We start from the raw sequence: 115,343 nt of genomic DNA on the forward strand, positions 1-115,343 counted from the left end.
GCGGCGAGCGCCAGCGGGTCCAACTCGCCCGCGTCATGGCGCAGATTTGGCCGGACACAGATAACGACCGGCCACGCTTCCTGCTACTCGACGAGCCGACCAACAATCTTGATCTCACGCATCAGCACCGCTTGCTCGCCTTCGCGCGCCGCTTGGCGGAACGGGGGCTAGGTGTTTTCGCCGTCCTGCACGACCCCAATCTGGCAGCGCTCTACGCGGACAGACTGGTGCTGTTGTCCGAAGGGCGGGTCCAATCCGCCGGCACGGTGGACAGCGTGCTGACGGAGCCCCAAATCGAGAGAGCGTTCAAACTTAAAGTCGCGATCCAACGTCACCCGACGCGCGGCTGCCCACAGCTGATTCCACTTTGACCAGAGCTATCGTCGACAACCGGAAAAGGACGAATTGAATGTTCATCGCCATGAATCGCTTCCGTGTCGTTAAGGGTCGCGAGGAAGACTTCGAAACCGTCTGGCGCGGCCGTGACAGTCGCCTCAAGGGTCTGCCCGGCTTCGTCGAGTTTCACCTGCTCAAGGGACCGGACGGCGAGGATCATACGCTTTACGCGAGCCACACGATCTGGCGGACGCGCGCCGACTTCGAGGCCTGGACCCAGTCCGACGCCTTCCGGCAAGCGCACAAGGGCGCCGGCGAGACCAAGGGCATGTACCTGGGCGGCCCGCAATTCGAGGGCTTCGACGTTGTCCTCGAGCTCACCGAAGCGGCCGAGTGAGGCACAAGGCGAAGCCTACTCGGGCGGCACATACAGTTCGGCGTCGCGCAGGTAGCCGGCCCAGGCGAACCAGTAGGCGACGTGGCCGGCTTCGCGTTGAAGACTGCGGCCGTCGTCGGCCAGCAGCGCCTCTTCGGTCACGGTCCAGGTCGTGCCGCCGCCCGTCAGACGGTCGAGACGGTCGTCCTGAGCCGCGAGCACGATGCCGTCGCGCCGATAGGCACGAACCGTGCGGGTCGCCTCGTCGCCCACCAACACCACGTCGACCAGTCCGGCGCGGTCGTTGATGACCGCACCACCGGCAAAAGCGCTGAGGGGCCAGGCCTTCGCGCCGCCCGGCAGACGCAAACCGAAGACGAAATCCTTGGCGGCCAGCGCATCGTCATGCAGTACCGCGGGAAACATCAGCTCCGGGCTTGCGAAGTACTCCGTATAGGCTGCGCCGGAGCCGTAGTCGCGGCGGAACCCGGTGTCGAGCGACAGCACCCGAGTGTCGGGGTTCCTGTCCCGCCAGTTCGCCCAAGACGTGATGGCAACAGGACGAATCGGCAGCTCGATCCCCGATCCGACCAGCGGCCCGACCACCGGACGGCCGGTGAACTGGTTCCAGAGGCTACGGGTGGCGGTGTCGTACATCAGCTTGTTCGAGCGGTAGAGAAAGCCAGAGGAGCCGAACACGAAAGCTGCGTCCTGGCCTTCGACCATCGTGTCGAACAGGATACCGGCACCGCAGAGGGTGCAATAGGCGAGCGATACCGGCACTCCGCCAACGACGTCGTTGAACATCTCATGCCAATTAAGAATGCGCAGCGGATAGGCACGGGCATCGCCGTTGATCTCGACCCCGAAGACCAGATCGTCATCGCGCAGATAGTCCGCGTCCGCCGCGGCAAGGAAGTCTGGATTGGTGAGCGCCGGGATCCCGTCCACCCGGACACCGCCCCAGGCGATCTCCTCCAGCCGGATTTCGTGCTTCACACCAGTCGGCAGAAACTCCAGGAAACGGGGATCGATACGGGAGAGCAACTGGCGCTGAAACTCGGCGAAGCTGGGGTGCGGAGCCAGGTCGGGCGTCTCTTCACGCCAGAGCATCCATTCGAACCAACCCTCGGGAACGTCGTCGTTATCCAGTTGCTCGGCAGCCAGCCTCTCGCTCGCCATAGCCGCCAAAGCCTCCTGCGTCGCCTCCTGCGGTAGCGGCGCGTAGCGCATGGCGGTGATGACCGTGAAGGCCAAGCGCGGATCCTCCTCTGCCGCCAGTATCTCAAGCGACTGTAAAGCCTCCGAGCGGTCACCGAAGACGAGATCGAGGCTGTGCGAGAGGATTTCGTCATCGCTGAGTTGCGCCACAGCCGGGCCCGATAATCCGACGGCCAGACTCACGGCCGCCGCCTGGACGATACGTCTTACCGACCTTGCGGCTACGGGCTGGTAGCGCGGAAACCGGACCATGAGCACTCCCCGAACTCGTGAAGACTGCTCGAGAAGATGTGACCAAGCGAGACGAAGCACCAGCAGCGTTCACGCATTCGTTGCGAAACGTGAGCGGACGCTATCTCCCAGAGCCCGGCGGTGTCTCGGACTCCTCCTCGGCCCGCAACTCGCGTTCGAAGGTCGAGATGAGCTTGTGCTTGAGGATCTTACCCGTTGCGGCCGCCGGTAGCTTTTCCGCAACCACGATCCGTTCGGGCCGCTTGTAGCCGGACAGGAGCTTTGCCACATGCGCCTTCAGACCGGCCTCGTCGACACGACCTGGAGCGCTGATCTGCACGAAAGCCAGAACTTCTTCGTCACCGCCCTCCAGATTGCGGCCGATCACGGCGGCTTGCACGACCGCGGGATGATCGTTCAATGCGGCTTCCACCTCTTGCGGGTAGACGTTGAACCCGCCGCGGATGATCAATTCCTTGGCCCGACCGACGATATGGAGGCGATCCTCGCCATCGAGGCGACCCAGGTCGCCGGTGTGGAGCCAACCGTCGGCATCCAGTATCCTGGCCGTCTCCTCCGGGTTTCGATAGTAACCCTTCATCACATGCGGCCCGCGAGTCAGCACTTCGCCGACGCCCTTTCCACCACCTGCGGCGGTCTCGTCGATCCGGATCTCGATCCCCGGCAGCGGCCTGCCGACGGAGATATCCGGGTCGCCGATCGCATTCACCGTAGCGCAGACGCCTGCGGTGCTTTCCGTCATGCCGTAGCCGTTCTGCAAGGGAATGCCGTAGAAGGCTTCCGCCTTTCGTTTCCACACCGGATCGAGCGGAGCGGCGCCGGAAGAGACATAGCGTAGCGCACCGTTCTCAAGCGTCTCATGGCCCTGGGCATGGGTGTACTGCATCAAAAGGGCATGCATCTGCGGGACGGCGGGCAGGATCGTCACACCCTCCGTCAGGGCCCGATGCAATGCCTCGGGGCTGAAGCGCGACTCCAGCTTGATCGAGGCGCCGGCGTGGGTGGCGGCCATGATCATGGAGGCCAATCCGAAGACATGGGTCATCGGCAGCACGCCATAGACGATATCGCCTGGCTGCATGCCCCTCAGCTCCGCCGAGGCACGACCCGCGAAACGCAGGTTGTCGTGGGTTAACATCACACCCTTCGGCTGCCCCGTCGTCCCGGTGGTCAAAAGCATGACCGCCACATCCTCCTCAGGCTCCGGGGCACTTGGATAGGGTGTCGCAAGCGCAATGGAACCGAAGGCACCATCCCGTGGTTGCGCCTTCAGCCGTTCGGCATGAGAAGCCGCATCCGGAGAGACTCCGACCGTCAAGACGGCCGCACGCGGGGTTGCGTAGGCGAGAATGCGGTCGACCTCGGGCGCCGCCAATCGCGCATTGACCGGCAGCGACCAGACGCCCAGGCGGGACGCCGCGAAAATGAAAGCCACCGCGGCGGCGCAGTTCTCCGCCAGGACGAGAAGTCGGTCGCCCGGCATGACGCCTTTGGACTGCAACAGGCGGGCGGCGTCCTCCGACGCGGTCTTGAGCGAGTGGTAGCTGAAACGCGTGCCGTCGGCGTCGATGATGGCCACCGCCTCGCCCTGCGCCTCCGCTTGCCGATCGAGAACTTCGTGGATTCGCGTCATGCCTTCTGCTCCGCCGGAACGCGCTTGAACACACCGGTCGCCGTCGCAAGCAGACGCTCGCCCTCGTCCTCCAGGATGCCCTCGACGTACAGCAAACTGCGGCCGCCGCCGATGAGACGCCCCGTAGCGGTCACTCGCCCTGCGCGCGCCGCCGCCACGAACTGCGTGGTCAGGGAGATCGTCAGGAAAGGAACGCGCCCCGTCGCGTCCACGGTCAGACTGGCGGTCGCACCGCACACGCTGTCGAGCAGCGTCGTCGCGATCCCACCGTGCAGCACACCATGACGATTGAGATGGCGAGGATCCAGATCGAGCCAACCGCGTGCGCGCCTATCAGCCTGACCGACATCCAGCAGATAGCCGATGAGACGTTGCGGGCCGGTCTCGTCGCGAATCAGGTTCGGAGTACCGGACGCAATATCCGACGAATCCTCAGACATGGCTGAAGGCAATAAAACGTTCCATGTGATGATCGGTATCGCCGAGCCGGTGGTCGAGCATGACGATGCGTTTGGCGATATGGGCCAACTCGTACTCTTGCGACATGGCAATGCCGCCGTGCATCTGAATGCTTTCCTCCGCCACCAGCCGGCCCACACGACCGATCAGGTTCTTTGCGGCGCTCACATGACGTTCCCGGCTGCAGCGCTCGTCGGCCATATGCCCGGCCGCCAGGATCACAGCGGATCGGGCCTGCTCCAGCTCGATCATCAAATCGGCCATCCGGTGCTGAAGGGCCTGGAACGTGCCGATCGGCCGGCCGAACTGTTTGCGCGTCCCGAGGTAGGCGACCGTCAGCGCCTTCGCGGTCTCCATGGCGCCAAGCGCCTCGGCAGACAGGGCGACGTTCGCCATGGCGACCCGCCGCTCGATGGCCGAATAGACGTCTCCTGCTGGACCCAAACGGGCGGCTTCGGGAACATGAACCGTCTCCAGTGTCACCTCGGCGGCGCGCGCGCCGCCCATCAGCGGGTAGCCGCGCAGACTGAGACCCGGCGTCCCGCCGGGAACCAGAAAGAGGGACAGGCCTTCCGGATCGTCGGGCTCTCCGCTTTCCCGTGCCGTAACGACGAGCGCTTCGGCGGCCTCGGCGTTCACGACCACCGACTTGCGGCCATTCAACTCGATTCCGCCGTCAAGGGATCGTGCCGTCGTCTCCACATGGCTTAGGTCGTAGCGGCTGGTCGGTTCACCATGCGCCCAAGCCAGCTGCGCCTCACCGCCGACAACCCGCTCTAGCACCGCTCGCTGGGCCTCGCTGCCGAGATCGGCCACCAATCCCCCCGCCAGAACGGCGGTGTCCAGAAAGGGCTCCACGACGCCGGCGCGCCCAAGCTCCTCGAAAACCGTGACGATGTCGAACCCCAGGCCACCGAATCCGCCCTGGTCCTCGGTAAAGAGCGCCGCGACGATTCCCAAGTCCGCCAGTTCACGCCAGATCTCGGCGCTCATACCCGCATCGCTCTCGATGATACGGTTACGCACCTCCGTCGTGTAGCGATCACCGAGGTAGCGCCGCAGCGTGTCCTGCAGCATCTGCCGCTCGCTGGTCAGTTCGAAATTCATCGTTCAGAGCTCTAACAGGGTTTTGGCAATGATCTGACGCTGCACCTCGTTGGAGCCGCCGTAGATCGAGAGCTTTCGATTGTTGAAGTACTGAGCGGCCACGGGTCCGGCGTAGTCTGGACCGACAGGAGGCTCGTTCGCACCCTCCAAGGCCTCACTGACGAAGGGCATGGCATAGGGTCCGACCGCACGCCGGGTCAGATCGTTGATCTCCTGCCGGATGACCGTCCCCTTGACCTTCAACATGGAGCTTTCGACACCAGGCGCCTGACCCTCGGCGGCCCTGGAGATCACACGAAGGTTGGTCGTCGCCATGGCCATCAGATCAATCTCCACCTTCGCCAGGCGCGCGGCGAAGTGGGGATTCTCGATCAGGGGGCGTCCACCCGAGCGTTCGATCCGCGCGATATGCTTCAGGCGTTCGAGGCCGGCGATCGAGAAGCCGACCCCCGCAATGTTCGTGCGTTCATGAGTCAGCAGATACTTCGCGTAGGTCCAGCCCTTATTCTCTTCGCCCACCAGGTTTTCGACGGGAACTCTCACATCGGTAAACCAAACCTCGTTCACCTCCGCCGTACCGTCGAGCAGGAGAATAGGCCGCACCTCGACCCCCGGTGCCGTCATGTCGATCAGCAGGAAGCTGATGCCTTCCTGCGCCTTCGCAGCCGGATCGGTCCGGACGAGGCAGAAGATCATGTTGGCGTGCTGGCCCAGGGTGGTCCAGGTCTTCTGCCCGTTGACGAGGTAGTGATCGCCGTCCCGCACGGCACGGGTCTTGAGGGAGGCCAGATCGCTACCCGCCCCAGGTTCCGAATAGCCCTGACACCACCAGTCCGCGCCACTCAGGATACGGGGCAGCCAATAGTCCTTCTGCGCCGGCGAACCAAAAGCCTGCAACACCGGTCCCAGCATCGCGAGACCGAAGGGCAGGATGCGCGGTGCGTAGGCAAGGGCGCATTCTTCTTCAAAAATGTGGCGTTCGACCGCATTCCAGCCGGCGCCGCCGTATTCCTTGGGCCAGCTTCCCGCCAACCAGCCTTTCGTATTCAGCATCGCATGCCAGGCCTCGTGATCTTCCTTACTCAGGCTTTTCCCGGCGCGCACACGATCGGACAGGCGTGCGGGCAGATGCGCTGACAGAAAGGCCCGCACTTCTTCGCGAAAGGCCAGCTCTTCGGGAGTGTCGCTCAAGTCCACGGTCCCTCTCCTTCAGTAGATTTCGAACAGACCCGCGGCGCCCATGCCACCGCCGACGCACATCGTCACGACCCCGAGCTTGGCGCCACGCCGCCGGCCCTCGCGCAGCAAATGTCCCACCATCCTCGCACCGGTCGTCCCGAAGGGATGACCGATGGCAATAGAGCCGCCGTTGACGTTGCAGAGCTCGTCGTCGATCCCCAGCCGGTCCCGGCAATAGAGCGCCTGAGAGGCAAAGGCCTCATTCAATTCCCAGAGGTCGATATCGGCGATGGAGCGGCCCGCGCGCTCCAGCAGACGGGGCACGGCATAAACCGGGCCGATCCCCATCTCGTCGGGTTCGCAACCAGCCACCGTAAAACCAAGAAACGCGCCTAGCGGTTCGATTCCGGCCTTCGCAGCCTCCTGCGCTTCCATTAGAACCAGAGCCGCGGCACCATCGGAAAGTTGACTCGCGTTGCCGGCCGTGACGAAGCAACCCTCACCGCGTACTGGGTTAAGCGCCGCCAGGCCTTCTCCGGTCGTGTCGGGCCGGTTGCACTCGTCACCGATCAGCGTCACCGTCTCTTCGCTGATCTCTCCGCTCTGGCGGTCTTTCTTCGTCATGACCGTCTCGAAGGGAACGATCTCCTCGTCGAACAGCCCGGCAGCCTGTGCGGCAGCGATTCTCTGCTGGCTGCGAAGCCCGTAATCGTCTTGAGCCTCGCGGCTCACACCATAGCGCTCGGCAACGATATCCGCGGTTTCGATCATCGGCAGATAAAGCTGAGGCTTATGCTCCTGGATCCAATCTTCCGGCACGTTAACCGGCGGCGGCTGAGTCAAGGAAATGCTCTCCACCCCGCCTGCAACCATCGCCCGCGCGCCTTCGCCGGTAATGGCATGAGCCGCCAGAGCGATAGCCTGCAAACCCGAGGCGCAAAAACGGTTCACGGTCATTCCGGCCGTACCGACCGGCAAACCCGCACGGATGGCACTTTGCCGTGCGACGTTGCGGCCCGTGGCACCCTCCGGGTAACCGCACCCCAGCACACAGTCCTCGACTGTCTCCGGGACCACCCCCGCACGCTCGACGGCCGCACGGATCACATGACCGGCCATGGTCGCGCCGTGCGTCCGGTTCAGGGATCCGCGATGCGCCTTGGCGAGACCGGTGCGCGCCGTCGAGACGATGACAGCCTGTCTCATACTTTCGCCTGCTTATTCAGTTCGTCGAAGGTTCGGCCGTCGTCGGCAAGGCGCCGCAACAGAGGCGCGGCCTGCCAGAAGAAGGCGTCGTCCTTGGCGAAGGCCTCGATGTCCCGCAGAAGATCGTTCAGGCCAACCATATCCGCCCACTTCATCGGCCCGCCCCGCCAACGGGGGAAGCCGTAGCCGTAGAGCAGGGTCACGTCGACATCCAGCGGACGGCGCGCAATGCCTTCCTCCACGACCCGCGCGCCTTCGTTGACCATCGCGGTCATGTAGCGGCGTTGAATCTCCTCGTCCGTAAAATCGCGCGGGGTGATACCCAAAGCGTCTCGCTCCGCAGCAATGATTGCCTCGACCTCCGGATCCTCGATCCCCGCACGCCGCCCCTCGCTATAGAGATAGTAGCCGCGACCGGTTTTCTGGCCGTAACGACCCATCTCGTAGAGACGGTCGGCATAGCTCGGCACGCGCTCGCGCGGGTCTCGCGTCGCCGCCTTGCGCTTGCGCGTCGCATAACCGATGTCGAGCCCCGCGAGATCGGAGACCGCAAAGGGGCCCATCGCGAATCCGAAGGCCACAAGAGCCCGGTCGATCTGATAGGGGCTGGCGCCATCCAGCACCATATGGTCCGCCGCAGCGCGATAGGTCGAAAGGATGCGGTTGCCGATGAAACCGTCGCAAACGCCGGCACGCACCGCGACCTTGCCAAGCCGTTTCGCCAGCGTAAAGCCAGTCGCCACGACCTCCGGTGCGGTCGCGTCGGCGACCACGATTTCCAGAAGTTTCATGACATGGGCCGGTGAAAAAAAGTGCAGTCCGATCACGTCGGCAGGCCGCGCTGTCACCGCCGCGATCTCGTTGACATCGAGATAGGAGGTGTTGGTCGCCAGGATCGCACCGGGCTTCGCCACCGGATCGAGCTGGCGGAAAACCTCCCGCTTCACCTCCATATCCTCGAACACGGCCTCGATCACCAGATCGGCGTTGGCCAGGGCGGCAAAGTCCGTCACGACCGTGAAGCGCTGCGCCTTGATCTCGGCGAAGGCCGGCTCGCCCAGCTTTCCGCGCTTGACCGCAGTGCCCAGCAGTGTCTCCACCGTGCCGCGCGCCTTCTCGACCGCGGCGTCATCTCGCTCGACCAGCGCGACGGTCAGGCCCGAGAGGAGTGCGGAGGCGGCAATACCCGCTCCCATGGTACCGCCGCCGATTACGCCGACAGTCCCGACAGGACGCGCCGCAACCTCCTTCAATTCCGGTAGTTTCGCGACCGCCCGTTCGGCGAAGAAGGCGTGAATCAAACCTTCGCGCTGGGGCGACGCCATCAAGCCGGAAAACAGCTCCCGCTCGCGGGCTAGTCCCTCCGCGAAGGGCAGTTCGCCGGCCGCCTGCACCGCGCGAACGGCCGTGGCGGGGGCAATCTGGCCCTTGCCCGCTTTCAAAGCCTTGTCATGCCAAGCGTCGAAATCCACCGGCGCCGGACTAGCCATCTTGGAAACCGGTCGCGGACCATGCCCCTGCTCGATCAATTGCCGCGCGTAGGTAAGACCGATCGCCTCCGGCTCGCCGTCGGCGATCTCATCGATAATCCCAAGCGTCCGGGCTTCCGCCGCCGGCACATGCCGGCCGGAGGTGATCATCTCCAGGGCTGCTTCCGCCCCCGTCAGACGGGGAAGGCGCTGCGTGCCACCCGCGCCCGGCAGAATACCAAGATTGACTTCCGGCAGCCCGACTTTCGCCGCCGGCACCGCGATTCGATAATGGGCAGCCAGTGCGACCTCGAGGCCACCGCCAAGGGCCGTGCCGTGGAGGCTGGCCACAACAGGAATCGGACTCGCCTCGATTCGGTTGCAGACCTCGGGCAACCAAGGGTCCCGGGGCGGCTTTCCGAACTCGCTGATATCCGCACCGGCGATGAACGTACGACCGCTACCAACGATCAAAACGGCCCGGGCCTTCTGCTCCGCCCAGACGATTCCATCCATCAAGCCTTGTCGGACAGCTTGGCTCAGGGCGTTCACCGGCGGATTCTGAATACGCAAAACCGCCACGTCGCCCTGCAAATCACAAACCACAACGTCGTTCATTTCATCCCCTTCTCAGCCGCGCCTTACCAGCGCCGGTCCTCGGCTCACCATCCGTTCCAACTCACGTACGGCCGCGCTCAGTGCGGGGCCGACCTCCTGCTGCATCCGCGTCTCGGTCAAGACATCGGGCAGCGCACCGCAGCTAAAAGCCACGGGCTCGCCGTACTCCTGCGCATAGAAGGGCACGCTGACGGCGTTGATCGTCGTCGCAAAACGAATCTCGGCAGAGGCAATCGTGAAGCCCCACGCGATCAGCTGCGCATAGCCTTGTTGCCGAAAGGCGCGCATCTCGTCGCTCGGTTTGCCCGCCTCGAAACGTGCGTCGTCCAAGGTGGCGGCAATCGCCTGGCCAGAGGACGACCCGTAAACCGGAATCCGGTGGCCCGGTTCCAGCCAGATCGAGGCCTTGCCGACGGGCCGCCAAGTCTTCGCCAGCATGAGCTTACGGTCGTCGCGAACCGCCAGGACCACCAGTGTACCTGTCTTATCCGCCAGCTCCTGCATGATACCCGAGGCCGTATCGACGAAGGAGATCGAGGCGGTCGCAATGTTTCCCAACGCCAAGGCCGCGGGACCGAGCCGATAGCGGTCGTTGCGATAGGAATGGCTGAGGTAGCCCGTCTCGCAGAGCGTGAAGGCGAGGCGGGACAAGGTGCTTTTCGGCAAGCCGGTGCGCGCTGCCAGTTCCATGTGGCTCAAGCCGTCGTCGCTGGCACGGAACGCGCGTAGCACGCTCAGCCCCCGCGCCAGCGTGTTCAAGAATCGTTTGTCCGGGTTGCTCTGGCCGCTCATCGCATTCCCATGGGCAAGAGCAGGGACATCACCGGGAAGGCGATGATAAGGATCAGCACGATGATGTCGACGCTTAAAAAACGTGCAATGCCGGCGAAGATCTTGTCGATTGGCGCCTCGCGCCCCACCACGTTGGCGATGACGAAGACGTTCAGACCGACAGGCGGTGTAATCAAGCCGATTTCAAGCAGCTTGATGACGACGACGCCGAACCATATCAGGTCCCAACCGTAGCTCTCCACCAGGGGCACCATGAGCGGCAGCGTCAGAACCATGATTCCGATGGGATCGAGGAACATTCCGAGCAAGAGATAGATCGCTGCGATACAGATCAGCAGCACGACGACCGAGATTTCCGCCTGCGTTACGGTCTCCACGATCGCGGGAGCGATGCCGGTCAAGGCGATGAAGGCGACGAAGATCTTGGCGCCCGCCGCGATGAAGAAGATGGCGGCGGTCTGGACGCAGGTCTCCTTCACGCTTTCCCATAGGTCGGCCAGCGTCAGCTTGCCTTGCGCGAAGCCGATCAATGTCGCGGCACAGACGCAGACCGCCGCTGCCTCGGTCGCCGTGAAGATGCCACCGTAGATGCCGCCGATGATGACGAAGAACAACAAGAGTGCGGGCCAAGCCGCAAACATCGCCCGAAAACGCTCACGCCGGCCTATGATCTCTCCGCCCGCCGGAGCAATTTCCGGATTGCGGTTGACCCAGACGGCGATGACCAGAACGAAACCGGCCAGTGTCAAGAGTCCCGGCAAGACGCCCGCAAGGAAAAGTTGGCTGATCGAGGTTTCGGTGAAGATGCCGTAGATGATGAAGAGAACGGAGGGCGGGATAAGCGAGCCCAGCGTTCCGCCCGCCGCGACGCTTGCGGTTGCCAAGCGCGGATCGTAGCCCATGCGCAGCATTTCCGGCGTACAGATTCGCCCCATGGTCGAGGCGCAGGCGATGGACGACCCGGTGATCGCGGAGAAGCCGCCGCAGCCGACGACGGAGGCCATGGCGACACCGCCCGGCAGACGCGTCAGCCAGACCTTGGCGGCGTGATAGATTTTCGTGGTGATGTCCGCGCGGTAGGCAATATGACCGAGCGCCACGAACAAGGGGATCATGCTCAAATCGTAGGAGTGAATGAGGTCGAAGGAGTTGGAGTAGACCATCGACGTGGTGGCGCGGACGGCCCGTTCGAAGAGGAAGTCGCCGGTTCGGAAGGCAAAGATGATGAAGGACGCAACCGTCGCGACGCCGGCAAGCGCGAAGGCAATGGGAACCCGCAGCGCCAGCAGCACCAAGACTGCGGCGAAGGCCACAACTCCGATCGTTGTCGGGTCGATCATTCCGCCTCGGTTATCTTATGCTTGGGGTCCACCGCTTCGCCCCTGGCGATGCTTCGCAGATCGCGGATCGCGAGCTCCGCCAGCCGCAGCCAACAGGCTCCGATTCCCACGACGAAGAGCAGACGGCCGGGCCATCTGGGCAGATTCAGGTCACCGTAAAAGAAAGCACCCGAGGTCCAGTCTCGAACCAGTTCCTGCCAGCCTGCGTAAATCAACGGCGAGAGGGCCAGCATCCCGGCCACCGAACCCAGCACGATCAGCCAGGAGCGCACACGCGGCCCCATGCGGTCGCTGACGAACTCGACGGAGACATGGGCACGTGCCGCGGTGGCGGCGGCCAGCGGCAAGAGGATGGCCGCCACCATCAGCTCCCGAACCAGGGTCACGTTGTCGGGCAGCGCGGTGTCGAAGACCGCCCGCGCCACAACGTTGGCGGTGATCAGCACACCAAGTGCGATCACCGCGACAACGCCGAGGCCCAGCAGAAGGCTTTCCAGACGTCTCAGCATTGCCGCGCCGGTTCGCTAGTTTCGCTGCCAGGGGTAGCCCTGAGTATCGCGCTCCTCGGTATAGTCGGCGATCAGACTGCGGTAATCGGTCAGAAGGTCATCGCCCGGCAGGCCAACACGGCTGGCGGTATCGACCCACTCATCGATAAAGGGTTCGCCGGCCGCAACCAGCTTCGCGCGCTCTTCCTCCGACAGCTTGATGACCTCCACGCCCTGACCCCGCATCGCCTCGACGGCGGCATCGTTCGCTGCCGTGATCAACCGCCCGAACTCGTCGGCCATGTCGGAACCGACTTCGGCAAGAAGAGCCTGCTCTTCTGCACTCAGGCTTTCATGGACATCGAGGTTCATGAAGATACCGACACCCCCGACCTGTCCCCAATCGAGCAAGGTGTAACTGTCCATCACCTCCGCCTGCTTCAGCGCGGTGACGGCATAGCTGTAGCCCTGCGAGCAGTCGAGCAACCCCGTGTCGAGCCCCTGATAGGCGTCGTAGATCGACATGTTGACCATATTCGCACCGAACTCACCGAAGACCTTGCCATAGGCGCCGGTGCCACGGACCTTCAGACCATCGATGTCGTCCGTCGTATTGATGGCCGTATCGGCACAGCCGATGTGCACGGCCGAGGTCGTGAAAGTTCCGATGTAGACCAAGTTCTTGTCGGCGAGGTTCTGTGCAATGGCATCCGACTTTCGCATCAGAGCGTCCGTCGCCCGCATGCCGACCCAGGCGTCCGGATTGTCCAGGGGCAGATCAGAAATGCCGTAACCCGCCATCTCCTGAGGATAGTAGACGGCAATCACCGTACCCGTGTCGGCAACACCATTGCCGACTGACTGCATGGCGGCATTGGCTTTGAACAACGCACCGCCCCATTGGATGTCGATCCGCATCTCGCCGTCCGAGCGTTCGGCGATCTGATCGGCGAACCACTGAAGCGCTTCGGCGCGGGCGCCTCGGTTCGGTCCCGCCTCGCCATGGATCAGAACGGTCTCTGCCGCAGCCGTGGCCGCGACGCCGCTCAACGCCAGCGCGATCGCAAGCGTTTTGATGTGACTGGTCATGCCGTCTTCCCTTAAGTATAAATTCTACTATGTGGAACTCAGTTCCATTTTTTGTCAGGCTAAGTGTAAAGCGCCTCAAGATCAATGGTCCAACGGAGGCTTTCGCGGGTGCGGCGCAAGCTTCTATGATCTCTAGAAAGTCCTTCCCCTAGCGGGATGATCGGAGGTTGCGACGGGCGAGCTTCGCAAGCCCGGTTTCGCGCCATTTTCATCGACGCAAGGACCGCAGTCGGCGCATCGGCATTGTCCAACCCCCCATTTTCTGGTCCGCTCCCGCAAGGCTTAGGCGACTCGCGTAGGGCCTCGAACTTTCAACGCCATTTCGGACCCTCCATATGAGCGATTCTTCGCCCCCACTTCTGGTCACCGGCGCCACCGGTTTCATCGGACAGCATGTCATGGCGAACGCCGGCGCTCGGGCGGTCGCTCTTTCGCTGCGTGCCGGAGATCCGGTCAGTGACCGGCTGGACAGAGCGCTGGCCGGCCGGCCTGGAGCCGCCGTGATCCACCTGGCGGGGCGCGCTCACGCTAGCGATCCCGTGGCGCCGGAGACCTATCGACACGATAACCGCGATCTCCCTCTGGCCTTGGCGAAGGCGGCGCTGGCGCGTGGCGTCAACCGGTTCGTCTTCGTCTCGACGATCGCCGTCCATGGAGCGTCGAGCGGTGCCGGAGCCTTCCACGCAGGAGACCGACCGAATCCGCAGTCCGCCTACGCCCGGGCCAAGCTGGAGGCGGAAGAGGCCCTGACCGGACTGGTGGACCAAGGCTTAGAACTGGTCATCGTGCGCCCCCCCCTGGTCTACGGCGCCGGCGCCAAAGCCAACCTGGCCCGCTTGGCCGACGCGGTCGCGCGCGGACTGCCGCTCCCACTGGGCGCGGTGCGCAACAGACGCTCCCTGGTCAACGCGAAGGACCTGGCCGACCTGCTGCTGCTTGCGGCATCGCATCCTCAAGCGCCGGGAGGCATCTTCCTGCCGGCCGACCGTACCCCGGTATCGACGGCTGAGCTCATCCGCGCTCTCGGCGAAGCGCTCGGCAAGCCGGCACGCCTGCTGCCGATTCCGGTCGCCCTCCTGCGGCTGGCCGGACGATTGACCCGTCAGACGCGAACCATCGGGCAATTGGTCGACTCCCTGGAGGTCGCGCCCAGCCCGGCGATCGAGCGGCTGGCCTGGGTACCGCGCAGAGGTCTCGCGGAAGGGTTGGCCGCCTTCGCCGCAGCACGGCGAGGGACGGTTCGGACCGAGTAAGACAGAGCGAAGCCGCCGCCCGGTCACGGGGTCACGTGGCTGAAGACCATCGGCTTTGAACGTTGTCTGACTCTAAGCTCCTCGTGTATGCGATCGCCTGCCGATGCCAAAAGGCGAGCGTTCACTTCACTGCCGCACTGCCCGCGAGGACGAAGGAGTTTCGATGAACGAGAAAATTGCGGTGATCGGACTCGGCTATGTGGGCTTGCCCGTCGCGCTCGCCTTCGCCGGCCGTATGCCCGGCACGGTCGGCTTCGACATCGACCCGCAACGGATTGCCGATCTGCGGGCCGGCCGCGACGCGACCGGTGAAGTCGACGCTCAAAACCTGCGCGACACCGCCCTCCAGGTGAGCGACCGTCCCGAGGACCTGGCCGGCGTGACCTTCTTCGTTGTGACCGTTCCAACACCGGTTACCGACAACAAACAGCCGGATTTGCGGCCGCTCGAGAGCGCCTGTCGGACGATCGCGCCATATCTTACGCCTGGCTGCATCGTGGTGTTCGAGTCCACGGTTTATCCCGGTGTGACCGAGGAGGTCTGTGGCCCCCTGCTGGCCGAGGTTTCGGGCCTGACTTTGGGCCGAGACTTCACACTCGGCTATTCGCCGGAGCGCATCAATCCCGGCGACCGGGTCCACACCTTCGAAGCGATCGTCAAGGTGGTCTCCGGCCAGGACGAAGCCACGCTGGAGCGCGTCGCCAAGGCCTACGAAACGGTTGTCGCGGCTGGCGTGTACCGTGCCGCCAGCATCAAGGTCGCCGAAGCCGCCAAGGTCATCGAGAACACCCAGCGCGACATCAACATCGCGCTGATGAACGAGCTGTCGATCATCTTCGATCGCCTGGGTATCCGCGCGGCCGACGTCCTGGCCGCAGCCCGCACCAAATGGAACTTCTTGCCCTTCTCCCCAGGTCTGGTCGGCGGCCACTGTATCGGGGTCGACCCCTACTACCTGACGGCCAAGGCTCAAGCGGTGGGCTACAACCCGGAAGTCATCCTGTCGGGACGCCGGATCAACGATCAGATGGGCCGCTTCATCGCCGAGCGGACGATCAAGCAGATTGCCGCCGCCGGCATGGAGATTCGTGGCGCGCGGGTCGGCGTTCTGGGATTGACCTTCAAGGAGGACGTGCCCGACCTACGCAACAGCCGCGTGCCCGACATCATCGAAGAGCTGACGGCTTACGGCGCGATACCGTTGGCGCACGATCCCTTGGCCGATCCGGAACAGGCGCGCCACGAGTACGGCTGCGACCTCGTCGGTTTCGAGGCGCTCAACGACCTCTCGGGTATCGTGGTGGCCGTGGCGCATCGACAGTTCAAGTCGGCGCCGCAAGCCGACCTGTTGGCCGGTCTGCGCCCCGGCGGGGCCGTTGTCGACGTGAAGTCGATGCTCGACCCGGCGGCGCTGCCGGCAGGCGCACACTACTGGAGCCTCTAGACCGGATGGCGACCGAAGCTGCCTCTCCCAGCCACCGGATCCAGGCCGGACTTGGCACATGATGCGCTGACGAGGCATCACCGTCCAACTCAGGGCTAGACACCGCCAGCTTCGAGGCGGCATACGACTTGTGAATTTGGAAAGCGGTCAGCAGGCCTGCCGGAGGCCTTCCTCCGCTCTGCCGTCCGAGGCCGAGCCCGCTTCCCGACCATCCGCCTCGCAAGCAGGTCGGTGCGGCCTGACTCGTCGAAGGAGACCCGTATGACCGTCCTCGTCACTGGAGCAGCCGGTTTCATTGGCATGCAGGTTTCGCATGCGCTGATGGATCGCGGCGAGACGGTGGTCGGTTTGGACAACCTCAACGACTACTACGACCCGGCTCTGAAGCAGGCGCGCCTTGAGACACTGCAGCGGCGCGAGGCTTTCAGCTTCCACAAGGTCGAGCTAGCCGAACGCGAGGAGGTCTTCGCCGCGTTCGAGGCGCATCCGAAGATCGACCGGGTGATCCATCTAGCGGCTCAAGCCGGTGTTCGGCACTCACTTACAGATCCCTATGTCTATGTGCGCTCGAACGTCATGGGACATCTGGTGATGATGGAGGCTTGCCGCGCGCGCGCCGGACTGAAGCACTTCGTTTACGCCAGCTCTTCGTCCGTCTACGGCGGCAATACGGAGCTGCCTTTCTCCGTCGAGGATCGCGTCGACGCTCCGGTGTCGCTCTATGCCGCGACCAAGCGTGCCGACGAGCTGATGAGCTCCTGTTACGCCCACCTCTACGATATTCCAGCCACCGGTCTGCGCTTCTTCACGGTCTACGGGCCATGGGGACGTCCCGATATGTCGCTCTGGCTGTTCACCAAGGCGATCCTGACGGGTCAGCCGGTTCATGTATTCAACCATGGGGAGATGCGCCGGGACTTCACCTACGTCGACGACATCGTGAAAGGCGTCATCTCCGCGTTGGACCGGCCGCCCAGCGGCGCCGAGGGGCGCCCTCACAAGGTCTACAACCTCGGCAACCACCGCTGCGAGGAACTCCTGCATTTCATCGAGGTGATTGAGCAGGCTTGCGGGCGCAAGGCTGAGAAACGTCTCGAAGAGATGCAGCCAGGCGACGTGACGGCGACCTGGGCGGACATCGAAGCGTCGCAACGCGATCTGGGTTTCGAGCCGACGACCAGCATCGAGAGGGGAATCCCGCGGTTCGTCGAGTGGTTTCGCGGTTACACCGGACTCTAGGCTGAGAGGCTTTCTACCCTCGACTAGTTGCTCTTCGGCGGGTCGAAGGCGATACGCGACCGGCAGAACTCGAGTAGCTCGGCAACACCGTCTTCGATCGAGAGCGCGTTGGTATCGACCACGAAATCCGGGTTGCTTGGAGGATCGTAAGGAGCGCTGACGCCAGTGAAGTCGGCGATCTCGCCGGCACGGGCTTTCTTATAGAGGCCCTTGGGATCGCGCTGCTCGCAGGTCGCCAGGTCGGCGGCCACGTGAATCTCGTGGAACCCGCCAGGCACAAGGCGTTCGGTCGCGGCACGGGCGCGGTCGCGGTCGCTCTGGTAAGGCGAGATGAAGGCGGTGATACAGACCGCTCCGGAATCGGCGAAAAGAGCAGCCGCCTCACCGACGCGGCGAATGTTTTCCGCCCGGTCCTTTGGCGAGAAGCCGAGGTTGGCATTGAGGCCGCGCCGCACGTTGTCGCCATCCAGCACGTAGACCTGATACCCGCGTTCGAACAGCAGGCGCTCCAGCGCCATCGCCAAGGTCGACTTGCCGGCGCCGGACAAGCCGGTCAGCCAAATCACCCCGCCCTTATGGCCGCTGCGCGCCCAGCGTTCCTCGCGCGACACGCCATGTTCGACCGAGAATACGTTGGAGGCACGAACCTGCATGACACTGCGCTGGTCCGGGTAGCCCTCCATCGAAATCAGGCCCCCACCGACCAGATCCAAGCCATCCAGCAGCACGAAACGTCCGCTATGCGGCAAGGTCTGTGCCTCATCGACCACCATGAGCGCGCGACTGCGCAGCACCGCCTCGCCGATACCGTTACGCTGCAGGGCTTCGCCGCTGCGCCGCTCGAGGCTATCGGTATCGATGGTTTGCTCGATCGCCACGACCTCGACCGCGTAGCGTGCGGTCCCGAGCTTCGCCGTCAGCTTCTGGCCGGGCTCCAACGCGCCATGGCCGAGCCAGAACAGCGTCGTCTTGAAGACGTTGGTAAGTTGCGGAGGGCGCTCCTCATGGCTCATCACCTCGCCACGCTCGAGGAAGAGTTGTTCCTCCAAGGTCAGACCGACCGAATGGCCGGCATGAGCCTCGAGCGGAGGTTCGGCGTTCCAGGCCTCGAGGCTGCGCACCCGGGCCGTCTTGTTCGACGGGCTGAACAGCACCGTGTCGCCGGCGCGCAGCACGCCGCTCTCGACCCGGCCGACCAGAATGCGCCGCTCGTCGAAATGATAGACATCCTGGATCGGCAGGCGCAGGGGCTGCAGGCTGGGCCGCGTGACGCTCTGAAAACGATCCAGCATGTCGAGCAAACTGGGGCCATTGAACCAGGCGAGCTCCGGGCTGGATGCCGCGACATTGGCGCCCTCGCGCGCAGCGATGGGCAGAATGGCAGCCGGCTCGACCCCGATCCCTGCGAGATAGTCCGTAACCTCTTGCGCCACTTCGGCAAATCGGGACTGGTCGTGGTCGACCAGATCCATCTTGTTGACCACGACGGCCACCTGCCGAACACCGAGCAGATGCAGAAGGTAGCCGTGTCGCCGCGATTGCTCACGCACGCCCTCGGCCGCGTCGATCACCAGAATCGCAGCATCGGCCTCGGCGGCGCCGCTGACCATGTTCTTCAGGAATTCGCGGTGCCCAGGCGCGTCGATGATCACGTAGTCGCGCCTGTCGGTCTTGAAGCGGATCTGGGTGGTGTCGATGGTCACCGCCTGATCACGCTCGGCCTGAAAGGAGTCCAACACGAAGGACCACTCCAGCGCCATGCCGCGCTTCGCCGATACGGCTTGCAGTTCCTCGAGTTTACCCTCGGGCAGGGCGTCGGTGTCGTAGAGCAGCCGGCCGACCAGAGTAGACTTGCCATGGTCGACGTGGCCGACGACGACGAGCTTGAGCAGTTCCCGCGGCGCGGGATTAAGGGAAGTATGAGTCATTTCCTGGGGAACTCGATCACATATAGCCGCTGGCGCGCAGACGTTCGAAGGCGTCTTCGCTGTCATGGTCCATGGTACGGCCGGCCCGCTCGGGCTGCCGGGTCGTCTCCAGCTCGGCGATGATTTCCTCGATGGTGCCGGCCTGCGATCGGATCGGCCGGGTGATATCCTTTTCGCCGAGCGAGCGATAGCGCCAGCCGTCGCGCGCGAAATAGAGCGGTACCACGGGAATGCGCTCACGCTGGATGTAGCGCCAAATGTCGACCTCGGTCCAGGCGAGGAGAGGATGGATGCGCAGATGCGCGCCCGGCCGGATCTCCGTCTTGTACTGATCCCAGAACTCCGCCGGCTGGTCCTTGTAGTCCCAGGTGCCGGACTCGTCACGCGGACTGAAGACCCGTTCCTTGCCGCGCACCGCCTGTTCGTCGCGGCGAATGCCAAGAAAGATCCCGCGAAACCCCTGATCGGCGATGATTCGCTTCAACCCCAACGTTTTGCGCGCCGCGTGGCGTGAATTGAGCGGCAGCGTCGGATCGGTCTCTTCCAGCGCCGGACAATCGGCATTGATGTAGCTGAGGCCCCACGTCTCCACGTATTCGTCACGGAAGGCATAGACCTCATCCAGCTCATTGCCGGTGTCGAGCAGCACGACGGGAAAGGGGACGCGCCCGAAGAAAGCCTTCCGTGCCAACCAGACCATGACGTTGGAGTCCTTGCCCAGCGACCAGAGCATCGAGAGAGGCTCCAGGCGAGCGTAGGCCTCGCGCAGAATGAAAAGCGATTGCGATTCCAGTTGATCCAAGCGGTCCATCACGGCCCTTATCGAGGGTTTAAAGTCAGACTTTCGGTTGCAGCCCCTTTAGCGACTGTCCGTATCGCCTGTCATAGAAAGATGACTTATCGTTTCGCAAGTGGCGATTTCGTGGCCCTCTGACTTGCATTCGAGCAGCAAGCGTGGCCTAACGGCTGGATGAAGTCCCTCGACCGCTACGTTTTGCTGCAATTGCTGGGGACGACCTTTGCCACCAGCCTAGCCTTGACCTTCACGGTTTGGCTCACCCAGTCGCTGCGGCTATTCGACTACATCATCAATCGTGGCTTGCCGGCGGAGAAATTTGTGATCTTCGCCGCTCTGCTGATGCCGAGCTTTCTAACGATCGTGATGCCGATCGCGACTTTCGTATCGGTCGTCTTCGTCTACAACAAACTGGCCACAGACAACGAATTGATCGTCATGCGGGCCTGCGGGCTGAGCCAGGTACAGGTGGCCAGACCGGCCCTCTTGCTGGGGGTCGTGGTGACCTTGCTGATGTTCCTGATCACTCTTTATGTGCTGCCGTTGTCCTTCAGGAGTTTCAAGGACCTGCAGCACGACATTCGAACCAACTACTCTGCGGTTCTGCTGCAAGAGGGGATCTTCACGGAAATCGACGAAAACGTCGTGATCTATGTCGGCCAACGCACAGCGGAGGGCCAGTTGCTGGACGTCCTGGTCCACGACACTCGCGAACCGGCAAATCCCATCACAATCATGTCCGAGGTCAGCGAGATCACGAGCGGAGAGTTGGGGCCCGTCCTCATTCTCTACCGCGGCCAGAGGCAGCAGTTCGACCGAAGCACCCAAGAGCTTTCAAATCTCAGCTTCGATCGCTATGCGCTGGAATTGGCGGACGAAGGCGGAGAGGAGCAGCGCAGTTGGCGGGAACCGCCGGAGCGCTACCTCCACGAGATTTTCCGTCCGCCACAGAACTTCCTCGACGAACGCCACCGCGGAGAACTTCTCGCGAACGGTCATCAGCGCCTCGCTTTACCCCTCTACACGCCGGCTCTCGTCCTGTTGGGCGTGGCGCCCTTCCTGGCAGGAGAGTTCAGCCGGCGCGGCTACTGGAAACGAATCCTGCTCGCCGTAGTGATCGTTGCCTTGATTCAGGTTCAGGTTCTCGCGGTGGAGGATATGGTTGCCAACGATCTCAGTCTGTTACCCTTGATCTATGCGAGTATGATTCTGCCGAATCTCCTGATGGTTTGGATGATTTTTTGGGCCAAACCGGAACGCTGGATCGGCCGCCGCTCAGCGGTGGCGGCGCAAATCTCGACCTCGAAGTGATGGTCGCAGGGCCGTATTGCGCGACTGATTTCTATTCTGGTGTTAAAAAAGTTTCGTCACCGCAACTTCACTTCAATCCGTAGAAATCCATGAGAAAATTCTTGGCCTCAATCTACTTCCGCCGTGCGAGTCTGGCGCTTTTGCACGACGTTCTGATGGCCGTCACCGCGTTCGTGTTGGCTCTCCTGCTGCGGCTCGGTTTCCAAAGAGCCGAAGACTTGACCCAGTGGGATCTCTGGATTTCCGCGGTGATCTTCGGCGTCGTCTCCGGCGCCGTTTTCCTGACGACGGGCCTTTACAGGGGCATCTGGCGCTACGCATCGCTGAACGACATGCTCGGTATTGTGAGAGCGGCAACGCTCGCCGTGTTGGTGTTCCTGCCGATCACGTTCATGGTCACCCGTCTCGACACCCTGCCCCGCAGCTCTCTGATCGTCACCTGGCTGCTGCTGATAGCGTTGCTCAGCGGCCCACGCCTGCTCTACCGGTTGCTGAAGGACGGTGGTCTGAACCACGTTCTGGAGCGCGATACACATCTAAGGGTTCCGGTACTGCTGATCGGTGCTGGCGACTCCGCCGAACTCTTCATCTCGTCGCTGAAACGCGACGCGAACTACGAGGTTCTGGCAGTCGTGGACGAGAAGGGCCGCCGCGTTGGCCGACGGATCCGCGGCATACCCGTGGTCGGCGATCTCGGAAAACTTCCGGAGATCCTTGCCCAGATGACGTCCCAGAGCGGGCGCAGACCTCAGCGCATCATTCTGACGAAGGAACTGCGGCGCGAGCAGATGAACATGCTGCTCGCTCTCGCCGAAGACCACGGCGTCACGCTCGACCGATTGCCGCAGTTGACCGACTTCAAGCGTTCGCAAGGCAGCGAGCCCTTGTTACCGCAACCGGTCGCGATCGAAGATCTGCTGCGCCGCCCGCAGATCGTGTTGGATCCCGAACCGGTCCGGCAGATGGTGATCGGCCGCCGAGTTCTAGTGACAGGCGCCGGTGGCTCGATCGGCAGCGAATTGGTCCGTCAGCTCGCCGCACAGGACCCATCGGAAATCAGTCTCGTGGAGTCCAGCGAGTTCAATCTCTATCGCATGGATCGCGAATTGAGTCGGGATTGGGTATCGCTGCCACGCATCGCGCACCTCTGTGACGTGCGCGATGCGGCGGCCCTCGAGCGGGTTTTCGCGGACGTGCGCCCCGAACTGGTATTTCACGCGGCCGCGCTGAAGCATGTTCCGATCGTCGAGGCCCAGCCGGTCGAGGGCGTACTGACGAACGTCTCCGGGACCCGCAACGTCGCCGACGCCTGCAACAGGCATGGCGTCGCCATCATGGTCCTGATTTCGACAGACAAGGCAGTCAACCCCAGCAATGTCATGGGCGCAAGCAAACGTCTGTCCGAAAGTTACTGCCAGGCCCTGGACCTTGAAGCCCGGCGCAGAGGAAGCGGGCCACGCTACGTGACAGTGCGCTTCGGCAATGTGCTGGGCTCGACCGGCTCGGTCGTCCCGCTGTTTCAGGATCAACTGATGCGCGGCGGACCCTTGACCGTGACCCATCCGGACATGACCCGCTATTTCATGACGGTCGGCGAAGCCGTGCGCCTGGTGCTCCAGTCGGCTGCGGTCGGGGCCCACCGCCAGTCCGAAGAAGCCGGCAAGATCTACGTCTTGGACATGGGGCGGCCGGTCAAGATCGTGGAACTGGCGGAGCAGATCATCCGCCTGTCGGGCAAGCGACCCTACCGCGACGTTGATATCGTCTTCAGCGGCTTGCGGGCCGGTGAAAAGCTTTACGAGGAGTTGTTTCACGACCAGGAAACGCTCGTCGCGACGGACCAACCAGGCCTGCTGCTCGCCGCTCCGCGAACACTCGATCTAGCGGCGCTCATCAGCGGACTCGACGATCTGCTCGCAGCGGCGCGAGCTCAAGACGACGCCCAGGTGCAACGGCTCCTGGCGAAACTCGTCCCCGAATGGCATCACAGCGCGGAGATCGTCGAACTACCGCGAAAGGTGCGCTGAAGCCGGCACCAAACAGGATAGCGAGCGAATCTTCTCGCTAGCTGAGATGGTGGACCGGCCCCATGCCCCAGACAGCGATCGGGAGGGCCGCTTGACGCGCCTTAAGCTGTAGCGCCAGAAACTGCGAGTAGTGCCGCGACTGGTGCAGGTTGCCGCCATGGAACCATAACCCCTCTTGCTGAGTCGGTTTCCACATGTTGCGCTCCTCTCCCTCCCAGGGGCCGGGGTCCTTCGTAGTGCCGGAACCCAGGCCCCAGCATTTGCCGACCCTGTCCGCAACCTCCTGGCTGATCAGGTCGGCCGCCCAGCCGTTCATGGAGCCGTAGCCGGTGGCGTAGACCACGAGATCGGCCGGCAGTTCCGTACCGTCCTGCAGGACCACAGAGTCCTCGGTCAGACAAGCGACGTCAGAGCCCGCCTTCAGATGGATCTTGCCGTCGATGATCAGCTGACTGGCACCCACGTCGATGTAGTAACCGGAGCCGCGGCGGAGGTACTTCATGAAAAGTCCGCTGCCGTCATCGCCCCAATCCAGCATGAAGCCTACCTTCTCGAGACCGGCATAGAAGTCCGCGTCGAGCTCGCGAATGGTGTCGTAGATCGGTTTCTGGAAATCGGGCAGCAGCCGGTAGGGGATGGAGGCGAAGATCAGATCGGCCTTCTCCGTGGTGATTCCGTTGGCCAAGGCCTGCTCGGAGTAGAGCGCCCCGAGTCCGTGCTCCATCAGCGGCTCCGAACGGACGATGTGAGTGGAGGAACGCTGGACCATGGTGACGTCGGCACCCGCCTCCCACAGGGCGGCACAGATGTCGTGCGCCGAATTGTTGGATCCGATCACCACCACCTTCTTGTCCTTGTAGGCATCCGGTCCCGGATGCTGCGAGGAGTGCTGCTGTTCGCCCTTGAAGACGTCCTGACCCGGGAAGGCCGGGAGGTTCGGCTTGCCGGACATGCCGGTGGCCAGAACAAGCTGTTTTGGGCGTAGAAGGATATCTTCGCCATTGCGGCGAACCCGGACCTCCCACTCCTTGCTCGCCTCATTCCAGCTGGCCTGCTCGGCGACGGTGCCGCCCCAGTAGTTTAGTTCCATCACCCGTGTGTACATCTCCAGCCAGTCGCCGATCTTGTCCTTGGGCGAGAAAACCGGCCAGTTCTCCGGGAAGGGAATGTAGGGGAGGTGGTCGTACCAGACCGGATCGTGCAGACAGAGCGACTTGTAGCGTTTCCGCCAGCTGTCCCCCGGACGCTCGTTCTTCTCGATGATGATCGTCGGCACGTTGAGCTGGCGCAGCCGGGCGCCCAGCGCGATGCCGCCCTGGCCCCCGCCGACGATCACCACATAGGGCTGGGTCTCGCGGCCGAGCTTTGCGTCCTCCTCGGCGCGCTGCTCCGCCCAGCTCTTGCGCGCCCTGTCGGCGCCGTGCGCGACGCCCTTGGGGCGCGAAGGGCCGCGCCGTTCCTCGTAACCCTTAAGCTCCTTAAGGGTGGTCAGCAGCGTCCAGATCTTACCGTCGCGGATCCGAATATGACCGTGGCCGCGTCCCGTTCCCGTCTCGAAGTCGATCCAGGCCTGTAGGAATCCACCCCCGTCCTCGGCATCCTCGCCCGGCGTCATGCTCCAGCCGCGTGGTACGATGTCGGCCAGTTGCGCGCGCAGCATCTCTGCGATTTCCTCACGTCCCTGAAGGGTTCGAACGTTCCAGGTGAAGGCCACCAGGTCGCGCCAGTAGCCTTGGGGTTCGAACAGCGCCGCGGCAGCCTCGACATCGCCCTCAGTCAGCGCCGCATCGAGATCGCCAAGCACTTTGTTCACGGCCAGATTCGGCGTTGTATCCAGCATTCGTTCCTCCCGTTTATTCGGTCCGAGGGCGCTTATGCCGCGCCTACTCCCGTAATTGAGGCAAGCCCGCCGTCCCTTGTCCAGCAACCTCTCGGGAACCGCCTTCGTATGGAGCAAGTCCGAACCCCAGCCCCTCCCCGCCCTCGACGGTCAGGAGCGCAAGCAGATCGGAAGGCTCCACGAGGTCGTGCGCGACCCCGGTTCCGTCGTGCGCCAGCCCGATCTTTGGCAAAGACCAGAACTCATAGCAGCGGCCACCCTTTCCCTCCGCTCTACTGCCGGGAGGCCAAGAGATGTCTCAGCCGCCTTTCGCCTGCCGTATGGCGCGCCATACCACCTCAGGCGTCGCCGGCATGTCGATACTCTCGAGGCCCAGCGAGCTAAGAGCATCGATGACGGCGTTGATCACCGCCGCCGGAGCGCCGGTCGCGCCGGCCTCGCCGGCCCCCTTCACACCGATCGGGTTATGCGGACAGGGAACTTCGTTGAGCGCCGTGTCGAAGTTTGGAAGATCATCGGCACGCGGCAGGCAATAGTCCATATAGGAGGCTGTCAACAGCTGGCCGTCGTCGTCGAAGGCGACGCGCTCCAGCAGAGTCTGACCGACTGCCTGGGCGACGCCGCCGTGCAACTGCCCGTCGACGATCATCGGATTGATGCAACGGCCGACATCATGCACGCCGACCAGCCGATCGACCCTGGTCTTCCCGGTATCCGGATCGATCTCGACCTCGCAGACGAAGACACCATTGGGAAAGGTGAAATTCGGCGGATCGTAGAAGGTCGTCTCCTCGATGCAGGGCTCCATGGCGTCGAGCGGATAGTTGGCCGGAATGTGAGCGGCCAGCGCCATTTCGACCCAGCCCAGTTCCCTGTCGGTGCCAGCAACCTTGAAGCTGGCATCCTCGAAGAGGATGTCCTCCTCCGCCGCCTCCAGAAGGTGCGAGGCGATCCGCTTGCCCTTCTCGATCACCTTGTCGGCGGTTAGCGACAGCGCACCACCGCCCACTGCCATGGAGCGAGACCCGTAGGTGCCCATTCCGAAGGGCACCTGCGCCGTATCCCCGTGCACGACGTCCACCTGGTCGACCGAAAGTCCGAACTTCTCCGCCACCACCTGAGCGAAGGTGGTCTCGTGCCCTTGGCCGTGGCTGTGCGCACCGGTGAAGACGGTGACGCCCCCCGTGGGATGGACGCGAACCTTTGCCGCTTCGAATAAACCGGCCCGGCAGCCGAGGGCCGTGACCGCCGCCGAAGGCGCCGCCCCGGAGGACTCGATCCAACAGGCCAGACCGCGTCCGCGCAACCTCCCAGTCGCTTCGCTGGACTTGCGGCGCGCTTCGAAGCCGCTCCAGTCAGCCAGTTTCAGGGTCATGTCCAGGCCCCGTTCGAAGGCGCCGCTGTCGTAGACCACCCCGACCGGGGAATGGAACGGAAAGCCGTCCTCGGGAATGAAGTTGCGCCGCCGGATTTCGGCCGGGTCCAGGCGCATGACGCGGGCCGCCTGGTCGACCACGCGCTCGAGCGCGTACATGCATTCGGATCGGCCAGCACCGCGATAGGCATCGACCACGGTCGTGTGGGTGAAGACTCCCTGCACGCGCGCGTGAATCGCAGGGGTCCTGTACTGACCCGAGAACATCAGTGCATAGAAGTAGGTGGGAATCGAGGGGGCGAAGGTCGAGAGATAGGCGCCGAGATTGGCAACGGTATCGACCCGCAGCGCCAGAAAGGTACCGGCTTCGTCGAGAGCCAGTTCCGCCGTGGTGACATGGTCACGACCATGCGCATCGGTCAGAAAGGCCTCCGTACGCTCCGACGTCCATTTCACCGGTCGGCGGAGTTGCCTAGACGCCCAAGTGACGAGTGCCTCTTCGGCATAGTGATAGATTTTCGAGCCGAAACCGCCGCCCACGTCCGGCGCCACGATCCGCAACTTGTGCTCCGGGATCTGCAGTACGAAAGCGCCCATCAGAAGCCGGATCACGTGGGGATTCTGGCTGGTCATGTAGAGCGTATAGGAGTCGCTGTTGCCGTCGTAGACCGCGTTGGCCGCGCGCGGCTCCATTGGATTGGGGACGACGCGGTTGTTGATCAGTTCGACCTTGGCGGTCTTGTGAGCTTGAGCAAAGGCCGCTTGGACCGCCTGCGCATCGCCGATCTCCCAGTCGTAGCAGAGGTTGGACTCGAACTCCTCGTGGACCTTCACTGCGCCCTCGGCGAGGGCAGCAATCGGAGCGCTGACTGCCGGCAGAGGTTCGTAGTCGACCTCGATCGCATCGAGCGCCGCTCGCACCTCCGCCAAGCTTCCGCCCACGACCATGGCCACACTGTCGCCGACATGACGCACCTTGTCCTTGACCAGTAGAGGGTGAAGAGGCTCGCGCATCGGCTGGCCGTGCCGGTCGGTGACGCCCCAGCCGCATGGCAGCCCACCCACGCCAGCCGCGGCGATATCCTCCCCCGTGAAAACCGCCAGGATGCCCGGCATGGCCCGGGCGACCTCCGCATCCAGCGAGACGATCCGCGCATGCGCAATCGGTGAGCGCAGAATCATGGCATAGCTCTGGCGCGGTAGGACGATATCGTCCGTGTAGCGTCCTTCGCCACGCAGGAAGCGCTCGTCCTCTTTCCGCTTGACCGATACTCCGATGGCTCCTTCCGGCATTGCCTTCGCCTCCCGAGGTCACAAAGAAAAAGGGCGGAACCGCATGGTCCCGCCCCTCAAGGATTCATCAGGTTCCGGCATCCCGCCGTAACCGTGTCCAGACAAAGGGCAGCAGGGCCGTCACCAAGGCGATCTTCAGCACCTCCCCCGCCAGGAAAGGCAAGAGGCCGACAGAGATTGCCTGTTCGACACCGATCAAAGCCGCCAGATAGCCGACACCGCAGAGAAAGAGCAGGCTGTTGCCGAGCAGCATGGCGGCGAAGCTGCCGAGCAGGCTGCGGTCCCAGCCGCGCTCCGCGAGCCGGCCGACGACCAGCGCGGCGACGAGAAAGCCCAAGAGATAGCCGCCGGTCGGTCCCGTCATGTAAGCGAAGCCGGCTCCGCCAGCGAACACCGGCAGTCCCACGGCCCCTTGGAGCAGGTAAGTCAGCACGCCGGCACCCGCCAACCGCCAACCCAGCGCGGCGCCTAGAGCCAAAACGACCCCAGTCTGAAGCGTCATGGGAACCGGCCAGAACGGCACCTGGATCTTGGCGCTGATGGTCAACAGCAGCGACCCGGCAAGCACGAGTAAGATGCTCCGCAAGAACCGATTGCCGCCCGTCACCGGCCAGACGGTACCGACGACCGTAGAAGGGTTTCGTATTATGGAATCACGCAAAAGCGTCATGACGTCATGTCTCCAGTCGCTCTATCCGTCACGGGGTCACGCCAGTTCAGCGCGCAGTCGCTCGACCAGCCGTTGCCGATCGTGACGGGCCGTCAGCGCGGCGTCCATGTCCACCTTCAGGAAGCGCGTCGGCATGTTCGGCTGCATCTGCCCGATCAGGTCCATGTCGGCCGAGATCACCGTCCCGAGCATGAAGTAGCCACCGCCCGAGACGGCATCGCGATGCAGGATGATCGGCTCGGTTCCACCAGGCACCTGGATCGACCCATAGGGATAACAGGCATCGGTGATGTTGGAGGGATCGGACCCGGCACCGAAAGGCTGATCGCGTTCGACGAAGTCCAGCGCAGTGCCTCCGCGGAAGCGATAGCCCATGCGGTCGCACTCCGGCGCCACCGTCCAGGTGTCGTCGAAGAAGGACTTTTGGCTCGTCTCCTGAATACGGTGCCAATAGAGTCCCGGAATGACCCGCAACTCCACCGGGCTGCCGGGACCGCGGCGCAGCGCCTTCGGAACGCTTAAGCCTTCTTTTCCGCCGCCTTCGCCGACCGGCAGGTCATCGCCCGGCTGAATCGCACGCCCCTCGATGCCGCCCAGAGCACCGATCGCATAGGTCGAGCGGCTGCCCAGCATCGGCGGCGTATCGATACCACCTGCCACCGCGATGTAAGCGCGCGCACCGGACCGGAGATAGTCGAAGGCAAGCGTCTGACCAGCCTTCACCGGGAAGGAGGTCCAGGTCGGTCGCGGATCGCCATCGAGCTTGGGGGGTAGCTCCGCACCGGTCACGGCGACGATGGCATCGCGTGTAAACTGCAATTGCGGGCCGAGAAAAACAGCCTCCAAACAGGCAGCGCCCTCCTCATTTCCAACAAGCAGGTTGGCGCTCATCAGAGACAGACGGTCCATGGCGCCGGACATGGGAATTCCAAGATGGTAGTAACCCGGCCGGCCAAGATCCTGGATCGTCGTCGCGAGGCCCGGGTGGATCACTTTGATCGTCACTGCAGGGCCCCCTCGAGCTTGGCGTTGTAGGCGTCGATGTCCGCGTTGAACTCGTTCAGATCGAAGGTTACCTCCGCCATCCGCGGCGCGAAGCGGCCCGCTTCGACGTCAGCGACGGCCGCATCATAGGTCTCGCGATCGATCGGCTTCCACTTGACGATATCCCCCGGGCGGAAGAACACCATGAAGTCCTGCAGATAGCCGATCTCCTGTTTCGGGTCGAAAATCGGCATCGGCGTGATGCCGAACATCTGGTAGCCGCCGGCGCCACGGACCGAATAGACACAGGAAAAGCAGCCACCATAGCCGACCGTCAGCTTGGGCGTGTCGGTGCGCGGCCGCAGATACTTGGGCACCTGAATCTGGCGCGCACGCTCGACCATCTGATAGAGAAAGGGCAATCCTGAGACGAAGCCGACCATCGAGACGAACCAGGGCGCCCCCGAGTGGGCCGCAATGAAGGCCTCGACCGAGTCGTAACCATTGATGCTGGCCGCGTACTCGATATCGGTCGCGTTGGGGTCCTGGTGACGGTCGCGAAACCGCATCAGCGTCTCGTGCGTCCAGGGATCCTGATAGTACACCGGGATCTCGACGATACGGGTCTGCAACCGCGCTTCGGCAGTGTCGGCGGCGGACTCGAGCTGCTTCAGCTCAGTGACCAGGTCGTCCGGCGCGATCTGGTCCGGATCGAACTTGATCTGGAACGAGGCGTTAGCCGGACAGATTTCGGTCACGCCCTTGATGTCGGCCGCGCGCACGGCGGTCGTGATCGAGAGACTCTTGAAGAAAGCCTCCAGCGACATGGCCTCGTCGACCTCGACGAAGACATGTTCATCTCCGCCGAAGCTGTATCTCATCGTCATGACCTCTCCCCTCCTTGGTCAGGCGAGTTTAGCCGCGTTGGTCTCGAGCCAATGTTCCAGCCATCGCGTATGCACGTTGCCCTCTCGGACGCTCTCCTCATCCACGAGCGCGCGAAACAAGGGTGCGGTCGTCGCGATCCCGGCAATCTCCAGTTCGGCGAGCGCCGACTTCATACGGTCGATGGCGTGGAGGCGGTCCTCCCCCCACACGATCAACTTGCCGAGCAAGGAGTCGTAGAAGGGCGGGATGCTACAGCCGGAGTAGAGCAGCGAGTCGAAGCGGACGCCGGGGCCGCCGGGGAGCCTCAGATCGCTGATCGTTCCGGGGCCCGGCAGGAAATTCCTGGCGGGGTCCTCGGCATTGAGACGAACCTGGATGGCATGGCCGCGCAGAGTGATCTCGTCCTGCCGAAAACGCAGCGGCGCGCCGCCTGCGATCCGCAACATCTCCCCGACCAGATCAATGCCGGTGATCCACTCTGTAACCGGATGTTCGACCTGGATACGGGTATTCATCTCGATGAAATAGAAGGCGCCGGTCGCATCGTCGTAGAGGTACTCGAGGGTGCCCGCACCGGAGTAGCGGACCGAGGCCGACAGCTTCACCGCGGACTCGCAGAGCGCAAGGCGAACATCCTGGGACAGCGCCGCGGAAGGCGCCTCCTCCCACACCTTCTGCCGGCGTCGCTGCAGGGAGCACTCACGCTCGAAGCAGTGGATCACCCGCTCGCCGTCGCCCAGCACCTGCACTTCGACATGGCGGGCACGCTCGATCACCTTTTCGATGTAGAGCGCGCCGTCGCCGAAGGCGGCCTGAGCCTCGGCACTCGCCTGCGGGAACAAGCGCTCGAACTCGGCCATGTCCTGCGCGATCCGAATTCCGCGCCCCCCACCCCCTGCGGCGGCTTTGATCATGGCCGGAAAACCGATGTCCGCCACGGCGGCCTTAGCAGCCTCGAGATCGGCGACGAGGCCGTCACTCCCCGGCACGGTCGGCACGCCGGCCTCCATCGCCACCTTGCGTGCAGCCACCTTGTCGCCCATCAGACGGATGGTGTCGCCGGAGGGGCCGACGAAGATCATCCCCGCAGCCGCAACGCGATCGGCAAAAGCGGCGTTCTCGGCCAGGAAACCGTAGCCGGGGTGCAGGGCATCGGCCCCGCTCCGCTGCGCCGCCGCCAGGATCGCGTCGACATTGAGGTAGGACTTCGCAGCCGGAGCCGGCCCAATCTCGACGGCGTCATCAGCCAGCTGCACCGCGAGCGAGTCCGCATCGGCGGCACTGTGAACCTGAACGGTGGCGATGCCCTGCTCGCGCGCCGCACGGATGATCCGCACGGCGATCTCACCTCTGTTGGCGATTAATAATTTTTGGATCGACATGGTTTGGAGTCTACCGCTTGCGCCACTCTTACTCGGACAGTTCGGCGAGCGGCTGCCCGGCCATCACAGGGTCCTCGTTCTCGACGAGAAACTTCACCAGCTTGCCGGCGCTGTCCGCTTGGACTTCGTGGAAGGTCTTCATCACCTCGATCAAGCCGATCGTGTCGCCGACCGCCACGGGATCACCATCCGACTTGTACGGCGGCTGATCGGGCGACGGTTGGCGATAGAACACGCCCGGGAGGTGTGACAGAATCTGCTTGGTCGCCATGGCTGTGCGTTTCCCCTGTTACTTCGTCGGCGAGCAGTAGTGGTGCATCTCAGGCCACATCGAGCCAAGGCCCCACCGCTTCCTTCACGGCGCGCGCAACCTCGACCGCGTTGGGTGTATCGGAATGCACGCAGATCGAGTCGGCCCGGACCTTTACGTCCTTGCCGTTGATCGACCGCGTCAGACCCTCCTTGACCGCGCGGACACAGCGCTTCGCCGCAACAGCGGGATCGGTCGTTCCGTGCTCGCGCGTGATGATCAAGAAACCATCGTCGCCATAGTCCAGATCCGCGTAGTACTCGGCGACCATCGCGTGGCCGCGCACGGGATAGACGCGCTCGTGCAGGGTGTCGATCATACCCAGCAGCGGCACCTTGAAGACGTCCGCCGCGTCGCAGACAGCCTGCGCCGCCTCTTCGTTACGAGCCGCCATACCGTAGAGGGCGCCATGTGGCTTGATGTGATTGAGCGGCATTCCCTCGGCTTCGAGGAACCCCTTTAGAGCACCGATCTGGTAGATGATGCAGTTCGCCAGCTCTTCCCGCCCGATCTTCATCTCCCGACGGCCGAACCCCTGAAGATCGGGCAGCGACGGGTGAGCGCCGACGCTCACGCCATAGGCCTTGGCAAGACGAACCGTGCGACGCATGTGGTTGAAGTCCGAGGCATGGAAACCGCAAGCGACGTTGGCAACGGAGACGTGGGGCATCAAACCCTCGTCGTCACCCATGGTGTAGAGGCCGAAACTCTCGCCCATATCGCAGTTGATTGCCGTCATGCCGTTCCTCCACAGCTTGCCTTGCGCAGTTGCGCGCTGTCTCAGGATCTCGCGCCATCCCGTTGGCTCAACCCTGTATCGCGCTCTTCCACTTGTTCATCTGCCGGGCGTAGCGGCAGCCTCGCGGGGCGCCTACGCCAAACCGGAGTGTTGCGTATCCAAGGCGATATGCGAAATAGAAAATATTGCGCATAGGTATCTGATTTTCTAATACTGCATCGATCACGCATGAGGCTGGCTCCCTCGCGCGGACGCGCTATCCGACAGTTTTAAGGGCACCGAGGGATGAGCGTTTCCTTCCGACATATCCGCTACTTCCTGGCCGCCGCCGAAGCAGGGCAGATCTCGCGCGCCGCCATAGATCTCGGTGTTTCCCAATCGGCTGTGACGGCTGCGGTGAAGGACCTTGAGCAACGGGTGGGTACGAAGCTGTTCGAGCGCCACGCCCAAGGTGTGTCGCTGACCCTCGAAGGCAGCCGTTTCGTCGGCCACGCGCGCAACATCGTCACCTCGGTCAACGAAGCGCTCCGGCTCGAGAAAGACTCAGCACGTGAGGTCACGGGCAAGGTTCGTGTCGGAGTCACCTATACGGTTGCCGGCTACTTCCTGCCGCAACAGCTCGCGCGCTTCTCGCGCAGCTTCCCGGGCGTGACCGTCGAACTCCGCGAAGCACCGCGCGCGTCCATCGAGGAAGACCTCGTCGCAGGTCGGCTGGATACGGCCGTACTTCTCACGTCGAACATCGAAACTCGGGATCGCCTGGATAAGGAAACCTTGATCCGGTCGCGCCGACGCCTTTGGCTTCCTCTCGACCATCCGCTGCAGCAGGCGGAGCAAATCGACCTCGCGGACCTGGTCGAGGAGCCCTACGTGATGCTGACGGTCGACGAAGCCGCACAGACGGCCGGGCGCTACTGGGAGCGCGCGAATCTCACACCCCGCGTGATCTTCGAGACCTCCTCTGTCGAGGCGGTGCGCAGCCTCGTCGCCAACGGCATGGGCATCACTATCCTGTCGGACATGGTGTACCGGCCCTGGTCCCTCGAGGGGCAACGTATCGAAACACGCCAGGTGACGGAGCCGATACCCAGCATGGACGTGGGTCTCGCCTGGGCGCGCGGCGCCGACCTGTCCCCGGCCACGCGCGCTTTCCGCGACCACCTGAGCCTGACCTTCAACGGGGCCGGCCATTCTCTGGCCACCTGAGCGAAACCGGCCACCTTGAATCCAAGGTCAATCGGCGGTCCAACCTCCGTCGACCATCAAGGCCGTTCCGGTGACCAGCGCGGCCGCATCGGAAGCCAGGTAGACCACGCCACCCATGACGTCGGACACCTCGCCGACCCGGCCGAGCTTGATCTTATCTTCGATCCAGCGAACCCGGTTGGGATCGTCGAAGGTCGGTTGGGTCAAAGGCGTGCGAACGAAGGTCGGGCAGAGCGTATTCACCCGGATGCCGTGGCCGCCCCATTCGATCGCCATGGCCTTGGTAAAACCCTCGACGGCGAACTTCGAGGCACAGTAGACCGCGCGATCGACACCGCCCACATGCCCCATCTGGCTTGAGAGAGTGATCAGAGAGCCCGGCTTTCCGGCGGCGATCAATCCCCGAGCGACAGCCTGCGTGAGGAAGTAGGCCCCCCGCAGGTTCAGATCGACGACAGCGTCGAAGTCAGCCGTCTCCGTCTCCGCGGCCGGCCCGTGTCGCGCGAGACCAGCGCTGTTGACCAGCACGTCGAAGGGTCCCCTTTCGGAGACGGCGCGGGCCGTGGCGGCGACATCGGCGACATCGAGCGCCAAGGCATCGGCCAACCAGCCTCGCTCTCTAAAGGCAGTGGTCAATGCCTCGAGTCTGGGCAGGTTTCTTGCCGCCAGCACCACACGGGCGCCGGCATCGGCCAAGGCGACAGCGCAACCCAGTCCTATGCCGGACGAGGCACCCGCGACCAGCGCCGTCCTGCCGTCCAGACGGAAGCTCGGGGGGCTCGGAAGCTCTATCGTCGAGGGATCGGTCATAGGAGTCTTTTCCTCCCGCTCCAGAAGTAGATCGTCAGGCGGGCTCGGCCGACCGCAACCGGCACGACGGGCACCGAACCGGCAAGGACCGCCAAGGCTTACTCCGCCGCCGCACCGTAGGGAACGTTCTTACCCCCGTAGCGCCGGACCCGCACATTGGCCTGTTCGGCATGAGCGACAAAGCCCTCCAGCATGCTCAAACGCGAGCAGTAGGAGCCGATGAGAGCGGCCGCCTCGTCGGTCGTGACTCTCTGATAGCTATGCGTCTTGAGATACTTGCCGACCCAGAGACCGCCGGTGTAGCGCCCTGCCTTCTTGGTCGGCAGGGTATGGTTGGTTCCGATCACCTTGTCGCCGTTGGCCACGTTGGTGCGTGCGCCGAGAAAAAGAGCGCCGTAGCAGGTCATATGCTCGAGGAACCAGTCGTCACGGTCGGTCATGACCTGCACGTGCTCGGACGCGATCTCCTCGCTGGCCCGGAGCATCTCCTCGTAGGTTTCGCAGAGAATCACCTCGCCGTAGTCGCGCCAGGAGACCGACGCGGTGTCGGCCGTCGGCAGGATCTCCAGCAGCCGCTCGATTTCAAGCATCGTCTGTTCGGCCAGGCGGCGCGAGTTCGTGACCAGAACGGCAGGCGAGTTGTAGCCATGCTCGGCTTGGCCCAGCAGGTCGGTTGCGCAGATCTCGGCGTCGACCGTCTCGTCGGCGATGACCATGGTCTCCGTCGGTCCGGCGAAGAGGTCGATACCGACGCGTCCGAAGAGCTGCCGCTTCGCCTCGGCCACATAGGCGTTGCCCGGCCCGACCAGCATGTGGACCGGATCGATCGTTTCTGTCCCCAGCGCCATGGCACCGACGGCCTGAATTCCACCGAGCACATAGATCTCATGAGCGCCACCGAGATGCATGGCCGCGATCACGGCCGGGTTCGGTTCGCCCTTGAACGGCGGCGTCGCGGCCACGATCCGTGGCACGCCGGCGACCGCGGCCGTCAGCACGGACATGTGGGCGGAGGCCACCATCGGAAACTTCCCGGCGGGGACATAACAGCCCACCGACTGGACCGGGATGTTCTTATGACCGAGCACGACACCAGGCATGGTCTCGATCTCGACATCCTGCATCGAAGCGCGCTGCGCTTCGGCAAAGGTGCGCACCTGAGTCTGAGCGAAAGCGATATCTTCCATGTCACGCGCCGAGACCCGGTTAAGCAGCGCTTCGATTTCAGAGGCCGACAGACGGAAGGCTGCCGGACTGTAACCGTCGAACTTCTCGCTCAACTCCCGCACCGCGCTGTCGCCCCGCGTTTCGATGAGCTGCAGCGTCTGCTCGACCACTTGACGCACCTTGGCGTCATCAGCGGCGCGCGCCTCTTCCTGCTTCCCTCGTTTCAGATACTCGATCATGACATCCTCGTCTGTTGCGAAATCGGTTTCTCCACCGGCCCGGGCGCGGCATGGCAATCTGGCAGGGCTGCATATCGCTGGCTCACGGGCCCGCACCGAACGCAGGACGGCGCTCCAGCGCGCGCGTCCCGAATTCCAGGGTCGCATAGGCGGCCAGAGCCGCGAGTGTCGCCGACCATTCGGGCATAAGCGCCAGACCGGCCGGCAGCAGCCACGCCACGGCCGAGTAACCGCCTTGACCCAGCACCGCCCGGCCGGCGAGCAGGCTGGCAGCCGACAGGCAGAAGATGACACCGGTCGCGGCGGCCATGGCGATCTCTTCCAATCCGCCTTGGGCCAGCATTCCCGGATAGATCAGGAACAGCATCGGCAGGACGTAGACCGTGGCGGCAAGGCGCACTGCCTGTCCCGCGACCCTTGCCCAGGGCGACTGTGCGATGGCCGCGGCGACGAACACCCCGACGCAGACCGGCGGCGTGATCACCGAGAGTGTCGCATAGTAGAGGACGAAGAAGTGCACCACCAAGGGATCGAGCCCTTGCTGGATCAGCGCAGGTGCGAAAACCGCAGCGACCAGCACGTAGGCGGCCGAGGTCGGAAGTCCCATACCGGCGATCAGGCAGACCACAGCCATGATCGCTGCCACGGCAAAGGTCTGCCCGCCGGCCCCTTGCAGAATCATGCTGGTCGCGGCAACGCCGAACCCGGTCAGATTCAGAACACCCACGAAGACCTGCGCGGCGACCAGCAAGACACCGACCGTCACCACGCCGCGGCCGCCATCGACCAGCGAACGCCAGAGCGTTCCGACCGCTCCGCGCCAGCCCTCACCCCCAAGAACTTGGAGCGTGATGCTGGTGCCCATCATGCCGATCATGCCGTAGCAGGCGGTCAAAGCGATCGAGCGGCCCTGGGCAATGCCGACCCCGAGCCCGATCACCGCGGCGATAATGGGGGCCATCCGGCGCCAGTTCAGCGCCGTGCGCCAATCCGGCAAATCCTCGGTATCCACCCGTCCAAGGTTCTTGCGCTTGGCGACGTAGTGCACCGTCGTCAGGACACTGAGGTAGAAGAGAAATGCTGGCAGAACGGCAGCCAGAGCGATTTCCCAGTAGTTGATGTTGACCAACTCGGCCATCACGAAGGCGGCCGTGCCCATGATCGGTGGCGCCAACTGACCGCCGGTCGAAGCCACGGCCTCGACCGCGCCGGCGAAGCTCTTCGGGTAGCCCAAGCGTTTCATCAGCGGAATGGTGAAGTTGCCGGTAGTAGCCACGTTGGCGACGGTCGAGCCATTGATCGAACCGAACAGGCCGGAGGCGATGGTCGCGATCTTGGCAGCCCCGCCGGTGGCTTTGCCGCCGGCGCGCGCCGAAAGATCGAAGAAAGTCTGGCCGGCGCCGGTGTGCAGCAACATCGCCCCGAACAAGACGAAAGCCGCCAGCGTCGTCGAGGCGACATTGACCAGAAGCCCCCAGAGCCCCCGGTCCGACAGGTAAACCACCTCGGTCAGATAGGCCACATCGAAACCGCGATGACCGAAGTCGCCGGGAATCAAATGCCCGAAAAGAGCGTAAGCGAGCGACAACAGCACGATTGCCGGAAACAGCAGGCTGCCGGTGACCCGTCGGGATAGCTCGAGCACGACGAGCACCGCACTCGCTGCCAAGGCCATCTCGTGCGGCTGAGCCCAGGGAAGCTCCGTCATGATGCGCTCGAAATTCATCACGACGTAGACGCTGGAGACAACCAGGGCGCCCGCCAGCACGATATCGAACGTCAATCCCCAACGGCGCCACGTCTTGCCAGCGCCAAGAGGAAACATCACGAACCCCAGAACGCCGATCACGGAAACGAAGACCGCGCGCTGAATCAGAGATTCGAAGGCGCCGAAGAAGGAGGTGTAGAGGACGAAGAGGCCGAGGGCGCCAGCCAACGCCAAAGTCAGCTTGTCCCTGACCGTCCCCAACTCCCTTTTACTTTCGCTCATGATAAGCTGCGACCTCCGTACGCCCAGCGCTCATGTGACCGATGGCGGGAGAGCGGATCAGTAGGGCGGCGGTCCGAAGACCGCCGCCTCTGTCGTCGAGAGAAACCGCGAGGACGCCTAGCGAAGGTGGTCCGGCACGTTGTAGCCGGCCTCTTCGTAGTAGCGAATGGCTCCGGCGTGGAGCGGTGTGGTGGCGTAGTCCAAGGTGAGTTGGATCAGGTCGCTGTCCCCGATCGCCGGAAAACCGGCGCGCTGGGCCTCCACGTCTTCCATGACCGCCTTGACGATGTCGTAAGCCGTCTGTTCGTCCATGTCCGGCTGTGCCGAAACGGCGATCATGAAACCCCAGGTCTGGTAGGGTCCGGTGTTCTCCATCTCGCCGCCGGGCATGTCGACCAGCGACAGTTCCGGCAGCTCTTCGGCGATCTTTGCGCGCTGTTCGTCGCTGATGCCCAAGACCTGAACCGGCGTGAAGGTGGCAATGTCGGTGGTCAAGGCATCGAACTTCGTTCCAACGGCGGACTTGATGAAACCGATCGCCCGCCGATCCTTGATCGCATCGGCGAGTTCACCATTGGTGCCGCGCACCCAGTCGGGTTCGACGCCCAGCAGTTCCATCACTTGAAGCGACGTGGCTTCGGTCGAGGATCCCCGCTGGCCGGGACCGAAGTTCTGCCCGGCGAGATCCGCAATGTCGGTCACACCCGAATCCTGCCGAACGATCACATTCTGAGGCGCCAGGGAATAGGCCCAGAGCAGTTTCGATTCCACCGGCTCACCGTCGAAGCCCTTCACCCCGTAGTAGGCGTGGTAGAGCGTGGAGGTCGTGACGAGACCGATGTCCAGCTGGCCGCGCGACATCCGCTTCAGATTGTCGACCGTCGCGCCCGTCTCGACCACCGATGCCTGATAGCCGTCCTGGCCGGAAACGATGTTCGCCAAGGCCGCGAAGTAAGCGTAGTGCGCCGATTGAGCGTTGGTTGCGCCGAAAGCGAGACGGGTCTGCGCTTCCGCGACACCGCCAAAGGCAGGTAACGCCACGGCCGCAACAGCGGCAAGCCGCAAGCAAGATTTCAACATGATCCGCATAACCTCCCATGGTTTGTTTTCTTGATTGGCGATAAATCGCCTTTCTCCTGCTTATCGCTGCCGAAACAAAATTGCAAACGCTTTCAAATTCAACTCTAAACCCGTGATCGAGAAGTGAGAAAGTGACGCTCGCATCGCGCGTTTCAAAGCACCAACCGAAGATCGCGAAAGTCATCCGATCTAAAAATATCCAGTATTTTCATAGAGATAAGCATTTCACCACAAACTGCGACCAGCTGCGACCTCGATCGACTGTTCTCTTGCAAAACATGACATTCGTTTGCATCCCCAGATGCCAAAGGGCAAGGTAGAAGCCTCGGGCCACACGATTCGACCTCCGTCGTGCCACCGCATCGCAGCCTCCGGTCCAGACTTTGCGTAGGATCCTGCCGTCGACCGAGTCCGGAGCCGGAATGCCCAGCGAACCGAAACACCGATCCTCTCTCAAATCCAACGTGGCCCGCACAACGGCGGCCGACGTTGCGCGGGCCGCTGGGGTTTCGATCAGTGCCGTGTCACGGGCCTTCACGGCCAACGCGAGCATCGCCAAAGGCACCAAGACACGGGTGCTGAAAGCGGCCGACGCCCTAGGATATCAACCCAATCCCTTGGCACGCGGGCTGATTACCCGACGCTCCGGCATGATCGCGCTTCTCATGACCGAGGTGACCAACCCCTTCTACCCCACCGTGCTGGAAACTTTCGCCCGGGCGCTGTCGAAGCGTGGAAAACACGTCATGCTTTTTACCCCAGCCGAAGACGAACCTCTGGAAGCGCTGCTACCGCGGGCCTTCGGCTACGGAGTGGAGGGCGTGGTCATCACGTCGGCCAAACCGACATCGGAGATGATGGCCGCCTGCGAAAGTGCCCCGGTGCCTGTCGTTCTGTTCAATCGGACGGTGGAGAGTTCCGCGATCAGCGCCGTCTGCTGCGACAACGAAGCCGGAGGGCGCACCATCGCCCGTTTCCTGGCTGAAGGGGGGCGCCGCCGCGCCGCCTTCGTCGCCGGCCTGGCCGGTGCCTCGACCAGCCTCTATCGCGAGCGGGGCTTCGCGGCGGGCCTGATCGAAGCCGGACTTTCCGCGCCGTTGCGGGCCGAAGGCCACTTCACCTTCGACGGCGGCCTGAAGGCTGCGGAGCACCTGTTGGCCTTAGAGGCACGGCCTGACGCCATCTTCGCGGCGAATGACATCATGGCGCTCGGCGTTCTCGACGGGCTCCGTCGCGTCGGCGGCCTGCGGGTTCCGGAAGACATATGGGTAGTCGGCTTCGACGATATCGCGACGGCTGCTTGGCCCAGTTTCGGGCTGACAACCTTCCGCCAGCCGATCAACCGCATGGTTGCGGAAACCTTGCGTATTCTGGACTTGGCCGAGACAGGTGCACCCGGATCGCCGAGCACCGTGCTCGTACCGGGTCGCCTGATCGAGCGTGGGTCGACCGGAGCCCTTCAGCCGCGCTCGTGAGTTTCGCTACGCCTCGGACGCGTCGCTCAAGGACTTGATGCCCGCCGCCGTTTCCTTGGCTCCCTTTAGCATCCAGGCATGCTCGGAGGCGACGAAGAATAGCGAAAATCCGAAGCGACGCCATTCCTGTGCCTTTGCCACGTTCGGAACGAAAGTCGCGAAGGCCTTGCCGGCGGCCTTTGCGGAGGCGGCCACCTGTTCGATCTGAGCCATCAGCTCCGGCGACGCCTGGTCGGTCTTACCTAAGGCAACCGAAAGATCCGCCGGTCCGACAAACAAACCGTCGATGCCCGCGGTGGCCGCAATCTCGGCACTCGCGGCAACGCCCTCCGGCTCCTCGATCTGCGCAAGAACGACCGTTTCCTCCCGACTACGCGCCAGAACCTCGCCCATCGACTGAGTCGCATAGCCCGCCCAGCGGGTCGAACCCGCGAAGCCTCGCCCGCCATGGCCGAAATGGGCGGCTTTGGCGATCGCCGCTGCCTTCTCGGCGCTGTCGACATGCGGTACGACCACACCAGTCGCACCGGCATCGAGCGCCTGCAGGACAGCAACCGGAGTGGCTTCGGGCACACGGACCAGACAGGGCAGTCCGAGCGCCCCCCCCATAGCGAGGCAAGCGTCGATCCGGCCACGGTCGAAAGGCGCATGCTCGCCATCCAGGCACAAGAAGTCGAGACCCGACAGAGCCAGAACTTCGACCATCTCGATAGCGGGCGTCTTTACAAAAGTGCCGGCAAGCATCTCCCCAGCCGCCATCCGCGCCTTGAACTGTCCCACGTTTTCTCCTTTCGATACTCTCCGATCGCTAGCGGTTCACCGCAGGCGACAGCTGATTGGCTGCAAGATGACGGGGTTGAAAGGCCGTCATTTCAGGCAGAAGCGCGCCGGACAGAAAGTCCACCGCGTTCTGCGCAGAGCGTTCCGACATGCGTCGCGCTGCTTCTTTGGTCATGGCCGCGGAATGCGGTGTGAGGATGACGTCGGGTCGGTTGAGCAGCGGATCGTCTGACGCCGGCGGCTCCGAAGCCAGAACGTCCGTTGCATAGATCGCCGGTCGTTTGTCGTTGAGGGCTGTCAGCAGCGCAGCTTCATCGACAATGCCGCCACGCGCCGTGTTGACGAGAATCGAGCCGAGCCGCATCTGCGCCAGCCGCCCCGCATCCAGGAGATTCACGGACTCGCTGGTATTGGGCAGATGGAGGCTGACGATATCCGCCTGGTCGAGGCCCTCTTCCAAAGTATCGACACGCGACATTCCGGAGGTGAGGACGCTGTCCGGACTCAAGAAGGGGTCGTAAACCAAGCAGGCGGCCCCAAACGCTTCGACTCGCGACGCGAAGGCACGCCCGATGCGCCCGAACCCGACGATGAGCACCTTCGAGCCCTGAAGCTCCCGCGCCCCCAGGTGATCACGCAGAGACCAGTTCGCACTGCGGACCGCTTCATCGGCAACGGGCAAACGCTTGAGGCTGGCCAACACAAGCGTCATGGCATGTTCCGCAACCGAGACATAGTTGCTGTCCGCCGCCACCGCGACCGTGACGCCCATCTGCTGCATCAGGTCGAAATCGATATTGTCGCATCCGACCCCATGGCGTGAGACGAGCCGCAGACGCCCAGCTCGTTCGAAAACCTGTCGAGGAAGCTTGCGGCTACGAAGCACCAGAACCTCGGCGTTCGCCAGATGAGCGGCGATCTCAGGCTCGGTCGGATCGGGAAGATGCACGCACTCGATTTCTGGGACTTCATGTAGAATCTTCAGACCGGCTTCGTGAATAGGGTCGAGCACCAGGACCTTCGCCATCGTTACACACTCCTCGCTTGCGGCCGGCTGGACTTCGTCACGCGATCTTCTCGCCACTCGAGATCGAGTTCCGCGGCAACCTTTAGGATTGCTGTCAGGACAGGGCGCGGAACCGGGAGTCCCTGTTTGAGACGCTCGGCTCGGGTTCGTCTCTCCTTGTCGCCCGGAATCAAAACAGACTCAATTCCTTGCGCCGGTGCACGGCCTCGAACGAAATCGATGTAATGCGCCACTTCACCGCCGAACATGCCGAGATCATCGAAACGCGCCGGATCCAGAAAAACCGCGAGCATGCCGTTTCCGAACTCGCAGTCGCTCCGACCGTTCGTGCCGTTTCCGGTCAGTGCGCCTCCAAGGAGTTCACAGGCCAGCATGAGACCCGACCCCTTGTGATCCCCAAAGGCCCTGAGCGCTCCGGGACCGGCTTGCGGGTTTGGCGTACGCTCTCTCAAGCTTTCACCGTAGAGCGCTTCGGGGTCGTCGGTCGGCAGCCCGTCGGCCGCCATCAAGGCATCGTGGGGAAGCCGGGTACCTCCGCGCGCGGCCACGAGAGCCTTACCTTCTGCAACCTTCGAGGTCGCGAAGTCCAGAATGAAGTCGTCGCCCTCCCGGTTGGGAATACCGATCGTGACCGGCGCCGTCGATCCTGCCCGCTGTGCGGTTCCGAAGGGGGCTACCAAACGAGAGCCCCCGACATTGACGAAGAAGAGACTGATGTAACCGGCCTCGGCCGCTTGTTCGGCATAGGCGCCGACCCTGCCAACGTGACCGGCCCGCCGCAGCACGATCACGCCTATGCCCTGCTCGCTGGCCAGGGCGATCCCCTCCGCCGTCGCCTCGCGTGCCAACCACTGCCCCATGCCCGATCCGCCGTCGAACTGGCGAGCCGCTCCGAACGTGGCGATCGTGGATAAAGATTGCCTTGCCCTGATCCGCCCCGTGCCCAACCAACTATGATACCGGGGGAGGCGAATCACACCATGGCTATCGTGCCCGCACAGACTGGCATCGACCAGATGAGCGGCCACACAGGTCGCCTCGTCGGAACTGCAGCCGTCCGCCAGCAGCACGTCGCCGATGAGCGACGTCAGCTGGTCAGGATCCGTGAGAACATCGTCCGTCATCTTGGCTTCTGTCGAAACACGACAGACAGGTACATCGAGCTCTCCATCAGCAGGTCGCGCCTGAAGCTAGGGCGGGAGTCGGTCCGGCCGTCGGGCGGAGGATTCACAATCCCCCGCCCAGGGCCGACTCAGTTCGCCGCAACTTCCTTGAAGAAACGAGCAGATCCGGGATGCTGAGGAATACCGACGTCCTGCGCCAGCATGTCCGGGGTGGTCGAACGGAGAGCCGCGACGGCGATTCCGAGATCTTCCAGACGCTCGTGAATCGCACGCGTGACGCTGTAGATGGTCTCCTCGTCGACGTCGCAGTCGGCGATCACATGGGTCCCGAAACTGACCGACTGCACGGGGCCGTCCATGTTGGAGTAAGCATCGGCAGGGATCGTGATCTGCGAGAAACCCGCATTCACTTCGAGCATCTGCTCGAACATGGCGTCGGTAATCGGCAGGAGCTTGAGGTCACGGGATGCACCCACGTCCATGATCACGCCAGCCGGGATGCCGGTCGCTTGAAAGAAGCCGTCCACTTGGCCGTCCTTCATCATGTTGACCTGGTCCGACATCGACGCAAAGTTCACCTGCTCGAGATCGTCATAGCTCAGCCCGACGGTCGAAAGCGTGAGACGTGCCAGTTGCTCGGCGGTGTTGCCGCGCGGCGTCACCGCAAGACGATGTCCGGCAAGTTCCTCGAACGACGTGATCTCTGGATTGACGACGGCTGCCTGAATTACCTGCGGATAGAGGTAAGCGACATTGCAGATATCGGTGGTCGGCTCCGTGAAGGGTTCGCGGCCGAGCGTCGCATCGACGGCCGAGATGTTGTTCGACATTCCAAGTTGAGCCAGACCCTGGGACACGGCCTGGATATTCGCAAGGCCACCACCCGGCCTCACCTGGATTGAAATATCGTCGAACAGCTCCTCGACCGCAGCCTTGATCGCGCCCCCGGTCGGATACCAGGAACCGCCAGGCGATCCGGTTACGAAAATCAGATTCTCATCCGCCATCGCAGGTCCCGCAGCCAGCACGGCAACCAGACTTACAGTCAGTTTCAGTCTCTTGAGCATTGTTATCCTCCCATAGTTTCAGATGCAGGTTTTTGTCGCTAGTCGATGCTGGCCGAAACCTTCTCTACGGCAAGGTTTCGGCGTTGCAGAAGGAACGCTAGGCACGCCAAGGCCAAGCCGACTGCGTCGGTGAGGAGGCCTTGGTAAATGAGAAGGAACGCGGCGGCGACGAGCAGGAGGCGTTCCGGCATCTTCAGATGGCGCGTCAGATAGGCGTGCAGCCCGGCCGACAGAAATGTCACGCCGAGAATGGCGGAGAGCGAAGCGAAGAGGATTTCGCCAAAGCTGCCCTGCATGATGAGCGCCGGCGAGTAGACGAACATGAAGGGGACGATGTAGCCGGTCAGTCCCAGCTTCGCCGCCGCAATACTGGATTCCCAGAGTTTGGCGCCGGAGATCGAGTTGGCCGCGAAGAGACCGATCGCTACGGGCGGCGTTATCGTGGACATGATCGCGTAGTAGAGTGCGAAGAGGTGGGCGGCCTCCAGCGGCGTTCCAAGACGAACAAGAGCCGGAATGAGCAACGCGGTCTGAAGGATGTAGGCAGGTGTCGTCGGCAAGCCCATGCCGATAACGATCCCGGCGAGGGCGGTCAGAATCAGCGCCACAAGCATAGAGTCCTGAGAGATGCCGCGAATGAAGCTGGAGAATTCCAGGCCGAGTCCGGAATGAACAATCACGCCAACCACGATACCTGCACAGGCACAGGCCATGGCGACCTGCACCGCATTGCGGACGCCATTCTCCAGCCCCTCCAACAGCAGAGCGAAGCTGAACTCGGCGCGCGTCTGCTTGCGCAGTAAAGTCGTGGGAAGGATCGAGAGAATTCCATAGAGCGCCGCGAATGCCGGCGAGAAACCGGCAAAGAGCGTGCCCATGATCACGATCAGGGGAATGATCTGGTGCCCACGCTCGCGCAGGACCTTCCAGATTTCGGGAATCTGGTCTTCCGGCAGACCGGAAAGCCCCTGGCGCTTTGCTTCGAAATGGATCGCGACAAAAACCGACACGAAGAAAAGCGTCGCCGGGATAAGCGCGATCAACATGATGTTCAGGTAGCTGACCCCCATGATCTCGGCCATCACGAAGGCGGCGGCGCCCATCACCGGAGGCATGATCTGCCCGCCCGTCGATGCCACGGCTTCGACGCTGCCCGCGAAGGCGCGATTGTAGCCGAGCCGCTTCATCAGCGGGATGGTGTAGCTGCCGGTGGTCATGATGTTCGCCACCGCGCTGCCCGAGATCGATCCGAAGAACGCGGAGGACAGGCTCGCCACCTTTGCCGGCCCACCGGTGGTGCGGCCCGCGATTGCGGTGGAGAACTCGATAAAGAAGCGCCCTGTCCCCAAGCGCTCGGCCAATGCCCCGAAGAGTACGAAGAGAAACAGGAAGGTCGCCGAGACATTGAGCGGAATGCCAAAGATACCTTCGGTGGTCAGGTAGTTGACATCGACGATATAGCCAGCGGTGAGCTGCCCCGTGACGAGCGCGTAGCCGACGAACGCCAAGGCGGTGATCGGCAACGCCGGACCCAAGGTGCGTCGGCAGCCTTCCAGCACGAGAAAGATCAGCCCCCATCCGAGCCAGAACTGCTCGCTTGCCGGCGGCGTGACGAACTGGAAGCGCATGTAGAGCGCTTCCTGATTCACGATGAGATAGCCGACCGTTGCCAAAGAGCCCGCTATGAAGGCGATATCGAGCCCGACGGCGAGCGGCGTGGTGCGCCGGGCCTGTGGAAAGAGAAGGAACACCAGCACCAAGGCCAAGGCCAGGTGCGTGCCGCGGAAGGTGAAAGGTTGGGGCGCGCCGAAGAGAACGACGTCGAAATGGAACAGGATCATGCCCGCCATGAGCGCGAGCGTAAGAGAGCGGAGCCAGAACCGCTGCTTGATCACAGGGCGGGCCTTACGGGCCGGCCGATATCCCGGGTCATTTCAACTCTCCCGCCAACCCCGTTACAGATGCGGGATTGGACCACTATCGCCGACAGCCCTGCCAGGAGAGTGCAAGCGTTTCCTCGACCTACTCACTGTTTCTTCTGTTCTTGCCGCCTAAGGTCATTTCTGTCGACGAAATTGTCAACAATTTCATCTACGATCTTAGCGGCGCAGCGTTCTTTTCACATCTGGCGGGTAAAGAGGCGTTGGCCGGAACGCGTGTAGGTTCTGTTGAACCGCGCTTACTCAGTTTTGAACAGCCACGACATCCAGCAAGCGAAGCCGCGGGAAGGGTCACCCTGCGTTCGACGCCAGACGATGGCGGTGCCGGTAAAGGGCATCGTAGCGATCGACCTGGTTTAGATTGAAATGACCGACCACCAGAGAGACCAGGACTTGCCGGTCGCGCCCCTCCATAGCCGCGATAAGTTCGTAGTGCTGTGCCTCGGTCCGCGCCATGATCGCATCATCGAAGTACTTCATCGCCGCAATGAGATGCGTGCGCGCGGCGTATTCCTCGATCGCGGACGTCAGCGTCCTATTCTCGCAAGCGGAGTAGAGCGTACGGTGAAACTCGTTGTTCAAATGAAGGACCGTCCGAAAGTCCTTCACTTTCAAAGCCGCGGAGTAAGCGGCCTGGACCTCACGCATGGCCCGCGTGACGGCTTTGGGCGCAGGCAAGGGAATGCAGGCGGCCGCGTGAGATTCGATCAGGACGCGAAAGTCGTAGAGCTCCCGAATTTCACGCGGGCTCGGCTCATGCACGAGAACGCCGCGATTCGGCACGCGAACGACGAACATCATCTCTTCGAGCTGGGCGAAAGCTTCGCGCAGAACATGCCGCTTGACGTCATAGCGCTGCACCAGCGGCTCCTCCACGAGGCGAGAGCCAAGCGGAAAGACTCCCAGCACAATGTCCTCGTAGAGGGCCTTGACCACACGCGAAACGGCCTCGGACACTTTGCTATCTCTTCCTCGTTGCACCAGACGCAAGGATAAAAAACCCGATCGGGCGGGCTAAAGTACTATTCCTTCGCCTCCGGACCCGACCGTTCCATCGGGCCGAACGCCCGGCACCGGCCCTGCTGCCGCAGCCGCCATCTCTGGCTCCGGATTGCCGATTCGGCAAAGACCACAGCCTTGCCAGCATTGAAGATCTGCCGGTCGGGGTCAACGCTGCCCAGGTCGAGGCAGAGGTTCACGGGCCCGAAGAGCTTTGCGGATGAAACGATCGGGGGCTGGCGACCGAAGCGCGGAGCGGGCTATCTGAAGACCGCTCTATCCATCCAACCTCAAAACGACACGACCGCGGATTTCTCGCCGTTCCAGGCTTCTCAGTGCCTCGGTGCAGTTAGACCAGGGCCGTTCTTCAATCGGGATCGGCGGAACACGTCCGGAGGCCACCAGCTGCATCAACTCGCCGAAGAGGGCGCGATTGCCGATGTAGGAACCTTCGATACGCAACACACGAATGGGCAAACTGGGCAGTGGCAAGTGCAAAGCGCCCCCGAACAGCCCGACCAAGACGTAGGCGCCACCCTTGCGCAGCAGGTCGAGAGCCAACCCCGAGGTGGCTTCGTTCCCGACAAAGTCCACGATGGTAGCCGGCGCGCCGCCGGCCGCCCGTTTGACGGAGTCAATCGGATCATCGCTCGCCATCGAATTGACCGTCGCAGGTGCGCCGAGCGCCCTCGCCGCAGCCAGCGCCGCATCGTCAATATCGACAACCGTGAAGCTCTTCAGACCTTGTGCGACCAGCAGAGCGATGGCGGTCAAACCGACCCCACCTGCACCGATCAGCACCAGCGGTGTATCCGTTCCGAAAGGCTCCGCCTTGCGCAAAGCGGCAAAGGCGGTCAATCCGGAACAGGCGTAGGTAGCCGCGAGCGCAGGCTCCACACCGGGGGCCGGGACCAGATAGCGAGAATCGGGCAGCAGGACGTGATCGCCGTAGCCTCCAGGCGTGAACACCCCTAGATAGCGAGGCGCAACGCAGAGGTGTTCGTCCTCGGCCGCACAGGCTGGGCAGGCCCCGCAGCCGGTCCAGGGAAAGACCACTCCCTGCCGACCGATCGCACCTTGATCGCCTTCCGGTCCGACGGCAACGACCTCCCCGAAGATCTCGTGGCCGAGGGTCGCCGGCAAAGTCACGCCACGCGATGCCAGCTCCAGCTTCTTGCCTCCGCCGATATCGTAGTACCCCTGCCAGAGATGCAGGTCCGTATGGCATACGCCACAATGACTGACCCGAACGAGGACTTGTGTCGCCGCCGGTTGCGGTGTTTCTCGTTCAAGTCGCTCGAGAGGCGCCCCAAACTCCGTAACGCTCCAAGCTTTCATGGCGTCTCTCCTAGACCGTCATATCGGTTGCGAAAGCGAGGCGGATAGAGCGGCGATTTACCTGCGGCCGTTTCTCTCATCGCCAAGACGCAGATCGGGCCGCTACTCGAGTTCGGCGATCAGGTCGCGTGCTCGCGCAAGCAGTGCCTCGCCATCGACGCCTTCTCCCTCCACATCGGCGATCCAGTCGTCGACGACACTGGCCGTCCGCGCCTCCATGATCTCCCGGACCGAGGGATCGAGGTCGATAACGGTGTAACCGTCCATCTCCGCGAAGCGCTGCTTGTCCTTCAGTTCCTGTCGGTCGAGACCGGCGCCGATTCCGCTTGAGAAGGCAAGACCGGCGTGGTCGTCGATGACCGCCTTGAGGTCGTCCGGCAGAGCCTCGTAGCGCGCCTTGTTCATGATCACCATGAAGCGAGGCGCGGCGATCCGTGCATCGGTCAGGGCCGTCAGTTCATCTTGTAGGCCGAAGAGGTCGATCGCTTCCCAGGGAAAAACGGAGCTGTCGATGGTCCCCAGGCGCAAGGCCTCCGCCATCTCGGTCACCTGCATACCGACCGGCGTACCACCGAGAATCGTGAGAGCTTGGCCGACGATCGCAGAGGGCGTACGGACCTTGAGACCCTCCAGGTCTTCAGCCTGCCGAACCTCGGGGCCAGTCGTGAAGAGTCCGTAAGGCCGATGCGTATAGAGCGCAAGCGGCTTGACCGTTGCGTAGTCGCGGTCGAAATGCCCCTCTTCGTACATCGTCCAGAGCAGGGTCGAACCGGTCTCCGCCTTGTCGAACAAAAAGGGCAACTCGACCACTCCGGACTGCGGGAAGCGGCCGCTGGTGTACCCCTGAACCGTCCAGGCCATGTCGACGATGCCAGCTTCGACCAGTTCGTAGAGCTTGTTGGGTGCCCCGAACACACCGACCGGCTGCAGGTCGATTTCGATCCGGCCACCGCTGTCGTCCTCGACGGCTTCCACGAAGGGACGTAGATGCTTCTCGTGAATGTAGCCGCCTTCCGGAGTCAGGCTGGCGAAACGAAAACTATGCTCCTGGGCGGACGCTGTACCGATAAACATGACATTTATCGCTGCAACCGCGATCAGTGCGAACAAGCCGAGTCTCATTTGCGTTTCCTCCCATCGAGTTTCTATTGGCAAGCACGTTCTTCTGGCGTCCTTCGCGCCATCCGCTAAAGCATGAAAGGGATGTAGAGGCACAAAGCCGGAAACAGGATCAGTAAGGTCAGGCGTAGGATGTCGGCAATCCAGAAAGGCACGACACCCCGGTAGATCGTGCCGAGACTGACATCACGGACGGCGCCTTTGATGATGAAGACGTTGAGACCGAAGGGCGGCGTCAGCAGTCCGATCTCGATCACGATGATTGCAAAGATACCGAACCAGACGGCGGCTTCCGCGGTGGTCATCCCGAGATCCGGCGCCAAGCCTTGGATCAGCGGCAACAGAACCGGCACGGTCAGGATCATCATGCCGATGGAGTCCATGAAACAGCCGAGAACCAGATAAAGCAGCATGATCGCAAAGGCGATCATCAAGGGCGAGAATCCGAGATCAAGGATCGAAGCGGCGAAGACGCGCGGCAAGCCGGAAAACGACATGAACATCGAGAAAAGACCGGCTCCGATGACGATCAAGAAGATCATGGCGGTAGTGCCGGCCGTCTCGAGTAGAGCACCCTTCAGATTGGCCCAGTCGAAGCCGCGGCGGAGAAGGAAGTAAACCAGTGTTCCGCTCGCGCCGACCGCTGCCGCCTCGGTGGGTGTGAAGACACCGCCGTAGATGCCGCCGATCACGGCAACGAAGAGCAGGGCCACTCCACCCGCGTCGCGCAGACCATGCAGCCTCGCGGTCCAGTTGGCGCGTTCGGCACGGGGCCCCGCGTCCGGATCGAGGCCCGTGACCACGGCAATTGCCACCATGTAGAACAGCACCGCCATTGCGCCCGGCACGAGCGCAGCCATGAAAAGATCGCCGAGCGGCGTCTCCGTGATGATCGAGTAGAGCACCAGCATGATCGACGGCGGGATCAGAATTCCGAGCGTGCCACCCGCCGCGATACTGCCGGTCGCCAGTGCATCCTTGTACCCATGGCGTCGCATCTCCGGCAGAGCGACCTTGGACATGGTCGCGGCAGTCGCCAAGGATGAACCGCAGATGGCGCCAAAGCCGGCCGAAGCGGCGATATTGGCCATGGTCAAGCCGCCACGAATGTGTCCGACGAAGGCATTTGCGGCGCGAAACAGCTCGCCGGAAAGGCCAGCCTGGCCCGCGAAGAGGCCCATCAGCACGAAGAGAGGTACGACGGAGAGATTCGCGTTGACCAGATCGCCCGGCCCGATGATACCGAGCGCGTTAAGCGCGCCCGAGGGACCTATGAGCAGCCACAGGCCGCCGAAGCCGACGATGCCCATTGCAAGGCCGATCGGAATGCTGACACCGACCAGAGCGAGCAGAACCGCGAAGCCGTAGAGCCCGATCCAGGCCTGATCGGTCATGGCTCAGCCTCCCGCTTGCGGCTTGGAGACGTCTTCTCCGGCGCTCTGCGAGACCGCCGGCCCCGGTCCGAGGGCCGCATCGGCCGCGGCAAGAAGAGTCATGACAGCCAAGGAAAGAACGGCCAGAGAGAAAAAGGACGCCATGGCGTACCAGATCGGCCAGACCTCGATCTGAAGAATCCACATGCGGTCGCCGACGGTCCGGCGCTCCAGGGCATAAACCCAGATGCGCTGAGTCAGCACAGCCATACAAGCTGTCGACACGAGGCAGACGAAGGCCTCTACCGCCAAGCGCCCACGCCCCCGGGCAAGGCCGGGAAGCAGATCGACCGAAACGTGATCTCTGTTGACGAAACCGTAGGGCATGACCGCCGCAACGGCAAAACCGAGGCCGTAGGCGACCACGTCGACGGCGCCTGGCAGCGGTGCGTTGAACAGATACCGTAGAGCGACGTCAGAGACCGAGTAGAGCATGATGCCGAGAATCGCCACCATGCCGCAGAGGGCGGCGATCTCTGCAGAGCGGCGCATCCAAATCTGCAGACGACAGCGCAACGGGGCGCCGCCGGCCGCTCGATCGAGCCCGTCTGACCGGGTCGCCTTCATCGGCGCCCTCCCATCGCTCCACCGCGCAGTCCTTCGCCGCCCGGCTGCTTTCTTGGCGCTCTACAACGCTAAAAATATGAAACACTGTTTCGCCTGGCGAATGCAAGTCTTGCAGACTCACCGGAGCAGGCGTCAGGCTCCGGCAGGGACCGGGGTCTCCAGCCGATCCAGAGACTGCCGCAGGGCCGTCACCAAATGCTCCGACTCGATCCCGGCGAACTCGACATCCTGACGGGCCAGGAAGGCGCGAACCTTGACCTCCAATGCCCCGACTTCCGCGGCACAGCCGACCAAATCACGCTCGAGCCATTCGATGCTTTCCGTCGGGCGGGGGTGCCAGTCGCCATTGACGATCGCAGCTTCGACGGCCTGGTCGCGGACTTTCAGCGCCGTCCAGATCAAACCGCCCGGTGCCTTGACCCGGCCTCGCCCGATGCGGGCACCGGCAAGCTCACCAAATCGAACGGCCTCGGTCTTGCCGTAGAGCCAGTCGTCGCTGGACAGCCTTTCCCGCAGCTCGGCCGCGTAAGTGCGTTCGATCTCCGACAGCTCCTGTCGGTCCAAATCGCTGACGCCAAAGGCATCTTCGGCGACTTCCCGCGTCAACTGCTCGAGTTCGGCCTCGGAAAAACTGCGCCCACTTTCGCGTTGCAGGTCAGTATAGCGGCTGGCCATATCCTTATGAACCTTGTCCTTGACCTTCTCGGGCGGCAAGGGGATGGCCTTCGCGGCGACATCGATGTTGATCGGCGCGGTGTTGATCAGGATACGCATGGTCATGACGCCGTCCTCGATCTTGAGAGACGTCGGCATCAGCTTGCGGCCCTCGACCTCGACGTCGTTCAGCGGTCGATAGGCGGCCGGTACGTCGTAGCGGCGACGCAGCGTTTCGGCGACTGCACCCAACACTTGCGGGAAAGCTTCGCGTGAAGTCTGCGGTACGCCAGGCAGATCGGTCGGCAGGTAGAAACAGATGAAGATCGAACCGGCGCCGGCATAGATCGCACCGCCACCGTTGACGCGCCGCCTCACCTCGACGCCCGCGCTGCGGCAGAATTCAAGATCGAGAACCTGAGTCGGATCTTCGTTGACACCGATGGTGATGCTGTCGCGGTCGAAAATATCCAGAAAGACGGTCGGCGGCGCCTCACCGCTTGCCACCGCACGCTCAACGGCTGGCGACACCGAGATCGAGAAGTCCGTATAGGCGTTGCGATCGACGACAAGACGCCAAGGTCTGCCTTCAGCCGATGTACTCTTACTCATGGATTCTTCCTCCTCGGATATCTCCGCAGATAGTTCTCAAGTCCGCTCATCGAGCATGACCGGCCCCTCGGGCAGACTCTCGACGGTCTCCAGTGAGTCGAGAGACAGCAGGGTCTGGCTCTTGAAAGACCGGCGAACCGTCTCGCGCGCCACCTCGTCGAGCAGACCTTCGACGATCAGGGTCAAGCGGTCGCCGCCATTCAGGCTGTCGATCAGCAATCGATGCGAACCGCTGGTACCGGGCAGGCCCAGTAACACGGTGCGCAGTTCGGACGGATAGAGCTTGACCCCCTTGACCTTCACCATGTCGTCGGTACGGCCGAACACCACGCGCGGCAGATTCACCCTACGGCCGTGCAGCGGCGCCGTGTGCTGCAGTAGGGTCAGGTCACCGGTACGATAGCGCACAAGCGGCTGCGCCTCTTTTCCAAGGTGCGTGAGGACGAGCTCGCCCCGCTCGCCCTCCGCGACGGGAGCCTCGGTTTCGGGATCCATCACTTCCGCATAGAGCAGTTCGTCGAAGACGTGCACCCCTTCGCCACCCGGGAAAGTGCGTGCGACCGGCAAGACTTCCGACAGCGAGAAGGAGTCGATCAGTTGCGTCTCCGGCATGGCCTGCCGTACCGCGTCGTACAGCGTTCGATTGCCGGTGAAGGGTTCGCCGCCGGCAAAGAAAACCCGTGGGGCCGGCATACCGGCCTCGAGCAGGCGCAGGGCGAAGCTGGGATTGCCCGCCAGTACCGTCACGCCCGCATCGCGGCAGAGCGCCGCCGTCCGATCCGCCTCGCCGGGCCCGGCCGGAACACAGGTCACGCCATGCGCCTCCATTTGCGACTGGTAGAACAGTCCGGCGACGAAGAGATGATAGCCAAAGGTCACGGCGCAGACGTCGTCGGGCCCTATGCCGCAGGCCGAGAGTTGGCTGCCCGCAGCCGCATTGATGCGCGCCAAGTCGGCCTTCGTATGTAGGATCGGCACCAGGCCGCCCCCCATCGGAGAGAAGTTCATGCGCACCGCCTGTGGACAGGCGAAGGCACCGAAGCCCGGCTTGCGCATCTCGCCGACCAGATCGTTACGGCGCATCGGAGGGACTCGCGCCGCAAACTCATCGGCGCAGGTAACCTGACGAGGCAGACGGCCGGCATAGAACGGGTGCCGGCTCAGACGGTCGAGGGTCGCGTTGATCGCGTCGAGCGGAAAAGTCATGTCCGTCGAATCTTTCCTAAACGGTCAGAGGGCATGGGGTTTGCGAGCCAGCAGCAGGCGTTCGCCGTAGACCAGCGTCAAGGCCACAAGGCCGATGAGATCGCTGCGATGCTCCGGCACCATCAAGGCAAAACCGCCGATCAGCATGACGAGGGCGTGCCAGAGTCGCAGCGGTCCGACAAAGTAGAGGTAGCGTTCGAACGCGGAGGAGAGCATCCACACGGCCGCGAGCGCCGTTGTGACGGCTAGAGCCACGTCGATCAGGGAACCCTTCAGGATCAGCGCCGGGTTGTAGACGAACATGAAGGGCAGGAGGAAGAGCACCAGCCCGAGCCGCATCGCCATCATCCCGGTGACCATGGCGGGCGCCTTGGCGATTCCGGCGGCTGCCACCGCCGCCAGCGCGACCGGCGGCGTGATGTAGGAGAGCATGCCCCAATAGAGGATGAAAAGGTGACTGGCCATCGTGTCCAGCCCCGACTGTACCAAGGCCGGCGCCAGCACGATCGCCAGAAATATGTAGCAGGCGCTGACTGTCATCCCCATGCCGAGGATGAAGCTGGTTGCCGCGCCGAGTACCAGCAGAAGAACGACGCTGTCGCCCGCGTACTGCACGAGTTCGCGGGAGAAGGCGTTGCCCACGCCGGTGATCGAGAGCGCCCCCACGATCAGGCCGATACCCGCCAGAATTCCGATCAGATGCGCAATGTTGATGCCGGTCTGGACCAGGAAATCGAGGAGGACCTGCAGCCGTCCGGCCCCGCGCCGCAGGAACACCGCCGTCACGATCAAGACTGCGGCGGCGTAGAAGGGGGCCATGCTCTCGATATTCTCGACCAGCAGCAGATAGACCAGCAAAGCCAGGCTGAAGAGATAGACCCAGCCGTCGCGCAAGGTCCCCAACAGGGATGGCAACTCGCCGCGCGGCAAACCCCGCAAACCGACGCGCGCCGCGTAACCGTCCGCCTGCAGTAAAAGAACGGCATAGAAGAGCAACGCCGGCACGGCTGCAGCCGTCATAACCTCGACGTAGGGAACGTTGAGAAAACTCGCCATGATGAAGGCGACGGCCCCCATGACCGGCGGCATGAGCGCACCGCCGGTCGAGGCGCAGGCCTCGACCGCCCCGGCATAGGCCGGCGGATACCCGCAACGCTTCATGGTCGGAATGGTCATGGAACCGGTCGAGAGAACGTTGGAGATCACACTGCCAGACAGACTCCCGAAGAAACCGCTAGAGAGGATCGCCACCTTGGCCGGTCCGCCGCGCGACCCGCCCAGCAGGGCGGTTGCCAGCTTCATAAAGAAATCGCCGCCGCCGGAGACGGTCAGGGCGACGCCAAAGACGAGAAATCCGATCAGCAGGTCGGAGACGACCCGCATGGGAATGCCGATGATGCTCTCGACACCCATGGCATGGGCCCGCGCCGTCTCCGGCAGAGTATACTGGCTACCCCAGAGGAAGCCGGGCATCGATCCGGCGAACAGCGGATAGACCGCAAAGACGGCGCAGATAGCGAGTAGCGCAGCGCCGCCGCAGCGGCGCACACCCTCCAGCGCGAGCAGCACCAGCAAACCCGAGATCGCCGTGGGCATCGGCGGTGCCAGAAGGTCCCAGCCCATGCTGAGAATGTTGCGGGCATTGGCGGAGAGGTAGAGGCCAGCCGCCATTACGGCGGCGGCCAACAGCCAGTCGTACCAGCCCACCCGCACCGCGTCGCTGGCTCGCGCGGGAAAGGCCAGAAAGACGATCGGCAGGAAGAATGCAATCAGCAGGTAGTAGTAGCCCGTGCTGATCGGCGCAAAGCCGAGGATCTGGAGGTTGAAGATCTGATTCACGGCCGAGGTGAGTCCGACCGCCGACAAGACGAGACAGGCAAACCACGCCGGTCCGGAGACGCGGCCTGACCGTTGCCACCCCCAGTCAGCCGGAACAGGCGTGTCGCGTTCGCTCATGAAAGCTCGATTCCGCTGGCTGGTCGGCATCCCTTGGGTGCTGGACGCGATGAAGAAGACAGGCGGGCCGTTCCGGTCGAACGGCCCGCCTGCAAGGGAGCCGCGTTCCGCTACTGTAGGTTCTGGTTGCGATAGTCCGACCAGAACGCCGGCCAGTCCTTACCGGCAATCTGCTGGTCCAGCGCGAGCTCTTGGGCCGCATCCCAAGCTGCCTGCACGGCGGTCATGCGTTGCAGACGGTTCTGGTTCCAAGCCTCGTGCTCATCGCTCCAGACGCCCAGTTCCTTCAAGGCACGTACGGCCCCGGGATGGAACGGCGCGTCGGCCGGCGGCTGGCCCGCAGTCTCAAAGTTCCAACGCGGCATGACCGCGTTGACGTCCTTGTACATATCGAAGGTTTCGACCATCGCCATGACCAGACTGTAGGCCTGCTCCTCGGATGTCTCGGCGTAGGTCGTGATCATCGGGTACCTGTAGGCGATCAGGTAACCGGGATTGGAATCCGACAGGCCTGCGCCCACGGTCTCGACGGCCGGCGAGAAGAAAGGTGCCACACCGCGCAACCGGGTCCAGCCTTCGTCGTTGTCGGCCGGAAGCGGCGGCCAAGAGATTCCGCGACTGGAGGCTTCCAGTTCGCGGAAGATCCCGGCGGTCGGCACGCCGCCGGCACAATCGTTGGCGCCTTCGACAACACCTCGCAGGGCTGCGCCGTAGGAGGGAACGTCGACAACCTCGACATCATCCCAACTCAGGCCGGCAAAGGCCAAGATCGCCTCGACCTTGATGTTCACCGAGGGATTGGCCTGAATGCGCGAGACTCGCAGGCCTTTGATGTCGGCAATCGATTCGATCTCGGCATCGGCGGCGCAGCCGAGGCCGAAACCGGCCGGCCGGCCAAGCAGGACACGAAGGTCCTGAGGCCCCCATTCGCGCGCCGCGAAATCGTAGATCGCCTCCGTGGCGAAATAGACCTCATTCGCCAACCAGCCGTACTGCACGCGGCCGGTCTTCAGGGGGAGCAGTCGGCCGATCGACGTGCCCGACGGCATGATACGGATTCGGGTGCCGTACTCCTTGATCATGGCGTCGGCCACGGCCGATGCTTCCGTGTAGCCGCTGGAGCCGACGTCGTAGGCGCTCCACATCATAGTGTCGGGCAGCATGATGTCCTCCGCCGCGGCCGGACCGCCCGCCAGCAGGGCGGCGCCGAACGCACCAAAGGCCCACCTCCGGCTATACCCACTCATCATTGGTCACATCCTCCCTCTCGTTGATTTCGCTGCCTGTCTGAGCAGCTTGTTCACGTCCGCCTATCTTCTGCGCATTTATCCAATTCAGATCCCGACCAGAGGAGGCCGTATAGCAGACTCGCGAGGATTACTTTTTGTTGTTTTTCAATGCCTCACGCGGTCCAATTTCGATCTTTGGAACAGCGTTTTACATTTGCTAGCGTGACTCTCCCGGCATTTGGATGCAAGAGTTCAGTGCCTGCCGCGGGTCTATCGCCAGCAGCAGAGAGACTGTCGAAGCCCGGCCAAGGGCCATCGGTCATCCTGCGTTCCGACAGATCGTCCGGGGCGCCGACGGTGGGAGGAACCGTCATGTACGAGACTCAACACCGCCTACCGGGCGGCGCGGCGCAAGTCGTCGGTCTTGATCACCTGATTTCGGAGATCGAAGACGGCTGCCGGCTGGCGTTACCTCCGGACTACGGAGGGGTGGCCGTGGCGGCGACCTTGCGGATCATCGAGCGGGCTCCACGAAGCCTGCACCTGATCTGCCTGCCAAGCAGCGGCCTGCAGGCGGACATGCTGATCGCAAGCGGCTGCGTCGGCACAGTGGAGACCGCCGCCATCACGCTCGGCGAAGCCGGCCTGGCGCCGGCCTTCACGCAAGCCGTCAAAGCCGGGCGGCTGCGCATGCTGGATGCGACCTGTCCAGCGCTACACGCCGGCTTTCAGGCGGCCGAGAAGGGTGTTCCCTTCATGCCGCTGCGCGGCATCATCGGCTCCGACATCTTGCACCGTCGCCTCGACTGGCAGGTGATCGACAATCCCTTCCCCGAGACGGACGCGGATCTGCGCATCGTCACCGTACCGGCGATCCGGCCCGACGTTGCCCTCTTTCATGCGCCACGCGCCGATCGCTCGGGCAACGTCTGGATCGGTCGACGCCGAGAACTGGCCAGCCTGGCCCATGCGGCGCGGAGAACCCTGGTAACGGTTGAAGAGATCGTCGATGACGATCTGCTGGCCGAGGAGGCAAGCGCAGCCGGTGTGCTGCCGTCTCTCTACGTTTCGTCTTTGGCCGTGGCGCCGGGCGGCGCCCGTCCGCTGGGTTTGCAGGATCTCTACGAGCCGGAACCGGAGACCGTGGCCAACTGGACCCAGGCCGGCGGTCAAGGAGATTGGGCCGGCGCCTTCGCGGCCCTGCGCCGAGCCCTCGCTGGCGAGACGGCGGCATGAGCCAGGGCATCCACGTCCGCGAAGTCGTGATCCAAGCTATCGCTGATCTGCTGTCCGGCTGTCGCAACGTAGCGGTCGGTGCCCTGTCGCCGATCCCGGGCAGCGCCACCCTGCTGGCCCGCGCGCTGTCGGGAGACGAAATGCGGGTCACTCTGTTGGGCAGTCGCCGCCACAACTACTTCACCGACGGCGGGCGCGAACTCTTCGACGCGGCAGGGCAAGGCAGGATCGACGCTTTCTTTCTGAGCGGCGCCCAAATCGACGGGGCCGCCAACATCAACTTGACCTGCATCGGTGATCCGGACCGCCCCAAGGCCCGTTTCGCCGGTGCCTTCGGCTCCGCATATCTCTACTTCGTCGTCCCCCGAGTCATCTTGTTCCGCGAACAGCACGATCGGAAGGTCTTCGTCCGCAAAGTGGACTACATCTCCGCGCCGGGCATCTCCGAGCCGGGCGTCTACCGCAGAGGCGGACCCTACGCACTGGTCACCGGGCTCTGCGTCATGCGTTTCGACAGCACGCGCGGCCGCTTCCGTCTTGCCTCCGTTCATCCAGGACACAGTGTCGAAGAGGTGTGCGACAAAACCGGCTTCGACTTCGATATACCGGAGTCGATACCCATCACGCCGCTTCCATCGCAACACCAGCTTGCAACGCTTCGAACCCGGGTCGCGGCGGAGGTCGCGGAGACCTATCCGCGTTTCGCAACAGACCTCTTCACTGCCTCTGTCGCCGGCTTGCCGCCGGTCAAGGCCAAACTGGAGTCCGCCGACCGATGACCGACCCTGTCTCTGCCTCAGGCGCTCTAGCCGGAACAACGGTGATCGATCTCACCAGAGTGCTGGGGGGTCCCTACTGCACCCAGATCCTGGCCGACCAGGGCGCCGAGGTCATCAAGATCGAGCCACCGACCGGCGACGAGACCCGCGGTTGGGGCCCGCCCTTCCGCGACGGCCTGTCCGCCTACTTCTCGGGCGCCAACCGGAACAAGGCGTTCTTGTCGCTGGACCTCTCCAAGGCCGAGGGGCGAGAGGTGCTGTTCCGCCTGCTCGAGACCGCGGACGTGCTGATTCACAACTTCAAGACCGGCACACTGGAGAAGTGGGGGATCAGTTGGGAAGATGTCCTGCAGCAGCGCTTTCCACGTCTCGTCTACTGCCATATCACCGGTTTCGGCGACGACGGTCCGATGGGCGGCCTACCAGGTTATGACGCTGTAATTCAGGCACTTTCCGGAACGATGAGCGTCAACGGCACACCGGACACAGGCCCGCTGCGCATGGGGACGCCGATCGTGGATCTCGGCACCGGGATGACGGCGGCCATCGGAATCCTTGCAGCCTTGCTGGAGCGCGAGCGCAGCGGCAAAGGCCAGAAGCTGGACGTACCGCTCTACGACAGCGCCGTCGCTTTGCTGCATCCTCAGGCTGCCAATGCGCTGATGACCGGCAGACCAGCGCAACGGATCGGCAATGCCCACCCTAACATCTCGCCCTACGACCTGTTTCCGACCAAAACCAAGCCGGTCTTTCTCGCCATCGGCAACAACCGCCAATTCGCGATGCTCTGCAGGTTCCTGGGAAAGCCGGAACTCGCCGAGGACCTGCGCTTTCTCGACAACGCGGCGCGCGTCGAGCAACGCGATGCGCTGCGCGCCGAACTCGCGGCACTGCTCGCCGATCACGAGGCAGAGAGCCTGACGGAAGCACTGCTCAAGACCGGCGTGCCGGCAGGTGCCGTGCGCGAGATCACCGAGGTCCTCGACCACCCTCACACGCGGCATCGCAAAATGGTGGTCGAGTTGGACGGCTACCGCGGTACCGGTATCCCGATGAAGATGTCCCGCACGCCGGGCAAGGTCCACAGCAAGCCCGGCAGGCTCGGTCAGGACAGCCGGGCCGTTCTGCGCGCGCGCGGCTGGTCGGAGCGGCAAATCGCGGACCTCGAGGAGGCCGGTGTCCTGATCGCGGACGAGGCTTCGGAAGAGGCCGGACTGGAAGCCGCAGGATGAGCCAGGTTGGACGAGCGGGAATCGTCACGGGGCACGAGAACTCGGCAAACCGGAGCTTGACCGAAACCCCGTCGCAACCCGATACGGAAGGGCTCGATCTCTGGGAGAAGGACCGCTCGCTTCAGCAGCTTCTCGATCTCTACCTGCCGGCCGATCTCTACGCTCATCTGCGGCCGCATCTGGCCCGCTTGGGTGCGATGGTTACGACGCGGCTCGACGCGCTGTCACATACAGCGGACAGACATCCGCCGGTCCTACACGCCCGCGACCGTCAGGGCCGCGACGCGGCCCGGATCGAGAAGCATCCGGCCTACCGGGAGCTGGAAGAGATCGCCTTCGGGCAATACGGTCTGGCGGCGATGTCACACCGGGGCGGCGTGCTGGGCTGGCCGGACCCGATCCCGCCGGCAGCCAAGTACGCGCTGACCTATCTGTTCGTGCAGTCGGAGTTCGGCCTTTGCTGCCCGATCAGCATGACCGACGCCCTGACCCGCACGCTAAGACGCTTCGGCGATCCGGCCTTGGTCGAACGCGCCCTATCGGAACTGACCACGACCGATGTCGACGCGCTTGCTCAAGGGGCGATGTTCATCACCGAGCAAGGCGCGGGCTCGGACGTGGGAGCCGGCACGGTGACGGCGCAGACCGACGAAGCTGGCCAATGGAGACTTCATGGCGACAAGTGGTTCTGTTCCAATCCCGACGCCGCCTGGGCCATGGTGCTTGCACGGCCCGAAGGGGCACCCTCGGGCACGCGCGGGCTCGGCCTTTTTCTGATGCCGCGAACGCTAAGCGACGGAAGCGGCGGTGAGCAGCCGAATGCCTATCGGATCGTGCGACTGAAAGACAAGCTGGGAACCCGTTCCCTGGCATCGGGTGAAATCCGGCTGGAGGGGGCTCTAGCTTATCCTGTCGGCCGGCTCGACCAGGGCTTCAAACAGATGGCGGAGATGATCAACGTCTCACGCTTGTCGAACGGCGTTCGCGCGGCAGGCCTGATGCGGCGGGCGCTCCACGAAGCACGGCATGTAGCGGAGAATCGCGCAGCCTTCGGACATCGCCTGACCGACATGCCCCTGATGCGGCGCCAGCTCCTGAAGCTCCTCGTCCCGACCGAGCAAGCGCTGTCGATGACACTGTTCACTGCAGACGTCATGGCTAGGTCCGACGATGGGGACAGCGAAGCCTCGATTTGGCTGCGTCTGCTGACACCGCTGATCAAGTTCCGGGCCTGCCGCGACGCGCGCAAGGTGACCGGCGACTCCATGGAGGTGCGCGGCGGCTCGGGTTATATCGAAGAATGGATCAGCCCGCGTCTGGTGCGCGATGCCCATCTCGGGTCGATCTGGGAAGGCACGAGCAATATCGTCGCCCTCGACGTTCTGCGCGCCATACGCAAGCAAGAGGCTCACAGGCCTGTCGTGGACGGGTTGTCCCAACGGCTCGCGGCGAGCGACACGATCTCTCCCGACTTCCGAGCCACTCTGACCCAGCGGCTCGCGATGGCTGCGCAGCTCGCCGAGAGGACTGGCGAGCAAGCCAGCGCCGGCGAGCACTCGGCGCGCCATGTGGCGAGTGCGCTCTACAATGCAACGACAGCCGCAATCCTGGCGCTCGAGGGTGCGGCTCTGGCGAAACGCCAGGGGGATGCCAAGCGTATCGTATTGGCGAAATTGGTGGTCGACCACAGACTGAGCTCCCGCGATCCGCTGGCGCCGGAACCTATGGAATGCGACCAAGCGGCCTGGCGATTGCTGATTGAGCAATCCGTTTGTACGGCGGTCGAGGCAACCGACTTCTGTGCGGCAGCGCGAAGCGCCTAGCCGACGAAATGCCCGACGGCCAGGAGCAACGAGCAGAGCAGCAGTGCGAGCAAGCTGTGAAGTCCGTTCCAATCCCGCCCGATGGCGCGCGCGGAGCAACCGGAGAGCCTGCCGATCATCATGGTTGCCGCCGCCGCCGGGGAGGAACCGACGGTCAGTCCCCATCCCATTACCAGGCCGAGGCCGAAGACGGTCGGCTCGACGCCGAAGCGCGCAGGATCACCGATCACGGCTGCCAGGACGGTCACGCTGATCAGCGGATTGGCGCCCAACTGACCAAAGACGACCACGAGCCAGGGCATGACCACGGCGATCAGCAGCGGCGGCAGCTGCGCCTGATCGAGTGCGGCTTCAGCACCGCTTTCGGACAGCAGGGCGGCGATGAGGGTTCCCAGAAAGGCGGCGTTGCCGAGCACGGCGATCTCCGCTCGCTGAGTCGGTACGGTTTCGCCGAGGTAGCTGCCCATCCGGCCGGTGCTGTGCCGCACCCCCTTGCCGAGGGCGAGCCACGACAGAGCGATGAGAGGCACGACCAAAATCACACCGTGGATCAGGGCGCCATCCGTCGTTTCATCGACCAGCAGCGACAAACCGAAAACCAGGCCGAGCAACCCGAACAGCGGCGCAAGCGCCTGCCAACGGAAAGGTTCGGCGGCAGCCGGGACGCGCGGTCTCGGCATGGTCAGGCGATCGATCGCCCAACCGAGTGTGAGGACGGAGATCGCTGCCAAGCCGCCGAACAGCATCAAACTGGGCCAGGCGGTCCCGGCCACGGTCGTGGTCACGATGGCGAAGGCGACCGTCAGGGGGCTCCAGAACATCAGGACGGAGAATCCGCGCAGGACGGCCAGGAGCATACGCCGCTCGCGGATGGCCTGGATGCGGCGGTCACCACCGGCAGACTGCAGCGTGTTGGCGTCCCGCACCATCCCGCCCAGCAATGCGACGGCGCCGAAGTTCAGGATGGTTCCGAAGAGAGTTCCACCCAAGGTCATGGCTGCGTAGCGACGACCGGGCGGTTGCCGCGCCAGCAGACGCCCAGCCGTCAGTACGGTATCGGAGCCGCGCGCGGCTTCGCGCAGTGCACCGAGCGCGGCGAAGAGCGCGGCGAGAAAGGCAGCGCGCCCCAGAGCCGCCATCACCGCTTCGCCTGGGTGTTCGAGCCACCAGAGGGAAAAGAGCGTGACGGCCGCACCGACCGTAAGATGCACCCAAGCTGTCCGCGGAAGCTGAGGCGCCTGCAGCAACAGATAGAGAGCCAGGGCCCCCAAAGTCGCCGGCGCAACGAACGCCAGTCCGGTGAGAGCCTGGATCAGAACGCCGACCCAGAGCACCAGAACCGCCGCGCCGGACAGCGGGTTCAACAGCCTGCGAACAGGCTGCTTCGGGCCCTCGTCTGGGCCGGTCTCTACGTTCGGCACGCAGGCATCCCCTCACCTTTAGAAATCCAACCAGCAAAGAAGAGACCGGAATCATGAGCGACCTTCCCCCCCAGGAGACGGAGCATCGCAAGACGGCTCTGGTGACCGGAGGTTCCGCGGGAATCGGACGCGCCATCGTCGAGGGCCTCGCGGCCGAAGGCTATCGCGTTTTGAACCTCGACCGAGATGCCTGGCCGAACGCACTCCCGAGCGTCACGACGCACAGGGTAGATTTCGCCGAGCCGGAAGCCGTCGAAGCGGCTCTGCGAAAGCTGACGACAGACCGGAGCTTCGGTGTCGTGGTCGCGAACGTCGGTCAGTGCATCAATGCCAGCTTGGCGGAAACGCGATGGCAGGACATGCGACACCTGGCCGATGTCAATCTGAACTCGGCAATCCTGGTCGCGCGCGCGGCACTGCCCGCGATGCGGCGGCACGGCTATGGGCGGATTGTCGGCCTCGCCAGCCGCGCCGCGCTGGGCAAACCCAATCGCACGGCCTACGCAGCAACCAAGGCCGGCATGATCGGTCTGATCCGCACCTGGGCGCAGGAACTTGCGCCCGATGGCATCACCTGTAACGCGGTCGCTCCGGGTCCGATCGAGACCGAACTGTTTCGCGCCAACAACCCGGCCGAGGCACCGCAGACGCGCAAGATCGTGGACTCCATTCCACTCGGTCGGCTCGGCAGCCCCGAGGACGTCGCCCGCGCGGCGGTCTTCTTCGCCGCGCCGGAGGCGGGTTTCGTTACGGGCCAGACGCTCTTCGTCTGCGGCGGTGCGTCCCTCGGCTCGCTTTTCTAACGGGAGATCGGCATGCGCTACATCGATATCGAGACCCCAGGAGGACCCGAGGGTCTCGTCCTTCGCCACGGCTCGCCACCCCAGGCCGGAACGGGCGAAGTGCTGATCGCGGTCGCCGCCTCGGGCGTCAACCGGCCCGATATACGTCAGCGCCAAGGCAGCTATCCGCCACCGCCTGGTGCCTCCCCGATCCCGGGTCTCGAAGTTTCCGGGACGGTCACCTCGGTCGGAAACGGCGTCACTTGGCCGGCCGTCGGCGACCAGGTTTGCGCCTTGACTCCAGGTGGCGGCTACGCCGAGATCTGCAAGGCACCCGCCGCGCACTGCCTGCCAAGACCGGAGGGGCTCGACCTGGAAACGGCGGCGGCGGTGCCGGAGACCTTCTTCACCGTCTGGTACAATCTCTTCATGCGCGCTGGTCTCAAGGCTGGGGAAACGGTCTTGATCCACGGCGGCACGTCGGGCATCGGGACGACGGCATTGCAACTCGCAGCCGCGCTCGGCGCGGTGCCCTATGCGACGGCGAGCGGCGAAAAGAAGTGCCAGGTCTGTCGAGATCTCGGCGCAGTCGCGACGATCGACCGAAGCTCTCAGGACTTCGAGCCTCTGCTGAAAGAGTTGACGGGCGAGCGTGGCATCGATGTCATTCTCGACATCGTCGGCGGCGACTACGTGGCCAAGAACCTGAGACTGCTGGCGTCTCACGGGCGCTTGGCGCAAGTCTCCTTCATCAAGGAAAGCAAAGTCACTATCGACGCCAGGCTGCTGATGAGCAAATGCCTCACTTGGACAGGCTCGACACTCAGGCCTCGCAGCGATGAGGAAAAGGCTGAGATTGCCCGGCAACTGCGCCGTGAGGTCTGGCCGCTGCTGTCGACCGGCCGGGTCAAGCCGCTGGTGCATGCACGCTTTCCTCTCGATCAGGCCGCAGCGGCCCACAGCCTGATGGAAAGCGGCGATCTGATCGGAAAGATCGTTCTGATTCCACCGACTTGAGAAGGAGAAGCGGGATCGCCGTCAGTCCGGCACCGGTACGAACTTGGTGCCGTAGCGAACGACGCCTTCCTGGTCGTAGAGCCGTCTGACCTCCGCGCGCACGGGCATCCCGATCGTCAGTGACTCCGGCTCGCTGTCGGCGATCTGCGCCATGATCCGCGGCCCTTCGCGCAACTCCACGACCCCCACCACAATCGATCCAGTCATGGTCTGCTGATCGTCGAATTCGGCCGGTGCGCCGCCACGCGCGATCACCGTGTAGGTATAGAGCTCACCCTCACCCGAAAGCGCTTCGATGTCGAATTCGCTAGCGCCACAGCCAGGACACTGCGGTCGTTGCGGATAGATCGGCGTTGCACAGGATCGGCAGCGCGCCGCCTCGAGCCGCAAGCGTTCTCCGATATTAGCGCCGAACATGGGCAGCGAGATGTAGGAGCTCATGCCGTGCCTCCAAAGCGACTGGACAGCATACGCTTGTGCCGCAGGTAGTCGAGATAGCCGACCTCCCGTCCGCCGGCTGCGGACTCCGTCAGCGTAAGTCCGGCGGCCGCGCCCTCGGCCGCCTTCAGGCTGAGGACTGTCGCTCCGCCGCCGAGGGCAACGGCCAGAATGGCCTCTCCCGCCTTGGCACGATCGAGCGCGTCGCACAGGGCCAAGCCAGCCAAGGCCGCGCCGCCGTCGCCGAGCTCCGACCAGGGTGCGCAGAGGGCAGCATCGCCGACCCCCAGCGCCTGTGGCGCGCGCCGGGCGGCTGCGGCGTCCCCACCGAGCGCAAGAAAGTCGACAGCCGTCGGAGCGCCAAACGACGCCCGCAGATCTCGCAACACAGGTCCGACGTCATCCGTGCGGAGTTCCAGATCTTGCAGGGTCGCAGCGCCCTGCCGGCGCATGCGACGGCCGAAAGTCTCCCGGCTAACAGCGCCGGACCGCTCGAAGGTTGCGACTGCGCCATCCGCACCGACGAGAAAAGCCGCAGCACCGGCACCCAAGGCGTGTTCGTAGGGCGCGTCAACCGGTGCCGCCGGTGCATCCGCGGCAATCGCCAAGGCCCGGCGCCCCGGTGCGGCGGCGCAAAACTCCCAGGCCGCGATCAAGGCCTGCAGACCGGCTTGCGTCGACCCCCCAATCTCCACGACCCGAAGATCGCGCCGTTCGGTCAAGGCGCTCAAGATCGTGGCGCCGCTCGGTTTCTCCTCGTAGGGCAGGCTAGTGGCGCCGAGAAAGATCGCGTCGAAGCGGTCAGAGTCCGGAACCCGATCGAGAACAGCACGAGCGGCGGCGATCGCCAGTGTCACCGCGTCTTCGTCGTAGGCGCAGAAGGCCTTGCGCTTCAAGCCGCGCGCCTGGCAACCACCCCAAGCCTCCCTATAGGCCGTCGCTGACAGCCGCAGCCTGGGGAGCGCGGGGGCGTAAGCCATGAGTCCGATGCTCGTCTGCGCCATGCGTACCTCCTAAGCCGCTGCTTTGAGAATGTGCACGGCGACGCTGCCGCCCGAACCGCCAACATTGTGGGCGAGGCCGTAGCGCGCATCGACGATCTGGCGGTCCGGCGCCTCGGCTGTTCCACGCAACTGGTTGACCAGCTCGTAGATCTGACCAGTGCCGGTCGCACCGATGGGATGGCCTTTACCGATCAAGCCGCCGGAACCGTTGACAGGGAGACGGCCATTGCGGGCGGTGACCCCCTCCTCCAGCCAACGGCCGGCCTCGGCCTCACTGCAGAAGCCGAGATCGGTGTAGGCCAGGATCTCGCCAATCGTGAAACAGTCATGCACCTCGGCAAGGTCGATCTCTTCCGGTTCGATGCCGGCTTGCGCATAGGCCTGGCGCGCCGCTTTTCGCGTCGCAGGCAACTGCGTGACGCTGGGGCGGTCGTGGATCGCCACGTAGTCGCTGCCGGCTCCGCTCCCGGCCACCTCGACGGCGCGGTCGGTCAAGTCGCCGGCAAGATCCCAGTCGCAGAGAATCACCATCGAAGCTCCGTCGGTGATACCGCAAGCGTCGGCGAGACAGAAGGGATCGGCGAGGTTGGGCGTCGCCAGCGCCTGTTCCAGCGTGATGGCCTTGCGGACCTGTGCCTTGGGGTTGGAGACGGCGTTCGACCGATTCTTCACGGCCACGCCCGTGATTTGAGCCTTGGTCGTACCGAACTCATGCATGTGGCGGCGTGCCATCATGGCGTAGATGCCGGGGAAATTCGTGCCCGCGAGCCGCTCCCACTCGACATCGCCGGAGACGCCCAGCCAAGATCGATTCCGCTCACGCGGCAGATCGCTCATCTTCTCGATCCCGCCTGCAACGGCGATCCGCACGGCGCCCGAGGCGACGGCATGAAAGGCATCGCGGAATGCGAAGCCGGAGGATGCACAGGCATTCTCGACATGCCGGCCGGCCACTCCGACCATCCCAGCGCTTTCCAGCATCAAGGGCGCGAAGTTTCCGAGCTGCGAACCGCCCGTGGAGAGGCTGCCGATAAAAGCCTCCTCAACCTCGCGCGGATCGAGTCCCTTGGGCACATCAGCAAAAGCCGCGGAGGCCGCCTCGGCGAACAGCGACTTCAAGCTGCGCTCGGGCTCCAGGCCATAGGTCGTCTGACCGACACCGACGACGGCGACACGTTTCATGCGAAATCCTGTTTTACCATGCAAAACTAGGGTGCACGAAAGTGATGATGCCTTTCAAGCCTCACTGGGACGGAAGCTGTCATGCCGTGTGGGCAAGAGCCGTCAGCGCAGCCCTTGGCGCAGATAGTCGGCCTCGATCGCCCGACGCATGCCGACCAGACGCGGTCCCAGGTCTTGGCGCAGACGCTCTTCGCTGAGAACGAAGGCCGGACCGCCGAGATTGAAGGCATAGACAGTCTGACCGTCCGGCGCGAGAAAGGCCGTGCCGGCGCCGTTGATATCCGGGACCCAGCAGCCGATGCCCAAGCAAAATCCAGTGTCGGCGATCTCGCGCTCCGCTCTGGCGATATGCTTCTTCACCGACGTCCAGTCCTTGCCTTCCTGTTGCTTGAGGGCATCCATCACCTGACGGCGCACGGCCTCTGGCGCACTCTCCAGCCAAGCCCACCCCATGGCACTGCGCGCCAGGGGCAAGCGACTGCCGATATCCTGATGCAGAATCACGTGGCTGACGCTGCGCTGTAACTCGATGTAGACCATGCTGAGACGATCGCGGTCGCCCAACGCGACCGTGCCACGCGACGCGGTCGCCAGTTCCAGCATGTGCGGGCGCGCGAGATCGCGGATCGCCAGGCTCGCGAGGTAGGCTTGGTTGATGGCCAGCACGCCGGACCCCAGGCGGTAGCGCTCGAGCTTGGGAACGTACTTCAGATAGCCAAGCTTCGTGAGAGTATAGGTAATCCGCGACACGGTCGGCTTCGGCAGGCCGGTGCGAGAGGCGATCTCCTGGTTCCCGAGTAGCGGATCGGCGGCATCGAAGGCGCGCAGCACGTCGAACCCTCGGGATAGCGCGGTAATGAACTGCCGATCTTTCGATCCATCGGCCTCCACCCCTCCGGACTCGTCAAGATCCGACTCTAGCTGCCAATTCCGCCGTGTGCTCATGGCACGAAACTCCTCTAGCGCTGCGACTGGCGAGTCTAGCTCTTTGTTTCGCTCAGCGAAACTGCTCGAATTTTGCTCTGCAAAAATACGTTTTGCATTGGTTGATCCCAACGAGCCCCTTCCCTAGCATGGCGGACGAACCGGATTCCGGAGAAGATGACATGCCACTGGACGAAGGCCTGACGCTCGAGCTCGCGGAGACCGTGCGCCGCGTCGTCGAGGAACGCCTGATCCCCGCCGAGGAAAAGACCGTCGCCGAGGATCGGGTTCCGGACGAGATACGGGCGCTGCTGCGTGACCTCGGCTTGTTCGGCATCTCCGTACCGGACTCCTACGGCGGGCTTGGCCTGCCGCTTGAGGCCGAGGTCCGGCTCATGTTCGAACTTTGCCGCGCATCGGTCGCGTTCCGCTCAATGCTCGGGACCAATAACGGGATCGGCTCGCAGGGCATCGTCACAGATGGCACGGAAGCGCAGAAGCAGAAGTACCTCCCACGCATCGCCAGCGGGGACCTGATCGCGTCCTTCTGCCTGACCGAGCCAGACAGCGGGTCGGATGCCGCCTCCCTGCGTACGACCGCGCGGCCGGATGGAGAGGACTTTCTGCTCTCCGGCACCAAGCGCTACATCACCAACGCACCGGAGGCAGGGCTCTTCACGGTGATGGCGCGCAGCGAGCCGGACCAGCCGGGTGCGAGCGGACTTTCGGCCTTTCTCGTTGAAGCCGATACGCCAGGCATCACGGTCGGTCCTTGGGACCGCAAAATGGGGCAGCGTGGCGCGCATACGGCCGACGTCGTCTTCGACAACGTGAGAATTCCGGCTACTGCGATCATCGGTGGACCGGACAGACGCGGACAGGGCTTCAAGACGGCGATGAAGGTACTGGATCGAGGCCGCATCCATCTGGCCGCTGTCTGCGTCGGTGCGGCGCAACGGCTGCTCGACGAGAGCCTGAGCTACGCGGTGGAACGCCAGCAGTTCGGCCAGGCCATCGCACAGTTCCAATTGATCCAGGCAATGCTGGCCGACAGCCAGGCGGAGATCTATGCTGCCCGCTGTATGACCCTGGATGCCGCACGACGCGTCGATGCCGGCGAGAAGGTCCCGATGCTGGCATCCTGTTGCAAGATGTTCGCCAGCGAAATGGTTGGCCGGGTCGCCGACCGTGCGGTGCAGATTCACGGCGGCGCCGGGTACATGGCCGACTATCCCGTCGAGCGTCTCTACCGCGACGCCCGGCTGTTCCGCATCTACGAAGGCACAACCCAGATTCAGCAACTGGTCATCGCGCGCGCCCTTATCAGCGAAGCTTCCCAGGCACTGGGTCGCTGAGCCGCCCGAGGGCCGGCAGCGGAGAGGACGAAATCATGCCCGACACCACCATGCAGCTCCCCCCCGTGCTGTCCGAGCGTCGCGGCGCGATCGCCTTGCTGACACTGCACGATCCAACCCGGCGCAACGCGCTCTCGCTGCCGATGCGCGAAGCTCTGCATGACCTGCTGGAGCAGGCCATGACCGACGAAGCCGTGCGCGCAATCGTGATCACGGGGGCGGAGGGACGTTTCTGCGCCGGTGGGGATCTGCGTTCCATGGAGAACATCGCACCAACGGCGGCTCGTCTGCGCTTGCGCCGCGCCCACCGGCTGGTGCGGCTGATCGTGCGCGGAGAAAAGCCGGTGATCGCGGCCATCGAGGGCGACGCCGCCGGCGCGGGCCTTTCGCTGGCTGCCGCGTGCGATCTGGTGCTGACATCCGAAGATGCGCGTTTTATCGCCGCCTTCGACAGGGTGGGATTGATGCCCGACCTCGGGGCACTCTGGACCGTGCCGGCGCGGACCGGCAACAGTGCGGCACGGCGCCTCCTGCTGCTCGGCGAAGTCTTCGACGGACGCGAAGCGGCGCGCTGTGGTCTGGCTGACAAGGCCGTCGCCCCGGGACAGGCTCTGTCGGAAGCCCTTGCGGTCGCCGAACGACTCGCAGCTGGAGCGCCTCTCGCGATCGCCGCCGTCAAAGCCATGTTGGCCCGGGCACCTCAAGCTCTAGATGCCGTTCTCGACAGCGAAGCTGACAATCAGGCCGTTCTGTTCTCCAGTCGGGACTTCGCCGAAGGACGCCGAGCGTTCTTCGAAAAACAGAAACCCCAGTTCACAGGGTGCTGATCACAGGTCGCTAACGGCACGCGGACGGCGGATCGCCGCAGGCTCCGCCCGCAGACTCGCTTCGAAAGGATCGGCGGCATTGGCCGCGCCGGCCGCCAGATACTCTTCGGCCAAGCGCTCGACGAGATCGGCAACCGAAGGGATATCGTCAATCGAGCCAACGCCCTGACCGGCACCCCAGATGTCTTTCCAACGTTTCGGGCGCTTCTCGTGATTGCCGACGGCGACCTCACCCAACGGCGGCAAACTATCGGGATCGAGACCGTTACGCTCGATAGACTGCCTCAAATAGTTGCCGTGGATACCGGTGAAAGCAGGACTGTAGACAATGTCGGCCGCCGCAGACTCAACGATCATCTGCTTATAGCCGGAGACCGCATTGGCCTCCTGCGTGGCGATGAAGCGCGTTCCCAGATAGGCGAGATCGGCACCCATAACGCGTGCAGCCCGCACCGCTGCGCCGGAGCTGAGAGCGCCAGCCAGCACGATCAGACCATCGAACTCGGCGCGGACCTCCGGCAGCAGCGCGAAGGGATTGATCGTTCCCGCATGCCCGCCTGCCCCGGCTGAAACCAGGATCAGTCCATCGACGCCACTTTTGATGGCGCGCCGCGCATGGCGCAAATTGACGACGTCGTGGAAGACCAGACCGCCGTAATCATGCACGGCTTCGACGACGGCGTCGGGCGCACCGACGGACGTCACGACGAAGGGCACACGATGGGCGACCACCGTGGCAAGATCCTGTTCGAGGCGTGGGTTCGACCGGTGCACGATGAGATTGACACCGTAGGGGGCAGGCGCAAGCGCAGCGGGCCCGCGTCGAACTTCTTCCTCTCGCAGCGTCGTAGAAATTTGCTCCAGCCAGCTCTCAAGCGCTTCGGCCGGACGTGCGTTGAGCGCCGGAAAGGAGCCCGCGACCCCCGCGCAGCACTGCGCGATCACCAGATCGGGGGTCGAAACAAGGAACAGCGGCGCGCCGATCACGGGAAGGCGCAGCCGGCGGCCAAAGCTCTCTGCAAGAGACATGCATACCTCGAAACTGCTTAGCGAAGATCAGAAGATCATAGGCAACAGCGTTTCGCAATGCGGATTGCAATTTCACTTGTATGCAGTTCGATCAGCCCCGAGGTCGCGGCCGACCGCAGGCAACAGCTAGGCAGCCGTTGCCTCGCGCGGCAGCACGGCTGTCGCCTCAATCTCCACTTTCGCGCGATCCTCGATCAAACCGGCTACCTGGACCATTGCCATGGCGGGAAAGTTGCGGCCCATTACGGTGCGGTAAACCTCACCGACCTCCTGCAGCCGGTTCAAATAGTCGCGCTTGTCCGTGATGTACCAGGTCAGGCGAACAAGGTGCTCGGGACCGCCGCCGGCCTCCGCAAGCACCGCAACAACGTTCTCAAGCGCCTGACGCACCTGAGCGACGAAGTCGTCGGTCTCGAACTGCTGCTGACCGTTCCAACCGATGTGGCCACCCAGAAAGACCATAGGTCCCTCGGCAAGTACTCCGTTGGCATAGCCCTTTGCCGGTTTCCAGCCTGACGGGTGAAGAAAGTGATGCGGTGTTGCCGACATGCTTAGACCTCTAGTTGTTCTTGCAATTTGGCGCGCAGACCGTCCGGCCATTGGCGCGCCTTGCGGGTCTCCATGTTGATCGCCACGAGGACGATCTCCGCGCTTAGCCTCGTTTCAGCCAAGCACCGCCCTTCGACGGTGAAAGTGGCGCTGCTGCGACCGAGGCGGGTCAGGCGGAGATCGAAGTCGACCACGTCCTCGAGCCGGCTCATCGCGCGGAACTCCGTGTCGATGCGCACCGTCGGAACGGCGAGACGCTCTTGCACATGGAGTTGGCTGAAGCTGGCCCCCAAGCGCTCCTCGAAGAAACACTCGACGGTCAGGTTGAGCATCTCGAAGTAGCGCGGGTAGAAGACGATGCCGGCCGGGTCGCAATGCTGGAAGCGAATGGTTTGCGGCAAGGTGAACATTCAGGAGTCCCGCAGGCGAAAACGTTGCACCTTGCCGGTTGGCGTCTTCGGCAGCTCTTGAATGAACCGGACGGACCTCGGGTATTTGTAAGGTGCGATCGTCGCCTTCACGTGGTCCTGGAGACGCTTCACCGTCACCGCGTCCTGCGGCACTCCCTCATCCAGCACCACATGAGCCTGAACGATCTGGCCGCGCTCGGTATCGGCGGCCCCAATGACGCCGCATTCCACCACATCCGGATGCGAAAGCAAGGCCGCTTCGACTTCCGGTCCAGCGATATTGTAGCCGGACGATACGATCATATCGTCGTTGCGGGCGGCAAAACGGAAGTAGCCATCCTCGTCTTCTATGAAGGTATCGCCAGTGATGTTCCAGCCATCGCGGACATAGTCACGCTGGCGGTCGTCGGCGAGGTAACGGCAGCCGGTCGGGCCGCGCACAGCAAGCCGCCCCGGCGTACCGCGCGGCAGCTCGTTCATCGCCTCGTCGACCACCTTCGCCTGGTAACCGGTTACTGGGCGACCGGTATAGCCAGCCCGCGCATCCTCGAAACGGCTGGAGATGAAGATATGCAGCAACTCCGTCGCTCCGATGCCGTCGAGCATCGGCTTCCCGGTTTTCGCTCTCCATTCCTCGAAGACAGGTGCCGGCAGCGTTTCGCCAGCACTGACCGCGCAGCGGAGTGTCGAGAGATCGGCTCCCTCGTCCATCGCGCGCAGCATGGCGCGGTAGGCCGTCGGCGCCGTAAAGCAGATCGTCGCCTTGTAGGTCTCGATGATCTCGATCATGTTTGGCGGCGAGGCCGTCTCCAAAAGAGTCGCCGTAGCCCCGAAGCGCAGAGGAAAGATCGAGAGCCCGCCGAGCCCAAAAGTGAAAGCAAGAGGCGGAGAGCCGACGAAGACATCGCCCGGCACGACCTTCAGGACTTCCTTGGCATAGCCGTCGGCGATCATCAGAAGATCGCGATGGAAGTGCATCGTCGCTTTCGGTTCGCCGGTCGTCCCCGAGGTAAAGGCAAGCAAGGCGACGTCGTCTCTACCGGTGCGCACCGAGTCGAACTGAACCGGCTTCGAAAGCGCCGCTCGGTCCAGCTCCGCGTCGTGGTTGGCCGTCCCATCGAAGCCAATAACGGTTTCGAGGAACCGGCTGTCTTTGGCGCAGGCCACAAGCTCATCCATCAAACGGGTATCGCAGAGAGCGTGGCTGATCTCCGCCTTGTCGACGATCTTGGCCAGCTCACCAGCCCGCAGCATGGACATGGTGTTAACCACGACAGCTCCGGCCTTTGTCGCGGCCAGCCAGCAGGCGACCATGGCGGGATTGTTCGCCGAGCGTATCAGCACTCGGTTTCCGGGTCTCACGCCGTAGTCGTCGGCCAGCGCATGGGCGAGCCGATTGGTCCAGTCCGATAGTTCCTTGTAAGTCCGCTGGCGCCCATTTCCGATGAGCGCGATGTGATCGCCGAACCCCTGTTCGACCATCGCGTCGGTCAAGGCGACGGCAACGTTTAGATAATCGGGGTAAGGAAAATCCTCGGTCAGAAAACAGGGGCAGTCGTCCACCGCCGGCAAACGGTCTCGGGTAAAACTATCCTCGTGCGCCGTCGGTCCGAGCATCATCCCAGAACCTGCCGCGCAATCACCACCTTCTGAACATCCGACGCACCTTCGTAGATCCGAAGCGCCCGGATCTCTCGATAGAGACTCTCGACCACGGCGCCCTTCCGCACGCCTTCGCCGCCATGAAGCTGCACAGCCATATCGATGACCTTCTGCGCCTGTTCGCTGGCGAAGAGTTTGGCCATCGAAGCCTCGCGCGTGACACGCTCGGCGCCCTGATCCTTCGCCCAAGCCGCCCGATAAATCAGCAATGCAGCGGCGTCGATGTCGAGCGCCATCTCCGCGATGTGACCCTGAACCATCTGAAGCTCGGCCATGGGTGCGCCGAAGAGCTCGCGCTCGCGCACGCGCTTCGCCGACTCCGCAAGTGCCCTGCGTGCAAACCCGAGCGCAGCGGCTCCGACGGTGGCCCGGAAGACGTCGAGAACCGACATCGCGATCCTGAAACCCTGCCCTTCCGCACCAATCAGTGCATCACCTGGCAGACGGACTTCGTTGAACCTGAGATGTGCCAGAGGATGAGGGGCGATGACCTCCTGCCGCTCGACAATCTCGAGACCCTCCGCATCGCCTGGGAGGAGGAAGCAGGAGATGCCCTTGGGACCCGGCCCCCCGGTTCGCGCGAAGAGGCAGTAGAGATCGGCAATCCCACCGTTCGAGATCCAGGTCTTTTCACCCGACACGATCCAGTCGCTGCCGTCGCGCCGCGCGACCGTTTCCATGTTGGCAACGTCCGAGCCCGAACGCGGTTCGGTCAGCGCGAAAGCGGAAATTGCCAAGCCCTGAATCGTCCGCGGCAGCCACTGCTTTTGCGCCTCGGTTCCGAACAAGGTAATCGCGCCGGTACCCAAGCCCTGCATAGCAAAGGCAAAGTCGGCCAAACCGTCATAGCGCGCCAGAGTCTCGCGTATCAGGCAAAGTGTGCGTACATCCAGCGAACCGGCCGAGTGGATCAACCAGCCGTCCGCGGCAAGCCGCGAAACCAGGTCGCGGCAGGCCGCATCGACGTCACCGTGGTCGACGGTCAGCTTCGCACACCAGCTCTCGAGCCGCGCCGCCAACTCTCTATGACGGTCCTCGAAAAAAGGCCAGTCCAGGAAAGTCCGGTCCACATCGCGCATCTGCGCGATTGCATCCGCACGCGTCCCGGTGCCCGTCTCTGCGAAGGGCGGCGCACCTGGAGCCGCTGTCGCGTTCGCCATCGTCAATCTCCTGCAAAGACCGGCCGCCGTTTCGCGACGAAAGCCTGATAGGCACGTTCGAAGTCCCGGGTCTGCATGCAGATTGCCTGTGCTTGCGCCTCTGCTTCGATCGCTTGTTCGAGCCCCATGGACCATTCCTGATTGAGCTGCGTCTTGGTGATGCCATGAGCGAAGACTGGCCCTTCCGCGATCCGCTGCGCAAGCGCGAGCGCCTCGCTCTCGACGTCGTCGACCACACGATTGAAGAACCCCCAGGCCGCTCCCTCTTCGGCACTCATGGAGCGGCCGGTGTAGAGCAGCTCGGCTGCGCGACCCTGCCCGATCATGCGGGGCAAAAGGGCGCAAGCCCCCATGTCGCAACCGGCAAGCCCGACCCGCGTGAAGAGGAAGGCCGTCTTGGCGTTCGGTGCCGCGAGACGCAGGTCGGAAGCCAAGGCGATCATGGCGCCAGCACCGACGCAAACACCCTCGACGGCCGCGATCACCGGACGCCCGCATCCGATCATCGCCTTCACGAGATCGCCTGTCATGCGCGTGAAGGCGAGCAAGTCCTTCATGTCCATCTCGACGAGCGGCGCGATGATCTCGTGCACGTCTCCACCTGAGCAGAAGTTCCCTCCGTTGGAGGCGAAAACCACCGCATCGACATCCTCGGCGTAAGCGAGCTTGCGGAAGGTATCGCGCAATTCCGCATAGCTCTCGAAGGTCAGCGGGTTCTTGCGCTCGGGCCGCAACAGACGAACCACGGCGACGCGTCCATCCATCCGCCATTCGAAATGCTGCGGCTTGAGGTCTGCCAGATTCATGCTTCTACCTTCCGAATCTTTTCCAGCACGGCCGTGGTGTCGGCGATTTCCCGCTCGTCGAGCCTATCGGTGAACTGCTGGATCCAGCGAGCATGCTCCACCGCCATGGCCTCGAATGCGTGGCGCCCCTTGCTCGTCAAGCGGACCCGGGTGGCGCGACGGTCGCCTTCGACATCGACCCGAACCACCAACCCGTCTTCGACGAGGCGATCGACGATGCCCGTGACGTTGCCGTTGGACACCATCAGCCTGCGCGACAGTTCGGACATCTTCAGGCCGTCCGGCCGACGTTCGAGCGCCGCCATCACGTCGAAGCGCGGCAGAGTCGTGCCATGCTCCAACCGCAGCTTCTCGCGCAGTTCGGCTTCGATATGACGCGTGGCCTTCAGCATCTCTAACCAGAGCCGGAGCCGGAGCCTCTGAGCTTGAGGCAGTTCGAGGCTCATACCTCGCCCCCCGAAAGCGCGATCGCCTGTCCGTTGACCGCATCCGAACCGGGCCCGCACAGCCATAGCGCGGCCGCCGCGATCTCGGACGGTAGAATCAGCCGCCCCTGCGGATTGAAGCGCGCCAGACCCGCGCGGGCCTCCTCGGCGGTGCGGCCGGTGGTCCTGGCGATCTCGAGCACATTTCGCTCCGTCATCTCGCTGTCGACGAATCCGGGACAGATGGCATTGACGGTGATCCCCTTCCGAGCCGTCTCGAGCGCCAGAGAGCGCGTCAAGCCGACGACCCCATGCTTCGCCGCAGCGTAGGGAGCCGCGTAGGCATAACCCTTGAGACCGGCGGTCGAAGCGATGGAAATCAACCGCCCCCAATCGCCCATCTGGCGCAAGCCTTCCCGAAGCGTCAGGAAGACGCCGGTCAGGTTGACGGCCAGCATCCGCTCCCAGGCCTCCGACGTCGTTTTGGCGAAGGGCGTGCTCTCGGACGCACCGGCATTCGCCACCACGATCTCCTGCGGACCCGCCTCGGCGAAGAGCTCCATGACCGACGTCTCGCTGGTCACGTCGGCCTGTATCGCCGTCATTCGTTGCGCGGCGACCGCCCGCAGCGGCTCCAACCGTCGCCCGGTCACCGTCACCAGAGCGCCGGCATCCGCGAAAACTCCGGCAATCGCAGCACCGACACCCGACCCGCCACCGGTCACCAGCACCGACCGCCCTGCCACGGTCATGCCCGGCTGACCAGGCGGCGCATCTGGTCCCGTCCAGCCAGATAAGGATCCGGCCAAGCCTCCTCCTCGTCGCCCAGCGCGACGGCGGCGTGCAGGGCCCAGTAGGGATTGGAAAGATGCGGGCGAGCCAGACAAACCAGATCCGCGCGTCCCGCCATCAGAATCGAGTTCACGTGGTCCGGCTCGAAGATATTGCCGACCGCCATGGTCGGCATCCCGATCTCGTTGCGGATGCGGTCGGAAAAGGGAGTCTGAAACATCCGCCCGTAGACGGGCTGGGCTTCCGTAGAGGTCTGGCCCGCGGAAACATCACAGATGTCGGCCCCGGCTTCGCGAAACAGAGCCGCGATCTCGACCGCCTCGGCCGCGTCGACGCCGCCGTCGGACCAGTCGGTCGCCGATATCCGTATCGACATCGGCCTGTCGGCCGGCCAAACGGCACGCACCGCGCGAAAAACCTCAAGCGGATAGCGCATGCGATTTTCGAGTCTGCCGCCGTACTCATCCTCGCGGGTATTGGACAAGGGCGAGATGAAAGACGACAGCAAGTAACCATGCGCGGCATGAAGCTCGAGCATGTCGAAGCCGGCGCGTTCGGCCATGCCGGCTGCCGCCACGAACTGGTCGCGCACCAGATCCATGTCGGCCCGGTTCATCTCCTTCGGCACCTGATTGCGCTCCGACCAGGGCAGGGCCGACGCCGACATGATCGGCCAATTACCGTCCGGCAGCGGCGCGTCCATCTCCTCCCAGCCGAGCTGCGTCGAGCCCTTCCGGCCGGAATGCCCAATCTGGCAACAGATCTTCGCGTCGGTCTCCGCATGCACGAAGTCGACGATCCGCCTCCAGGCAGCCTCCTGCTCGGCGGTATAGAGGCCAGGACAGCCCAAGGTTATTCGTCCCTCCGCGGAGACGCAGGTCATCTCCGTAAAGACGAGGGCCGCACCGCCCTTCGCACGCTCGCCATAGTGCACCATGTGCCAGTCTGTCGGGCAGCCCTCCACCGCCTTGTACTGTGCCATGGGCGATACCACGATCCGGTTCTTGAGCTTCATCTCCCGGAGTTGATAGGGCGCGAACATCGGCGCCCGATCTCTGTTCGACGCAGCTTGCTTCTGGAACCAGGCCTCGGCGGACGCCAGCCACTTGGGGTCGCGCAAACGCAGATTCTCGTGGCTGATCCGCTGCGAGCGGGTGAGAAGGCTATAGTTGAACTGGACCGGATCCAGATCCAGGTAGCGCTCGACGTTCTCAAACCATTCGGTGGAATTTCGCGCCGCCGACTGCAACTTCAGGACCTCGACTCGCCGATCTTCCTCGTAGCGTCTGAAGGCCGCTGTCATGTCTCCTTCGTGGAGATAGCTGGCCAGGGCGATCGCGGATTCCAGGGCCAGCTTGGTCCCCGAACCCACGGAAAAATGGGCGGTCGCCGCCGCATCCCCCAAGAGGACGAGGTTCTCGTGGGACCAGCTCTCGCAGAGGACACGCGGAAAGTTGAGCCAAGCGGACCCCCTAAGGTGGTTGGCGTTCGAGACCAGGCTCTCTCCGTCCAGATGATCGGCGAAGATACGCTCGCAGGTGGCGACGCTCTCGTCCCTCGTCATCCCGTCGAAGCCAAAGGCGTCCCAGGTCGCTTGCGAGCACTCCACGATGAAGGTCGCGGTGTCTTCGTCGAATTGGTAGGCGTGAGCCCAGACCCACCCTTGCTCCGTCTTCTCGAAAATGAAGGTGAAGGCGTCATCGAACTTCTGGCGAGTTCCGAGCCATACGAACTTGCAGCGGCGCAGGTCGATGTCGGGCTTGAAAACCTCCGCAAACTCGGAGCGTGCCTTGGAGTTCAGGCCATCGGAAGCGACCACGAGGTCATACTGCTCCATGTAGGGCGCCGCGCTCTCAACCTCCGTTTCGAACTTGAGCTGCACACCGAGCTCTCTCGCTCTCTGCTGCAACAGCAGCAGGAGCTTCTTGCGCCCGATCCCGCAGAACCCGTGCCCACTCGATACCGTGCGGGTGCCCTTGTGGACGACGGCGATATCGTCCCAATAGGCAAAATGCGCGCGGATGGCCTCGGCGCTGACAGAGTCGTTGGCAGCCAGATTTCCAAGAGTCTCGTCTGACAGGACGACACCCCAGCCGAAGGTGTCGTCAGGACGATTGCGTTCGATCACGACGATCTCGTGATCAGGATCCCGCAGCTTCATCGAAATTGCGAAGTAGAGCGCCCCAGGACCGCCGCCCAAACAAGCTATGCGCATCGTCACGCCTCCTATCCGACGATCCAGCCTGCGCCGGCAAGAGATTTATTTCAATCTTAAAATTTCATATATGAATATTTCTTATGCTAAATAGATCCTTCGCGGCGGCGCCCCTCCCAAACCGGCGACCTAGTCCGTTGGCAGGGTGTCGCGGCCCTCCCCCAGCAGCCCGTTGTGAACCGGCCCCATAAGTCATTCCAAGCCTCCGCATCCGATGCAGGACACCGAACCCATGCCAAGACGCCAATACCCCTATATTCCAAATGGTATTTGGTATACATTTATATATTGCGCAAGAATACCTTGCATGCGAACGTGATAGCGCTCGATTGTGACGCCAAATCTGTCTCGGCACTTTGTTGCGGACTCGGCCCGGCAGAGGCGTGGGCTTTCGACATAGCTCGTCCCGAAAAACGGACGAAGCGACGGGGCAACTCGCCCCCGGCTCGTCCCGCAGATGCCCGCCAAAGAAGGCATCGACAGTTCGGATTCCATCGATAGGGAGGACAGAAGATGTCACGATCCAAAATCAAATCGACAGTTCTATCCGGTGCCTTGGCCCTGACGGCCGCTGCCGGCCTGGCGGCACCGACAGCCGCTGCAGACTACGAATGGGTCTTCCAAAGTTCGGCCCAGGCTGGAGACAATTTTTTCCCAATTCAGCAAGCCTGGGCCGAGCGTGTCGGCGTCATAACCGGCGGTCGTATCTCCATAGAACTGGTCCCGACGGGCACGGTTGTCTCGTATAATGAGACACTGGACGCCGTGGCCGCCGGCATCCTTCAAGGCCATGTCACGGACCCATCCTATTTCTCGGGCAAAGATCCAGCCTACGGAATGCTCAGCAATCTCGTCGGCGCCTGGTCTCATCCGCAACAGATGTTCAACTACATGAACTACGGCGGCGGCATCGAGCTGTTCAACGAGCTGGAAAACCCCTACGGCCTGCAGTTCCTGGGTGCGGCGGCGACAGGTGTGGAGGCCTTCCTGTCCACCACGCCGATCCGCACGGTGGAGGACCTCCAAGGCATCAAGATGCGCGCGCCCGAAGGTATGGTTCAGGAAGTATTTGCCGCAGCCGGCGCCTCACCCGTGAACCTGCCTGGCTCCGAGGTATACACCTCCCTCGAGAAGGGGGTGATCGACGCTGCGGACTACACGGTCTTTTCGACCAACCATGCCCAGGGCATGCACGACTTTGCGACCTATCCGATCTATCCGGGCTTTCATTCGATGCCAGTGATCGGCGTGTCCATGAACAAGGAGATCTACGACACGCTGCCGGAAGATCTCAAGGCGATCCTCGCAATGTCGGTCCGCGACTTCGCTCAGGACATCGTCAATCGTCTTGAGGTCGAGGACATGCGCGCAGTTGCGGAGGCTCAAGCCGACCCGAACATCGAGGTGATCGACTGGCCGGAGGAAGAACGCGCCAAGTTCCGGGCGATCGCCCAAGGCCAATGGGAGAACTGGTCCGGCCGCTCGGAATTGGCCGGCAAGGTCTATGAGAGCGTAACCGCGTATCTGAAGGAAACGGGCCTGTTGCGTTAAGCCCGCGCGAGGGGCGGCCAATTTGGCCGCCCCTCTTCGCAGAGGCCAGCCCACTATCGCGCGAGCCGCGACCTTCGGAGGCGAAATCCGTGCCGAAAGACAGCACGACCCCAGATAGCACGACTCCTGACGGCACCGCTCAAGCGGTATCGGCTATCAAGACGCTGACCCAGACAACCGGGACCGACGGGCAGACATGGCTCGATCGAGTCATCATCAGAGTCGGCGCGCCCGTCAGTCTGCTCTTCGCCTTCGCCACCGCGATTTCGATCTACGAGATCGTTCTGCGTCACTTTTTCAACGCCCCCACTATCTGGGCGCATGAGACCGTCATCGCTCTCGTCGCCTTTTGTTATCTTTACGGCGGTATGCTGTGTCTGGCCCGCGACCGGCACATCCGCATCGGCTTGATCTACTTCAGCACCGACGGCGGAACCCGGCGCCTGCTCGACGCTGTGAATGCCCTCCTCGCGCTGCTGTTCGCCGTCGCGATCGCCTATGCCGCCTGGACCATGACCGAGCGCGCCTGGTTCGCTCCCGGCGGGGATATCCGACTGGAACGAACCGGATCGGCTTGGAATCCTCCGATCCCGGCCTTCGTGAAGCTGGCGCTCTTCGTCACGGCCATCGTCCTAGCTGCGCAGTCCATCGGCCACTTCCTGGCAGCCCTGCGCGGTCGCGGGCCGGGTCACGCAACGGGAAGCCGCCCCAACCCTGTCGCCCTACTCGGTATCGCGGCCGTGCTGGGCCTCCTGATCGTCGGCGCCGTCATTCTTTTTACGAACGGCCGCAGTCTGGGAATCGAGACCGGCTCCATCATGCTGGTCCTCGGCATCATGGTGATGATTCTGACCGGCATTCCACTGGCCTTCGTCACGGGCCTGATCGGCGTGCTCTTCACCATAGCCTGGTTCGGAACCATGGGCGTCCCGCTGGTCTCCAGCCGGATCTACAGCTTCATCAACGAGTACGTCCTGGTCGCCATCCCGATGTTCGTGCTGATGGCGTCTCTGCTCGATCGCTCGGGAATGGCCCGGGATCTCTATGACGCCATGCGGCTGATCACGCGGCGGCTCAGAGGCGGTGTGGCGATCCAGACCTTGATCGCGGCGGTTTTCCTCGCGGCGCTGTCGGGCATCATCGGCGGCGAGATCGTACTGCTCGGCCTGCTGGCCTTGCCGCAGATGCTGCGGCTCGGCTATAGCCGGGCGCTTGCTATCGGCACCGTCTGTGCCGGCGGGTCGCTCGGCACGATGATCCCTCCATCGATCGTTTTGATCGTCTACGGGCTCATCGCCAGCGTTTCCATCAGCGATCTCTTCCTGGCCACGGTGGTGCCCGGGCTGATGCTGGCGTCCTTTTACATCGTCTACATCTACACCGTCTGCACCCTGCGCCCGGAAATGGCACCCGCCGTCTCGGCCGATGAGCAGGCGATGTCGTGGATGGAGATCTTCACCAAGATGAAGGGCGTGATCCCGCCGCTGCTGGTGGCCTTCACCGTTCTGGGCTCGATCTACGGCGGGATTGCATCGGTCACGGAGGCGGCCTCGATGGGGGCCGTCGGCGTGCTGGTCTCCGCGATCATCCGACGCGAGGCGACCTGGGAGTTGATCAGCGGCGCCTTGAAGCAGACCCTCGAGACCTGCGGCATGATCATCTGGATCGGCCTTGGCGCTTCGGCGCTTGTCGGCGTCTACAACTTGATGGGCGGCAATCGTTTCATCGAAGGTCTGGTCCTGGACAGCGGTGCGTCCACCCTGGTGATCCTGCTCATCATCATGGCGATCCTGCTGGTTCTGGGTCTCTTCATGGATTGGATCGGCATCGCGCTACTGACCATGCCCATCTTCGTGCCGATCATCATCCAACTCGGCCTGGACCCGATTTGGTTTGGCATCCTCTTCGCGATGAACATGCAGGTGTCCTACCTGTCGCCCCCCTTCGGACCGGCGGCCTTCTATCTGAAATCGGTCGCGCCGCCCGACATGACGCTGGCGGAAATCTTCCGCGCGCTCATCCCCTTCATCTGCATTCAGTTGGTCGCCTTGACGATCGTTCTCTTCTTCCCCGAGGTCGCACTGTGGCTTCCCAATCTGGTCGACGGCCGTTGACTCTTTAAGGAACAGGCATGTCAAACACACGCGCCAACCGCCGCTTTCGATCCCAGGAGTGGTTCGACAATCCCAACAATCCGGGGATGACCGCCCTCTATATCGAGCGCTATCAGAACCAGGCCTTCACCCAGGAAGAACTGCAGTCAGAGCGTCCCGTGATCGGCATCGCCAACAGTGGAAGCGATCTGGCGCCCTGCAACAAGATCCACGTGTTTCTGATGGATCGAATCAAAGCCGGCATCCGCGACGGCGGAGGCATCCCCCTGGAGTTTCCGGTTCACCCGATTCAGGAGACCGGCAAGCGGCCCACCGCGGCGCTGGATCGCAATCTGGCCTATCTCGGTCTCGTCGAAATTCTTCATGGTTATCCCATCGACGGCGTCCTACTGACCACGGGTTGCGACAAGACAACGCCTGCCATGCTGATGGGCGCGGCGACGGTGGATCTGCCGGCCATCGCCCTTAACGGCGGACCGATGCTAGACGGCTGGTGGCGCGGCACACGCGCCGGCTCCGGCACGATTGTCTGGGAGAGCCGGCGCCTCCTGGCGGAAGGCAAGATCGACTACCCGGAGTTCATGGCGCGCGCCTGCGCCTCCGCACCGTCGCTCGGCCATTGCAACACCATGGGAACGGCCTCGACCATGAACGCCATGGCCGAAGCGTTGGGGATGACGCTGCCGGGCAGCGCCGCCATTCCCGCACCCTTCCGCGAGCGCATGGCGATGGCCTACCTGACCGGCAAGCGGATCGTCGAGATGGTCTATGAGGACCTCCGCCCCTCTCAGGTGCTCACGCGGGAGGCCTTCGAGAACGCGATCGTCGTCAACACGGCCATCGGCGGCTCCACCAATGCACCGCCGCATCTGCAAGCGATCGCGCGCCACGCCGGAGTCGATCTGACCGTCAAGGACTGGCAAGCGATCGGTCTCGACGTCCCGTTGATCGTCAACATGCAACCGGCCGGCCAGTATCTCGGCGAGAGCTTCTTTCGCGCCGGCGGCGTCCCGGCCGTGATCGGGGAACTGATGGTGGCCGGCCTTCTGCACCGCGAGCCACTGACCGTCAGTGGAAAGCCGCTCGTCGAAGCTGTCGGCGACGCGCGCAGCCTCGATCAGGAGGTCATCACCACCGTCGAGGCGCCGCTGCGGCAAAAGGCCGGTTTCATCGTACTGTCCGGCAACCTCTTCGACTCGGCTTTGATGAAGACCTCGGTGATTTCGGACGACTTCCGCCAGCGGTTTCTATCGACACCCGGTCGGGAGGGCGTGTTCGAAGCGAAGGCCGTCGTGTTCGAAGGTCCGGAAGACTACCACGCGCGGATCAACGATCCCGATCTCAACATCGACGCGGACACAATGCTGTTCATTCGAAACGTGGGCTGCGTCGGCTATCCCGGCTCGGCGGAGGTCGTGAACATGCAGCCACCGGACGCGCTTTTGAAAGCCGGTGTCTCCCATCTGCCGACGGCGGGCGACGGGCGACAGTCCGGCACGTCGGAGAGCCCCTCCATCCTCAACGCTTCGCCGGAGGCGGTGGTGGGAGGTGGCCTTGCGTTCCTGCAGACCGGCGATCGCGTCAGGTTGGATCTGAAGGCTGGCCGTCTGGATGCGCTGGTCACCGATGACGAATGGCAAGAGCGAAGAGCCAGCTGGTCTATGCCTGAACTCAAACATCAAACCCCCTGGCAAGAACTCTATCGCCAGCATGTCGGTCAACTGGCCGACGGCGGCTGTCTGGAGCTTGCAACCGCTTATCAGAGGATCTCCAAGGACTTGCCACGAGACAATCACTAGAGCGCGACCGTCATAGCGATTTCATCTAAAGCGATCCGACGCAGGGGCAGTGAGCGGCAAAGAACGATCCTTAGTTCAATTGCATTCTTGCGCAAAAGCAGATGGTATGTGGTATACCAAACTTGCGAACCTCGCGTGCTCGGGCCATGGGATACCTTTCCGGCCTTCCGAATTTGGCGCGGTACGCGGAACCGGCACGGCCGTCTCTCGGCCGAAACAGCGGCCGCTCGAGGTTTCAGGATGACGGTGATGACATGTCTTTGCTGATGGAAAACCACTCCGAAGACGACGAGTTGGCGATCTCCCGCCAGGCTCTGGCATCCCAAGTCGCTGATCGTCTGCGGGATTGGATCCTGGTCGAGAAGCTCGAGCCAGGCCAAGTCCTTGGAGAACGGGAACTGGCCGACCGGGTCGGCGTCTCGCGGACGCCGATGCGCGAGGCCTTGCGGATCCTGGCCGCCGAAGGGTTGGTGGACATGGTCCCCAATCGCCGCCCCCGGGTCGCCGATCCGACCTTGGAGCAGCTCCTTGCGTTGCTCGACGTGCTGGCCGCCCTGGAAGGGCTGGCGGGCGAGAAGGCAGCGGAGACCATAACCGAGGAAGAAGTCGCGGAACTGAAGGCCATTCTCGAGAAGCTGGCGACCTTCCCGGCAGAGGGCGACGCTCTGGAGTTCTTCCGGGCGGATATGAGCTTTCACCGCAGAATTGTGCGCGCCGCGAACAATCCCGCCCTGACCAAAACCCATGAGCAGTACAACGCGGCGGTCTTCCGCGCGCGTTTCATGTCGACGCGCTGGACGACGCGCCGGCCGCTTATGAAGGATCAGCATGGTCAGATTCTCGAGGCGCTGGCACGCCGAGACGGTCCGACCGCCAGTGCCATGATGCGCGAGCACCTTATGCAGCTCAAACGCAACATCTCCGAACTCTACGCCAACGATCGATCCGCACGCAGCGCCGATGCTATGCCGCGCAGGGTGCAGAGCTGACGCCCCGATCCCGGCGACGCCTACCGACTGCGTTCGACAATCACGCCAAGCATCTCGCCTTCGCATAGCGCTCAACAGCAAGGGAAGCTCGCACCACATGTCTGCCCGCATCACGCGCGTCTCCGCTCATGACATCCGCTTCCCGACGTCCCGTCACCTGGACGGATCGGACGCCATGAATCCCGCGCCGGACTATTCGGCCGCCTACGTGATCGTTGAGACCGATCACGGCCCGCATGGTCACGGCATGACCTTCACCATCGGTCGCGGCAACGAACTCTGCGCCGCGGCGGTCGATGCGCTTGCTCCCCTGATCGTCGGCCGTCCGCTGGACGATCTCTTCGTCGATATGGGCGGTACTTGGAAAAGCATCACCGGTGAGAGTCAGCTTCGCTGGGTCGGGCCGGAGAAGGGCGTCATCCATCTAGCCGCAGCGGCGATCGTCAATGCGCTTTGGGACCTCTGGGGCAAGACACTCGGCAAACCCGTTTGGCGCATCTTGGCTGACATGAGCCCGTCCGACACCGTGAAGCTGGTGGACTGGACTTATCTCAGCGATGCGCTCGACCCTGGCGAAGCACGCGAACGTCTGGAGGAGAGAGTCTCGGGCCGCGCCGCGCGGATCGCGGAAATGGAGGCCAAAGGCTACCCAGCTTATACCACCTCGGCCGGCTGGTTGGGTTATTCCGACGAGAAGATGCGCACACTCTGCCGAACGGCGGTCGCCGAAGGCTGGTCTCATTTCAAGATGAAGGTCGGCGGTGACCTGCAGGACGATATTCGCCGGGCGGCGATCTTGCGCGAAGAGATCGGTCCCAACCGCAAACTGATGATGGACGCCAATCAGGTTTGGGGCGTGACGGAAGCCATTGCCAACATGGGCGCATTGGGCCGCTTCGATCCCTGGTGGATCGAGGAGCCGACCAGCCCAGACGACATTTTGGGGCATGCCCGCATCGCGCGCGAGATCGCGCCGATCAAGGTCGCGACAGGTGAGCACTGCCAGAACGCGGTCATGTTCAAACAGTTCCTGCAGGCCGACGCCATCGCATTCTGCCAATTGGACTCCTGCCGTCTTGCGGGTCCGAACGAAATCGTCGGCGTGCTGCTGTTGGCCGACAAGTTCGGCGTTCCCGTCTGCCCCCATGCCGGCGGCGTTGGGCTTTGCGAATACGTCCAGCATCTCTCGATCTACGACTATGTCGCGGTATCCGCTTCTCTCGAGAATCGGGTTCTTGAGTATGTCGACCATCTGCATGAACACTTCCTCGATCCGGTGGTGATTAAGGACGGCCGGTACCTGCCGCCGGAAGCGCCTGGTTACTCGATCACCATGAAGGATGATAGCCGGCGCGCGCACAGCTTTCCAAACGGCGTTGCCTGGGCTTGAACGATCACGGAAATCCACGGGATGCGCTCAATGGAACATGATGGAATCGTCGCCTTGCCAGCATCGGGAACCTTTGCCGGCCGTGTCTGGCGGCCCGACCTGAAGGGTCCGTCTGTGGTGATCGTTCGGGACGGAACGGTGATCGATATCACCAGCCGAGACACGGCGACGCTTCGCGACCTGCTGGAGATCGAGGACCCGGCCGCATACCTGCGCGATGTGGAGGGCACGTCCCTAGGCAGCCTGCACGAGCTTTTCGCCAACAGCATCGGCGAGAAGGCGGGGGCCGACCACCCTCGCCTTCTGGCTCCCTGCGACCTGCAAGCCGTCAAGGCCTGTGGCGTGACCTTCGCCAAATCCATGGTCGAGCGCGTGATCGAAGAGCGCGCGGCCGGCGATCCGACCCGTGCAGAGGCCGTTCGCGCAGCGGTCGGAGCAATCATTGGAGACAGCTTGCAGAACCTGGTACCCGGCTCAGCACAGGCCATGCAGGTGAAAGCCGCCCTGATCGAAGAGGGTCTCTGGTCCCAGTACCTGGAGGTTGGGATCGGCCGCGATGCCGAGGTCTTCACCAAGTCTCAACCGCTGTCCGCGGTCGGTTGGGGCGCCGACATCGGTTTGCACCCGGTTTCGACCTGGAACAACCCGGAACCGGAGGTCGTTCTGGCAGTCGACAGCCAGGGCCGGATCAAGGGCGCAACCTTGGGCAACGACGTCAACCTGCGCGATGTCGAGGGGCGTTCGGCCCTTCTGCTCGGCAAGGCCAAGGACAACAACGCCTCCTGCGCCATCGGGCCTTTCATCCGCGTGTTCGACGAAACCTACGGCATCGACGATCTGCGCGTCGCCGAGCTTGAACTGACCGTCGAGGGTCAGGACGGTTTCCGCCTCAGGGGCGAGAGTTCCATGCGCGAGATCAGCCGGGACCCTCTGGACCTCGTCGCTCAAACCCACGGGCGGCACCACCAGTACCCCGACGGTTTCATGCTGTTCCTGGGAACGCTGTTCGCCCCGACTCAAGATCGCGATATCGCCGGCGAAGGCTTCACCCACAAGATCGGTGACAGAGTGACCATCAGTAATGACGAGCTCGGCAGCTTGACCAACAGTGTACGGCTCTCGACGGATTGCCCGGAGTGGACCTTCGGTTTCTCAGCGCTGATGCGGAACTTGAGCGCCAGAAACCTGATTTAACCGGAGACAGAGACAGATGATACAGGGACAGCACTTGATCGCCGGTTGTTGGGTAGCGGCCGCAACCACCTTCGCATCCAAGCCCATACAAGGACCGGCTCACCGCTTCGCGGTCGGAACGCCAGATCATGTCGATGCCGCGGTAAAGGCGGCGGAGGAGGCCTTCTGGTCCTACGGCTACAGCGGCAGAGCCGCCCGCGCCGCCTTCCTGAACCGTATCGCCGACGAGATCGATGCACGCGGCGAGGCCATCACCGAGATCGGTTGCCAGGAGACCGGCCTGCCGGAGGCGCGGCTGGTCGGCGAGCGCGGACGCACTGTCGGACAACTCCGCCTCTTCGCCAGTCATATCGAGGCGGGCGCCTATCTCGATCGGCGGTATGACGCGGCCCAACCCGACCGAACGCCGCTGCCTAGGCCCGATCTGCGGTTGATCCAGAGGCCGGTCGGACCGGTGGCGGTATTCGGCGCCTCCAACTTCCCGCTGGCCTTCTCGGTTGCGGGCGGCGACACAGCCTCCGCCCTCGCCGCCGGCTGTCCCGTCGTGGTGAAGGGCCATCCGGCGCACCCTGGCACCGGAGAGATCATGGCGCAGGCGATCGAAGCCGCCATCGTGGCCTTGGATCTACCGGCAGGCCTGTTCTCGCTGATCCAGGCCGACGGCACCGAGGTCGGCGCCGCCTTGGCGCAGCATCCCCTGATCAAGGCGGTTGGCTTCACGGGCAGTCTTGCTGGCGGGCGGGCGCTGTTCGACCTCTGTGCCCGCCGGCCCGAGCCGATTCCCTTCTTCGGCGAACTTGGATCGATCAACCCGATGTTCGTGATGCCGGCTGCCCTGGCCGCGCGCGGCCCGGAAATTGCCCGCGGTTGGGCCGGATCGCTGACGATGGGCGCCGGTCAGTTCTGCACCAATCCCGGCCTTGCCATTCTGCCAGAGGGCCCGGAGGCGGAGGCCTTCACCGTTGCGGCGCGGGAGACGCTGGCGGCCGTCGCAGCCCAGAATATGCTGACTGAAGGGATCGCATCGGCCTATCGGGAGGGTGTTGCAAGGTTCCGAGACAAACCCGGAATTAAATCGCTCTTTGTCGCTGAAAGCGGCTCGCGGTCAGCCGCACCCAGTCTCTTCTCCGTCGATGCCGAGACTTGGCTCGCCGATGGCGACTTGGCGGAGGAAGTATTCGGACCGCTCGGGCTGCTGGTCAGAGTCGAGACTCCGGAAGAGATGCGGCGGATCGCCCAGGGGCTGCAGGGACAACTGACCTGCACCCTGCAGATGGACGCCGCCGACACCCAGGCTGCCAAGCAGCTCATGCCGATTCTCGAGCGCAAGGCCGGCCGCCTTCTGGCCAACGGGTTTCCGACTGGCGTGGAGGTTTGCGACACCATGGTTCATGGAGGGCCCTATCCCGCCTCGACCAACTTCGGTGCAACCTCTGTCGGCACCATGGCGATCCGACGCTTCTTGCGGCCCGTGTGCTATCAGAACATGCCCATCGATCTGCTGCCCGAAGATCTCGCCGAGGCGTGACCGTGGATCGCTAGAGCAGGTTGTGATCGTATGGAACCGCTTCGCGGCTTCGCCGATCACAGGAAAAATACTCCAACGATGTGACTCTAGACCAGATTCACCGCGATCACCGGACCCACACCGTGGGTCCGATGATCCCTATCTGGTCTAGAGAGTGGTTGTCAGTTCGCCAAGGCGTTGGATCAGAGCCATGTTTTCGCGATAGTCGATGGGAATCACAATGAGGGACGGCCCCTGATGGGTAAGGGCCTTATCGATCGCCGCACGGAGGTCGCGGGCATTCATCACCTTCTGACCTTGCCACCCGAAAGCGGCGGCCAAATCGAGCCAGTCGGGATTACCGAAGGCAAGGTCGGTGTGCTTTTGGAACTCCTGTTCCTGTTTCCAGGAGATCAGGCCGTAACCACCGTCCTCCCAAACCATCACGGTGATGTCGCTTCCCAGGCGCCGAGCCGTCTCCATCTCCTGCACGTTCATCAGGAAATCACCGTCGCCGGCGATCGCGAAGATTCTGCTGTTCGGGGCCACGATATGGGCCGCGATCGCGCCGGGCAGCGGCATGCCCATGGAACAGAAGCCGTTTGGGATCAGACAAGTGTTTGGCTCATGGCAATGGTAGTAACGGGCGATCCACATCTTGTGAGCCCCCACGCCGGACAGCAGAATGTCGGAGGGGCCCAGAGCGGCGCGCACATCCCAAAGAGCTTTCTGGGGCCGGATCGAGCCTTCCGTATCGTCGTCTTTATGCGCCGCGAAATCCTCCGCCATACGCGCCCGCACCCTCGCCTGACCTTCAAGCGCATAGTTGGGAGCGCCGTCGCGCGCGACCCGCTCGTTCAGCATCCAGAGCCCATGCGCCAGATCGCCGACCAGTTCGACGGCCGGGAGATACTGACTGTCGATCTCGGCCGGCAGGAAGTCCATGTGGATGATTGATTTGTCGCCCTTCGGGTTCCACAGGCGCGGCGGATACTCGACCAGATCGTAACCCAGCGTGATCACCAGATCGGCCTCGTCGACCGCCAACGCCACGTAGTCCTTTTGCTGCAGACCGATGGTGTAGAGGCAGTAGGGCGCGTCGCGGTCCACCGCGCCCTTGCCCATGAAGGTTGAAACGACGCCGATACCCGTCGCTTCGCAGAATTGACGAAGCTGCTTGGCGGCCCGCCGCCGGATGGCGCCGTTACCGGCAATGATAATCGGGGTCCGCGCGGCACGGATCCGGGCCCAGGCGGAGTCGGCGATCTTATCATCTACACCAGGACGGCGGAAACGACGCGGCTCCAGAGGCGTCGATGCCGTGTCCTGCTTGGCAACGTCTTCCGGCAACTCGATCAGCACGGCGCCCGGCTTTTCCGTACGGGCCAAGCGCACCGCCTTGCGGACGATTTCGGGAATACTGTCGGCAGCGCGGATCGATTGCGCCCACTTCGTGACCGGCTCGTACATCGCCACCACATCCATCACCTGATGGCTTTCCTTGTGCTGACGCGCGGTCGCAGCCTGGCCGGTCAGGACGAGAACGGGGGCACGATCCATATTGGCATCGGCAACGCCGGTAATCAGGTTGGTCGCCCCGGGACCCAAGGTGCCGAGGCAAGCGGCGAGATCGCCGGTCAGCCGGCCGTAGACTTCGGCCATGAAGGCCGCGCCTTGCTCGTGCCGCGTGAGCACGAATTCGATCGAGGAGTCCTGAAGGGACAGCAAAAAGTCGGCGTTCTCCTCTCCAGGCACGCCGAAGATGTGGGTGATGCCTTCTTCCTCGAGGCAACGGACGAGGAGATCGGAAGCCTTCATGAGGTCGCGTCCCTAACAGTTCCGGGGATAAAGTTTCGAGCGCTCAAGGGCGAATCTACAGTATCGGCCCCTACCTTAGGTCGGTTGAAGTTTCTCACCTGCAACCCTCGTCAGACGGAATGAAGGTTGCCACGCATTCCCAGCACGCCTTCAGACCGCGGTGCCAGTCCGGCGCGGACAGATATCCCACCGAAGAGGTGGGCAACTGCCCTCCCGCTCGGACATGCGATGTCGAAATGCCAACGTCGGAACACCACGTCAGGATTTGCCTTCGACCACCTGCGGCTTCAGATCTCGGTAGGTCCCATAGTGATGCTGGAGATGTTCGCGCATTGCCGCCTCGGCCTGGTCGGGACTGCCGGCGGCGACCGCTTGGACAATCGTACAGTGGGCCCGATATGCGGCTTCGTCCTCACCCGGACGCTGCAACACAAGCGCCCGGCGGTCGTCCAGAAGCATCGCCAGAGTTTCGTGAAGTGCGACGACGATGGGGTTGCCGGTGGCCTGCGCAAGCGCGGCATGAAAGGCCACGTCGGAGAGCTTGAAAGCCGCTTCGTCACCCATCGCCGACCGATTGGCCGCCAAAGCCTCGTCGAGACGCCGCAGGTCCGCCTTTGTGGCCGATTCCGCCGCCGTGCGCGCGACGGCGACCTCGAACAAGACGCGGGCCTCTTGCAGGGCCGTCTGCCCGTCCGGCTCCTCCAGAAGACCACGCAGAGCCCCCGACAAGCGCGGGATCACCGCATCGAACGTCGGTTTGATGACGCGCGGGCGAGTGCCGCTGTGAATCGCAATGAACCCCAGCTTCTGGAGGTAAAACAAGGCTTCGCGAATAGCCGGACGGCCCACGCCGAACTGTTCCATCAGTTCGCGTTCGGACGGCATGGTGTCGCCGGCCTTGTAGTGGCCGTCGCGAATCTCTTTTTCCAGCCGTTCCGCCACCTGCTCCGAAAGCGTCCGACGCTCGATTTTGTACTTCTTCATACCTATGGTCGCGCTATTCACCAGCGCCCTATCCGAACGAATCTTTGCGCCCTCGGGCGTCCCTGCCCCTACCGCCTCGCTTCGATCTGACTCGAGGCGGAAGTGCGCGCAGGATGCGTCAAGTCGGGAGTAGACGCAAACGGGCGCGAGATCGGCAAGTCCTGTCGCCCAACGTCTTCTGCGCCGCCTTCGACCGCGAAGGCCGCGACCTCAATCGGCAGTGTCCCGGAAAACGGCCGACGTCGCCTTGGGCCGAACCTGAATCCGAGTAGCACCGCTGCGTCAGCGATACAGCAGATTCGGCAGCCACATCGACAAGGCCGGCACGAAGGTGATCAGCAGCAGCGAAACCACCAGTGGAATCAGAAACGGTGCGGTGCCGCGCATACAGCGCTCGAACGGCTCTCCAGACACCCGGGAGAGTACGTAAAGCACCATCCCGACCGGTGGGGTCAGCAAACCGATCATCAGGTTCAACACCATGATGATGCCGAAGTGAACGGGGTCGACACCGACCTCGATCGCCACAGGCAGTAGAACCGGAACCAGGATGGTGATGGCGGCAACCGTTTCCATGAAACAACCGACGATCAGCATGATGACAGTCATGAGCAGCAAGATGACGAAAGGATTATCCGTATAGCCGGTCAGCGCGGCGGCGAAGTAGCTGGTGAACTGATTGCTGATCAGAATCCAGGAGAAGATGGAAGCCGCCGCCACGACCAGAAGAATGATTGCGGTGGTCTCGATTGTCTCCATGCTGATGCGAACCAAGCGTCGAAGCGGCAGCGTGCGATAGACGACCAGGCCCAGGAAAAGGGCATAGACCACGGCAGCGATCGCAGCTTCGGTCGGTGTGAAGGCGCTGGAGAGAATCCCGCCGACGATGATGACGGGCGTCAGGAGAGACAGGAAGGCCCGAGTGAAGGTGGACCAGAGGCGGCGGAGGTCGAACCGGGTGTCGCGCGCATAACCGCGGCGCCGCGCGATCCAGGCGACCATGATCATCAAGGTCGCCGCCATGATCAGCCCTGGAATCAATCCTGCAACGAAGAGCTGTCCGATCGAGGCCGATGCCATGACGCCGTATATCACCAAAGGCAGACTGGGCGGAATGATCGGACCGATGGTGGAGGAAGCGGCGGTGATGCCAATGGCGAACTCAGGGTCGTAGCCCCGCTCGCGCATCGCCTTGATCTCGATGGTACCGAGGCCGCCGGCATCGGCGACGGCCGCACCCGACATGCCGGAGAAGATGATGCTGGCCCCGATGTTGACGTGGCCGAGCCCCCCACGCATCCACCCCAGGAGGGCGTTGGCAAAGTTGAAGAGCCGGTACGTAATACCGGCGCCGTTCATCAGAACTCCGGCGAGAATGAAAAAAGGGATCGCCAGCAGGGGAAAGCTGTCGATCCCGTTAATCATCCTGTGCGCGACCACGAAGTCCGGCACTTGACCGGTGATATAGACGAACAACAGGCTCGAACCACCCAGGGCAATCGCCACGGGAATACCGGCGAGCAGCATGGTGAAGAGGGCGGCGAACAGAAAACCAAGGGTCTGACCGCTCCATAGCAACCAGACGCAGAGCAGGCAGCCAAGCACAAGTGTGAGCGGCGCCAGAAGCCTGGAACGACCACCCAGGGATCGCGGAATCACGCTCATCTCGGACTCTCGTTGTTTCCGACTGCATCCTCGGCCGCCTGGCCCCATCCGCCCGATGCGGTTCCGGACGCCCGACGCCGCCAGTCGGAAGTGGCACGCTGCAGCGCCCGCAGCGTCATAAGGACAAGCCCGGCGGCGGCCACGTAGTAGATCACGCTCTTCGGGACATCGACCGAAGTCATGTAGGAGTGCGTGCGCTGTGCCAAGGCATAGGACAGCCACGCCAAAGCCGCGAAGAACCCGATCCGAACGGTATCGACCACGGCCGCCGTCACGAGTTCCGCACGCGGCGACATGTAGCGATGGAGGAACTCCATCATGATGTGGCTGTTGCGGCGCACCGCCATGGCGCCCCCCAGGAAGCCGACGCCGATCAGCAGGTAACGCGCCATCTCCTCGGTCCAGCCGATCGAATCACCCAACACGAAGCGGGAGAAGAACTGCGCGAAAACGTTGGCGGCGAGCAGCCAGAAGACGAGTAGAACGGCATAGTCCTCAACGGCGTACTCGGAGAAGTGGAATGGGGGTTCGGCGTCGAGCTCCAAGATATCCGACTCAACCGGATTCGATGGGTCCGTGCCGGTCATGGCCACCTCCAAATGGGAAGCTGCCGCGCAGTCCGCCCCTGTCGGGCAGACGGGAGCGGACTGCGCGAAGGAACGACTATACGGAGGATCTACTTGAGCGCCTGGAGACGCTCGAAGATCTCGTCGGACCAGTCAACGGTCTCGCCCGTCAGATGCGGTTGCAAGGCCTCGCGAAAAGCCTCGCGGTCGACGTCCCGATTGACCGTGACACCGCGTTCCTCGAACCAAGCCACCAGTTCCTGCTCGGACTCCACGATGTCCTCGGTGATGCCGCGGGCGGCTTCCTGCAGGATCTCTCGCAAGATGGTCCGGTCCTCGTCCGACAGGGAGTCCCATGTCAGACCGCTGACGATGGTGAGTAGAGAGTCCCGGATATGGCCGGTCATGTTGATGTAGTCCTGCACCTCGTAGAAGCGCTTCGCCCGGATCGTGTTGAGGGGGTTCTCCTGAGCATCGACGGTGCCTTGCTGGAGAGCGAGATAAACCTCCGCGAAGGCGATCGGTGTCGGATTCGCACCGACGGCGTCCGGCATCATCATGTAAAGTTGAGCGTTGGGCGTACGGACCTTCAACCCCTCCATATCGGCCGGACTGTCGACTTTCTTGTCAGACGTGAGATGCCGCTCGCCGTAGTAGGCCAGGGAAATAATCTGGTTGCCGGTCCGATCACCGTAGCCGTCGGCCAGTTCCCGAAAGAGATCGCTTTCGGCAAAGGCTTGCCAGTGATCGAAATCGCGGAACACGTAGGGCGCACCTCCGATACCAATAGGCCCATAGGAGCGTCCGGCAAACTGGTTGCTGGTGTAGATAATGTCGACGGTCCCGAGCCCGAGGCTCTCGTTGAGATCCACTTCCTTGCCGAGCGTCGAGGCTGGAAAGACCTCCATCGAGAGACGCCCGTCGGTCCGCGTCTCCAATTCCTCGGCTGCCCAGACCGCCCACTCGTGAAAAGGCTCCGAAGTTTCATAGACATGCGCGAATTTCAGTTCCTTGGCGACAGCCGGAGCTACCGTCAGCGCAGCGCTCGCAACAGCGGCAACCGTCAAAGCGAATAGGGCCGAACGGCCCGCACGCGTCATCTGTCCCATGAGCTGTTTTCCTCCATGTGTTTTCGTTTTCCGTCTTGTCGAACGCACAGCTCTGACGGCCGCTTGATTTTATCTTATGTGAAGAAAAACTATACCTTTCATACCATCATGCCAAACTAATTCAACTTACGCTGTTCCGCCTTCGTGAGTGACGCGCCCCACCCATCCATCTCGAATTCTGGCTTCAAGCAAGATTTTTCATGGGAACGCCGACAGTTGACGACCAGTCATCTCTTCCGCCTTCCCAAAGAGATGCCAGCGCTGAAAACTAAGAGAATCGACCTTTCATACTATCATAAATATACTATTCGACTGATGTACTGCGGGCTTCCGGCGGGCCCCCTATCCCCGCTTCCGCTTGCCGAACAAAACCGCCAGCGACGGAGGAGTGCCATGGACGATCCCCAGACTCTGGCTCAGGCGACGGCTCCGCCCGAGACGAGCGAGGCGCGCAAGCATCCGACAGCGCCGGAGGCACAGCTGGTGGTGCGTCTCAATCGCCAGGACAACGTCTTGGTCGCGGCCCGCAGCCTCGCCGAAGGGGCCGTGCTGCCAGGTACGGATGCGGTTTGCCGCGACACCATTCCGGCTGGCCATAAGGTGGCCGCGGCGGCCATCCCCGCCGGAGCGGCGGTGCGCAAGTACGGTCAAATCATCGGCTTCGCGACTCACGATATCGACGCGGGTCAGCATGTGCATACGCAGAACTGCGGCATGGGTGACTTCAGCCGTGACTACGCCTTCTGTGAGGAAGCGCAGGCGACTGCCTACGTACCGGAGGCCGAGCGTGCGACTTTCCAAGGCCTTGTCCGGTCGGACGGCCAGGTAGCGACACGCAATCATATCGGCGTGCTGACAACGGTAAACTGCTCCGCGACGGTGGCGCGCGCGGTGGCGGAGACCTTCGGCGGAACCGCGCTTGAGGCCTTTCCCAATGTCGACGGCGTGACGGCCTTCGCCCACACGACTGGCTGCGGCATGGCCTCATCCGGCGAAGGCTTCGAACTGCTGCAACGTACGCTGCACGGCTACCTGACGCACCCGAACTTCGCAGGCATCCTGCTGATCGGCCTCGGCTGCGAGATCAACCAAATTCACCGTTTGACAGAACGCTACGGCCTTCAGTCCGGCGAGCGCTTTCAATACATGACCATTCAGGAGGCCGGAGGCACCCGGGCCGCAATCGAGCAAGGCAAGGCCTGCGTGAAGGCCATGCTGCCCACGGCCAATGCCGTCGCCCGGCAGCCCCTGCCGGCCAGTCACCTCAAGCTCGCGCTGCAGTGCGGCGGGTCGGACGGTTACTCCGGCATCACCGCCAATCCGGCGCTGGGCGCCGCCGTGGACAAGCTTGTGCGGAACGGCGGAACGGCGATCCTGAGCGAAACGCCCGAGATCTACGGCGCGGAACACCTTTTGACCCGACGCGCCGCCAGTCCCGAGATCGGCGAAACACTGCTCGGCCGCGTCCGCTGGTGGGAAGACTATGCGGCCCGCCATGCCGGCAGTCTGGACAACAACCCTTCACCCGGAAACAAGGCGGGCGGCCTGACGACAATCCTGGAGAAGTCGCTCGGAGCCGCGGCAAAAAGCGGAACCACCAGGTTAGAAGCGGTTTACGACTACGCGGTCCCGATCACGGCCAAAGGCTTCGTGTTCATGGACTCGCCCGGCTACGATCCCTGCTCCGTCACCGGACAGATCGCCGCCGGCGCCAATATCGTCTGCTTCACGACGGGGCGCGGATCGGTCTCTGGCTTCAAGCCCGCCCCCTCGTTGAAGCTCTGCACCAACAGCGTCACCTACAGACGGATGAGCGACGACATGGATATCGATTGCGGACCGGTGCTGGATGAAGGCGTTTCCATCGAAGCGATGGGCGACCGCATCTTCGATCTGATCCTGCGGACGGCCTCGGGCACAGCGACCTGCAGCGAAGCCTTGGGTTTCGGCGACAACGAATTCGTCCCGTGGCAGATCGGTGCCGTGATGTAACGGCTTGCACCGGTTTGCATCCGCCTGGAACGGCAGAACGGTACTGCGACCGAAACAGAAGTCGAAAAGGGAGACCTCATGAGCCAACGCTTGACCGGAAAGACCTGCCTCGTAACGGCAGCGGGTCAGGGGATCGGACGGGCCACGGCGCTGGCCTTCGCCGGCGAGGGCGCCCGCGTGATCGCAACCGATATCGACGAAAGCACTCTGGGAAGGCTCGCAGCCGGCCAAGCCGGGATTCAGGTCGAACGGCTCGATGTGCGTGACCCGGACGCGATCAATCTGGCGGCGCAGCGCCACCGCGACGTCGACGTCCTCTTCAATTGCGCCGGCTTCGTCCACCACGGCACGATCCTGGAGGTCAGCGAAGACAACTACGACGTTTCGTTCGACCTGAACGTTCGAAGCGCCTTCCGCATGAGCCGCGCCTTCCTTCCGGCGATGCTGGAGCGTGAAAGCGGCTGCATCCTCGCGGTTTCCTCGGTCGCTTCCAGCATCAAGGGCATAGTGAACCGCTGTGTCTACGGCGCGACGAAGGCCGCGCTGATCGGTCTGACGAAGTCCATAGCCGCCGATTTCGTCGGTCGAGGAATCCGCTCCAATGCCATTTGTCCCGGAACTGTTCAGACGCCCTCGCTCGACGAACGGATCGCGGAGCAAGGCGGAGATCCCGAGGGTGTCCGCCGCGCCTTCGTCACGCGCCAGCCGATGGGGCGGCTTGGGACGCCGGAAGAGATCGCCGCCCTTGCCGTCTACCTCGGGTCCGCGGAAAGTGCCTTCGTGACCGGGCAAGCTTTCGTCATCGACGGCGGCCTATCGATGTAAGATCACGCGATCCAAGCCATTCACGTCTATCCGAGGAGCAGCAGGTGAGACTTACCCGTTTTGGCACGCCAGGGGCCGAAAAACCGGCGATTTTGGACAGCGACGGCCGTCGGCGCGACCTGACGGGCATCGTATCGGATGTTACCGGCGCCGCCCTGTCGCCCGGGAGTTTAAGGCGGTTGGCGGAGGTCGATCCGGCGGGACTGCCGGCCGTTCCCGAGAGCGAACGCTGGGCTCCCTGCGTCGGCGGTATCGGCAAGATGATCTGCATCGGACTGAACTACGCCGACCATGCCGAAGAGTCCGGAATGGAGGTCCCCCCGGAACCCGTAGTCTTCTTCAAGGCGACCAGCGCGATCTGCGGTCCCTACGACGAGGTCGAGATTCCGCGCGGTTCGACCAAGACCGACTGGGAAGTTGAGTTGGGTGTCGTGATTGGCACGCGCGCCAAGTACGTCACGCCCGAGGCGGCGATGGATCACGTCGCCGGCTATTGCATCGTCAACGACGTGTCCGAGCGCGATTTTCAGCTGCAACGCGCCGGGCAGTGGGTCAAAGGCAAGAGTCACGACACCTTCGGACCGCTCGGCCCCTGGCTGCTCACCGCCGACCAGGTGACCGATCCGCAGGACCTTGCGATGTCCTTGAGCGTCGACGGCCATCGCTACCAGAACGGCTCGACACGGACGATGGTCTATCGGGTCGATCACCTGATCAGCTACCTCTCCGGCTTCATGACGCTGGAGCCGGGTGACGTCATCTCAACCGGAACTCCGCCCGGCGTCGGCGCCGGCCAGAAACCGCCGGTGTTTCTGCGACCCGGCCAGGTGATGGAGCTGTCCGTCGAAGGCCTGGGCACACAGCGGCAAAAGACGGTGGCAGCCTGAAGGCGGTGATTTCCTGGAGCAGCCTTTCAGGCCGCCACCTTCATTTCCATCCAGTTGGCGAAGGCGGTACGTTGAACCTCGCTCAAGAAGAGACCGTGCTTGGTACGACGCTCCAGAACGTCTTCGGGCGTGCGTGCCCATTCGCGCTCGATCAGCCAACGGACTTCGCGTTCGTAGAGGTGACCGCCGAAGCAAAGGCCCAAGTCGTCCAGCGACCCAACTCCTTCGATCAGCCGCTCGGCATCGGTGCCGAAGGCCCGTGCGTAGTGGCGAGCCAAGGTTTCCGGTAACCAGGGATGCGCCGCAGAGAAGCCGGAGAGCCAGCCTTCGAAGTCGGCATCGGGAATGTCTCCGCCTGGGAGCGGCGCCGAGGCTGTCCAAGGTTCGGTCATGTGGGGGAAGAAGGGCTTGAGGCGCTCCAGTGCCGCCTCCGAAAGCTTCCGGTAGGTGGTGATTTTGCCGCCGAACGCGGACAGGATGGGTGCGCGGCCCTCGCCACCGTCCAACTCGAGCTCATAGTCGCGCGTGACCGCGGACGCACCCTTGCTTTCATCGTCGTCGAATAACGGGCGGACGCCGGAGTAGTCCGCCAGGACGTCGTCTGGCGTCAGGGCCGTCTCGAAGTAGCGGTTCAGAACTTTCAACAGATAGTCCACCTCCGCCTGTTCGATCGCCACGTCTTCGGCCCGTCCTTCGAACGGGATATCGGTCGTCCCGACCAGAGCCAGATCTTCGAGATAGGGATTCACGAAAATCAGCCGGCGGTCGGTATTCTGCAGGACATAACCATGCTCGCCCCGCCACCAGCGCTTTAGGATGATGTGACTGCCCTTGACGAGACGGACGCGCCGCTGCGCGTTCACGCCGACGACGTTCCCGAGCACCGTCTCAACCCAGGGCCCCGCCGTATTGACCAAGGCGCGTGCCATCACGTTGCGTGTCGTCCCAACTCCCTCATCCTGCAGCACCACCCGCCACAACGCACCTTCGCGACGCGCCGAAACGCAGGCGGTGCGGGTCACCACCTCTGCACCCAAACGCGCCGCGTCCACGGCGTTCGACACGACGAGACGCGAATCGTCGACCCAGCAGTCGGCGTATTCGAAGGCGTTACGGAAACTCTCGCGCAAGGGAACTCCTTCCGGCGCCGCTCGCAGGTTGATCGATCGGCTGCGCGGCAGACGCTTACGCCCACCGAGGTGATCGTACAGAAACAGGCCGAGCCGAATCAGCCAGCGCGGTCTCTGCTCGGAACTGTGCGGCAGAATCAGACGCAGCGGCCACACGATGTGCGGCGCGGCGGCCAGCAGAACCTCGCGTTCGATCAGCGCCTCTCGGACCAACCGGAACTCATAGTATTCAAGGTAGCGCAAACCGCCGTGGATGTACTTGCCGGACCGGGAGGACGTGCCCTCCGCCAAGTCGCCTTTCTCGCAGAGCAGGACGGACAGACCGCGCCCGGCTGCGTCACGGGCTACACCGGCACCATTGACACCACCCCCAATAACCAGAAGGTCGACGGTCCGCTCCACCTCTTGCGTCATGGCGTGAAACCTCTCTCCAGGTTGGCGGCGGCTCGCGCCGGCGCGGGAAGAAACAGGCCCTTGCCATCGGCCCGACGGAGAGTGTGTCGACCGTGGTTCATGGCCGCCCTCAACATCGATTCAGCGGAGGTTCGCCGGCGATATGGCGGCGTACCTCCTCGGCGGCGCTGCGCGCGGCGATCCGGACGGTCTTGAGTGACGCGCCGGCGATATGCGGCGTCAAAGTCACGTTGGATAGCCCGAGCAAGGGCCAATCGGCCGGCACCGGCTCGACCGCGAAGGTTTCCAGCATGGCCCCACGCAGATGGCTGGTGGCAAGCGCCCGATAGAGCGCCTGATAATCGACCAACGGCCCCCGCGCCGTATTCACCAGCACGGACCCGGGTTTCATGCGGGCAAGAGCCGCAGAGTCGATGAAACCCGTTGTCTCGTCTGTGACTCGGGCGTGCAAAGTGACGATGTCGGCTTCGGCGAGGAGTTCGTCGAGCGGCAGCAGACGCACGCCGTCGGCGACATCGACCGGGTCGAGCTGAACATAGGGGTCGGCGACCAGGACGCGCGCACCGAAGGCCTTCAGCAGCCGCACCACACGTGTCCCGATCGCGCCGTAACCGACCACTCCGACCGTCAGTTCGGACAGTTCTTCGCCAACAGTGTCTGCTCGGTAAAGATCTCCGCGCCAGCTCCCTTGGCGCAGGGCATCGTGACCGCGGGTGATGTTGCGCGTTTCTGTCAGAATCGCACCCAGCGTAAACTCCGCAACCGCCGAGGCGTTGCGTCCCGGTGCATTGACAACGGTTACGCCGCGTGCCCTCGCTGCTGCCATGTCGATGTTGACCGGCCCGCCGCGCGTCACGGCGACCAACCTCAAGTCGGGGAGTCGGTCCAGCATGACGGAGGACAAAGGAGCAAGATGCGTTACGAAGACAGGGGCGTCGGCGACATGTTCGATGACGCGCTCGGGCTCACCCATGTACTCCTTCAGTCCCTGCAAGCTAGAGACGCCGTTTCCAGACTGCACCATAGGTTCGTCCGGCCACGGCAGCTCCAAGGAGCGGCAGCGCACGGCGCCGCCGCAAACCTTCGACAGCTCCTCTTCGAAGATGGCCGGCAGCATGAAGCGGTCGCCAATGATCGCTACATCGATCTTCACGCCGTCCCCTCCGTCCCGCTCCGCACCTCCGCGAGTTCACTCCAGATGGGGCGAAGCGCATGCCGCGTCTCCTGGTAGACGTGAAAAAGCGACTCATACTGAGTCGCCAGTTCGTCGTCGCTTCCGTCCGGCGGCCCCAAAAGCGGTGTCACCCAATCGGCAACGCAGGTCGAAAGATCCGAATAGAAGCCTTGCTGTACCGCGGCGATCATGACGGCACCGGCGGCGCCCGCCTCGGCGCGTTCGACCGACCGCACAGGCGCACGCAGTACAGCCGCCAGAATTTGCCGCATGGCGCGGGACTGTGCCGCGCCACCGGTCACGCGGATCTCCGACGGTATGGGACCCAACGCCTCGTAACAATCGCGAGCGGCGAAGGCGAGGCCTTCGTATACGCTGCGCAGCAGATCGAAGAAGCCGGTCGTCTGGTCCAGACCCGTGAAACTGGCGCGGGCGTCCGGATCGGTGAAGGGTCCCCGCTCCCCTGCAGCCGAAATGTAGGGATGATAGAGTGCCGCTGCCGGACGCGCCGCCAGAACCCGCGCGTCCAACCCCTCCAGCAGATCGCGGCGGCTACGGGTGACGCAGCCAAGCGCCAGCACTTCGCGGGCCAGATCGAGCATCCAATCGAGGTTCAGCGTCGCCGCCATGTTGGTCTGCATCTGCGCATAGGCCTGGCCGGGAAAGGCCATGGTGTAGCCGCAGCGCTCCGGGTTCAGACGAACCTCTTCAGCGGAAGCGGCGAAGCGCATGTGCATTCCCGTGGAGCCGAGCACGCTCATGCCGGGCCGCACATCGGGATCGCAGAGCCCGCCGCCGAGAGCGGAGCACATGATGTCCACATACCCCAGGATCACAGGCAAACCGGCCTTGAGCTCAAGCGCCTCGGCGGCCGCAGACGACAGCGCGCCCGCCGTTCGCGCGCCGTCGAGAATCGGCGGCAAGAGGCCTTGCTGATCGACCAGGTCGAGGGCTTCGAATACCGCATTCGAGTAGGTCCGCGTGCGGAAGTCGCCAAAGGTGAAAACACCCTCGGTCGGGCAGGTCGCACGTTGGCCGGTGAGCCGGAAGTAGATCCAATCCTTGGGGTGCAGAGCGGTCGCGGCACCTGCGAGAAGCTCCGGAGCCTGGCGTTTCATCCAGCGGAGCTGCGTTCGCATCTGACAGGCGTTCACGCCAGTCGCGGTGATGCGATAGATCAGCTCCGCCTCCGGCGATCCCTCCAGTGCTCGCACTTCCTCGGCCGCGCGCGCATCGAGCCAGATCCAACCGTCATGTACCGGCTCACCGTCTCGGTCGATCAGCCAACAGCCATCACCCTGTCCGGTGACGGCGAGCGCGGCGACTCGCTCCGACAGACCGGGATAGCGTTCGAGCAGCATGCGCAACACCGCCACGACATCGCTCCAGGTCCGCGTCATGTCCTGCTCCGCACCGCCGCCTGGCAGTCTGCGATAGGCGTTTGGGCGACTGGCCATTCCGATCTGGCGGCCATCCGCCTCGAAGGCGACGACCTTGATCACCGAGGTCCCACTGTCGACACCAATGAACACCGGGCTTCTCACGCCAAGCGACCTCCATGGCTGACGGCGGCTCCATTCCCGGCATCGAAGAAGTGAAGGTCTTCAGGTGCCAGGGCTACAGCGACTCGCTCGCCGGGACGTACAGTGGCGCGGCGGTGCTCCACAGCCACCAGCACCCCGCCGGCGAACTCCGCTGCGATATGGGACTGGTCGCCGAGCCACTGGTTCACCGTGACGGTCGCCGGCACCCCCTCGGCGACCAGCCGAACCGCATGCGGCCGCACCCCGATCGCGATCTGGCCATGTTCCAGGAGCCGCGCGTGCACCGACTCTTCGAAGGCCGCGGCGGCATAGTTCAGCTCGGCACCCTCGCCCAAGCGCAAGCGCAGACGACCGTTCCCGCCACCGACCTTTGCGACAAAGACGTTCATCGGCGGCTCGCCGATAAAGGTTCCCGTGAAGAGATTTGCCGGCCGGTCCTTCAGAACAGCCGGCGTCGCAAACTGTTGCAGTAGGCCGCCTTCCATCACCGCAATGCGGTCGGCCAGCGCATTCGCCTCGGTCTGGTCATGGGTGACCAGGATAGCGGTCATGCCGCGTTCCTTGATGTGATGTTTGATCCGGCCACGCAGCAGCGCACGCAGTTGCGGCTCGAGCTGACCCATCGGCTCGTCGAGCAGGTGGAGATCGGCGTCGCGGACGAGCGCCCTGCCGAGACTGGCGCGCTGCTGCTGACCGCCCGAAATCGAGGAGGGGTATCGCTCGAGGATGTCCTCGATTTCCAGAAGCCGTGCGATCTCCTCGACGCGGCGCGTCGTCTCCTCGCGTCTCAGCTTCGCAGACTTCAGTGCGAAGGCGATGTTCTCGCGCACCGTCAAAGGCGGATAGAGCGAATAGCCCTCGAAAGCCATCGCGACATTGCGCCTGGCCGGGGCCAGGTCATGGATCTCCCGACCCTTCAGGCGAATTTGGCCTGCCGTTACCTCCTCGAACCCGGCGATCATCCGCAGGGTCGAGGTCTTTCCACAGCCGGACGCGCCCAACAGGGCGACGATCTCACCCGCAGCGACCTGCATCTTTAAGCCATGTACAGCCTGCACGGGATGCGCACTTCCGGGATTGTAGATCTTGTCGAGTCCCTCGAGGATCAAAGCCGCCTCGTTCATGCTGCGGCTCCTCTCACATCAGCACCGCGCCGGTTCGGATCGATCCTCAACCCGGTTTCACGATCGAACAGCAGCGCATGCGCGCTGTCGACGGCGATGTGCGCTATTCCGTCAGTCGGTCCAGGCTGGCCGGATGGGCGCGAGACCAGGATCTCGCGCCCGCGGGCGGTGGTGACCAGGGTCACGATCTTCTCGTTGAGCGGCGTTTCCGCTTCGATGGTGACCGGAATGGCGCCGGCATCGCCGGCCTCGACGAAGCGGATCGCCTCCGGGCGGAGCCCGAGCGAGCAAGCCCTGCCGATGGCGTGACCGAGCCCCGGATCGATCGGTGCCCTGAGCTTCGACAGACGTACGAAGGGACCTTGAGCATCTTGCTCGGGCACAACGTCGAGGACATTGATGGTCGGATCGCCGAACAGACGCGCGATCTCCAGCGAGGCAGGTGAGAGATAAATCTCCTCAGGGGTGCCGAGTTGCGCGATGCGGCCGCGAAACAACACCGCGATACGGTCCGCTAGCGCCATCGCCTCCTTGTAGTCTTGGGTAACATAGAGCGTGCTCGCGCGCTCCGCCGCGAGCAGTCGCGGCAGCTCCAGCCGCATCTCGAAGCGCAGCTTGGCGTCGACATTGCGCAGCGGATCGTCGAGCAGCAGCAGAGACGGAGCCCCGGCCAGCGCGCGAGCGAGGGCCGTGCGCTGCTTCTGACCGTTGGAAAGAGCACGCGGCTTGTGGGTGAGCACCTGGTCGATCTTGAGCAGGCGGGCGACCCGATCCACCCCCTCGCGCACCCGCTCGGTGGGCCTGCGCTTGGCCGCCAAGGGACTGGCGATGTTGTCGAAGGCGTTCATATGCGGAAAGAGAGCGAAGTTCTGGAAGGCCATACCGATATCGCGCAGCTCGGGCGGAACGTCGAGCATGTTCCGACCGTTGAGGCGTAGGGTGCCATCGTCGGGCTCTATGACACCGGCGATCAGGCGCAGCAGAACCGTCTTGCCGGCACCCGACGGGCCGAAGAGAACCAGGGTTTCCCCCTCTGCCAAGCTCAGGGACACACCGTCAAGCACGGTCTCTTTCTTGTAGCGCTTAACGATATCAAGAAGCTCGATGGCCGCCATGACTCACCCTTTCACCGCGCCGAGCGACAGTCCCTCGACGAGATAGCGTTGCGCGTAGATCGCAAGTGCGAGGGTCGGCGCGATCGACAGGACGATGGCGGCGGCGATCTGCCCGAACTGAATGCCCGAGGCGGTCACGAACGCGAGCGCGCCAACCGTGACGGGCTGCTTATCCGCCGAACCGAGCACGAGAGCGAAAACGAAGTTGTTCCAGGCGAAAATGAATGCCAGCAACCCAGCGGCGGCGATGCCCGGTCCCGCCAGCGGCAGGGCGATCTTGCGGAAGGTCGCGAACCAGGAATGGCCGGCGATGCGATAGGCGTACTCCACGTCCGCCGGAATGTCCTCGAAGTAGCCGCGCACGATCCAGAGAATCAGAGGCAGGCAGATCAGTTGGTAAACCCAGATCAAGCCAATGTAGGTATCGGCCAGCCCGACATCCTGAAAGTAGAGCGCCAGCGGCAGAACCACGAGAAGCGGCGGCGCGAAGCGAAACGACAGCAGGGTGAAGGCAATGTCCTCCGATCCCCGGAACTTATGACGTGCAAAGGCATAGGCGGCCGGAACGCCGAGCAACAATGCCACCGCAACCGATGAGACAGAGAGGATCACCGAGTTCTTCAGGTTCTGCATGAAGGAGATGTCGAGGGTTCCGGCCGCCGTCTCGAGCCGGCCCGTCAGCAGGGCCACGTAGTTGGATAGGGTCGGAACGAAAGCCATCGAGGGTGGATTGCGCAGAATCGTCTCGTTCGTCTGGAACGACATCAGGAGAATCCAGAAGATCGGGAAGATGAAGAACAAGACGACTGCCGTGATCGCAATACCGCGCAGGACCCGTTCCAAAATCGAGGTGTGTTCCATCGCTCAAGCCTCTCCGTGGGTGCGCTCGCGCAACCGCAGCCAATTCTTGATGAACAGGTTGGAGATGGCGAAGGTGATCGCCCAGAGAATCAGCAACAGCGCAGCCGAACGGCCAACGTTGGTCGACTGGAAGAAGTTCAGGTAGGCCTCGACCTGAAACACCATCAGCGTGTCACCGGGGCCGCCTTGAGTCATGGCATAGACGATGTCGAATTGCTGGATCGATTCGAGCACACGGAAGAGCGCGGCCGTCAGGATGTAGGGCGTGAGCATCGGCAGGGTGATGCGCAGGAAGACGAAGCTGCGCGGCACGCCGTCGAGCGCCGCCGCTTCGAAAGGTTGGCGTGGCAGGCTGCGCAACCCGGCCAGAAGCAGGATCATGATGAAGGGCGTATAGACCCAAGTGTCGACCAGGACGACCGTCAGCAGGGCCGTATCTGGTGAGGAGGCCCAGCGAAAGTCCTCGAAACCGAGCAAAGAAACGAAGTAGCTGAGGATCCCGAAATTCGGGTTGGTCATCAGCTTCCACATCAGAGCCGCCAGCGCGGGCGCCGTCATCAGCGGTAGCAAGAGCATGATCGAGACGAAATTGTTGAGCCGCGTCCGCTTCTGCAGCAACAACGCGATTCCCAGGCCAAGCAAAAGCTGCAGGCCCACGGTCAGAATCGTATAGGAGAGCGAGACCTGAAGCGTGTTCCAGAAACTGGGATCGGTCAGCAGCTGCCAGTAGGTCTCGCCCCAATTCATCTCCCGTGCCCAAGGCTGGCTCAAGCGATAACGCTGAAGCGAGTAGTAGACGGCAGTGAAGAAGGGGATGAGAATCCCAATGCACACCAGCAACGCAGGCAGGCTCAACAGATAGGGTAAGGCGCGCGCACCGATCCGGAATCGGCGGCGCGTCAGACTGTCCAACTCGGCGGTTGCGGCCATGGGGGCGTCCGTCGCTAGGCGGCTGTATGATGGCTCAGGGCTGGGCCGACGGCGGCACCGTGCCGCCCTGTCAGGCGGCACGGTGCGCGGGACCTCAACCCAGGCCAGCCTCGGCGAGCTGCCTGTCGACGCTGTCCGCCAGGCGGTCCAACCCCTCGTCGACCCCCATCTGACCGGCCACCATCTCCTGCAAGGCGGCCGCCCATTCGGTGGTGAGATCGAAGAACAGGGGTTGGGGCGTGAAGTAGATCTGAGCGCCCGGCGCCGAGGCTTCGTATTGAGTCACATAACCGGGATAGGAGCCCTCCATGCGCGCCCGGAACATCTCGTCCGACCAAACCGACTGACGCACCGGGTTGACGAAATCCTTCTCGCGCGCGCCCACCAGTGCATGCTCGGCACCCGAGGCCCACTGCAGGAAGTACCAGGCAGCGTCCGGGTTCCTGGAGAAGGACGACATCGCGAGCGACCAGATCCAGACGTTGGGTGTCGGCACCTGCGCCGCCGGGTTGGCGGCAAAGGGCGCATACCCCAAGTTGCCGGCCTCGGCGTTGTCGCCGCCGTTCATGAAGAAGCCCAGGATGTCGGCGTCGTAGATCATGGCCGAGGCGCCGGCCCCCAGGTCGCTTCCGACCTGATACCAAGTGTAGGTCGACCAGTTCCTGGGCCCGCTGTCCTGGATCATCTGGACCCACTGAGCATGAAAGGCCTTGGATTCCGGGGTGTTCATCGCCGCCGAGAGCTGACCCTCCGCGGAGACGCTGAGATCCTTTTGTCCGAAGTTGGCGTAGGCCGACAGGAAACCCGGATGGATCGTGGCCCAGGAGCGCGAGCCGCGTACGCCGATGCCGTAAGCGCCATCGATGTCGCGGTTGAGCTTCGCCGCAGCCTCGGCCAGTTGATCCATGTTCTCCGGCGGAGTGACACCGGCTCGGTCGAACATCACGCGGTTGTAGGAGAGGTTGTTCAGCTCGAAACCCCAGGGGATACACCACTGCTTGGCGCCCTCTCCTCCCAAGGCATCGCCGGGGCGTCCGCTCCAGGCCGTGGACGCTCGCAAACCGGGTAGCACGTCCTCCCAGGCGTAAGCCGGTGCGGTCTTCTCCGGATCCTGAATCCACTCGGCCAAGTCGGTGCACCAGCCGGCTGGGCCATAGGTCCAGGTCATGTAGGCGCCGGTCATGAAAGCGTCGTACTCGCTGGAGCGCGAGGCGAGCGCCGCCGTCACCTTGTCGAAGTAGACGTCCTCCGGGAACACATCGTAGGCGACCTCCATGCCGGTGAGGGACTTGAAGCTCTCCAGATTGGCGATCATCGCGTCAGTGTAGGGATGCTTGTTCAGCAGCAGCTTGACGCCACTGCCGCTGTGACGCTTCCAGTCGAAATCCTGCGCCAAAGCTTGCGTGGTGGCCTTGTTGATCAGAAGATCGGCCGTCGCCGCGGTCACACCGAGCGCGGCGAGACCACGCAAAAGGCCTCGCCGGCTGACCCGTCCGCGGACGAAGGCATCCACAAGGTCTTTTTCTTTCTCGTACATCGTCTTTCCTCCCTAAGGGTCGTTTGCACCAGCGGTTTTTTTCCGCTTCTTCCGGTCGTCCTTGCCGCTGTCCCGCACCAATCGGTCCGCTGTCGCTTCGTCGGTGATCAGGCCAGTGAAGAGTCCGCTTGCGAGGGCGGCATTGAGCGCCGCGACCTTCTGCGCGCCTCCGGCAACTGCGTAGACCTCGCGTCCGCGCAGGGTTTCGAGATCCGGCGCCATGACCCGTCCGTCATAGGGCGTCGAGATCGAGCGGCCGTCAGAGTCCAGGAACTGCCCCAAGACTTCGGCACAAGCACCTTGCCGGCGCAGTTCGCGCAGGGAGGTCTCGGAATCGAAGACGTTGGCGTGTGCGACGCTGCCCGACATGTCGACGGCGCCGATGCCCAGGATACAGACCGTCGCCGCCTCGATCGTCTTCATGATCTCCACCAAGCCGGCCTGCGCCAACATGATGTTGCGGTCCTCCGGCGTGTTCACGAACATGGGCGCCGGCATCAAGTAGGCTTCGGCACCGGTCTTCTCGGCCAGGCGGTGGATCACGTCGTAGGGATTGGCCGCGAACTTGCGAGTCAGACCGCCCAGGATCGAAACGAAGCGAGCACCGCCAGCCTCATACAGCGGCATCATGTCGACCATCGAAGCCATGGTGCGGCCATGACCGACACCGATCACCTCGTGATCGCGACGTTCAAGCAAACCCATGAGAAAGGAAGCGCCGGCTAATCCGAGTGCGCGCAGCGGAATCGGTCCGGTTTCGCCGAGATCGGGAACGACCGTGCAGTTCGCGAGGCCGTAGCGTTGCGTCAGCGTGGTTTCCAGCGAAATGCAGGTCGAGACTTCGGCGTCGACGAACACCCGCACCAAACCATCCTTCGCGGCGCGGGCGATCATGCGATGAGCCCGCGTCGTAGGAATGCCGAAGCGAGCGGCAATGGCGCTTTGCGTCATACCGCCAGCGTAATGCAGCCAAGCCGCACGTGCCGCGAGATCGCTGTCCTCAACCGGCTCCCTGGCCGTTCTGGCCGCCTTGCGCAAAGACCCTTCCTCCCGCATCACCATACGTTGTGGTGAATTATTTTTCGTTGAACGCAATTTTTTCCATGTTGCGCTTTGGTGTCAAGCGCCTCTCATGGATGCTCACGCTGGGTCACAGAGATAATCGACGACCGTCGAAGCCCAAGCCTTTGCAGAGCGGCCTCTTCGATCGGTCGGCCGATCTGCGCAGGCACTTCGCTCAGCGCTTTGGCAAGCTTGCGTGGTAAGCGGCGGCCTGGCGGCCGGAGAGCGAGTCCCAGGCCGCACGAGCAGCCGGGTCGGGCGCGACGGTGATGCCGCTGCGGCTCATGGTTTCGGCCGCCGCAGCGAAGTCGACGAACCAACCTAGTCCCACAGCTGCCGACATGGCGGCCCCCAAAGACGAGGCTTCGAGGCTCTCGCTCAGCACGATCGGCAGGCCGGTGGCATCGGCGATCATCTGAACCCAAAGGGCGCTGTTCGCTCCGCCGCCAACCGCCAGGATGCGCTCAGGCGCCAAACCGTCGTCCGCCATCGCCGCTACGCAGCGCGCGGTCTCCAGGGTCAGAGCCTCCAGCGAGGCCCGATAGAGATGCCCGATTCCGTGACCGGCTCCGAGTCCGAGAAAGCCGGCTCGTGCCTTCGGATTCCAATGGGGGTCCATGACGCCGGACAGGTAAGGGCAAACGGTAACGCCTTCCGATCCCACGGGAATCGCGGTGGCGGCCGCCTCCAGTCGCGCAAAGACGCCGGGGTCGTCGCGACCGCCCGCGAAGGTGTCGACGAACCAGTTGACGAAGAAGGCGCCGGCGCGTTGACAGCCCTCTAGAAAATACCCCTGGCCGGTGGGCGACGTCATGGTGCGCCAGGCGCAACCGATGCGGGGAGTCGGCGACCAGGCGCCGGTGATGATGGCAGTTCCGAGGTTGAGATAGACGATCCCGCGCCGGACGGCATCGACGCCGAGGCCGGCGCACTGGCCGTCTCCGCCCGCGGCGAAAACCGGGGTTCCGGGCAGCAGGCCCGTCTCGCGGGCCGCCGCAGGGTTGACAGCACCGATCCGACTGCCCGGCTGCGCCAGTGCGGCAAAGCGATTCTCGGACAGATCGAGCTGCGCCAAAACCGCTTCGGACCAGGTCTTGGCCTCGATGTCGAACAGGCCGAAGGGATCGGCGCTGGTCCAGCTCGCGGTCGGGCGCCCGGTCAGACGCCCGGTCAGAAACCCATGGACGTCGAGAATACCCGCAGCCTTCAAAGCCTCCGGCTCATGCCGGCGCAGCCAGCTCAAGCGGTAGACAACCGGCGTGATGTCCGGCGGCTTGCCGCTCGTCGCGTGCAAACGCTCGGCACCAAAGGCGGCTGTCAACAACGGGATCTCATCGATCGCCCGCTCGTCGAGCCAGACAATCGCGGGTCGGGTCGCCTTCAGATCCTCGTCGACAAAGGCGACGGTCTCACGCTGGTTTGAGATCGCCAAGCCGGCGATCCGAGCCGGTTCCACCGCAGACGTCAACTCATGCAAGGAGGTGCAGGCCGCGCGCCACCAGTCCTCGATATCCTGCTCTGCGAAACCGGGCGCAGGTGTCGCCATGGGAATTGGCGCACGCCCCTCTGCGACCGCCTCTCCGCCACGGGTCCAGGCGACCGCCTTGGTCGACTGTGTGGAGCTGTCGAGTCCGACAATCAGGTCGCCGCTCATGAGTCCTCGCCAAGAAGCCTTGCCGCCGTATCGGCGTCGGTCACCAGATGCGTCGCATAGCCACCAGCCAGAACCGCCCGGATCGCTTTGATCTTCGCGGCCCCGCCGGCAGCGCAAACCCGGATGGGAATCGCGGGAAGCTCCTCCAGTGTCATACCGATCTGCCGCCCGCTGAGCGGGCCATCCACCTCCCTGCCGTCGGCATCGAGGAAGCGACCGATCAGGATCGCCAAACTGCCTGCGGCGAGATAACTGTCAACGACGGAAGCCGGCAAGAAATCCGTGTCGGACCAGACTGTCTCCGGCCCCAGTTCACCGACACCGAAGACCGTGAGATCGGCCGCGCGCAATCGTTCGAAGTGACGCCGCAAGCCCGGCTCGGCCAGCAGCGCGTCGCAAATTTCTTTGTTGGTCACCACCGCAGGCGCATGAAAGTTCTGGCAGCGCGCCCCAAGCCGCCCGGCAAAAAGGGCCGTGCAAGCCTCGGGGGAGGATGCGTCGTCTCCGAGCGAACTGCCAGAGACCTGAACGATCTTGGTATGGGACAAGGTCATCTGCGGCAGCGCTTGAGCCACCTCCAGCATGGTGCGGCCCCAGGCAACGCCAATCGTTCTGTCGTCGACCAGCCAGGGAGAGAGCATCTGCGCCGCAGCACGCCCGATACGTCGGCGCAGTCGCACCGCTTGCGCCTCCGGATCGCCGCACTCCGGTTCGGGCGGCGTGACACAGGCGCCGATCAGCCCGAACCGCTCCGCAAGTGCCTGACCTTGCTGCACTTTGCCCAGCAGATTGGGGCTCAGACTGATGGTCACGAGACCGCGTCGGCGCGCTTCCGCCAGATAGTTGGCGACCGAGGCACGCGAGACGCCGAGCGCGCCAGCAACCTCGTTTTGCGTCAGCGCCTCGCCGTAGTAGAGCCAGGCCGCCCAAGCCAGAGCATCGCCGCCGAACTCGGGTGGCGTCTCGATCGCCGGATCGCCGGAAGAGGTCGAGCGCAAGGTCATACAGTCCGTCACCATGGCCATTGGCAAATGTCAAGCGCCACCGGAAATCGTCATTGACAGCCCTCGGGTCGCTCGGCATCGTGCAATTGTCAAGGAGGATTAGAATATGTCGGCCGAAGCGCCGCAACCTATTAGAGCGGCTCCAAACAAAGCGGATCATCTGCAGCCCGCCGGCGGCTGGACCGCACTGATCGACGACTTCGTCGCGGGTCGCTGGATCAGTCCTCTGACCGGCCTGCCGGCGCCGCGTCCGGCCACTCAGTCCCTCGCCATT

General features: G+C 63.4%; 97 protein-coding genes (2 of these 97 cut by a window edge). 28 read left to right on the plus strand and 69 right to left on the minus strand.

All coding sequences use genetic code 11. The features are described 5' to 3' along the window. Together DBZ32_RS07795 and DBZ32_RS07800 are read left to right on the plus strand one after the other, a co-directional pair. Positions 1-371 carry the final stretch of a heme ABC transporter ATP-binding protein gene (locus DBZ32_RS07795; protein WP_119166580.1) on the plus strand. The gene continues 412 nt to the left of window position 1, outside the view, so the window shows 371 of its 783 coding nt (coding positions 413-783); its start codon lies off the left edge, out of view; it ends in the stop codon at positions 369-371. A 38-nt stretch (positions 372-409) separates the two neighbouring features. Then, the gene (locus tag DBZ32_RS07800; RefSeq protein WP_119166581.1) at positions 410-733 is read left to right on the plus strand and encodes an antibiotic biosynthesis monooxygenase family protein; all 324 of its coding nucleotides are present in this window, start codon (positions 410-412) and stop codon (positions 731-733) included. A 15-nt stretch (positions 734-748) separates the two neighbouring features. Here the strand turns inward: DBZ32_RS07800 and DBZ32_RS07805 are convergent, their stop codons facing one another. The 11 genes from DBZ32_RS07805 to DBZ32_RS07855 all read right to left on the minus strand — a co-directional run bounded on the left by DBZ32_RS07805 (position 749) and on the right by DBZ32_RS07855 (position 13,565). Then, positions 749-2,185 carry a DUF3179 domain-containing protein gene (locus DBZ32_RS07805; protein WP_119166582.1) on the minus strand — a complete coding sequence of 479 codons (1,437 nt, stop codon included), beginning with the start codon at positions 2,183-2,185 and terminating at the stop codon, positions 749-751. A gap of 100 nt (positions 2,186-2,285) precedes the next feature. After that, the gene (locus DBZ32_RS07810) at positions 2,286-3,818 is read right to left on the minus strand and encodes a class I adenylate-forming enzyme family protein (RefSeq protein WP_119166583.1); all 1,533 of its coding nucleotides are present in this window, start codon (positions 3,816-3,818) and stop codon (positions 2,286-2,288) included. Beyond that, a complete protein-coding gene (locus DBZ32_RS07815; RefSeq protein WP_119166584.1) occupies positions 3,815-4,258 on the minus strand; it encodes a PaaI family thioesterase in 444 nt (147 codons plus the stop codon). The genes DBZ32_RS07810 and DBZ32_RS07815 overlap by 4 nt, the downstream gene beginning before the upstream one ends. Continuing rightward, complete coding sequence (locus DBZ32_RS07820) at positions 4,251-5,384, minus strand: acyl-CoA dehydrogenase family protein (RefSeq protein ID WP_119166585.1); 1,134 nt, start codon at positions 5,382-5,384, stop codon at positions 4,251-4,253. The genes DBZ32_RS07815 and DBZ32_RS07820 overlap by 8 nt, the downstream gene beginning before the upstream one ends. Positions 5,385-5,387: 3 nt before the next feature. Beyond that, positions 5,388-6,581 (minus strand): acyl-CoA dehydrogenase family protein, encoded by a 1,194-nt coding sequence (locus tag DBZ32_RS07825; RefSeq protein WP_119166586.1) that lies wholly within the window; start codon positions 6,579-6,581, stop codon positions 5,388-5,390. A gap of 12 nt (positions 6,582-6,593) precedes the next feature. Beyond that, a complete protein-coding gene (locus tag DBZ32_RS07830) occupies positions 6,594-7,769 on the minus strand; it encodes an acetyl-CoA C-acyltransferase (protein WP_119166587.1) in 1,176 nt (391 codons plus the stop codon). Then, positions 7,766-9,856 carry a 3-hydroxyacyl-CoA dehydrogenase NAD-binding domain-containing protein gene (locus DBZ32_RS07835; RefSeq protein WP_119166588.1) on the minus strand — a complete coding sequence of 697 codons (2,091 nt, stop codon included), beginning with the start codon at positions 9,854-9,856 and terminating at the stop codon, positions 7,766-7,768. Before DBZ32_RS07835 ends, DBZ32_RS07830 begins: the two co-directional genes overlap by 4 nt. 12 nt (positions 9,857-9,868) lie before the next feature. Then, positions 9,869-10,648 carry an IclR family transcriptional regulator gene (locus DBZ32_RS07840; RefSeq protein WP_119166589.1) on the minus strand — a complete coding sequence of 260 codons (780 nt, stop codon included), beginning with the start codon at positions 10,646-10,648 and terminating at the stop codon, positions 9,869-9,871. Then, a complete protein-coding gene (locus DBZ32_RS07845) occupies positions 10,645-11,988 on the minus strand; it encodes a TRAP transporter large permease (RefSeq protein WP_208539147.1) in 1,344 nt (447 codons plus the stop codon). Before DBZ32_RS07845 ends, DBZ32_RS07840 begins: the two co-directional genes overlap by 4 nt. Next, a complete protein-coding gene (locus tag DBZ32_RS07850) occupies positions 11,985-12,497 on the minus strand; it encodes a TRAP transporter small permease (protein ID WP_119166590.1) in 513 nt (170 codons plus the stop codon). Before DBZ32_RS07850 ends, DBZ32_RS07845 begins: the two co-directional genes overlap by 4 nt. Positions 12,498-12,512: 15 nt before the next feature. Beyond that, the gene (locus tag DBZ32_RS07855; RefSeq protein ID WP_119166591.1) at positions 12,513-13,565 is read right to left on the minus strand and encodes a C4-dicarboxylate TRAP transporter substrate-binding protein; all 1,053 of its coding nucleotides are present in this window, start codon (positions 13,563-13,565) and stop codon (positions 12,513-12,515) included. A gap of 335 nt (positions 13,566-13,900) precedes the next feature. Here DBZ32_RS07855 and DBZ32_RS07860 point away from each other — a divergent pair, with 335 nt between their 5' ends. From DBZ32_RS07860 to DBZ32_RS07870, 3 genes are all read left to right on the plus strand, one after another. Next, complete coding sequence (locus DBZ32_RS07860) at positions 13,901-14,818, plus strand: NAD-dependent epimerase/dehydratase family protein (RefSeq protein WP_119166592.1); 918 nt, start codon at positions 13,901-13,903, stop codon at positions 14,816-14,818. A 163-nt stretch (positions 14,819-14,981) separates the two neighbouring features. Then, positions 14,982-16,262, plus strand: coding sequence for a nucleotide sugar dehydrogenase (locus DBZ32_RS07865; RefSeq protein WP_119166593.1), 1,281 nt, complete (start codon positions 14,982-14,984; stop codon positions 16,260-16,262). Positions 16,263-16,523: 261 nt separating this feature from the next. Beyond that, positions 16,524-17,501, plus strand: a complete 978-nt coding sequence (locus tag DBZ32_RS07870; protein WP_119166594.1) for an NAD-dependent epimerase/dehydratase family protein — start codon at positions 16,524-16,526, stop codon at positions 17,499-17,501. 23 nt (positions 17,502-17,524) lie between these two features. On the opposite strand, the gene cysC is transcribed toward DBZ32_RS07870, so the two are convergent. Further along, a complete protein-coding gene (gene cysC / locus DBZ32_RS07875; RefSeq protein ID WP_119166595.1) occupies positions 17,525-19,429 on the minus strand; it encodes an adenylyl-sulfate kinase in 1,905 nt (634 codons plus the stop codon). A gap of 16 nt (positions 19,430-19,445) precedes the next feature. After that, positions 19,446-20,240 (minus strand): sulfate adenylyltransferase subunit CysD, encoded by a 795-nt coding sequence (gene cysD, locus DBZ32_RS07880; protein WP_119166596.1) that lies wholly within the window; start codon positions 20,238-20,240, stop codon positions 19,446-19,448. Positions 20,241-20,399: 159 nt separating this feature from the next. Here cysD and lptF point away from each other — a divergent pair, with 159 nt between their 5' ends. Both lptF and DBZ32_RS07890 read left to right on the plus strand, forming a co-directional pair. Then, entirely contained in the window at positions 20,400-21,536 is a 1,137-nt protein-coding gene (gene lptF, locus DBZ32_RS07885; RefSeq protein WP_119166597.1) for an LPS export ABC transporter permease LptF, read from the plus strand. 89 nt (positions 21,537-21,625) lie between these two features. Then, entirely contained in the window at positions 21,626-23,563 is a 1,938-nt protein-coding gene (locus tag DBZ32_RS07890) for a polysaccharide biosynthesis protein (protein ID WP_119166598.1), read from the plus strand. 37 nt (positions 23,564-23,600) lie between these two features. On the opposite strand, the gene DBZ32_RS07895 is transcribed toward DBZ32_RS07890, so the two are convergent. The 8 genes from DBZ32_RS07895 to DBZ32_RS07935 form a co-directional block, all read right to left on the minus strand. Beyond that, entirely contained in the window at positions 23,601-25,403 is a 1,803-nt protein-coding gene (locus DBZ32_RS07895; RefSeq protein ID WP_119166599.1) for an NAD(P)/FAD-dependent oxidoreductase, read from the minus strand. Between the two features lie 298 nt (positions 25,404-25,701). Then, on the minus strand, positions 25,702-28,071 hold the full coding sequence (locus DBZ32_RS07905) for a xanthine dehydrogenase family protein molybdopterin-binding subunit (protein ID WP_119166601.1): 2,370 nt from the start codon (positions 28,069-28,071) through the stop codon (positions 25,702-25,704). A 67-nt stretch (positions 28,072-28,138) separates the two neighbouring features. After that, the gene (locus tag DBZ32_RS07910) at positions 28,139-28,639 is read right to left on the minus strand and encodes a biotin transporter BioY (RefSeq protein ID WP_235830099.1); all 501 of its coding nucleotides are present in this window, start codon (positions 28,637-28,639) and stop codon (positions 28,139-28,141) included. A 138-nt stretch (positions 28,640-28,777) separates the two neighbouring features. Then, positions 28,778-29,746 (minus strand): 5-oxoprolinase subunit C family protein, encoded by a 969-nt coding sequence (locus DBZ32_RS07915; protein ID WP_119166603.1) that lies wholly within the window; start codon positions 29,744-29,746, stop codon positions 28,778-28,780. Continuing rightward, entirely contained in the window at positions 29,743-30,612 is an 870-nt protein-coding gene (locus DBZ32_RS07920) for a 5-oxoprolinase subunit B family protein (protein WP_119166604.1), read from the minus strand. The genes DBZ32_RS07915 and DBZ32_RS07920 overlap by 4 nt, the downstream gene beginning before the upstream one ends. An 18-nt stretch (positions 30,613-30,630) precedes the next feature. After that, complete coding sequence (locus DBZ32_RS07925) at positions 30,631-31,995, minus strand: acetyl-CoA carboxylase biotin carboxylase subunit (protein WP_119166605.1); 1,365 nt, start codon at positions 31,993-31,995, stop codon at positions 30,631-30,633. Between the two features lie 28 nt (positions 31,996-32,023). Beyond that, the gene (locus tag DBZ32_RS07930; RefSeq protein WP_119166606.1) at positions 32,024-32,266 is read right to left on the minus strand and encodes an acetyl-CoA carboxylase; all 243 of its coding nucleotides are present in this window, start codon (positions 32,264-32,266) and stop codon (positions 32,024-32,026) included. Between the two features lie 49 nt (positions 32,267-32,315). Continuing rightward, entirely contained in the window at positions 32,316-33,044 is a 729-nt protein-coding gene (locus tag DBZ32_RS07935; RefSeq protein ID WP_119166607.1) for a LamB/YcsF family protein, read from the minus strand. A gap of 285 nt (positions 33,045-33,329) precedes the next feature. Between DBZ32_RS07935 and DBZ32_RS07940 the strand changes: the two genes are divergently transcribed. Then, on the plus strand, positions 33,330-34,250 hold the full coding sequence (locus tag DBZ32_RS07940) for a LysR family transcriptional regulator (protein WP_119166608.1): 921 nt from the start codon (positions 33,330-33,332) through the stop codon (positions 34,248-34,250). A 27-nt stretch (positions 34,251-34,277) separates the two neighbouring features. Here the strand turns inward: DBZ32_RS07940 and DBZ32_RS07945 are convergent, their stop codons facing one another. The 4 genes from DBZ32_RS07945 to DBZ32_RS07960 form a co-directional block, all read right to left on the minus strand. Beyond that, positions 34,278-35,060: an SDR family NAD(P)-dependent oxidoreductase gene (locus DBZ32_RS07945; RefSeq protein ID WP_162906628.1), complete on the minus strand. Its 783-nt coding sequence runs from the start codon at positions 35,058-35,060 to the stop codon at positions 34,278-34,280. Positions 35,061-35,158: 98 nt separating this feature from the next. Continuing rightward, positions 35,159-36,466 carry a histidinol dehydrogenase gene (gene hisD, locus DBZ32_RS07950; RefSeq protein ID WP_119166609.1) on the minus strand — a complete coding sequence of 436 codons (1,308 nt, stop codon included), beginning with the start codon at positions 36,464-36,466 and terminating at the stop codon, positions 35,159-35,161. Between the two features lie 82 nt (positions 36,467-36,548). Next, positions 36,549-38,456 (minus strand): TRAP transporter permease, encoded by a 1,908-nt coding sequence (locus DBZ32_RS07955; RefSeq protein ID WP_119166610.1) that lies wholly within the window; start codon positions 38,454-38,456, stop codon positions 36,549-36,551. Between the two features lie 117 nt (positions 38,457-38,573). After that, positions 38,574-39,536, minus strand: a complete 963-nt coding sequence (locus DBZ32_RS07960; protein WP_208539149.1) for a TAXI family TRAP transporter solute-binding subunit — start codon at positions 39,534-39,536, stop codon at positions 38,574-38,576. Positions 39,537-39,958: 422 nt separating this feature from the next. Between DBZ32_RS07960 and DBZ32_RS07965 the strand changes: the two genes are divergently transcribed. After that, complete coding sequence (locus tag DBZ32_RS07965; protein WP_119166612.1) at positions 39,959-41,011, plus strand: LacI family DNA-binding transcriptional regulator; 1,053 nt, start codon at positions 39,959-39,961, stop codon at positions 41,009-41,011. Positions 41,012-41,017: 6 nt separating this feature from the next. Here DBZ32_RS07965 and DBZ32_RS07970 read toward each other — a convergent pair whose 3' ends face one another. The 14 genes from DBZ32_RS07970 to DBZ32_RS08035 all read right to left on the minus strand — a co-directional run bounded on the left by DBZ32_RS07970 (position 41,018) and on the right by DBZ32_RS08035 (position 58,083). After that, a complete protein-coding gene (locus DBZ32_RS07970) occupies positions 41,018-41,791 on the minus strand; it encodes an HpcH/HpaI aldolase family protein (protein ID WP_208539150.1) in 774 nt (257 codons plus the stop codon). 28 nt (positions 41,792-41,819) lie between these two features. Then, the gene (locus DBZ32_RS07975; RefSeq protein WP_119166613.1) at positions 41,820-42,818 is read right to left on the minus strand and encodes a hydroxyacid dehydrogenase; all 999 of its coding nucleotides are present in this window, start codon (positions 42,816-42,818) and stop codon (positions 41,820-41,822) included. Positions 42,819-42,820: 2 nt separating this feature from the next. Then, a complete protein-coding gene (locus DBZ32_RS07980; protein ID WP_119166614.1) occupies positions 42,821-43,942 on the minus strand; it encodes an Ldh family oxidoreductase in 1,122 nt (373 codons plus the stop codon). Positions 43,943-44,070: 128 nt separating this feature from the next. Then, the gene (locus DBZ32_RS07985; RefSeq protein ID WP_119166615.1) at positions 44,071-45,009 is read right to left on the minus strand and encodes a TAXI family TRAP transporter solute-binding subunit; all 939 of its coding nucleotides are present in this window, start codon (positions 45,007-45,009) and stop codon (positions 44,071-44,073) included. A gap of 38 nt (positions 45,010-45,047) precedes the next feature. Continuing rightward, entirely contained in the window at positions 45,048-46,859 is a 1,812-nt protein-coding gene (locus DBZ32_RS07990) for a TRAP transporter permease (RefSeq protein ID WP_119167002.1), read from the minus strand. Between the two features lie 381 nt (positions 46,860-47,240). Then, complete coding sequence (locus DBZ32_RS07995) at positions 47,241-47,906, minus strand: GntR family transcriptional regulator (protein ID WP_162906629.1); 666 nt, start codon at positions 47,904-47,906, stop codon at positions 47,241-47,243. 318 nt (positions 47,907-48,224) lie between these two features. Continuing rightward, a complete protein-coding gene (locus tag DBZ32_RS08000; RefSeq protein WP_119166617.1) occupies positions 48,225-49,286 on the minus strand; it encodes an alcohol dehydrogenase in 1,062 nt (353 codons plus the stop codon). A gap of 102 nt (positions 49,287-49,388) precedes the next feature. Continuing rightward, positions 49,389-50,360: a TRAP transporter substrate-binding protein gene (locus DBZ32_RS08005; protein ID WP_162906630.1), complete on the minus strand. Its 972-nt coding sequence runs from the start codon at positions 50,358-50,360 to the stop codon at positions 49,389-49,391. A 113-nt stretch (positions 50,361-50,473) separates the two neighbouring features. Beyond that, positions 50,474-51,799: a TRAP transporter large permease gene (locus DBZ32_RS08010; protein ID WP_119166619.1), complete on the minus strand. Its 1,326-nt coding sequence runs from the start codon at positions 51,797-51,799 to the stop codon at positions 50,474-50,476. A 3-nt stretch (positions 51,800-51,802) separates the two neighbouring features. Then, positions 51,803-52,330 carry a TRAP transporter small permease gene (locus DBZ32_RS08015; protein ID WP_162906631.1) on the minus strand — a complete coding sequence of 176 codons (528 nt, stop codon included), beginning with the start codon at positions 52,328-52,330 and terminating at the stop codon, positions 51,803-51,805. A 207-nt stretch (positions 52,331-52,537) separates the two neighbouring features. Then, the gene (locus tag DBZ32_RS08020; RefSeq protein ID WP_119166621.1) at positions 52,538-53,671 is read right to left on the minus strand and encodes a lipoate--protein ligase family protein; all 1,134 of its coding nucleotides are present in this window, start codon (positions 53,669-53,671) and stop codon (positions 52,538-52,540) included. A gap of 36 nt (positions 53,672-53,707) precedes the next feature. Beyond that, positions 53,708-54,877 carry a phenylacetate--CoA ligase family protein gene (locus DBZ32_RS08025; RefSeq protein ID WP_119166622.1) on the minus strand — a complete coding sequence of 390 codons (1,170 nt, stop codon included), beginning with the start codon at positions 54,875-54,877 and terminating at the stop codon, positions 53,708-53,710. Positions 54,878-54,901: 24 nt separating this feature from the next. Then, positions 54,902-56,833 carry a TRAP transporter permease gene (locus DBZ32_RS08030; RefSeq protein ID WP_119166623.1) on the minus strand — a complete coding sequence of 644 codons (1,932 nt, stop codon included), beginning with the start codon at positions 56,831-56,833 and terminating at the stop codon, positions 54,902-54,904. A gap of 110 nt (positions 56,834-56,943) precedes the next feature. Then, positions 56,944-58,083, minus strand: coding sequence for a TAXI family TRAP transporter solute-binding subunit (locus tag DBZ32_RS08035; RefSeq protein WP_208539151.1), 1,140 nt, complete (start codon positions 58,081-58,083; stop codon positions 56,944-56,946). Positions 58,084-58,434: 351 nt separating this feature from the next. Between DBZ32_RS08035 and DBZ32_RS08040 the strand changes: the two genes are divergently transcribed. Genes DBZ32_RS08040 through DBZ32_RS08055 form a run of 4 tightly spaced genes read left to right on the plus strand, consistent with a single transcriptional unit; the run spans position 58,435 to position 63,132 of the window. Continuing rightward, positions 58,435-59,298: a CoA transferase subunit A gene (locus DBZ32_RS08040; protein ID WP_119166624.1), complete on the plus strand. Its 864-nt coding sequence runs from the start codon at positions 58,435-58,437 to the stop codon at positions 59,296-59,298. Further along, positions 59,295-60,077 (plus strand): CoA-transferase, encoded by a 783-nt coding sequence (locus DBZ32_RS08045; RefSeq protein ID WP_119166625.1) that lies wholly within the window; start codon positions 59,295-59,297, stop codon positions 60,075-60,077. The genes DBZ32_RS08040 and DBZ32_RS08045 overlap by 4 nt, the downstream gene beginning before the upstream one ends. After that, positions 60,074-61,309 (plus strand): CaiB/BaiF CoA transferase family protein, encoded by a 1,236-nt coding sequence (locus tag DBZ32_RS08050; RefSeq protein WP_119166626.1) that lies wholly within the window; start codon positions 60,074-60,076, stop codon positions 61,307-61,309. The genes DBZ32_RS08045 and DBZ32_RS08050 overlap by 4 nt, the downstream gene beginning before the upstream one ends. Further along, the gene (locus tag DBZ32_RS08055; RefSeq protein WP_119166627.1) at positions 61,306-63,132 is read left to right on the plus strand and encodes an acyl-CoA dehydrogenase family protein; all 1,827 of its coding nucleotides are present in this window, start codon (positions 61,306-61,308) and stop codon (positions 63,130-63,132) included. The genes DBZ32_RS08050 and DBZ32_RS08055 overlap by 4 nt, the downstream gene beginning before the upstream one ends. On the opposite strand, the gene DBZ32_RS08060 is transcribed toward DBZ32_RS08055, so the two are convergent. After that, entirely contained in the window at positions 63,129-64,553 is a 1,425-nt protein-coding gene (locus DBZ32_RS08060; protein WP_162906632.1) for a hypothetical protein, read from the minus strand. The genes DBZ32_RS08055 and DBZ32_RS08060 overlap by 4 nt on opposite strands. Positions 64,554-64,606: 53 nt before the next feature. Here DBZ32_RS08060 and DBZ32_RS08065 point away from each other — a divergent pair, with 53 nt between their 5' ends. Together DBZ32_RS08065 and DBZ32_RS08070 are read left to right on the plus strand one after the other, a co-directional pair. Then, positions 64,607-65,356 carry an SDR family NAD(P)-dependent oxidoreductase gene (locus DBZ32_RS08065; protein WP_119166629.1) on the plus strand — a complete coding sequence of 250 codons (750 nt, stop codon included), beginning with the start codon at positions 64,607-64,609 and terminating at the stop codon, positions 65,354-65,356. A gap of 12 nt (positions 65,357-65,368) precedes the next feature. Then, on the plus strand, positions 65,369-66,352 hold the full coding sequence (locus tag DBZ32_RS08070; protein ID WP_119166630.1) for an NAD(P)H-quinone oxidoreductase: 984 nt from the start codon (positions 65,369-65,371) through the stop codon (positions 66,350-66,352). A 21-nt stretch (positions 66,353-66,373) separates the two neighbouring features. On the opposite strand, the gene DBZ32_RS08075 is transcribed toward DBZ32_RS08070, so the two are convergent. From DBZ32_RS08075 to DBZ32_RS08090, 4 genes are all read right to left on the minus strand, one after another. Next, on the minus strand, positions 66,374-66,793 hold the full coding sequence (locus DBZ32_RS08075) for a Zn-ribbon domain-containing OB-fold protein (RefSeq protein WP_119166631.1): 420 nt from the start codon (positions 66,791-66,793) through the stop codon (positions 66,374-66,376). Continuing rightward, positions 66,790-67,794 carry a hypothetical protein gene (locus DBZ32_RS08080; protein ID WP_119166632.1) on the minus strand — a complete coding sequence of 335 codons (1,005 nt, stop codon included), beginning with the start codon at positions 67,792-67,794 and terminating at the stop codon, positions 66,790-66,792. The genes DBZ32_RS08075 and DBZ32_RS08080 overlap by 4 nt, the downstream gene beginning before the upstream one ends. Positions 67,795-67,803: 9 nt before the next feature. After that, entirely contained in the window at positions 67,804-68,976 is a 1,173-nt protein-coding gene (locus tag DBZ32_RS08085; protein WP_119166633.1) for a thiolase domain-containing protein, read from the minus strand. Positions 68,977-69,078: 102 nt separating this feature from the next. Next, positions 69,079-69,921: an IclR family transcriptional regulator gene (locus DBZ32_RS08090; protein ID WP_119166634.1), complete on the minus strand. Its 843-nt coding sequence runs from the start codon at positions 69,919-69,921 to the stop codon at positions 69,079-69,081. Positions 69,922-70,049: 128 nt separating this feature from the next. Here DBZ32_RS08090 and DBZ32_RS08095 point away from each other — a divergent pair, with 128 nt between their 5' ends. Both DBZ32_RS08095 and DBZ32_RS08100 read left to right on the plus strand, forming a co-directional pair. Then, positions 70,050-71,255, plus strand: coding sequence for an acyl-CoA dehydrogenase family protein (locus tag DBZ32_RS08095; protein ID WP_328587477.1), 1,206 nt, complete (start codon positions 70,050-70,052; stop codon positions 71,253-71,255). 35 nt (positions 71,256-71,290) lie between these two features. After that, positions 71,291-72,082 carry an enoyl-CoA hydratase/isomerase family protein gene (locus tag DBZ32_RS08100; protein WP_119166635.1) on the plus strand — a complete coding sequence of 264 codons (792 nt, stop codon included), beginning with the start codon at positions 71,291-71,293 and terminating at the stop codon, positions 72,080-72,082. Here the strand turns inward: DBZ32_RS08100 and DBZ32_RS08105 are convergent, their stop codons facing one another. The 9 genes from DBZ32_RS08105 to DBZ32_RS08145 form a co-directional block, all read right to left on the minus strand. Beyond that, a complete protein-coding gene (locus DBZ32_RS08105) occupies positions 72,083-73,111 on the minus strand; it encodes an NAD(P)H-dependent flavin oxidoreductase (RefSeq protein ID WP_119166636.1) in 1,029 nt (342 codons plus the stop codon). Positions 73,112-73,237: 126 nt separating this feature from the next. Further along, a complete protein-coding gene (locus tag DBZ32_RS08110) occupies positions 73,238-73,660 on the minus strand; it encodes a RidA family protein (RefSeq protein ID WP_119166637.1) in 423 nt (140 codons plus the stop codon). 2 nt (positions 73,661-73,662) lie between these two features. After that, positions 73,663-74,070, minus strand: coding sequence for an acyl-CoA thioesterase (locus tag DBZ32_RS08115; RefSeq protein ID WP_119166638.1), 408 nt, complete (start codon positions 74,068-74,070; stop codon positions 73,663-73,665). After that, complete coding sequence (locus tag DBZ32_RS08120; RefSeq protein ID WP_328587478.1) at positions 74,071-75,690, minus strand: AMP-binding protein; 1,620 nt, start codon at positions 75,688-75,690, stop codon at positions 74,071-74,073. Beyond that, complete coding sequence (locus tag DBZ32_RS08125; RefSeq protein ID WP_328587479.1) at positions 75,687-76,892, minus strand: acyl-CoA dehydrogenase family protein; 1,206 nt, start codon at positions 76,890-76,892, stop codon at positions 75,687-75,689. Before DBZ32_RS08125 ends, DBZ32_RS08120 begins: the two co-directional genes overlap by 4 nt. A 2-nt stretch (positions 76,893-76,894) precedes the next feature. Further along, positions 76,895-77,698 carry an enoyl-CoA hydratase family protein gene (locus DBZ32_RS08130; protein WP_119166639.1) on the minus strand — a complete coding sequence of 268 codons (804 nt, stop codon included), beginning with the start codon at positions 77,696-77,698 and terminating at the stop codon, positions 76,895-76,897. After that, positions 77,695-78,144 carry a MarR family winged helix-turn-helix transcriptional regulator gene (locus DBZ32_RS08135; RefSeq protein ID WP_119166640.1) on the minus strand — a complete coding sequence of 150 codons (450 nt, stop codon included), beginning with the start codon at positions 78,142-78,144 and terminating at the stop codon, positions 77,695-77,697. Before DBZ32_RS08135 ends, DBZ32_RS08130 begins: the two co-directional genes overlap by 4 nt. Continuing rightward, entirely contained in the window at positions 78,141-78,875 is a 735-nt protein-coding gene (locus tag DBZ32_RS08140) for an SDR family NAD(P)-dependent oxidoreductase (protein WP_119166641.1), read from the minus strand. The genes DBZ32_RS08135 and DBZ32_RS08140 overlap by 4 nt, the downstream gene beginning before the upstream one ends. Beyond that, positions 78,872-81,130: a bifunctional salicylyl-CoA 5-hydroxylase/oxidoreductase gene (locus DBZ32_RS08145; protein ID WP_119166642.1), complete on the minus strand. Its 2,259-nt coding sequence runs from the start codon at positions 81,128-81,130 to the stop codon at positions 78,872-78,874. The genes DBZ32_RS08140 and DBZ32_RS08145 overlap by 4 nt, the downstream gene beginning before the upstream one ends. Before the next feature lie 513 nt (positions 81,131-81,643). On the opposite strand from DBZ32_RS08145, the gene DBZ32_RS08150 reads away from it, so the two are divergent. The 7 genes from DBZ32_RS08150 (at position 81,644) to DBZ32_RS08180 (ending at position 91,695) form a co-directional block, all read left to right on the plus strand. Beyond that, positions 81,644-82,681 (plus strand): TRAP transporter substrate-binding protein, encoded by a 1,038-nt coding sequence (locus tag DBZ32_RS08150; RefSeq protein ID WP_119166643.1) that lies wholly within the window; start codon positions 81,644-81,646, stop codon positions 82,679-82,681. Positions 82,682-82,770: 89 nt separating this feature from the next. Beyond that, a complete protein-coding gene (locus DBZ32_RS08155) occupies positions 82,771-84,795 on the plus strand; it encodes a TRAP transporter large permease subunit (protein WP_208539152.1) in 2,025 nt (674 codons plus the stop codon). 17 nt (positions 84,796-84,812) lie between these two features. Next, positions 84,813-86,594 carry an IlvD/Edd family dehydratase gene (locus DBZ32_RS08160; protein WP_119166644.1) on the plus strand — a complete coding sequence of 594 codons (1,782 nt, stop codon included), beginning with the start codon at positions 84,813-84,815 and terminating at the stop codon, positions 86,592-86,594. Between the two features lie 254 nt (positions 86,595-86,848). Continuing rightward, entirely contained in the window at positions 86,849-87,583 is a 735-nt protein-coding gene (locus DBZ32_RS08165) for a GntR family transcriptional regulator (protein WP_162906633.1), read from the plus strand. Between the two features lie 97 nt (positions 87,584-87,680). Further along, entirely contained in the window at positions 87,681-88,973 is a 1,293-nt protein-coding gene (locus DBZ32_RS08170; protein WP_119166646.1) for an L-fuconate dehydratase, read from the plus strand. Positions 88,974-89,003: 30 nt separating this feature from the next. Next, entirely contained in the window at positions 89,004-90,167 is a 1,164-nt protein-coding gene (locus DBZ32_RS08175) for a fumarylacetoacetate hydrolase family protein (protein ID WP_119166647.1), read from the plus strand. Positions 90,168-90,183: 16 nt separating this feature from the next. Beyond that, positions 90,184-91,695: an aldehyde dehydrogenase (NADP(+)) gene (locus tag DBZ32_RS08180; protein ID WP_119166648.1), complete on the plus strand. Its 1,512-nt coding sequence runs from the start codon at positions 90,184-90,186 to the stop codon at positions 91,693-91,695. 147 nt (positions 91,696-91,842) lie between these two features. Here the strand turns inward: DBZ32_RS08180 and DBZ32_RS08185 are convergent, their stop codons facing one another. The 5 genes from DBZ32_RS08185 to DBZ32_RS08205 all read right to left on the minus strand — a co-directional run bounded on the left by DBZ32_RS08185 (position 91,843) and on the right by DBZ32_RS08205 (position 97,816). Further along, positions 91,843-93,492: an acetolactate synthase large subunit gene (locus DBZ32_RS08185; protein WP_119166649.1), complete on the minus strand. Its 1,650-nt coding sequence runs from the start codon at positions 93,490-93,492 to the stop codon at positions 91,843-91,845. A gap of 258 nt (positions 93,493-93,750) precedes the next feature. After that, positions 93,751-94,476, minus strand: coding sequence for an FCD domain-containing protein (locus DBZ32_RS08190; protein WP_119166650.1), 726 nt, complete (start codon positions 94,474-94,476; stop codon positions 93,751-93,753). Between the two features lie 282 nt (positions 94,477-94,758). Then, a complete protein-coding gene (locus tag DBZ32_RS08195; protein WP_119166651.1) occupies positions 94,759-96,141 on the minus strand; it encodes a TRAP transporter large permease in 1,383 nt (460 codons plus the stop codon). Continuing rightward, entirely contained in the window at positions 96,138-96,728 is a 591-nt protein-coding gene (locus tag DBZ32_RS08200; protein ID WP_119166652.1) for a TRAP transporter small permease, read from the minus strand. Before DBZ32_RS08200 ends, DBZ32_RS08195 begins: the two co-directional genes overlap by 4 nt. Before the next feature lie 89 nt (positions 96,729-96,817). After that, positions 96,818-97,816, minus strand: a complete 999-nt coding sequence (locus DBZ32_RS08205) for a sialic acid TRAP transporter substrate-binding protein SiaP (protein ID WP_235830100.1) — start codon at positions 97,814-97,816, stop codon at positions 96,818-96,820. A 393-nt stretch (positions 97,817-98,209) separates the two neighbouring features. Between DBZ32_RS08205 and DBZ32_RS08210 the strand changes: the two genes are divergently transcribed. The 3 genes from DBZ32_RS08210 to DBZ32_RS08220 all read left to right on the plus strand — a co-directional run bounded on the left by DBZ32_RS08210 (position 98,210) and on the right by DBZ32_RS08220 (position 101,520). Further along, on the plus strand, positions 98,210-99,808 hold the full coding sequence (locus DBZ32_RS08210; protein ID WP_119166653.1) for a UxaA family hydrolase: 1,599 nt from the start codon (positions 98,210-98,212) through the stop codon (positions 99,806-99,808). Positions 99,809-99,886: 78 nt separating this feature from the next. Further along, positions 99,887-100,633: an SDR family oxidoreductase gene (locus DBZ32_RS08215; protein ID WP_119166654.1), complete on the plus strand. Its 747-nt coding sequence runs from the start codon at positions 99,887-99,889 to the stop codon at positions 100,631-100,633. A gap of 44 nt (positions 100,634-100,677) precedes the next feature. Beyond that, complete coding sequence (locus tag DBZ32_RS08220; RefSeq protein ID WP_119166655.1) at positions 100,678-101,520, plus strand: fumarylacetoacetate hydrolase family protein; 843 nt, start codon at positions 100,678-100,680, stop codon at positions 101,518-101,520. Positions 101,521-101,546: 26 nt separating this feature from the next. Here the strand turns inward: DBZ32_RS08220 and DBZ32_RS08225 are convergent, their stop codons facing one another. The 11 genes from DBZ32_RS08225 to DBZ32_RS08275 form a co-directional block, all read right to left on the minus strand. Next, positions 101,547-103,064: a glycerol-3-phosphate dehydrogenase gene (locus DBZ32_RS08225; protein WP_119166656.1), complete on the minus strand. Its 1,518-nt coding sequence runs from the start codon at positions 103,062-103,064 to the stop codon at positions 101,547-101,549. A 109-nt stretch (positions 103,065-103,173) separates the two neighbouring features. Next, positions 103,174-104,217 carry a 2-hydroxyacid dehydrogenase gene (locus DBZ32_RS08230; RefSeq protein WP_119166657.1) on the minus strand — a complete coding sequence of 348 codons (1,044 nt, stop codon included), beginning with the start codon at positions 104,215-104,217 and terminating at the stop codon, positions 103,174-103,176. After that, positions 104,214-105,782: an FGGY-family carbohydrate kinase gene (locus DBZ32_RS08235; protein ID WP_208539153.1), complete on the minus strand. Its 1,569-nt coding sequence runs from the start codon at positions 105,780-105,782 to the stop codon at positions 104,214-104,216. The genes DBZ32_RS08230 and DBZ32_RS08235 overlap by 4 nt, the downstream gene beginning before the upstream one ends. Further along, a complete protein-coding gene (locus DBZ32_RS08240; RefSeq protein ID WP_119166659.1) occupies positions 105,779-106,906 on the minus strand; it encodes an ABC transporter ATP-binding protein in 1,128 nt (375 codons plus the stop codon). Before DBZ32_RS08240 ends, DBZ32_RS08235 begins: the two co-directional genes overlap by 4 nt. Then, positions 106,903-108,021 (minus strand): ABC transporter ATP-binding protein, encoded by a 1,119-nt coding sequence (locus DBZ32_RS08245; protein WP_119166660.1) that lies wholly within the window; start codon positions 108,019-108,021, stop codon positions 106,903-106,905. The genes DBZ32_RS08240 and DBZ32_RS08245 overlap by 4 nt, the downstream gene beginning before the upstream one ends. Positions 108,022-108,024: 3 nt before the next feature. Beyond that, entirely contained in the window at positions 108,025-108,882 is an 858-nt protein-coding gene (locus tag DBZ32_RS08250) for a carbohydrate ABC transporter permease (protein WP_119166661.1), read from the minus strand. A 3-nt stretch (positions 108,883-108,885) separates the two neighbouring features. Beyond that, complete coding sequence (locus tag DBZ32_RS08255) at positions 108,886-109,812, minus strand: carbohydrate ABC transporter permease (RefSeq protein ID WP_119166662.1); 927 nt, start codon at positions 109,810-109,812, stop codon at positions 108,886-108,888. A 94-nt stretch (positions 109,813-109,906) separates the two neighbouring features. Further along, positions 109,907-111,349, minus strand: coding sequence for an extracellular solute-binding protein (locus tag DBZ32_RS08260; protein ID WP_119166663.1), 1,443 nt, complete (start codon positions 111,347-111,349; stop codon positions 109,907-109,909). A 12-nt stretch (positions 111,350-111,361) separates the two neighbouring features. Continuing rightward, positions 111,362-112,411 carry a sugar-binding transcriptional regulator gene (locus DBZ32_RS08265; protein ID WP_208539154.1) on the minus strand — a complete coding sequence of 350 codons (1,050 nt, stop codon included), beginning with the start codon at positions 112,409-112,411 and terminating at the stop codon, positions 111,362-111,364. Positions 112,412-112,586: 175 nt separating this feature from the next. Continuing rightward, the gene (locus DBZ32_RS08270) at positions 112,587-114,065 is read right to left on the minus strand and encodes a xylulokinase (protein WP_119166664.1); all 1,479 of its coding nucleotides are present in this window, start codon (positions 114,063-114,065) and stop codon (positions 112,587-112,589) included. Further along, complete coding sequence (locus tag DBZ32_RS08275) at positions 114,062-115,069, minus strand: sugar-binding transcriptional regulator (RefSeq protein WP_162906634.1); 1,008 nt, start codon at positions 115,067-115,069, stop codon at positions 114,062-114,064. The genes DBZ32_RS08270 and DBZ32_RS08275 overlap by 4 nt, the downstream gene beginning before the upstream one ends. Before the next feature lie 106 nt (positions 115,070-115,175). Between DBZ32_RS08275 and DBZ32_RS08280 the strand changes: the two genes are divergently transcribed. Continuing rightward, positions 115,176-115,343: the beginning of an iron-containing alcohol dehydrogenase gene (locus DBZ32_RS08280; protein WP_119166666.1), read on the plus strand. 1,209 nt of this gene lie beyond the right edge of the window; the window shows 168 of its 1,377 coding nt (coding positions 1-168); it begins with the start codon at positions 115,176-115,178; its stop codon lies beyond the right edge, outside the window.

Source organism: Algihabitans albus, from assembly GCF_003572205.1.
Classification (GTDB): Bacteria; Pseudomonadota; Alphaproteobacteria; order Kiloniellales; family DSM-21159; genus Algihabitans; species Algihabitans albus.

Bases quoted from the DNA above. Each gene is read 5' to 3' on its own strand.
- DBZ32_RS07930 (WP_119166606.1), bottom strand. From the start codon at position 32,266: ATGGCGACCAAGCAGATTCTGTCACACCTCCCGGGCGTGTTCTATCGC.
- DBZ32_RS08045 (WP_119166625.1), top strand. From the start codon at position 59,295: ATGAGCCAGGGCATCCACGTCCGCGAAGTCGTGATCCAAGCTATCGCT.
- DBZ32_RS08040 (WP_119166624.1), top strand. From the start codon at position 58,435: ATGTACGAGACTCAACACCGCCTACCGGGCGGCGCGGCGCAAGTCGTC.
- DBZ32_RS08185 (WP_119166649.1), bottom strand. From the start codon at position 93,492: ATGAAGGCTTCCGATCTCCTCGTCCGTTGCCTCGAGGAAGAAGGCATC.
- DBZ32_RS07965 (WP_119166612.1), top strand. From the start codon at position 39,959: ATGCCCAGCGAACCGAAACACCGATCCTCTCTCAAATCCAACGTGGCC.
- DBZ32_RS08000 (WP_119166617.1), bottom strand. From the start codon at position 49,286: ATGAAAGCTTGGAGCGTTACGGAGTTTGGGGCGCCTCTCGAGCGACTT.
- DBZ32_RS08095 (WP_328587477.1), top strand. From the start codon at position 70,050: ATGGCGGACGAACCGGATTCCGGAGAAGATGACATGCCACTGGACGAA.
- DBZ32_RS07960 (WP_208539149.1), bottom strand. From the start codon at position 39,536: ATGTTGAAATCTTGCTTGCGGCTTGCCGCTGTTGCGGCCGTGGCGTTA.
- DBZ32_RS08210 (WP_119166653.1), top strand. From the start codon at position 98,210: ATGGACGATCCCCAGACTCTGGCTCAGGCGACGGCTCCGCCCGAGACG.
- DBZ32_RS08270 (WP_119166664.1), bottom strand. From the start codon at position 114,065: ATGAGCGGCGACCTGATTGTCGGACTCGACAGCTCCACACAGTCGACC.
- DBZ32_RS07985 (WP_119166615.1), bottom strand. From the start codon at position 45,009: ATGCTCAAGAGACTGAAACTGACTGTAAGTCTGGTTGCCGTGCTGGCT.
- DBZ32_RS08050 (WP_119166626.1), top strand. From the start codon at position 60,074: ATGACCGACCCTGTCTCTGCCTCAGGCGCTCTAGCCGGAACAACGGTG.
- DBZ32_RS08035 (WP_208539151.1), bottom strand. From the start codon at position 58,083: ATGATGAGTGGGTATAGCCGGAGGTGGGCCTTTGGTGCGTTCGGCGCC.
- DBZ32_RS08265 (WP_208539154.1), bottom strand. From the start codon at position 112,411: ATGGTGATGCGGGAGGAAGGGTCTTTGCGCAAGGCGGCCAGAACGGCC.
- DBZ32_RS07835 (WP_119166588.1), bottom strand. From the start codon at position 9,856: ATGAACGACGTTGTGGTTTGTGATTTGCAGGGCGACGTGGCGGTTTTG.
- DBZ32_RS08175 (WP_119166647.1), top strand. From the start codon at position 89,004: ATGGAACATGATGGAATCGTCGCCTTGCCAGCATCGGGAACCTTTGCC.
- DBZ32_RS07810 (WP_119166583.1), bottom strand. From the start codon at position 3,818: ATGACGCGAATCCACGAAGTTCTCGATCGGCAAGCGGAGGCGCAGGGC.
- cysC (WP_119166595.1), bottom strand. From the start codon at position 19,429: ATGACTCATACTTCCCTTAATCCCGCGCCGCGGGAACTGCTCAAGCTC.
- DBZ32_RS08120 (WP_328587478.1), bottom strand. From the start codon at position 75,690: ATGATGCTCGGACCGACGGCGCACGAGGATAGTTTTACCCGAGACCGT.
- DBZ32_RS08110 (WP_119166637.1), bottom strand. From the start codon at position 73,660: ATGTCGGCAACACCGCATCACTTTCTTCACCCGTCAGGCTGGAAACCG.
- DBZ32_RS07935 (WP_119166607.1), bottom strand. From the start codon at position 33,044: ATGACGGCAATCAACTGCGATATGGGCGAGAGTTTCGGCCTCTACACC.
- DBZ32_RS08140 (WP_119166641.1), bottom strand. From the start codon at position 78,875: ATGACCGTGGCAGGGCGGTCGGTGCTGGTGACCGGTGGCGGGTCGGGT.
- DBZ32_RS08130 (WP_119166639.1), bottom strand. From the start codon at position 77,698: ATGAATCTGGCAGACCTCAAGCCGCAGCATTTCGAATGGCGGATGGAT.
- DBZ32_RS07840 (WP_119166589.1), bottom strand. From the start codon at position 10,648: ATGAGCGGCCAGAGCAACCCGGACAAACGATTCTTGAACACGCTGGCG.
- DBZ32_RS08150 (WP_119166643.1), top strand. From the start codon at position 81,644: ATGTCACGATCCAAAATCAAATCGACAGTTCTATCCGGTGCCTTGGCC.
- DBZ32_RS08215 (WP_119166654.1), top strand. From the start codon at position 99,887: ATGAGCCAACGCTTGACCGGAAAGACCTGCCTCGTAACGGCAGCGGGT.
- DBZ32_RS08165 (WP_162906633.1), top strand. From the start codon at position 86,849: ATGTCTTTGCTGATGGAAAACCACTCCGAAGACGACGAGTTGGCGATC.
- DBZ32_RS07820 (WP_119166585.1), bottom strand. From the start codon at position 5,384: ATGAATTTCGAACTGACCAGCGAGCGGCAGATGCTGCAGGACACGCTG.
- DBZ32_RS08105 (WP_119166636.1), bottom strand. From the start codon at position 73,111: ATGTCTCTTGCAGAGAGCTTTGGCCGCCGGCTGCGCCTTCCCGTGATC.
- DBZ32_RS08200 (WP_119166652.1), bottom strand. From the start codon at position 96,728: ATGACCGGCACGGACCCATCGAATCCGGTTGAGTCGGATATCTTGGAG.
- DBZ32_RS07805 (WP_119166582.1), bottom strand. From the start codon at position 2,185: ATGGTCCGGTTTCCGCGCTACCAGCCCGTAGCCGCAAGGTCGGTAAGA.
- DBZ32_RS08070 (WP_119166630.1), top strand. From the start codon at position 65,369: ATGCGCTACATCGATATCGAGACCCCAGGAGGACCCGAGGGTCTCGTC.
- DBZ32_RS07855 (WP_119166591.1), bottom strand. From the start codon at position 13,565: ATGACCAGTCACATCAAAACGCTTGCGATCGCGCTGGCGTTGAGCGGC.
- DBZ32_RS08225 (WP_119166656.1), bottom strand. From the start codon at position 103,064: ATGACGCAAGAGGTGGAGCGGACCGTCGACCTTCTGGTTATTGGGGGT.
- DBZ32_RS08115 (WP_119166638.1), bottom strand. From the start codon at position 74,070: ATGTTCACCTTGCCGCAAACCATTCGCTTCCAGCATTGCGACCCGGCC.
- DBZ32_RS08125 (WP_328587479.1), bottom strand. From the start codon at position 76,892: ATGGCGAACGCGACAGCGGCTCCAGGTGCGCCGCCCTTCGCAGAGACG.
- DBZ32_RS07990 (WP_119167002.1), bottom strand. From the start codon at position 46,859: ATGGCGGGCATGATCCTGTTCCATTTCGACGTCGTTCTCTTCGGCGCG.
- DBZ32_RS08080 (WP_119166632.1), bottom strand. From the start codon at position 67,794: ATGGCGCAGACGAGCATCGGACTCATGGCTTACGCCCCCGCGCTCCCC.
- DBZ32_RS08190 (WP_119166650.1), bottom strand. From the start codon at position 94,476: ATGAAGAAGTACAAAATCGAGCGTCGGACGCTTTCGGAGCAGGTGGCG.
- DBZ32_RS08025 (WP_119166622.1), bottom strand. From the start codon at position 54,877: ATGACTTTTCCGCTCGACGCGATCAACGCGACCCTCGACCGTCTGAGC.
- hisD (WP_119166609.1), bottom strand. From the start codon at position 36,466: ATGATCGAGTATCTGAAACGAGGGAAGCAGGAAGAGGCGCGCGCCGCT.
- DBZ32_RS07940 (WP_119166608.1), top strand. From the start codon at position 33,330: ATGAGCGTTTCCTTCCGACATATCCGCTACTTCCTGGCCGCCGCCGAA.
- DBZ32_RS08030 (WP_119166623.1), bottom strand. From the start codon at position 56,833: ATGAGCGAACGCGACACGCCTGTTCCGGCTGACTGGGGGTGGCAACGG.
- DBZ32_RS08100 (WP_119166635.1), top strand. From the start codon at position 71,291: ATGCCCGACACCACCATGCAGCTCCCCCCCGTGCTGTCCGAGCGTCGC.
- DBZ32_RS07955 (WP_119166610.1), bottom strand. From the start codon at position 38,456: ATGAGCGAAAGTAAAAGGGAGTTGGGGACGGTCAGGGACAAGCTGACT.
- DBZ32_RS07925 (WP_119166605.1), bottom strand. From the start codon at position 31,995: ATGTCGATCCAAAAATTATTAATCGCCAACAGAGGTGAGATCGCCGTG.
- DBZ32_RS08055 (WP_119166627.1), top strand. From the start codon at position 61,306: ATGAGCCAGGTTGGACGAGCGGGAATCGTCACGGGGCACGAGAACTCG.
- DBZ32_RS07865 (WP_119166593.1), top strand. From the start codon at position 14,982: ATGAACGAGAAAATTGCGGTGATCGGACTCGGCTATGTGGGCTTGCCC.
- cysD (WP_119166596.1), bottom strand. From the start codon at position 20,240: ATGGACCGCTTGGATCAACTGGAATCGCAATCGCTTTTCATTCTGCGC.
- DBZ32_RS07890 (WP_119166598.1), top strand. From the start codon at position 21,626: ATGAGAAAATTCTTGGCCTCAATCTACTTCCGCCGTGCGAGTCTGGCG.
- DBZ32_RS08245 (WP_119166660.1), bottom strand. From the start codon at position 108,021: ATGGCGGCCATCGAGCTTCTTGATATCGTTAAGCGCTACAAGAAAGAG.
- DBZ32_RS08205 (WP_235830100.1), bottom strand. From the start codon at position 97,816: ATGGGACAGATGACGCGTGCGGGCCGTTCGGCCCTATTCGCTTTGACG.
- DBZ32_RS07815 (WP_119166584.1), bottom strand. From the start codon at position 4,258: ATGTCTGAGGATTCGTCGGATATTGCGTCCGGTACTCCGAACCTGATT.
- DBZ32_RS07975 (WP_119166613.1), bottom strand. From the start codon at position 42,818: ATGGCGAAGGTCCTGGTGCTCGACCCTATTCACGAAGCCGGTCTGAAG.
- DBZ32_RS07830 (WP_119166587.1), bottom strand. From the start codon at position 7,769: ATGAGACAGGCTGTCATCGTCTCGACGGCGCGCACCGGTCTCGCCAAG.
- DBZ32_RS08005 (WP_162906630.1), bottom strand. From the start codon at position 50,360: ATGTTTATCGGTACAGCGTCCGCCCAGGAGCATAGTTTTCGTTTCGCC.
- DBZ32_RS07920 (WP_119166604.1), bottom strand. From the start codon at position 30,612: ATGACGATGAGATACAGCTTCGGCGGAGATGAACATGTCTTCGTCGAG.
- DBZ32_RS08020 (WP_119166621.1), bottom strand. From the start codon at position 53,671: ATGAGTAAGAGTACATCGGCTGAAGGCAGACCTTGGCGTCTTGTCGTC.
- DBZ32_RS08255 (WP_119166662.1), bottom strand. From the start codon at position 109,812: ATGGCCGCAACCGCCGAGTTGGACAGTCTGACGCGCCGCCGATTCCGG.
- DBZ32_RS08015 (WP_162906631.1), bottom strand. From the start codon at position 52,330: ATGCGCCGCTCTGCAGAGATCGCCGCCCTCTGCGGCATGGTGGCGATT.
- DBZ32_RS08145 (WP_119166642.1), bottom strand. From the start codon at position 81,130: ATGCGCATAGCTTGTTTGGGCGGCGGTCCTGGGGCGCTCTACTTCGCA.
- DBZ32_RS07800 (WP_119166581.1), top strand. From the start codon at position 410: ATGTTCATCGCCATGAATCGCTTCCGTGTCGTTAAGGGTCGCGAGGAA.
- DBZ32_RS08090 (WP_119166634.1), bottom strand. From the start codon at position 69,921: ATGAGCACACGGCGGAATTGGCAGCTAGAGTCGGATCTTGACGAGTCC.
- DBZ32_RS08275 (WP_162906634.1), bottom strand. From the start codon at position 115,069: ATGACCTTGCGCTCGACCTCTTCCGGCGATCCGGCGATCGAGACGCCA.
- DBZ32_RS08135 (WP_119166640.1), bottom strand. From the start codon at position 78,144: ATGAGCCTCGAACTGCCTCAAGCTCAGAGGCTCCGGCTCCGGCTCTGG.
- DBZ32_RS08160 (WP_119166644.1), top strand. From the start codon at position 84,813: ATGTCAAACACACGCGCCAACCGCCGCTTTCGATCCCAGGAGTGGTTC.
- DBZ32_RS07850 (WP_119166590.1), bottom strand. From the start codon at position 12,497: ATGCTGAGACGTCTGGAAAGCCTTCTGCTGGGCCTCGGCGTTGTCGCG.
- DBZ32_RS08180 (WP_119166648.1), top strand. From the start codon at position 90,184: ATGATACAGGGACAGCACTTGATCGCCGGTTGTTGGGTAGCGGCCGCA.
- DBZ32_RS08085 (WP_119166633.1), bottom strand. From the start codon at position 68,976: ATGAAACGTGTCGCCGTCGTCGGTGTCGGTCAGACGACCTATGGCCTG.
- DBZ32_RS07980 (WP_119166614.1), bottom strand. From the start codon at position 43,942: ATGACGGACGATGTTCTCACGGATCCTGACCAGCTGACGTCGCTCATC.
- DBZ32_RS08250 (WP_119166661.1), bottom strand. From the start codon at position 108,882: ATGGAACACACCTCGATTTTGGAACGGGTCCTGCGCGGTATTGCGATC.
- lptF (WP_119166597.1), top strand. From the start codon at position 20,400: ATGAAGTCCCTCGACCGCTACGTTTTGCTGCAATTGCTGGGGACGACC.
- DBZ32_RS07870 (WP_119166594.1), top strand. From the start codon at position 16,524: ATGACCGTCCTCGTCACTGGAGCAGCCGGTTTCATTGGCATGCAGGTT.
- DBZ32_RS08195 (WP_119166651.1), bottom strand. From the start codon at position 96,141: ATGAGCGTGATTCCGCGATCCCTGGGTGGTCGTTCCAGGCTTCTGGCG.
- DBZ32_RS08170 (WP_119166646.1), top strand. From the start codon at position 87,681: ATGTCTGCCCGCATCACGCGCGTCTCCGCTCATGACATCCGCTTCCCG.
- DBZ32_RS08010 (WP_119166619.1), bottom strand. From the start codon at position 51,799: ATGACCGATCAGGCCTGGATCGGGCTCTACGGCTTCGCGGTTCTGCTC.
- DBZ32_RS08075 (WP_119166631.1), bottom strand. From the start codon at position 66,793: ATGAGCTCCTACATCTCGCTGCCCATGTTCGGCGCTAATATCGGAGAA.
- DBZ32_RS08260 (WP_119166663.1), bottom strand. From the start codon at position 111,349: ATGTACGAGAAAGAAAAAGACCTTGTGGATGCCTTCGTCCGCGGACGG.
- DBZ32_RS07895 (WP_119166599.1), bottom strand. From the start codon at position 25,403: ATGCTGGATACAACGCCGAATCTGGCCGTGAACAAAGTGCTTGGCGAT.
- DBZ32_RS07845 (WP_208539147.1), bottom strand. From the start codon at position 11,988: ATGATCGACCCGACAACGATCGGAGTTGTGGCCTTCGCCGCAGTCTTG.
- DBZ32_RS07905 (WP_119166601.1), bottom strand. From the start codon at position 28,071: ATGCCGGAAGGAGCCATCGGAGTATCGGTCAAGCGGAAAGAGGACGAG.
- DBZ32_RS07945 (WP_162906628.1), bottom strand. From the start codon at position 35,060: ATGACCGATCCCTCGACGATAGAGCTTCCGAGCCCCCCGAGCTTCCGT.
- DBZ32_RS07860 (WP_119166592.1), top strand. From the start codon at position 13,901: ATGAGCGATTCTTCGCCCCCACTTCTGGTCACCGGCGCCACCGGTTTC.
- DBZ32_RS08065 (WP_119166629.1), top strand. From the start codon at position 64,607: ATGAGCGACCTTCCCCCCCAGGAGACGGAGCATCGCAAGACGGCTCTG.
- DBZ32_RS08240 (WP_119166659.1), bottom strand. From the start codon at position 106,906: ATGAACGAGGCGGCTTTGATCCTCGAGGGACTCGACAAGATCTACAAT.